The sequence below is a fragment of the Arenibacter hampyeongensis genome (genome assembly GCF_002909255.1).
Lineage (GTDB): Bacteria > Bacteroidota > Bacteroidia > Flavobacteriales > Flavobacteriaceae > Arenibacter > Arenibacter hampyeongensis.
In genome coordinates, this window is record NZ_PIOB01000005.1 from 1 (window position 1) to 115343 (window position 115343).

At 38.9% G+C, this 115343-nt stretch carries 88 protein-coding genes and 2 tRNA genes (1 of these 90 running past the window's edge); 47 read left to right on the forward strand and 43 right to left on the reverse strand.

Annotated elements, in window-relative coordinates; all coding sequences use genetic code 11:
* The first annotated feature begins 852 nt into the window (after positions 1-852).
* Positions 853-1128, forward strand: coding sequence for a ribbon-helix-helix domain-containing protein (locus CWD91_RS13280; RefSeq protein WP_103441460.1), 276 nt, complete (start codon positions 853-855; stop codon positions 1126-1128).
* On the forward strand, positions 1121-1411 hold the full coding sequence (locus CWD91_RS13285; protein ID WP_103441461.1) for a type II toxin-antitoxin system RelE/ParE family toxin: 291 nt from the start codon (positions 1121-1123) through the stop codon (positions 1409-1411). Before CWD91_RS13280 ends, CWD91_RS13285 begins: the two co-directional genes overlap by 8 nt.
* Positions 1412-1610: 199 nt before the next feature.
* Here the strand turns inward: CWD91_RS13285 and CWD91_RS13290 are convergent, their stop codons facing one another.
* Both CWD91_RS13290 and CWD91_RS13295 read right to left on the reverse strand, forming a co-directional pair.
* Entirely contained in the window at positions 1611-2477 is an 867-nt protein-coding gene (locus CWD91_RS13290) for a DUF2911 domain-containing protein (RefSeq protein WP_103441462.1), read from the reverse strand.
* 167 nt (positions 2478-2644) lie between these two features.
* Entirely contained in the window at positions 2645-3703 is a 1059-nt protein-coding gene (locus CWD91_RS13295; protein WP_103441463.1) for a ligand-binding sensor domain-containing protein, read from the reverse strand.
* 114 nt (positions 3704-3817) lie between these two features.
* Here CWD91_RS13295 and CWD91_RS13300 point away from each other — a divergent pair, with 114 nt between their 5' ends.
* Positions 3818-4684, forward strand: coding sequence for a winged helix-turn-helix domain-containing protein (locus CWD91_RS13300; protein ID WP_103441464.1), 867 nt, complete (start codon positions 3818-3820; stop codon positions 4682-4684).
* Positions 4685-5172: 488 nt separating this feature from the next.
* Here the strand turns inward: CWD91_RS13300 and CWD91_RS13310 are convergent, their stop codons facing one another.
* The 6 genes from CWD91_RS13310 to CWD91_RS13340 form a co-directional block, all read right to left on the reverse strand.
* Positions 5173-5703 carry an SRPBCC family protein gene (locus tag CWD91_RS13310; protein WP_157943783.1) on the reverse strand — a complete coding sequence of 177 codons (531 nt, stop codon included), beginning with the start codon at positions 5701-5703 and terminating at the stop codon, positions 5173-5175.
* 164 nt (positions 5704-5867) lie between these two features.
* Entirely contained in the window at positions 5868-6551 is a 684-nt protein-coding gene (locus tag CWD91_RS13315; RefSeq protein ID WP_103441467.1) for a helix-turn-helix transcriptional regulator, read from the reverse strand.
* Positions 6552-6674: 123 nt separating this feature from the next.
* Positions 6675-6962 carry a GNAT family N-acetyltransferase gene (locus CWD91_RS22885; RefSeq protein ID WP_205164638.1) on the reverse strand — a complete coding sequence of 96 codons (288 nt, stop codon included), beginning with the start codon at positions 6960-6962 and terminating at the stop codon, positions 6675-6677.
* Positions 6963-7974: 1012 nt separating this feature from the next.
* Positions 7975-8493: a hypothetical protein gene (locus CWD91_RS13330; RefSeq protein WP_157943784.1), complete on the reverse strand. Its 519-nt coding sequence runs from the start codon at positions 8491-8493 to the stop codon at positions 7975-7977.
* A gap of 126 nt (positions 8494-8619) precedes the next feature.
* Positions 8620-9429 carry a sterol desaturase family protein gene (locus CWD91_RS13335; RefSeq protein ID WP_205164639.1) on the reverse strand — a complete coding sequence of 270 codons (810 nt, stop codon included), beginning with the start codon at positions 9427-9429 and terminating at the stop codon, positions 8620-8622.
* Positions 9430-9505: 76 nt separating this feature from the next.
* Positions 9506-10072, reverse strand: coding sequence for a Crp/Fnr family transcriptional regulator (locus CWD91_RS13340; RefSeq protein ID WP_103441469.1), 567 nt, complete (start codon positions 10070-10072; stop codon positions 9506-9508).
* Between the two features lie 365 nt (positions 10073-10437).
* Between CWD91_RS13340 and CWD91_RS13345 the strand changes: the two genes are divergently transcribed.
* Positions 10438-10764 carry a hypothetical protein gene (locus CWD91_RS13345; protein WP_157943785.1) on the forward strand — a complete coding sequence of 109 codons (327 nt, stop codon included), beginning with the start codon at positions 10438-10440 and terminating at the stop codon, positions 10762-10764.
* Positions 10765-11316: 552 nt separating this feature from the next.
* Here CWD91_RS13345 and CWD91_RS13350 read toward each other — a convergent pair.
* From CWD91_RS13350 to CWD91_RS13390, 9 genes are all read right to left on the reverse strand, one after another.
* Positions 11317-13746: a M4 family metallopeptidase gene (locus CWD91_RS13350; RefSeq protein ID WP_103441471.1), complete on the reverse strand. Its 2430-nt coding sequence runs from the start codon at positions 13744-13746 to the stop codon at positions 11317-11319.
* Positions 13747-13751: 5 nt separating this feature from the next.
* On the reverse strand, positions 13752-14162 hold the full coding sequence (locus CWD91_RS13355; protein ID WP_103441472.1) for a hypothetical protein: 411 nt from the start codon (positions 14160-14162) through the stop codon (positions 13752-13754).
* A gap of 690 nt (positions 14163-14852) precedes the next feature.
* On the reverse strand, positions 14853-17099 hold the full coding sequence (locus CWD91_RS13360; RefSeq protein ID WP_103441473.1) for a T9SS type A sorting domain-containing protein: 2247 nt from the start codon (positions 17097-17099) through the stop codon (positions 14853-14855).
* A 12-nt stretch (positions 17100-17111) separates the two neighbouring features.
* Positions 17112-17555 carry an META domain-containing protein gene (locus CWD91_RS13365; RefSeq protein ID WP_157943787.1) on the reverse strand — a complete coding sequence of 148 codons (444 nt, stop codon included), beginning with the start codon at positions 17553-17555 and terminating at the stop codon, positions 17112-17114.
* Positions 17556-18323: 768 nt separating this feature from the next.
* On the reverse strand, positions 18324-19931 hold the full coding sequence (locus CWD91_RS13370) for a MutS-related protein (RefSeq protein ID WP_103441475.1): 1608 nt from the start codon (positions 19929-19931) through the stop codon (positions 18324-18326).
* Between the two features lie 125 nt (positions 19932-20056).
* The gene (locus CWD91_RS13375) at positions 20057-21463 is read right to left on the reverse strand and encodes an alpha/beta hydrolase family protein (protein ID WP_103441476.1); all 1407 of its coding nucleotides are present in this window, start codon (positions 21461-21463) and stop codon (positions 20057-20059) included.
* 55 nt (positions 21464-21518) lie between these two features.
* Entirely contained in the window at positions 21519-22109 is a 591-nt protein-coding gene (locus CWD91_RS13380) for a hypothetical protein (RefSeq protein ID WP_103441477.1), read from the reverse strand.
* Positions 22106-22612 (reverse strand): RNA polymerase sigma factor, encoded by a 507-nt coding sequence (locus CWD91_RS13385; RefSeq protein WP_103441478.1) that lies wholly within the window; start codon positions 22610-22612, stop codon positions 22106-22108. The genes CWD91_RS13380 and CWD91_RS13385 overlap by 4 nt, the downstream gene beginning before the upstream one ends.
* A 478-nt stretch (positions 22613-23090) precedes the next feature.
* Positions 23091-24056 (reverse strand): hypothetical protein, encoded by a 966-nt coding sequence (locus CWD91_RS13390; RefSeq protein WP_157943788.1) that lies wholly within the window; start codon positions 24054-24056, stop codon positions 23091-23093.
* Positions 24057-24279: 223 nt separating this feature from the next.
* Here CWD91_RS13390 and CWD91_RS13395 point away from each other — a divergent pair, with 223 nt between their 5' ends.
* Positions 24280-24849 (forward strand): recombinase family protein, encoded by a 570-nt coding sequence (locus CWD91_RS13395; protein WP_103441480.1) that lies wholly within the window; start codon positions 24280-24282, stop codon positions 24847-24849.
* 337 nt (positions 24850-25186) lie between these two features.
* Here CWD91_RS13395 and CWD91_RS13400 read toward each other — a convergent pair.
* Positions 25187-25266 (reverse strand) — tRNA-Leu (locus CWD91_RS13400).
* Between the two features lie 151 nt (positions 25267-25417).
* Here CWD91_RS13400 and CWD91_RS13405 point away from each other — a divergent pair.
* The 3 genes from CWD91_RS13405 (at position 25418) to pth (ending at position 27747) form a co-directional block, all read left to right on the forward strand.
* Positions 25418-26359 carry a ribose-phosphate pyrophosphokinase gene (locus CWD91_RS13405; RefSeq protein WP_103441481.1) on the forward strand — a complete coding sequence of 314 codons (942 nt, stop codon included), beginning with the start codon at positions 25418-25420 and terminating at the stop codon, positions 26357-26359.
* Positions 26360-26404: 45 nt separating this feature from the next.
* Positions 26405-27037 carry a 50S ribosomal protein L25/general stress protein Ctc gene (locus CWD91_RS13410; protein ID WP_103441482.1) on the forward strand — a complete coding sequence of 211 codons (633 nt, stop codon included), beginning with the start codon at positions 26405-26407 and terminating at the stop codon, positions 27035-27037.
* Between the two features lie 80 nt (positions 27038-27117).
* Complete coding sequence (gene pth / locus CWD91_RS13415; protein WP_239985777.1) at positions 27118-27747, forward strand: aminoacyl-tRNA hydrolase; 630 nt, start codon at positions 27118-27120, stop codon at positions 27745-27747.
* 9 nt (positions 27748-27756) lie between these two features.
* Here pth and CWD91_RS13420 read toward each other — a convergent pair whose 3' ends face one another.
* Positions 27757-28440 (reverse strand): hypothetical protein, encoded by a 684-nt coding sequence (locus tag CWD91_RS13420; protein ID WP_103441483.1) that lies wholly within the window; start codon positions 28438-28440, stop codon positions 27757-27759.
* Positions 28441-28444: 4 nt separating this feature from the next.
* Positions 28445-32218 (reverse strand): reprolysin-like metallopeptidase, encoded by a 3774-nt coding sequence (locus CWD91_RS13425; RefSeq protein ID WP_103441484.1) that lies wholly within the window; start codon positions 32216-32218, stop codon positions 28445-28447.
* Positions 32219-32270: 52 nt separating this feature from the next.
* On the opposite strand from CWD91_RS13425, the gene CWD91_RS13430 reads away from it, so the two are divergent.
* The gene (locus CWD91_RS13430) at positions 32271-33197 is read left to right on the forward strand and encodes a bifunctional riboflavin kinase/FAD synthetase (RefSeq protein ID WP_103441485.1); all 927 of its coding nucleotides are present in this window, start codon (positions 32271-32273) and stop codon (positions 33195-33197) included.
* Positions 33198-34517, forward strand: a complete 1320-nt coding sequence (locus CWD91_RS13435; RefSeq protein WP_103441486.1) for an HTTM domain-containing protein — start codon at positions 33198-33200, stop codon at positions 34515-34517.
* 23 nt (positions 34518-34540) lie between these two features.
* Here the strand turns inward: CWD91_RS13435 and CWD91_RS13440 are convergent, their stop codons facing one another.
* A complete protein-coding gene (locus CWD91_RS13440; protein WP_103441487.1) occupies positions 34541-34924 on the reverse strand; it encodes a VOC family protein in 384 nt (127 codons plus the stop codon).
* 89 nt (positions 34925-35013) lie between these two features.
* On the opposite strand from CWD91_RS13440, the gene serS reads away from it, so the two are divergent.
* Positions 35014-36285 (forward strand): serine--tRNA ligase, encoded by a 1272-nt coding sequence (serS, locus tag CWD91_RS13445; protein ID WP_103441488.1) that lies wholly within the window; start codon positions 35014-35016, stop codon positions 36283-36285.
* 11 nt (positions 36286-36296) lie between these two features.
* On the opposite strand, the gene CWD91_RS13450 is transcribed toward serS, so the two are convergent.
* The 3 genes from CWD91_RS13450 to CWD91_RS13460 all read right to left on the reverse strand — a co-directional run bounded on the left by CWD91_RS13450 (position 36297) and on the right by CWD91_RS13460 (position 39765).
* Positions 36297-36875: a phosphatase PAP2 family protein gene (locus CWD91_RS13450; RefSeq protein ID WP_103441738.1), complete on the reverse strand. Its 579-nt coding sequence runs from the start codon at positions 36873-36875 to the stop codon at positions 36297-36299.
* Between the two features lie 77 nt (positions 36876-36952).
* Positions 36953-37858, reverse strand: a complete 906-nt coding sequence (locus tag CWD91_RS13455; RefSeq protein WP_103441489.1) for a diacylglycerol/lipid kinase family protein — start codon at positions 37856-37858, stop codon at positions 36953-36955.
* A gap of 5 nt (positions 37859-37863) precedes the next feature.
* Positions 37864-39765, reverse strand: a complete 1902-nt coding sequence (locus CWD91_RS13460) for an LTA synthase family protein (RefSeq protein WP_317045615.1) — start codon at positions 39763-39765, stop codon at positions 37864-37866.
* 388 nt (positions 39766-40153) lie between these two features.
* On the opposite strand from CWD91_RS13460, the gene CWD91_RS13465 reads away from it, so the two are divergent.
* Together CWD91_RS13465 and CWD91_RS13470 are read left to right on the forward strand one after the other, a co-directional pair.
* The gene (locus CWD91_RS13465; protein WP_317045616.1) at positions 40154-40789 is read left to right on the forward strand and encodes a phosphatase PAP2 family protein; all 636 of its coding nucleotides are present in this window, start codon (positions 40154-40156) and stop codon (positions 40787-40789) included.
* A 25-nt stretch (positions 40790-40814) separates the two neighbouring features.
* On the forward strand, positions 40815-41558 hold the full coding sequence (locus tag CWD91_RS13470; protein ID WP_103441492.1) for a COG4705 family protein: 744 nt from the start codon (positions 40815-40817) through the stop codon (positions 41556-41558).
* Positions 41559-41594: 36 nt separating this feature from the next.
* Here the strand turns inward: CWD91_RS13470 and CWD91_RS13475 are convergent, their stop codons facing one another.
* The 3 genes from CWD91_RS13475 to CWD91_RS13485 all read right to left on the reverse strand — a co-directional run bounded on the left by CWD91_RS13475 (position 41595) and on the right by CWD91_RS13485 (position 46046).
* Positions 41595-44018, reverse strand: coding sequence for an outer membrane beta-barrel protein (locus CWD91_RS13475; RefSeq protein WP_103441493.1), 2424 nt, complete (start codon positions 44016-44018; stop codon positions 41595-41597).
* 72 nt (positions 44019-44090) lie between these two features.
* Positions 44091-45368, reverse strand: coding sequence for a sensor histidine kinase (locus CWD91_RS13480; RefSeq protein ID WP_239985778.1), 1278 nt, complete (start codon positions 45366-45368; stop codon positions 44091-44093).
* A gap of 3 nt (positions 45369-45371) precedes the next feature.
* The gene (locus tag CWD91_RS13485) at positions 45372-46046 is read right to left on the reverse strand and encodes a response regulator transcription factor (RefSeq protein ID WP_103441495.1); all 675 of its coding nucleotides are present in this window, start codon (positions 46044-46046) and stop codon (positions 45372-45374) included.
* A gap of 130 nt (positions 46047-46176) precedes the next feature.
* On the opposite strand from CWD91_RS13485, the gene CWD91_RS13490 reads away from it, so the two are divergent.
* The 8 genes from CWD91_RS13490 to CWD91_RS13525 all read left to right on the forward strand — a co-directional run bounded on the left by CWD91_RS13490 (position 46177) and on the right by CWD91_RS13525 (position 53292).
* Positions 46177-47961 carry a tetratricopeptide repeat protein gene (locus tag CWD91_RS13490; protein WP_103441739.1) on the forward strand — a complete coding sequence of 595 codons (1785 nt, stop codon included), beginning with the start codon at positions 46177-46179 and terminating at the stop codon, positions 47959-47961.
* A gap of 69 nt (positions 47962-48030) precedes the next feature.
* Positions 48031-48342, forward strand: coding sequence for a DUF4286 family protein (locus tag CWD91_RS13495; RefSeq protein WP_103441496.1), 312 nt, complete (start codon positions 48031-48033; stop codon positions 48340-48342).
* A gap of 25 nt (positions 48343-48367) precedes the next feature.
* Positions 48368-49240 (forward strand): 16S rRNA (adenine(1518)-N(6)/adenine(1519)-N(6))-dimethyltransferase RsmA, encoded by an 873-nt coding sequence (rsmA, locus tag CWD91_RS13500; protein WP_103441497.1) that lies wholly within the window; start codon positions 48368-48370, stop codon positions 49238-49240.
* Positions 49227-50579, forward strand: a complete 1353-nt coding sequence (gene mgtE, locus CWD91_RS13505) for a magnesium transporter (RefSeq protein WP_192877670.1) — start codon at positions 49227-49229, stop codon at positions 50577-50579. Before rsmA ends, mgtE begins: the two co-directional genes overlap by 14 nt.
* Before the next feature lie 168 nt (positions 50580-50747).
* A complete protein-coding gene (locus tag CWD91_RS13510) occupies positions 50748-51686 on the forward strand; it encodes a 2-hydroxyacid dehydrogenase (RefSeq protein ID WP_103441498.1) in 939 nt (312 codons plus the stop codon).
* Positions 51687-51793: 107 nt separating this feature from the next.
* Positions 51794-52180, forward strand: coding sequence for a VOC family protein (locus CWD91_RS13515; RefSeq protein WP_103441499.1), 387 nt, complete (start codon positions 51794-51796; stop codon positions 52178-52180).
* Positions 52181-52233: 53 nt separating this feature from the next.
* Entirely contained in the window at positions 52234-52686 is a 453-nt protein-coding gene (locus CWD91_RS13520) for a TM2 domain-containing protein (RefSeq protein WP_103441500.1), read from the forward strand.
* 114 nt (positions 52687-52800) lie between these two features.
* Positions 52801-53292, forward strand: a complete 492-nt coding sequence (locus CWD91_RS13525; RefSeq protein WP_103441501.1) for a GNAT family N-acetyltransferase — start codon at positions 52801-52803, stop codon at positions 53290-53292.
* A 38-nt stretch (positions 53293-53330) separates the two neighbouring features.
* On the opposite strand, the gene CWD91_RS13530 is transcribed toward CWD91_RS13525, so the two are convergent.
* The 3 genes from CWD91_RS13530 to CWD91_RS13540 form a co-directional block, all read right to left on the reverse strand.
* Complete coding sequence (locus tag CWD91_RS13530) at positions 53331-55154, reverse strand: GNAT family N-acyltransferase (RefSeq protein ID WP_103441502.1); 1824 nt, start codon at positions 55152-55154, stop codon at positions 53331-53333.
* Between the two features lie 86 nt (positions 55155-55240).
* Positions 55241-56491 carry an aspartate kinase gene (locus CWD91_RS13535; protein ID WP_103441503.1) on the reverse strand — a complete coding sequence of 417 codons (1251 nt, stop codon included), beginning with the start codon at positions 56489-56491 and terminating at the stop codon, positions 55241-55243.
* Positions 56488-56967: a GNAT family N-acetyltransferase gene (locus CWD91_RS13540; protein ID WP_103441504.1), complete on the reverse strand. Its 480-nt coding sequence runs from the start codon at positions 56965-56967 to the stop codon at positions 56488-56490. The genes CWD91_RS13535 and CWD91_RS13540 overlap by 4 nt, the downstream gene beginning before the upstream one ends.
* A gap of 113 nt (positions 56968-57080) precedes the next feature.
* Between CWD91_RS13540 and fbp the strand changes: the two genes are divergently transcribed.
* Positions 57081-58088 (forward strand): class 1 fructose-bisphosphatase, encoded by a 1008-nt coding sequence (gene fbp / locus CWD91_RS13545; RefSeq protein ID WP_103441505.1) that lies wholly within the window; start codon positions 57081-57083, stop codon positions 58086-58088.
* Positions 58089-58135: 47 nt separating this feature from the next.
* On the opposite strand, the gene CWD91_RS13550 is transcribed toward fbp, so the two are convergent.
* Complete coding sequence (locus CWD91_RS13550) at positions 58136-58558, reverse strand: tellurite resistance TerB family protein (RefSeq protein ID WP_103441506.1); 423 nt, start codon at positions 58556-58558, stop codon at positions 58136-58138.
* 470 nt (positions 58559-59028) lie between these two features.
* On the opposite strand from CWD91_RS13550, the gene CWD91_RS13555 reads away from it, so the two are divergent.
* The 7 genes from CWD91_RS13555 to CWD91_RS13585 all read left to right on the forward strand — a co-directional run bounded on the left by CWD91_RS13555 (position 59029) and on the right by CWD91_RS13585 (position 74687).
* Positions 59029-61071 carry a response regulator gene (locus CWD91_RS13555; protein WP_103441507.1) on the forward strand — a complete coding sequence of 681 codons (2043 nt, stop codon included), beginning with the start codon at positions 59029-59031 and terminating at the stop codon, positions 61069-61071.
* 593 nt (positions 61072-61664) lie between these two features.
* Positions 61665-62177 carry a heme-binding domain-containing protein gene (locus tag CWD91_RS13560; RefSeq protein ID WP_103441508.1) on the forward strand — a complete coding sequence of 171 codons (513 nt, stop codon included), beginning with the start codon at positions 61665-61667 and terminating at the stop codon, positions 62175-62177.
* 300 nt (positions 62178-62477) lie between these two features.
* On the forward strand, positions 62478-63629 hold the full coding sequence (locus tag CWD91_RS13565; RefSeq protein WP_103441509.1) for a FecR family protein: 1152 nt from the start codon (positions 62478-62480) through the stop codon (positions 63627-63629).
* 130 nt (positions 63630-63759) lie between these two features.
* Positions 63760-67329 carry a SusC/RagA family TonB-linked outer membrane protein gene (locus tag CWD91_RS13570; RefSeq protein WP_103441510.1) on the forward strand — a complete coding sequence of 1190 codons (3570 nt, stop codon included), beginning with the start codon at positions 63760-63762 and terminating at the stop codon, positions 67327-67329.
* 11 nt (positions 67330-67340) lie between these two features.
* A complete protein-coding gene (locus CWD91_RS13575; RefSeq protein WP_103441511.1) occupies positions 67341-69077 on the forward strand; it encodes a SusD/RagB family nutrient-binding outer membrane lipoprotein in 1737 nt (578 codons plus the stop codon).
* Positions 69078-69573: 496 nt separating this feature from the next.
* Positions 69574-72942 carry a SusC/RagA family TonB-linked outer membrane protein gene (locus CWD91_RS13580; protein ID WP_103441512.1) on the forward strand — a complete coding sequence of 1123 codons (3369 nt, stop codon included), beginning with the start codon at positions 69574-69576 and terminating at the stop codon, positions 72940-72942.
* Positions 72943-72953: 11 nt separating this feature from the next.
* Positions 72954-74687, forward strand: coding sequence for a SusD/RagB family nutrient-binding outer membrane lipoprotein (locus tag CWD91_RS13585; protein WP_103441513.1), 1734 nt, complete (start codon positions 72954-72956; stop codon positions 74685-74687).
* A 191-nt stretch (positions 74688-74878) separates the two neighbouring features.
* On the opposite strand, the gene CWD91_RS13590 is transcribed toward CWD91_RS13585, so the two are convergent.
* From CWD91_RS13590 to CWD91_RS13620, 7 genes are all read right to left on the reverse strand, one after another.
* Positions 74879-75469, reverse strand: coding sequence for an RNA polymerase sigma factor (locus CWD91_RS13590; protein WP_103441514.1), 591 nt, complete (start codon positions 75467-75469; stop codon positions 74879-74881).
* Positions 75470-75835: 366 nt separating this feature from the next.
* Complete coding sequence (locus tag CWD91_RS13595; protein WP_103441515.1) at positions 75836-77014, reverse strand: acyl-CoA dehydrogenase family protein; 1179 nt, start codon at positions 77012-77014, stop codon at positions 75836-75838.
* A 73-nt stretch (positions 77015-77087) separates the two neighbouring features.
* Complete coding sequence (locus CWD91_RS13600; protein WP_103441516.1) at positions 77088-77801, reverse strand: tRNA1(Val) (adenine(37)-N6)-methyltransferase; 714 nt, start codon at positions 77799-77801, stop codon at positions 77088-77090.
* A gap of 51 nt (positions 77802-77852) precedes the next feature.
* On the reverse strand, positions 77853-79280 hold the full coding sequence (locus CWD91_RS13605) for a sulfatase family protein (protein ID WP_103441741.1): 1428 nt from the start codon (positions 79278-79280) through the stop codon (positions 77853-77855).
* Positions 79281-79392: 112 nt separating this feature from the next.
* On the reverse strand, positions 79393-79980 hold the full coding sequence (locus CWD91_RS13610; protein ID WP_103441517.1) for an SET domain-containing protein: 588 nt from the start codon (positions 79978-79980) through the stop codon (positions 79393-79395).
* A gap of 213 nt (positions 79981-80193) precedes the next feature.
* The gene (rimM, locus tag CWD91_RS13615) at positions 80194-80721 is read right to left on the reverse strand and encodes a ribosome maturation factor RimM (RefSeq protein WP_103441518.1); all 528 of its coding nucleotides are present in this window, start codon (positions 80719-80721) and stop codon (positions 80194-80196) included.
* A 13-nt stretch (positions 80722-80734) separates the two neighbouring features.
* Positions 80735-81343 (reverse strand): 30S ribosomal protein S16, encoded by a 609-nt coding sequence (locus CWD91_RS13620; protein WP_103441519.1) that lies wholly within the window; start codon positions 81341-81343, stop codon positions 80735-80737.
* A gap of 223 nt (positions 81344-81566) precedes the next feature.
* On the opposite strand from CWD91_RS13620, the gene dnaE reads away from it, so the two are divergent.
* The 6 genes from dnaE (at position 81567) to CWD91_RS13655 (ending at position 92659) form a co-directional block, all read left to right on the forward strand.
* Positions 81567-86003: a DNA polymerase III subunit alpha gene (gene dnaE / locus CWD91_RS13625; RefSeq protein ID WP_103441520.1), complete on the forward strand. Its 4437-nt coding sequence runs from the start codon at positions 81567-81569 to the stop codon at positions 86001-86003.
* A gap of 151 nt (positions 86004-86154) precedes the next feature.
* On the forward strand, positions 86155-86472 hold the full coding sequence (trxA, locus tag CWD91_RS13630; protein ID WP_103441521.1) for a thioredoxin: 318 nt from the start codon (positions 86155-86157) through the stop codon (positions 86470-86472).
* A gap of 196 nt (positions 86473-86668) precedes the next feature.
* Positions 86669-87598 carry a DUF58 domain-containing protein gene (locus tag CWD91_RS13635; RefSeq protein ID WP_103441522.1) on the forward strand — a complete coding sequence of 310 codons (930 nt, stop codon included), beginning with the start codon at positions 86669-86671 and terminating at the stop codon, positions 87596-87598.
* A gap of 74 nt (positions 87599-87672) precedes the next feature.
* Positions 87673-87746 (forward strand) — tRNA-Asp (locus tag CWD91_RS13640).
* A gap of 104 nt (positions 87747-87850) precedes the next feature.
* Positions 87851-89521, forward strand: a complete 1671-nt coding sequence (locus CWD91_RS13645; RefSeq protein WP_239985779.1) for an ATP-binding protein — start codon at positions 87851-87853, stop codon at positions 89519-89521.
* A 726-nt stretch (positions 89522-90247) separates the two neighbouring features.
* Positions 90248-92659, forward strand: coding sequence for an amino acid permease (locus CWD91_RS13655; protein WP_103441743.1), 2412 nt, complete (start codon positions 90248-90250; stop codon positions 92657-92659).
* Positions 92660-93118: 459 nt separating this feature from the next.
* Here CWD91_RS13655 and CWD91_RS13660 read toward each other — a convergent pair whose 3' ends face one another.
* Positions 93119-93937, reverse strand: a complete 819-nt coding sequence (locus tag CWD91_RS13660; RefSeq protein WP_103441524.1) for a helix-turn-helix domain-containing protein — start codon at positions 93935-93937, stop codon at positions 93119-93121.
* 348 nt (positions 93938-94285) lie between these two features.
* Here CWD91_RS13660 and CWD91_RS13665 point away from each other — a divergent pair, with 348 nt between their 5' ends.
* On the forward strand, positions 94286-96541 hold the full coding sequence (locus tag CWD91_RS13665) for a ligand-binding sensor domain-containing protein (RefSeq protein ID WP_103441525.1): 2256 nt from the start codon (positions 94286-94288) through the stop codon (positions 96539-96541).
* A 13-nt stretch (positions 96542-96554) separates the two neighbouring features.
* Here the strand turns inward: CWD91_RS13665 and CWD91_RS13670 are convergent, their stop codons facing one another.
* Positions 96555-98063 carry a sulfatase gene (locus tag CWD91_RS13670; RefSeq protein WP_103441526.1) on the reverse strand — a complete coding sequence of 503 codons (1509 nt, stop codon included), beginning with the start codon at positions 98061-98063 and terminating at the stop codon, positions 96555-96557.
* A gap of 794 nt (positions 98064-98857) precedes the next feature.
* On the opposite strand from CWD91_RS13670, the gene CWD91_RS13675 reads away from it, so the two are divergent.
* From CWD91_RS13675 to CWD91_RS13685, 3 genes are all read left to right on the forward strand, one after another.
* Complete coding sequence (locus CWD91_RS13675; RefSeq protein ID WP_239985781.1) at positions 98858-100387, forward strand: arylsulfatase; 1530 nt, start codon at positions 98858-98860, stop codon at positions 100385-100387.
* Between the two features lie 253 nt (positions 100388-100640).
* Positions 100641-102068, forward strand: coding sequence for an arylsulfatase (locus CWD91_RS13680; protein ID WP_103441527.1), 1428 nt, complete (start codon positions 100641-100643; stop codon positions 102066-102068).
* A 17-nt stretch (positions 102069-102085) separates the two neighbouring features.
* On the forward strand, positions 102086-103681 hold the full coding sequence (locus CWD91_RS13685) for a glycoside hydrolase (RefSeq protein WP_103441528.1): 1596 nt from the start codon (positions 102086-102088) through the stop codon (positions 103679-103681).
* Between the two features lie 24 nt (positions 103682-103705).
* Here the strand turns inward: CWD91_RS13685 and CWD91_RS13690 are convergent, their stop codons facing one another.
* On the reverse strand, positions 103706-104383 hold the full coding sequence (locus tag CWD91_RS13690; protein ID WP_192877671.1) for a LytR/AlgR family response regulator transcription factor: 678 nt from the start codon (positions 104381-104383) through the stop codon (positions 103706-103708).
* Complete coding sequence (locus tag CWD91_RS13695) at positions 104370-105404, reverse strand: sensor histidine kinase (protein ID WP_103441529.1); 1035 nt, start codon at positions 105402-105404, stop codon at positions 104370-104372. Before CWD91_RS13695 ends, CWD91_RS13690 begins: the two co-directional genes overlap by 14 nt.
* A gap of 191 nt (positions 105405-105595) precedes the next feature.
* On the opposite strand from CWD91_RS13695, the gene CWD91_RS13700 reads away from it, so the two are divergent.
* The 8 genes from CWD91_RS13700 to CWD91_RS13740 all read left to right on the forward strand — a co-directional run bounded on the left by CWD91_RS13700 (position 105596) and on the right by CWD91_RS13740 (position 114477).
* Positions 105596-105886 (forward strand): EF-hand domain-containing protein, encoded by a 291-nt coding sequence (locus CWD91_RS13700; protein ID WP_103441530.1) that lies wholly within the window; start codon positions 105596-105598, stop codon positions 105884-105886.
* A gap of 36 nt (positions 105887-105922) precedes the next feature.
* Positions 105923-106924, forward strand: a complete 1002-nt coding sequence (locus CWD91_RS13705) for a YHYH protein (protein ID WP_103441531.1) — start codon at positions 105923-105925, stop codon at positions 106922-106924.
* Between the two features lie 69 nt (positions 106925-106993).
* Positions 106994-107656 carry a hypothetical protein gene (locus CWD91_RS13710; protein WP_192877672.1) on the forward strand — a complete coding sequence of 221 codons (663 nt, stop codon included), beginning with the start codon at positions 106994-106996 and terminating at the stop codon, positions 107654-107656.
* Positions 107657-107796: 140 nt separating this feature from the next.
* Complete coding sequence (locus CWD91_RS13715) at positions 107797-108561, forward strand: YHYH protein (RefSeq protein WP_103441532.1); 765 nt, start codon at positions 107797-107799, stop codon at positions 108559-108561.
* 10 nt (positions 108562-108571) lie between these two features.
* Positions 108572-109171: a toxin-antitoxin system YwqK family antitoxin gene (locus CWD91_RS13720; RefSeq protein ID WP_103441533.1), complete on the forward strand. Its 600-nt coding sequence runs from the start codon at positions 108572-108574 to the stop codon at positions 109169-109171.
* Complete coding sequence (locus tag CWD91_RS13725) at positions 109149-109841, forward strand: SCO family protein (protein ID WP_103441534.1); 693 nt, start codon at positions 109149-109151, stop codon at positions 109839-109841. The genes CWD91_RS13720 and CWD91_RS13725 overlap by 23 nt, the downstream gene beginning before the upstream one ends.
* Positions 109842-110279: 438 nt before the next feature.
* Complete coding sequence (locus CWD91_RS13735) at positions 110280-111872, forward strand: sulfatase family protein (protein WP_103441536.1); 1593 nt, start codon at positions 110280-110282, stop codon at positions 111870-111872.
* 130 nt (positions 111873-112002) lie between these two features.
* Positions 112003-114477 (forward strand): TonB-dependent receptor domain-containing protein, encoded by a 2475-nt coding sequence (locus CWD91_RS13740; RefSeq protein WP_103441746.1) that lies wholly within the window; start codon positions 112003-112005, stop codon positions 114475-114477.
* Positions 114478-114583: 106 nt separating this feature from the next.
* On the opposite strand, the gene CWD91_RS13745 is transcribed toward CWD91_RS13740, so the two are convergent.
* Positions 114584-115343, reverse strand: partial view of a T9SS type B sorting domain-containing protein gene (locus tag CWD91_RS13745; RefSeq protein ID WP_103441537.1) — the 3' portion only. Its footprint extends 89 nt past the window's final position; only the last 760 of its 849 coding nucleotides appear in the window; its start codon lies off the right edge, out of view — the gene reads right to left on this strand; its stop codon occupies positions 114584-114586.

The window sequence follows — 115343 nt, forward strand, 5'->3', positions numbered from 1 at the left end:
TCTCATATTCGGTATCGTTGAACCGGAGCATTACGTTATGGTACCGTTTCTTGTTTCCCAGTCGTTTTCGGCCTCTTTTCCGTTGATCCATTTTTTTGTCCTTTTAGGCAAACACTTCGTCAGAAGTAGACAATTCTAAGTTACTTAGAATACAACTTGCTATCTTCTTTGAAGATAAATATAATCAAACAAAATAGAATATAACAACCTAATAATCAATTATTTAACTCTTAAAATCATTTAAAACCATACTGGGCCATATCGATACAGACGACGAATTTATCTGGTCTTATTTGTTATATAAAAATGATGGAAGAATAGGTAAGTGTTTCATTTTTTTGTGGGCAGGGATAGAAAAGTACAAGCGGTTTTTTTGCCGCTTGTGCTTTTGCGTGGCTCCGAGGGTGTCGTGCAAAACTGAAACGGAAAGGCTTCCAACGTGAACCGGCGAAGCGTGTTCGAATGTGGAGGAAAGTAGTGGAAGGGTTGTGCGACTTCCGCAGGAGCTTGGGAAAACATTTTAATTTTACAAGTATGGTTCCTTAAAGAAAGCCAAAATAAGTTTGGGATTGGATATTCCTATTGACGTTCAAACTTGAGAGTATTGCGTTGGATGATTGGTCGATTAAAAGTTTCGTTTAATCGAGCTAATTGTTTTTACCAATACCTTCATTTACATAAATACCTCCTAAAAAGTGTAATGGGGCTTGAGACGCATCTTGGTAAAAGTTATCCTTAATACCTAATGTCGGTTGAAAATGGAGTGATTTTTATTATTATCACCTAATTCTTTTAAAAATACGCTGATAATATGCTATATTGCGTGTAATATATGTTTAAAAGAATAAAATTATGGCTACAGTCCGAAAATCATTGACCATTACCGAAGCCCAAGAGCAATGGATCAAACTGCAAATTGAAAATGGAGGTTTCGCCAACGATAGCGAATATATGCGGCATCTAATACGTTTGGACGAGGAACGCAATAGGGAATTTTTAATTACAAAAGCAGCTATACAGGCGGGCTATGATAGCGGTGTAAGCCCCAAGGTCAGAACCGTTGACGAGATTATGAAAGCCGCAATTAATCGTCGAACCGACAAAACGCAAGGAAAACAGAATGCATAGATATGCTCTATCCTTAAGGGCGGACAAAGACCTTGATGATATAACGGATTATACATTGGAAATTTGGGGGGAAAACCAGACACGGGATTATCTTGCCGGGTTCGTTCAATGTTTTCGATCTTTAGCGGATAAACCAGATCTTGGCAGAAGTGCCGCCGAATATGCACCGCTCCTAAAAAGATACAATTACAAAGCCCATACAATTTTTTACGAACCAACGGAAAAGGGCATTTTTGTTGTCCGCATATTAGGTCAGAGACAGGATTTTGAACGCCATCTATAAGCACTGGTTAAAAATCGAATATGTTCGAAATTAAAACTTGGCTCTTCGGTTGTGGAACGGATAATTGTTTTTCAGTTCAACAAGCTTCTAAAATTGTATTATAATCTCAAGAATGGTACGTTTTATCAAACTCATTACCACATTAACTTTAGAGAACTGGACTAGGGCTTTTCATCATAGGATGTTTTATTATTCTCAGTTATTCTCGCAGTTTGGTTAATCTTTTATATTCCGATTCCAATTTTTTTATCTCTTCCGAGCGGTTTTCTTTGTTCTTATTTAAGATTTCAAGCTCTCGGTTGATTTCCGTAATTGCGTTGTCGTAAAGTTTTAGTCTCTCGTAAATATCAATTTTTATTCCGTAGACCCACTCGTTATTCTTGTCAAGTTCAATTGCTTTTTCTGCAAGTTTCAGGGCATTTTCATAATCCATTTCCCTAAAGACTAAATAAGAGGCAGCTCCCGCATAAGTATTGGATTTTTGATTTATACCGGTCAATAATTCTTCTCGAATTAATTTCTCCATTTTTTCATTGGTCGATGTTTCAATATCAAATTTGATTTGGGTATTGGCCCAAGAAACGTACATTTTAGCGTTGTGTTGATTTAATTCAATGTCGAAATTCAAAGTTTCATAATACCGATTAGATTCTACTGGCACGGCTGTAAATCGTGTAACATCATTCTTAGAATTGTAGTTGTAGCTCCCATATAGAGTAGTGTCTTTGTTGAGTATTACGACCCATTCATTCGGGTTCGGTATGGTGAAAAGCGAGTAATTTCCAGCAGGAACTTTTTGTCCTCCAATTGTTACTTCTTTATCAAATGCAATTTTGGTACAATTGCCCGCACCAGTCCGCCATACTTTATTCCAAGGTACAAGTCCCCCATAAATCAGCCTTTTACGGGCGGAAGGTCTTTCGTATTCAACACTTATTAGCGTATTCCCAACAATTTGGGAAATGTTACCTTTTGGGCTAAAAGAAGGATAGGGGTAATCTATGTCCTGACCGTGAAGTTGCAAACCTGCTAGAATCAAAATAATTATGAATTGGATTTTTTTCATTTTTTTGGAATTTGTTATTATTGCCCACAATGTTCTGGGGCGTAGTTTAGCTTTGTGGGGCTATGACCTACACCCATTTTTCTCATTAGTATATTTTATCTTTTTAATCAGGAATGATCATAATTCTATCTTAAGATTATGATCAACACAAATCATCCCTAGCCCACTTACTTTTTCAAGTCGGAAATAGTATTTCCATCATAACGATACATTCCATCTAAAGAGCCAAACAAAATATTTCCATCAAAATCTTCTAAAATCCCAAAAATCATTCTTTTGTTGCTTTCATAGTCGGACTTTATTTCCTTTACAATCGGTTCTTTATTTGATAAGGAGCTTTCATCATAACGGGAAAGCATCCAACCCTGAGCAGTTTGTGAACTAGTCCAAATGTTGCCTTTTTTATCCTCATAGATATACCCTACAAAATCTTGGGTGATGTTGGCAAATGAACTGCTGTCATAGCGCCAAAGACCATCCGCGCCTCCTAGCCAGATAGTACCCTTTTTATCTTCGGTTATGGTTCGAACATTCTTAAAAGGTTGGCCGTTATGGGTTGCTGTTGTAAATGCTTTTCCATCATAAATGAAGGTATTACCTCTAGTGCCAAACCAAAACTTACCTGTTTTGTCTTCAATAATTGAATTAACTTCATAAGGGGGGCGGGTAAAATCTGGAACCGATTTCCCAGTTGTGTCTTCCATGATAGAATCTCCGTCCATCATATAATTTCGAAAGGATATTCCATCGTAACGGCTTGCCCCTCCATTGGCACCGAACCAAATATTGCCAATTTTATCTTCATAGATACAAACGATCTCATTATTGGGAAGCCCGTCTTTGGTCGTAAAATTTCGAAAGGATTTTCCATCGTAACGATATACACCTGAGCCAATCGAGCCGAACCATAGGTTGCCTTTACTATCTTCTACAGCTGAAAAGAAGCGGGCCGAACTCACTTCACTTGTCATATTGGTAAATTTTATTCCGTCGTATCGAAGAACACCCTGCCATGAAGCAATCCAAATGATGCCCTTTCGGTCTTGTATAATCGCACGTGTAATGCTGTTAGGTTCGTTGATGTCATTAGGCCCGTAGGTAGTGTTTACCAGTTCATTTTCGGACTGTATGGTATCTTTTGGAAGTTCTGTTTTATTTTGGCCCTTACAGGAAGTGCAAAAAATAAACATCAAGTACAAAGTCAATAATTTTAGGTGCATTTTCATAAATGATTAATTTCATTCAAAATTATGGGTACACATCTCAATTCCTGTCAAATAAATGTCAAACAAGTGTAAAAAGTTGTAACTTTTTACTGAATTGCTCCCAAAACAAGCGACATGAAAAAAGAAAGGTTTTTAACTCCGATCGTTTTAATGGTTTTCATCTCCTTTACCCTATTGGGGTATATTGGTTTTGAGGAGAACGACAATTTCTCACAAAGGGCGAAAATTGCACTTAGAGATTCCGGAAATAAATTATTGTTATCAGTGGGTGACTCCACTTCTCTGATAATGCCCGTAATGGAACTGGATGAGAATACCTTTGAACTGTCTTTTCAAAACAAGGTTCAAATCGAGCCAGGTAGCCTTATGAGCATTTTAGGACAAAGTTTGGTCGATGCCGATCTGCCCAATAGTTATATTGTTGAAGTTATCGAAAACGTTAGTGGCGAGGTTGCCCATAGCTATGAAATCAAAAGTTATATAGAGGAGAGCATAATAACATGTATTGGCAGAAACTTACCGTTCGATTATTATAAAATAAAAATCCATTTTACAGGGGAGCGCACCATTTTAAAACTGGATAGGGATTATTCATTACTCCCACTGGTGTTAATTGGATTTGTAGGATGTGGACTGCTCTATTGGAAGAACGGGAAACACAATGCTTCGAAGGTAGCCGTGTCCCGGTTTTCGAAAATTGGAAACTACCGATTCTACAAAGAGCAGAACAAATTGGTCAAGGGGAACATCACAATTGAACTTACGGCAAAGGAGTGCGAATTGATTTCAATATTCAGTGAAAAACCGAATCAGATCATAAAGCGCGACTTGCTCATTAAAGAAGTCTGGGAGGATAACGGAGTATTTGTCGGCCGTAGCCTGGACACTTTTATTTCAAAAATCAGAAAAAAATTTCAAGATGACGATTCCATCAATTTTGTAACCGTTCATGGAGTGGGGTATAAACTCAAAATTTCCTGATGATTGATTTTTTTCTTGAAGGATAGACCCGTATAATGGCCCATAAAATAGCGAATGAATAAAGTTGGTTTAGTCCCAAAAATCGTTGATTTTACGGTACCTTCCAAAACAAAGGAATAATCATTAATTTTAACACAAGAATGAATCGATTTTAAGCACTTCGTATAAACTGCTCGCTTTCATCCGCTGTGGGTGGTATACTTTGGCCGCCCTATCCAATTTTGGTTTCATAACCATCGATACTTATGGTATTTTTGTTTTTCCAATAATCCTCATTTTCTGTCTGGACTATATAGAAAGGATTTGGCCCAGTTTCAATTGATGGTTTATTACAAAAAAAGCACATAATTTTCCAGGATACGGTTTCAACGGGTAGTCTGTCGCCCGTGCAAGTGCTTGGTTTTTGATTTGTTACCCCAGAATAAAAATCCTGAGTCAAGGGAAATTTTTAAAGCAGATACTTTTTATCAACTAACCGTTTTCAAATTTTATCCGCCCTTAACGTAGTTTTCCAATTGCCTTCCACCAAATCGTTTGATAAGGCGTTGGGAAATGTCGTCAAGTGCATTTTTGTATCCGTCCGTATTGAAGTTGAGCATATCTTCGTTTTCACAATTAAAATGAAATTGCCAAACAAAAATTGTCTGTACGCCATAGGGTTCAAGCGTCATAAGGGAAAGGGACTGCAACATTCCAAACGGGTTATCTTCCAGGTCAATTGATGCCCATCCTTTGTTTTCTTCGTGCCAGGCAATGGTTGTGTGATGGACAATGCCTTCATCTTCGCCTGACATTGGCTTGAAAAAGCACGTATAGCCTGTGCACTTTCCTGTGTTGTCAAATACCGTTTCCACTTTCTCAAGTCCTTCACTGAATTTGGGCATATTGGATGGGTCGCCCACCAAAGCCCAAACCTCATTTGTTGGTGCGTTTAGTTCCAATTTGACAAGATTTCGTAAAGGGCTTTTTACCCATTTGTCCGCTGTGGGAAATACCACACTTGTTTCTTGTTTTTCCATTTTATTTTTTGATTTTGATGTTTGATTACTACTGTTGTTGCAAGCTGTGCTGCAAATTGTCAAAGCCACGATAGCTCCTGTTATGAATGTTGTCCTTTGCATTTGATTATTTTTTCTGTAAATTTAGGAACGGCTTATGACAAGGGTATGTCAGTAGGGATTAACTATTTTTCATAATTTGTGATAAAATAATTTTCAAATGAAAAGTGACAGTCTGGAAAGACGTCTGTTGTGGTTATCAGGTTCAAAATCCTGTCTATGCGAAATTCCCGCAAGTCTTTTCTTAATCGGCAAAACGCAACCATTATCCAATTTCCTTTGGTAAAGTAAACCGCCAATGGTTCAACAAATCTATCAGAAACGGTATCAGAATATATTGTGTGATACTTGATTTTTATCACCCAACAATTTGTTATTGCTAACTGAATGGCTGAGAGAAAGTTGGTTTCGTTTGTGGGTTCGCTGGAAAAAATATAAAGTCGTTCTTCCAATTTTTCAGCCTTCCCTTTTTCCGAATAGCGAATGATAGCTTTTATTTTAGTTACAACGTTTACAAGGTCGTTGTATGCGGACTTGTCAGCATTTTTCTGAAAGTATTTCTGTGCGGTCAGCAATGCGTTTATTTCCTGTTGGGTAAACATTACAGGCGGAATTCGGTAGCCGTCGGCCAAAGAGTAGCCTTTGCCTGCTTCACCTATTATGGGAACGCCTGCTTCTTCCAATGCCCTGATGTCCCGATAAACGGTTCTTTGGGCAATATTAAACTTGTCGACAATTTCTTGTGCAGTTACCACTCGTCTTGACTGCAAGTGTAGCAAAATATTTGTCAATCGTGTTAGTCGTGTCATCTGTTATGGTGTTTGTTTACCGTACCCGCCTGCCACTTATACCTAGGCTATCGCAAATGCGGGATTTCGGAGGCACTTTCTTGTCCGCCTACCGTAAAGTTTTTTGATGTAATCTCTTTATTTTTAAGAAGTCAGTCCGCATTTGATAGAGCCGAGGTAAGTGGTTCGGGCCTTATTCTGTTTATAATTTTCTGTTATTTCAAGTTTCATTCTCAGTAAGGGATATTCTTTTCCTTGGGCATCTTTTTCTGTTCGTTCATAGGTCTTAAATTCAAGTTTTTCGTAAAATTTAACCGCATTTGTGTTTTGCTCGTTTACGTCCACTTTGTCGGCTTTTAATTCCAAAAGAGCAAAGTCCATTAACTTTCTCGCAAGACCTTTTCCGATATATTCAGGCGATAAGAAAAGCATCCTATTTTCCGTTCAGCTACTCCTATGAATCCTGCCACTTCACTTTTTTGTCTGAGACAATAAACTTCCAAATCGTTAAAGTTAATTGTCTGTACGAGCGCTTTGATTTCTATAAAGTCAGTCGATTTTAGGAAGTCGTGGGTCGCCAATACGGACTTTTCCCAAACGTTGAGAATATATTCCCTGTCGTTATCTGTGTAAGCTTCTATTTTAAAATTTTGATTTGGCATATAATAATTGATTTTTAGTCAATAGGTAAATTGTATAGTTTCAAAAACAACAATTTATCCCAATATCCAAGTTGAAAACCAATTTAACGTTTTTAATTTGGAAAAATCCTCACCCCGAAATCTGTTTGGATCCTTCCATTCTAAAATTGCCAATTCTCCGTCTTCAAGTATTATTTTCGGGAATACAGGTCATTTCGGCCGTTACAAATTCGTCTGCAACCATTTACGTTCTCGCAGCTTTTCCTTCAACAGGTTCGTTTGTAACTTGGTGGTTGATTGCATTGTCAGCGTACAAGTCTGAAATAGTTTCTAAATCTGCCTTGTTAAATGCCTCAATCCATTTTTATAATGTTTCTTTTGGTGTCATTTCTTTTTTCTTATGTCGTGTTTTTTGCCTGACCGCTAACATTATAGGATTATATCATGTAAGCATATTTATATAATAGTGGTACTACCAATTTAAGCTTTTGTAATAAAAAATAAGGTTTCAAAAAAGGTTCGTTTGTGTTACTTTCTATTTCAACTTAAGTATCTTCATTTGTTTCAATGCTGCCTAAACTACCTTTGCACTCCGCTGAAAGCAGACATTATTACCCATGATTACCCTTTTAATTTCATAAGGCGTTGACCGAATTGGGAAATCAAAATTCTAAATTTTGTATTGTTGACAGGTAATAGGATAAATAAAAATTCCCTTTTCCCAGATTAAAGGTCAATTCAAAAAGGAGAAGTTGGCGATGCGCTCACCAACTTCCCATTAAAACGAATCTTATTTACAATGTTTAGGATATCTTCCCGGATGGATCAATTTTTAACCACTTTTTTTGGCCATCCTTCCCAATTTGTACCTTAAAGTGTTTTTTGGTACCGAGGAACCTATTGTAACTTAGGGAGTATCTAGTTTTTAAACGTGTCCAATCCGGGTATTTTATTGCAATCGAAACACTGACCTTTTGAGGCAAGGTAATGTCCTTAAAATGCTCCTTCGCGGTCAAGATTTTACCCCTCCTATCATAGGTGGCAACAATATAGCCATGCACCGACCTATATGTAACCTCGATTGGTTGCATAAGACCTTCGTATTTCTCCAATTCGCTCACGTCCCAAAAACAGACCAAATTTTCAAGATACTTGACCTGATTGGGAGTAAGATCGTTCTGGACTTCCTCAATGTATTCATAATTTGCGTCTAATTTACCCAAGTTCTCCAGTAGGGAATAATCAAATTTAGAGTACGAATTTTGGGCGAATCCAAAACTGGTCATGCCCATTAAAACTAAACTAATCGATATCTTTTTCATGATGTTAAAATTTAATGTTTGTGAATTTGTTATAATGAACCATTACATTAGTTGAGTAACTTCCTTTTGTGGTAAGGACAACTTATCCTTCCTGCGGGGCGGCTCCACGCCAACCCGTACCGATTCTTAATTTTGGACATATTTTTCCTTTTGCTGCGATACTTTTTGGGCTTCCGATATGTCCTTGAACAGAAGCATCTCCTTCACTTTTTCGGAGGCCCCATTATAGAACCCCGCTTCATATTCATAATGTTTTGGATTTAGAAATGTCCCGAACAGCATATCAAATACAGGAATGTCAGAATAATTAAAGGCATGTATTCCCCTTGCATGGTGTACTGCATGTGCCTCAGGTCTTTGGATAATATATCCCAGCCAAAGCGGTGTTCGTATGTTGCTATGCTGAAATATGGATAGAAAGGTAGTGCCAAGAATAAACAAGGTGGTCGCCTCAGGAGTGAACCCCGCAATCACTACCAAGGAAAGGCTGGACAAGAAAGTAAACCCGATCATGTCCATAGGGCTGAAATAGAAAGCACCATAACTGTCCACCCGCTCCGCACTATGGTGCATTTGGTGGAACACTTTCCATAACGTATCGCTGTTGTGCATGGTCCTATGCCAAACGTACAGCCCAAGTTCATAAATTAGGATGCCAACAATGGCGCCCCAGAAAGCTCCGAGGCCGGTCAGGTCGAATACTTGGTAATTGGCCAAATGGCTGTCCCATAAAATGGGCAGGTAGGAGGACAGGAAAAAGAAGAAGGCAAACGCAAGCATTCCTTTTAACTTCCAAAACCTTATTTTGGGAAGCTCCCTTGCCGGAAATAGTGCTTCCCATAACATTAATGCCCCGTACATAGTGAAAACTATATAGGAGATTGGGTCGAATATTAAATCGATTGGTGTTGGTAATTGTGAAATGAAATTTTCCATGATCTTTAGTTTAAAATTTAGACCACAAAAATAAATGCGCTAAAAAACTTAAACTAAAAATTGGCCTTGACCTATGTTAGGAATTCATTTTACTTCGGATCCTACTAAGACTTTCAGGGTGTATCCCTAAATATTTGGCAATTTTATTGACTGGAATGTTGGAGATGTATTTTGCATGCGTACGGAACATTTCGGCATAGCGTTCCTCCGCAGTTTTGGCCAAAAAATCCTTTTCACGTTGCGCCTTGTTCAAATAGGCCTGCTCTATGACGATCCTTCCCAGTTTATTGGCGTCCAATGAACTGTCATAGGCGGCCATAAGATCTTCCCATGAAATCATTTCCGCCACACAGTCTGTTAAGGCAGTCATTTGAACATCCGATGGACGCTGGGTCAAAAACGAGGTAAGCGAAGTGAACATTTGCTTTTCGAAAAAGAAGTCTATCATTTTTTCCGATACATAGCTTTTAACGGTCATTTCAACGATGCCTGTATTCAAAAAATACACCGCATTTTCAATTTGTCCGTAATCGGTTATAATTGAGCCTTTTTTAAAATGAATTTTTTCCACAGGATATGGCAAGTCTTCGTATGAGACTACCGAAGAATTTAAGATCGAGTTGTAAAATTCCCTGAAAGTCATTTCCTTGCATATCAATATATCACTATTAAATTACTATTTTTTTATTTTCAATACTTACAAACAAGCATTTATTTTAAAGTACACCCATTCATACCCTTGAACAAAAATTTAGGTTAAATGAAAGGTACCTGGAAAATTTTATACTTTTCCCTTATAAGAGTATTAAGGCCAAAAATTGGCGCGAATGTTAAATAATTCTAGAAGCAAGCCCCAGGGCATTGCTAAGGAATCAACGATTTCGAGCATTATTCATATACTAGCTAGACAAGCCTCTTTGCTAGCAGTTAAGAATTTTTTATTCAATCCGTAATTATAAACTCTATTGTTCTAGTCAATATATGCCAATTCCGAATAGGCACAAAAAAATGCTTCCAAAACTTGGCAATAGTTCCCTGAGGAAAAAAAATCATATTGCTGGCGATGTTTATGTTATAGATCGGATAGTCAGTGGCATTAAACGGGCAATAAAAGTGCGAATGAATAAAGTTGGTGTAGTACCAAAAGTGGTTCTTTTTACGGGACAAGCTGAAATACGATTAATGAACTACCTCGGGGCAGAGTGCACGAGGTATCCAGCGGAAGAAAGTTTTAACCATTTACGAAAACCATCCGTTTTCAAACTTTCCTCCAATACCTCCGACGCAGAGCATCGGGGAATTCTATCGATTAAATCAAAATCTAATGGTTTTTAATAAGTTCGAGAGTAGAATCAAGAACTCTGTTCCGACCATTGTTAATACCGGACCCGTTCGGGAGGATTGTAAAATCGGGAATTTTCCCACGTCCAAACTCTCCAATTTTTCTAATAAAAAGCACCAACGCATGGATGGACGGTTATCGTTTGTTTGCCAACTGGCTTTTTCTAGACGCTAAATGTAAATTAAAGGACCCATAAACATTCTTAAAAATGATGATTCAGTAAACTTTCAGAAAGTTTAGAGATAGGTATGGAAAAATAAACTTTATAATTATGCAGCGGAGAAATACATTAAATAGTTGGAATAAACAAACTAAGTCCAATTAAGTTGAAATATGTTTATTTGAACTTTAGAGGCTATATGTAGTCTATAAAATGGTCCATTTCCGGGATACAAAAAAGGAGTAAAAGCACTATGGCCTTTACTCCTTTTTACTCATTGATTCCTTTTAATAAGGACATTTTCAGTACTCTCGTTAAAAGGCGTTTCGTGTGGTGATTGTACTAGGATCGCACTTTCAACGCCTGCTTACCGATTTGAATCTTTTTATTGAATCATGATTTTATGGGTTTCGTCCAAATTCTTTCCTATAATTTTTAAGAAATAGATTCCCTTATCATAAGAAGAAACATCTAGATCGACTGTTTCAGTATTCTTTAATGAGTTGGTCTTTCTGAACAATATTTGACCGCTGAAATCCATTAAAATAAGCTCTGCGCCATCCAATAGATTTTCATTTCTCAATGTGGTCAACGATTCTGTGATTTCAGCACTTCGGGATAGTTCGGCTTCCTGTGACACTTCCGAAACCGATATTTGGGTAGTGGCCGGATTAGGATAAACAGTAAGCATATAGGGCGAAGTGCACGAGTTATAAATTATATCGGTATAAGACCCAAGTCCACAACTTGTGGTTGATCTAACCTCTAAAGAACCAGGATTACAACCAAAATTTATGGTTGCATTGGGTGAATAGGTCGTGGCTATTAATGTGGTGCCGTATAAATACCAGTTCCAGGGGGATTGCCCGCCAGAAACATTCACCTGTAAAGACCCATATGTGTCTATTCTGGACCAGGTATATGAAATTGCCGCACCGACGGTCACCGTACTTGAAATGGTGCTTGTACATCCACTGGCATTATAGGTGACGTTCGCTGTTATTGTTGCGCTTCCTGTGTACGTCCCGTTCCTTGTAAATATCTTAGAGGTCCCAGAACCTGTGGGGAAGGTTGCAGCGGAACTAGGGGATACCGACCATGTTGTGGTCGTACCTGCTGGAGCGTTCACACTGAAAGTACCTGTTGTACAAAGTTGTGCAGGGCCGGAAACGGTTACTGCGGTTCCAGTATACTTGGCACCTACGCCAACGGCGTGCCATGCGTCCATAACTGACCTGACCTCCGGGGAGTTCGCACAGAAAATGGTCGTTGCCGCATTGATCATGGCCGTTCTGATGGCAGCATAGGTAGTGGTATTGTCTAAGTAATTGTTAAATACTGCTTCAACGATCAGTTCCTCGGCAGGGTTCATACCGATACCACTAACGGCATAGGTAGTGCCTAAATCATTGGTGCCACTTTCACCATTGACAAGTATGTAAAACCAATGGGAGAACACACCACTTCTGATATAGAAGTCATTTATATTTGTATTAGTAGCAGTATTATATTGGGGGCTACCAAACGTGTCTGCAATTTTTGAAAGTGAATTGGCATCGTTGGTAAATTGAATATTTCTTAGGTGTGGTTTGTTATTAGTCACTTGTTCGCCTATTTTCCACACACTATTTGGTTTTATCCTTTGCTCCATAATCGCAGCCCAAATATCGCTCATGCCCTCATTAAAGGCATTTTGATCAAAAGTACCTCCCCAACCAATTTGAAAATCCGTAATCCCGTGACCGAATTCATGGGCCACCACATCAAGACTTGCAAGGGGTTTAAATTTTGTGGCACCTTGGCCAAACAAAAGGACATTTGCAGTTTGGTCCCAAAAAGCATTTTCAGTATTGGTGCCATACCTAAAATAAGCATTAATTGCCTGACCCGAATCATTGAAACTGTTTATGCCATGCACCGTGTTTAGGCGATCGTATATTTTCTGAAGGCCCCAATGTACATCCAATCCCATATTATTATTACTGGCAGCATATTCGGTAGAAGTCCAGTTGTTGTTGTTGTCAACAAGGTCTATGGCTGTTGAAAGTACTATGCTATTGTTTTGAAGGTTTCTAGTATGTATAGTTGCCCCTCGGGTATTATCGAACAAACGATGCCCGCCGGTAACCGGCTGTGTATCGGCTGATTCAGAGCCGCTATAACGTGTGGCAAAAGTACCCGCTAAATCAGTTAGGCGGGGTTCGGTCATGACCACTTTGCCAGAATGCACATCAACGTAACCGACCTCGTTGTTGTTTTGATGGTCCGATTCCAGATAGATACGATAGACCAGTGCGGTTCGGGAAGATGTATTTTTTGCGTCGGAAGCTACAATTTCCTTGATTATCAGTTCGGATATCACATTGAGTACTTTATCATTCTCGATACCCTTATAGTTCAGAAATAATACTTTAGCTTCTTCTAGACTTATTGAAGGGGTAGGCCTTGTTTCATCGACTTTTATATAATTGCCATTGGCAAAGAATAACTGTCCATCTCTATAGTGTAGATTGTATCCGGCACCATCTACCTTTATACCTTTGTAATATTGGTCGAAGTGATCGTGTACAAGTTCCTTTCTTTTGGATGTGTGCTGAACTACACGAAATTCGTCGTTTACCTCAATTTCTAGATATTTTTCAAAGAATTCCGGTCCTGAGGAGGGTATTTGGGTCTTATCAATAACATCTGAAAACTCGACTGAGTTGACTATACCTTTTTCATTTTTGCTAATGATGGCATCCCCAGTCATGTTCTGCGCGATACCAAAAATTAAATTAAACAAAGTTAATAAGAATGTAATTTTTATTTTCATGATTTTTACTTTATACGTTTATAGATAAATGTTGTTTGAATTGCAGGATACTGGAAATAAAGTATTAGCTTATTTCTATTAATAAATTCATATTTATACGGTTCTACTAGCAATATGGTATCGCTATCAACCACATCGATATAGGAGAATGATTTTATTAAGAGAGAATCATTAAGCCAAAACTTATCAGTGTAAAACTGTTGTTGTGCATAGTTGTAAAAGCGGAAAATACTGTCGCTCATATATTCTTCATAACCTATGCTCTCAACAGCTGGTGCATTGTTGCCAGTGCCCGAATGAGTAAGCTCCCACTTGCCCAAAATGGCTATTTGAGGATCATCGACCTGCTGGTCGTCTTTGCTGCAACCGTAAATTGTAAGTGTCGTTAATAGATAAAATAAGAGCTTGTTTTTCATAAGATTATAATTTTAATAAACATCGCACTTTATTCCGATTTCAGTCCTCTGAACGCAGGACATCAGTGTATGCGAAATGTTACAAAATTTAAGGTAATCGGATAAATAGTTAGGAATGGTATGCGGAAATTCGGAGTTGGCTCTATCCACCCGTGGGCAAGCTGCCAGAAGATATCTATATTGTCCGCATTGTTGTAAGGATTTTATATTTTAAAAGTAAGAATTTATTGAATCCGAATTACAAGGACCTAAAATATTTTATTGGCAAGCAAATGGTTGATGATATTTTATAAAAGTTGAGTATTTTCGGTATTGGTTTCATGGATCAGCCAATACTATTTCAAATCATATCTTTTTCATTTTTTTAAATAATCCAGTTTGAGAAGTTAATAGGTTATTATTGCTATAGTCATGACAACTTTATTTCGAAAATTAGAAAAATGCTTCAACATGATGACCACTTCATATTATTACTTGTCAAAAAGTGTGGTATAGACTTGAAATCTCAAAATGTAACTTCTTTTTTTTTCTTAGTAACCCCGTCCCATTAAACGACAATTAAGAAGAACCTATGCATAAAGTTGGCGTTGTACCAAAAATCGTTGGTTTTAGGGTACTCGATCGAACTAGTAAAAAAGAGGCAATTTTGGTCGTCTCAGAATAAAAAAAATTGTTTTTTGGGCAAAATCTCTATTCGATAATAATAGTATGCGTCTCATCTACCTCACGACCAACGAGCTTCATAAAATACATTCCTTTACCTAAAATGGTTGCATCCACTTTTGGTGGTTCATCGTAATTTTGAAAAGTTCTTGACATTACCCGTTGGCCGTTCAGGTCATAAATTTCGATTTCCAAACCGTTTGATGAGATGACTGGCTGTCCAATAAGTGATACTTTTTGGACGCTTTGAGCAGGGGCAATGAAAAACTCCCCAGAAGATGGGTTCGGATAAACGGAATACATATAGCTGCCAGAGGTAACATTCATCACAGTTGCAGCACTCCAACTACTCCATCCACAGGAGTTCTTGATCTTGGACTTTACATAGACAGTACCCGGGGAGTCGAAAACAATATACTTGTTGGAATTGTTGTCTGGTGTACATGGCATTGGCCCGGTGAAAATAGAATGACTTGAGGAAATGTCCCATTGCACATCCAAAATGGCACAACGGTCTCCTGGTGGATAACCAACTTGGAATACTACGGGTGTGTTGGCTGGTGTGGTGTTATATGGATAACTTACTTGAGTATCGTTCCACATTATGATATTACTGGCAGAAGGAGTTCCTACTTGAATATTTTTTGTTACAAATCCCGGAATACAAGAACCAACATTAGTAATTGTGGCCCGAATCCAACCACTACCGCTTCCATTTGCGGAAAAATTACAAGGATTGGAGCCTTGTGCTGAGTTTCTTAAAACATTACCACTAGTTGTCCATGAAATAGTTGATCCTGGAGGCAAACCCGTAACTGAATATGATGTTGCAGTCGAGCAGAGAAGATTGGGACCAGAAATTGAAGTATTCCTCGTACAAAGATACATACCATTTACTGTATTGGCCCCTGTATTGTTCGGATCCAACCAAAAGCTTAATCTGCTCGCATTGTTTGGACCGGTCCATGAACTAAATAATTTGCCGAAATTAGCTGTGTCTGTATTCGGATTTTCACAATTTGAATTGTTGCAAGTACCAGCACCATAAAGTTGACCTACTATTCTTGACTGATTATTAAAAAGCGGAGATCCCGATGAGCCACCTTCAGTAACCGAATGTCCATTTGCAGTCGCAATCCAATTTACCCTCCAAAAATTAGCATTGGGGTAAAGAACAGTACCACACCCACCATTTCCATTGAAATTCATACAATTAGAATTTGCAAGAGCAGTGTTATAAGTTGATATTTTCTTTACGTCTCCCATAGGGTGATGGATGCCAACCCCTGCAGTTGTAGCATTGTTTTGTCTATCCCATCCCGCATAAAAAGCGTTATAAGATGCAGGGGGAATAGATGACAATTCTAACAATGCAAAATCAGATGCGGCGTTAGTAGCACGTAAATCAGCACTTGAAACCGATTGTGTGACACTTCCATCAATGCCATTGCATGTAGGGCTTTCATAGTTGAAAATATATACTGAATTTTGTGCCTCATTTTGATTGCAAATACAATGGTTTGCAGTAAGAATGTATGGGGTGCCATCATTGCTCGTATTATTGACAAGTGCACCTGAACATAGTCCGGTACCATTAATAATGATTTTTACAACTGAGCGCTTTTCATCTTGCCAGACATTTCCTTCTGCGCAGTTTATATCGACTTGGCAATTACCAGAGGCACCGTAATTACCATCCTCCGTACCATAAAGACCATGTGAAATTTTATTGATAATCAAGGGTTCTGAGAATTCTACATCGTAAGGTTCAAAATATTCCACAGTCATAACATCACCCCTAATAGGTTCAGTTGCTAATTGCTTGTTTTTTTTATTGTTCTGTTTAGTAAATGCACCGTCCGATAAATCAGCATTATTTCCATACAAAAAAAGGTTTGCACTTTCCGGGAGCTTATAATTTCCAAAGATGACGTTAAGGGATTTTGCACTTGTTGATCTGATTTTTAGGCGGTAAAGAATTCCGTTTTCAAGGCTATCTTTGGTTGATTCCTTTTGAACATTAATATTTACGTTAAAACCATACGCGAATTGAAATAGAGTTCCATCAATTTCATTATTGGCCTTGATTTCGTCTAATCTTTTCTTGTCAAGTTGAGGCATATCAATAATTGTCACCCCCTCCTTCAAAATTTTGGATGTATTTGCTGAACCCAACTTTGAACTGATTGGAGTACCTACCCCCTTAATTTGAGCATTAATGCTCAAATTAGATAATACAAAGCAGAGCAGTATCGGTAAAAATGGTTTATTCATTATGTTGGTCTATTATTGCCTGCTAAAAGTGAATTTAAAGTCGCTTCCTGACAAAATCAATTCTTTTTGAAAATAACTGAACTTGTTTACCTTATTGAGGTGTTCCAAAAGTAAATTGTCAATTTGTTGTTGTTCCTCATCGAGCGTTGTCGCCTCTGTATATTCGTGGTAATCACTTATGTTGATTTGATTTCCATTGATCACGTATTTACCTTTAGCAATATTAACTCCTGTATTCAGCTGAAGGGAACTAGAATTCAAAAAATTAAGCATATAAGAGGTTTCATCTGAGTAACTTGATTCTGAAATTTTAATTTTTGTTTTATTTGATTCAACACTGACTAGCTTCCAAGTTGAATTAAAAACATCAACGGCTTGATTGTCATCATTGTTACTACAGGCAAAAGTGGCCATGTAGAAACAGATCAACATTAATTTTTTCAATGATATGTACATAAGCATTTAATTAAAGTTTTAAGATTTTTCTACTGCCTCAAATGTAATGCTATCTCAATATATCCGACGGATATCATAAAAAAAGCGTCAACGATATTGATATAAATTTAAGATTATTTTTGTAATAAAAAACATACGTATTTTAAAATATATTCGTACTTAGATTACCCTTATTCATATACTGTGAAGATGAAGAATATATGTAAAGGTTGCGTTTATAATTTTAGCCGATTATATTATCGGAATGTTGGGATAATTACACTTGAATAAATTAACGTTTGGAATTCCAAATTAAAATATCAAAAGCATAAACAAAATATTAGCAATAATCTAATCGCATTTATTGAGATTCTCCAAGGGGTCAAGAGGTTCCTTAAACCGCCCGTAAAGAGAGCGAAAGAATAAAGTTGGTGTTGTACCAAAAATGGTTCTTTTTATAGGACCTTTATAAGATTAAACTAACCGGCAGGAAAGACCGCTCAGGACAGGAAAAAAGACACAGGGACATCAAAAGATAATCCAGGTCAGACCGGTAAAAGGGATCGCCCGCCAATTCATGGAACCTGCCGAATTTCGAATTACATCCCAAAAACTCTATTTCTCCAAAAAATCTCCATCGTAAAGGAAAACTAGATCAAGTACAGTCTACAGTCTTTCATATTGTGCTCTCTCTGGTATTTTCGGGAAAGGCAATACCCACGACATGGAATCTTAGTCATTGTCTTTAATGTTTTTTTTAAATCAATCATTATTTTCTTTTACATGAATTCATTCTTTCTGTGGTTTGCTGATTTTATCTAGCTCTTTTGATATGGCAATCGCTTCTTCAACAACTTCATCAGGATAGCCGTTGATTTGCAATATCCTTATTGCGTTTCTGTTCCTTAGTTTACCTTCTCTGAGTTTGTAATCAAAATCTACAGTTTTTTCGTTTACCATTTCGCTAAAATGAAACAATTCATATTCTTTTGAAAGCATCTCGGTCAGCTCTATATCATGGGTAGAAACAAAAACTACATTTCCATTTTTCGACAAAGATGACAAAACGGCCTTACCTGCTGAAATCCGCTCCACAGTATTTGTGCCTTTAAAAATTTCATCTAAAAGAAAAAAGTTAGTTATTCCATTTTCACTTTCAGCAATCATTTCCTTAATTGTTAGCACTTCTTCGAAATAGTAACTTTTGTCGTTCAAAAGGTCGTCACTTATCCTAATTGCAGAAAATACTCTGGCCAGCGGAAAGCTAAAAGATTTAGCAAAGCAAGTGTTAATACTCAACCCTGTAATTAGGTTCAATCCGATCGTTCGAATAAATGACGTTTTACCGGCCATATTAGAACCCGTAAGGAGAACCGATTTCTTGGACACTTCAAGGCTATTTGTAATGCAATTTACTATTAGGGGATGATATATTTCCAAGGCCTTGATGCTCTTGTTGTTATCATCGATTTCAGGGATACAGAAATTTTCAAGCCCCTTTCTCAAAGAGGCTATTGAGATTAACATATCTATGCGGCCAACAAACTCAAATATGTTTGCCATTTCCTGCCTTTTCGTATTTAATCTATTTAAAATTCCAAATAACAATAAGGGTTCTAAAAGGAATAAGATTTTGAAAAGCTCTAAAAATGTCCAAGCTATGGATTCAAATTCTCCCTGAAGCTTCGTCTCTAATTTCAAAAAGGACATCCTATTTTTAACTTGACCTATAGCTTTTATGGATACCGATAGATTTGGATCTATTTTTTTTAGTTTTCCAATGGTATGCAAGTATGATGCAATACTATTTAATCTCAAAAGCTGGGGGATGGAGTCTATTATTTGCAATAAATTTTGTTTGTTCCAAAGATGGATTACAAAATTAATCACAAACACTCCAATTAAAACTAACAGGAATCTGGGATCAAAAAAGAGCAATATAAGTGACAATAAGCTCGTAAATGTCAATAATTTAACTGCAAAGAACCATTTTGGAGGCTTTGGATGCTCTTTTTGGAAAAGAGTGGATATTCGGTAAACATCATATTTTGATAGCTTTTCTAACTCTTTTTGAATTGTAACTCTCAAATCCGAATCTTTGGAGAGTGCCCCGATAATCTCTTCATTTATTTCGGTATTTTGAGGGTCTACCTCAATAGTCCTGAGATTATTGTAAAGGTACTGCTGACCTACCTTTGAAGTTGTCCTGTCCAGAAACATAAATAATTCTTCAAAATCCAAATCATTACATGTCTTGTCTGATATAACTTGAAAGGCATTGGAATTATCCTTATTCTTGAAGTAGTTATCGATTAATTTAAAGTCAAAGGAATCTTTCTTTAATTTTCCAAATGATGTTTTGAATTTTTCAGTTTGCTTCTTTTTTTTCCTGAACATCTACAAGGTTAGGGAATTAATATTCAAATAATTAGTGCTTTTTTTGAAATATGTAACAATGGAGATCATTTTAACATATTTTCCTCATGCGTTGAAAATGTTGATTAACATTAATGGCAGGGCAACTATTGTACCTGTTTTAATATCCAATTGGCTATCTCTTCCAGTGCTACTGGTGAAAACGTTTCCTCAATGGTTCCATACTCACTGGGAGCGCCTGTTTCGCATTCTTGAAATAAATGATTTAAATTGGGAAACTCTACCACAGTTACCTTCCTATTTCCATGTTTTTTCAACGCATAATCTATTGCCATTAAATTCTCTTTGGGAGGTACTTGTAAATCTTTCTCTCCATTTACAGCTAACACTGCACAGTCCACTTTTGCCAATACAAGGGCAGGATCATGTCTTAAAAAATAAACCATCCAGGGGGTGGCCATAAAATCTATCTGCATTGAAATAAACTGCTCATCACTTATTCCCTGAGGCAACAATGTCTTGGATGCCGTATTCTGAAATTCCTCTTTCAGGTACGTTCTTAAGTCATCTTTTAATGTTTGAAGGTCTTCCGATGCTATGGTCATGGCAATCATTTTGTCCCTGATTTCACCAGATTTTTTTATTTTTGCTTCGGATATCCCCGATGCTTTTTCAATTAATCTTCCTTGTAAGGATAATAACTTACCTCCCGAGATTCCTGGCCCTGCCAATAAAACAATAAAATCTATGTCTTTAGATTCTGCAGCTACCATGGGCGCAATCATCCCGCCCTCGCTATGACCCACCAAACCGATTTTGGTGACATCGATTTCGTTTCTGGTTTTTAAGAAGGCTACTGCGCTCCTTACATCGGACGCAAAATCGATAGAAGTCGCACTTGCAAAATCGCCGGTAGATTGCCCAATACCTCTGTCGTCAAACCTCAAAACACCTATTCCATTTCTGGTTAAATAATCAGATATAATGAGGAAGGGCCTATGTCCTACGATTTCTTCATTCCTATCTTGCGGGCCACTTCCTGTTATTAAAACCACCACAGGATGCTTCCCCACTTTTTTTGGCATGGTTAAGGTCCCAGCCAAAGTTATGTTTGCCTCGATATTTTGGAAACTTACATCTTCAGTGTAATATGGATATGGCTTCTTAGGTTCTTGAGGCCTGTTTGCGGTAGTTTTATCAATCTTATCCCTTGAAAATTCCAATGGCAGGCTCATTCCGCCCTGTATAAAAATTCCTTTAAATGTATCGTCCGCAAACTCCCCGGTGTATTGAATTCCCAGATTGGCCACTGTTATTTTTAAGGTAGTATTCTCAAAGGATGTAGCATCTACAGGAATACCAAAGGCACCTTGGTCCGGACTGTCCAAGGTAGAAGTAAAACCATTAGCTGTTTTGGTAATATTTATGGCCAACCTTAATGGAGATCCTGGAATATGTAGAAGTCCGTTCCATTGACCGGTTATATCTTGCCCAAATGCTGTCAGCGATAATGACAAAGTTATAATGGTTATAAGTGCTCTTAGTTTCTTCATTTCAAGTGAATATTAGATTTGTTTATAAGAATAAAAAAAATATTATCAATGGACCTTACTCCTCCAATACTTGAATAAGTTCGTCAATTTTTTTTAATCTAGGGGCGAATTCTTTTTTGACCGCTCTTTTATTCAAAAAGTGAGCTAGGATGGCTATTACTACGAATGCTAAAGCAGTAATAATAATTATTTTACGTTTTTCTGGAATGTGGATAAATCCCATTAAGATTAGAATAAAACCAGGAAACACGGGTAGGATATACCAATAAAGTACTGTGTCCAATAACTTTTTTTGGGCATTTAGATAATCCTTGGTTTTATATAAATAGTCAATATAAGTTTCTGTAAAGTCCGTTGGTTTATATTTTTTTGCACTTTTTAATCGAATAAGTATATAAATCACCGCGATGACTACCCAAATCGATCCAATCTTCGAAATTGTAAAGGGTACATGGTAAGTAATGAATAAAAATGCGGGAATGGTTATAATAGCTGCTATTGTCTCCCGTATGATCATGTACTTCCATGATCTTTGTATTCTATCTAAGCTCGACTTCAGTTCTAGCATCAATTTTGATTTCTCAAATTTTATCCGCTCCTGATTAGGGGAGGACTGCCAAATCTTTATCAATTCATCTTCTATCATGACGCCTGGTTTATACAGTTCAACAATTTCTTCTTAATTCTTTTTACCTTAACGGCAACGGTATTTTCCGTTAGACCCAATATGCCTGATATCTCTTTATAGGGCAGTTCTTCCAAATAGAGCGTAATGACCGCCTTGTCAACCTCGTTAAGTTCTTTGATACAATTTCTAAGTTGTGCCAGTTGTTCGTTCTGTTCATTAGTTTCTTTTTCCGATGCAAGGTTGGTAATAGCTATACCATCCAAATAAAGGAATCGCTTTTGCTTCTTGATATCCTTGGAACGAAAACGAAGACAAACATTAAGAGCAATGCGGAATATCCAGGTAGACAGTAAGGAGTTGGACTTAAAATTCGGCATTGATTGCCAGATATGGATCAATACCTCTTGGAAAAGATCTTTGGTGTCTTCGGCATCTTTGGCGTAAACAGAACAAATTCTAAGAAGCTTTTGCTGATTTTGTTCCAATGCATCTAGAAAGGTGTTTTCAATTTCTTTGCCCATACTTATGTCTTGTCTCTAATATATTAGTTACAAGAGCTTTAAAAATATGACAACTTATCCGATATTTTTTTAGATGTAGGGTAAATATGGTATAGTAGTTTGGTACAATGGCTGTAATTCCAAAAAAAAACTGGTGTTTTTATTTAAGTATCTGATTTTGGGCAGTCTTATAAAACGGCCAATAAAAGTGCGAATGAATAAAGTTGGTGCAGTATCAAAAATGGTTCGTTTATGGGACAATAATTATAAATAACATTTCCTTCATACATATTTAGCAGGTGTGGCTCCTTCCACTACATTGTTCTACCTTTCTTATGAGTTTCAATTAGATTTAAACAGTTTAAATCAAATATAAGTATACGGGACCTGTATCTGCAGAACTACAAGAAACTACAGTTGCAAGCCCGGATTACCAGCTAATCGGTCGATTCAAAAAAATTATTATAATTTGCAAGATGTAGTTCGTGGGGTGGATACGTTACTTGCGGTATTTACTAAGGTACAAATTCCTTATGTTTTCATAGGGTATGTTAGCAGCCTGCTGGGTTTTCAAGTCTTCCGATGCATAATACTCCTTGAAAGAGCCTTTTTCCGAATTTATTTTGAAGGTTATATACTTCTCTACAAACTTGTAAAATTCTATACTATTAGTGTTCCAGTTTTTCAAGATCGAAATCTCATAACAATCCGTATATAGTTTAGGTAAACTTTTTGATTTAAAGTCTTTTGCTAAATTTTCAGAATACACATATTCATACCAGTTGAGAAACTGATTTAATGATCCTAATTCAATTTCAGTTCCGATATAATTTTTAAATCTTGTGGATGCATTTTGAGGTATTTTATCGGATGCATACATTTTCATTTTTTCTTTTGCTAAATGTATCAATTCAAATGCTTCTTTCGGATTTAGCTTTTTGAAGCCTCCATCAATTCTTAATTCCTCATCAAACTCTTCATTACCGACTTTTACATAAAAGTCTCTAAGGAATTGCTGAGTGTCACCATTAGTACTTCCATAGATAATGGAATCTTTAGACCAATCATTAGACCAATCATTTTTAATCCAGTTTATAGAAATGGAGTTTCCTGGATCAGTGTATAAATAAACACCATTAGAATAATAATTACTGCAAAAAGAAAAATAGTAGGCTTCCGGATGATCCTTTAAGAACTTAACAATGGGTGGAGTTGCCTTTGTTGTAGATAGATAAAGTAACTTAGGCAGTTCTTGCCTTAATGCATAAGAAAAGGATTTATCATCTTGAATGTTTATAGAGTCAATGATTAAATTTCCGTCATTATTTGTAAAATAGTTAAGGTCATAAATGTATATGTGATCTGTAGAATCTGGGTAGAATACACCAGAAATTTGTACATTTTTAGGCTCTGCGCAAGCTGTAAGAACTAGCAGTAAGTAGAAATATAGATGATAATTTTTCATATGTGCAGTATTTCTAATTACCGCCAAAGGTAGCTGTATGATCATTTATCATATATCTACTATTCTAACACTTCCAAATTAATGTTTTTTCGTGAATAAAAATAGTCCCATAAAACGGCCGATTTACGTGACACTTTTCACAGAGCGGAAAATCTTGGACGGTATTGTCCCATTTCTGGACTTTTTTATTAGTTTCGTTAATTAACCTTTTACGGCACTAAATATGGTAATAGGATATGCAAGGGTTTCCACCTCGGAACAAAAATTGGAATCTCAAATAGATCTGTTGAAAAATAACGGATGCGAAATAATCTATTCGGATATAGCAAGTGGAACTCGGGACGACAGAAAGGGCTTGAATGAAATGCTGAAGTATATGAGAAAAGGGGATACTATCTTGACCTATAAAAATGATAGGGTATTCCGTTCCCTAAAAAACATGGTACAACTTATCGACAGGTTCAATGAATCTGGAGTACATTTTAAAAGTCTTAGCGAACCCGAATTCAATACTAATTCTGCAAACGGTAAATTTTTACTTCAAATTTTTGCAGCTGTTGCCGAATTCGAACGTAATCTTATAAGTGAGAGAACAAAAGTTGGCTTGAACAATGCCCGTCAACGTAATAAACTTTTGGGTAGGCCTACTGGATCAAAACGGGAAACTATCGAAAAATACCATTATGCCAAGCATCTTTACGACCATATGGATGTAGCGATTGGTATTGCATGTATCAAGGCTAAAATTAGTAAAAGTTCATTTTATAGGGTGGAAAGGCAACTTTCTAAATGAAAGATCAATAAGCCATGTTCCCTGGATTTTTAAATCGGTCCACAGCTAAAAAAAAGTATAATGGTCAAAATGGTTGTCAAATTTTTGGATTTCGTAATGTAGGCGGCACCCCCACCTTATTTCCGAATTGCCTAAAATTCCAATAAAATCACTGTAACTGATAGGTGATTAAATGGTCGCTTGGGCTCGAACTAGGGACAACTTGATTATGAGTCACTTTTTTCTAATAAAAATTATTCATATTAAATCATCCAGAAATAGTTCCAGTTAAATTGTTGTACCTATGTTGTACCTGGGAAATAAAAAAGGCCTCAACATTTTTGTCAAGGCCTTTAAGTACTCGAGGTGGGAATCGAACCCACACTCCGAAGAACTGGATTTTGAATCCAGCGCGTCTACCAATTCCGCCACTCGAGCATTTTTGATTGCGACTGCAAAATTAAAGAATATTTTCTTTAATTCAGCAAAAAAATAACAACATTTATACTATAGCAACCCAAATTAATTTCTAAATTTGCACCTCCTTATAAAAAGGAGTTCCAATAAACTAATAAACAATACGTTAACAATGCCATATCAAGTACCGGAGCCTAAAATTTTTACCTGTACCCAAAGTACAAAGCTATCTGAAAAAATAGCGGAATCTTTTGGATCCAGCTTGGGCAATGTTATTTTTTCTAGATATAGTGACGGAGAGTTTCAGCCTTCCTTCGAAGAATCTATTCGCGGAATGCGCGTATTTATTATTGGTTCTACCAATCCCAGTTCGGAGAACTTGATGGAAATGTTGTTGATGTTGGATGCCGCCAAAAGGGCATCTGCAAGGCACATAACCGCGGTAATGCCTTATTTCGGTTGGGCCAGACAGGACAGAAAGGACAAACCAAGGGTTCCAATTGCAGCTAAATTAGTGGCCAAAATGTTGGAAGCAGCAGGAGCTACTCGAATTATTACCATGGATCTGCATGCCGATCAAATACAAGGTTTTTTTGAAAAGCCGGTGGACCATTTGTTCGCTTCCACTTTGTTTTTACCCTATTTGAATAGTCTTAATCTAGGTAATCTGACTATAGCCTCACCGGATATGGGTGGCTCCAAAAGAGCATATGCCTATTCGAAGGCGCTTAGTTGTGATGTGGTTATATGTTACAAACAAAGGGCGCAAGCCAATGTAATTTCACACATGGAACTTATAGGCGACGTACAAGGGAAAAACGTGGTTTTGGTAGATGATATGGTAGATACTGCCGGGACTTTGACGAAAGCAGCTGATTTAATGATGGAGCGGGGAGCCTTAAGCGTTAGGGCAATTACTACCCACGCACTTCTTTCAGGGGATGCCTATGAGAAAATTGAAAAGTCCAAATTATTGGAGCTAATTGTAACGGATTCCATCCCACTTAAAAAGGAAAGTAAAAAAATTAAGGTAATAAGCTGTGCAGAGTTGTTTGCCGATGTTATGCACAGAGTACATCACAATACTTCCATTAGTTCCAAGTTTCTGATGTAAGTAACAAGAATAAGAGAGTAAATTAATTAATATTTAATACATACAATGAAGTCAATTACAATTAAAGGATCAGAAAGAGAAAGCGTAGGCAAAAAAGCAACAAAGGCCTTACGTAATGCTGGAAAGGTTCCTTGCGTTATTTACGGAGGGGAAAAACCATTACACTTTTCAGCTGAGGAACTATCGTTCAAAGATTTAGTGTACACTCCAAACGCACATACTGTTGTGGTTGAATTGGAAGGCAGTAAAAAGTACAATGCGGTAATGCAGGATATACAATTTCACCCTGTAACCGATAGCATTTTACATGTAGACTTTTATCAGTTGTTCAAGGATAAGGAAGTTACTATGGACATTCCTGTAAGGTTGTTGGGTAATTCTCCTGGGGTGAGAAATGGTGGTAGATTATTGTTCAGAAAAAGAAAGCTTGCAATCAAGGCTTTGCCTGATAATTTGCCTGATTTCTTTGATATTGATATCTCTAAATTAAAAATTGGTGGAAATATTGCCGTTTCTACCTTGTTAAAAGATGAGTTTACTATCCTTCACCCAGAAAACACTGTTGTTGTTCAGGTTAAAGCTGCACGTAATGCGGTCTTGACAGAAGAGGAGGATGAAGAAACTGAAGAAGGAGCTGAAGCTACTGCAGAAGCACCAGCTGAAGGTGGTAACGAATAGATTTTATCTAAAATAATTGTAAAAAGCATCCCGTAACTGCGGGATGCTTTTGTATTTTTATGAATTCCTAAAAGAGAACAATGTTCCACATTTTTAAGTCATTTTTTAAAGGGAACGGGTCATTGTTGGACGAATTGGACAGTATGAAGAAATTTTTAATTGTAGGTCTTGGAAATATTGGGGAAGAATACTCCGAAACCCGCCATAACATTGGTTTTAAAATTTTGGATTCCCTTTCGCGGGAAGAAGATTTTAACTTTGAAACTGCCAAGTTGGGGGATGTAGGTACATTCAAGGTCAAGGGTAGGAGTATATTGTGCCTAAAGCCGTCTACCTATATGAACAGAAGTGGGAAGGCTGTAAAATATTGGATGGAAAAGGAAAATATTCCCATTGAAAATTTGTTGATCGTTACAGATGATATTAATCTTTCTTTTGGAACAATCCGGTTAAAGACAAAAGGAAGTGATGGCGGCCATAATGGATTAAAGGATATTCAGGAGCACTTACTTACCACCAATTACAACAGACTGCGTTTTGGTGTTGGTTCGGATTTTGGAAAAGGTAAACAAATAGATTACGTCCTAGGGGAATGGAGCCAAGAGGAAAGGGATGCATTGGTAAAGCGCTTTGAGCGCATCAGAGAACTAGTCCGTTCTTTCGTATTGTCCGGGGTAAACAGAACAATGAACGAATTTAACGGCAGCTAATATGCCATCCTAGCGTACTTTGAATTCGGAAACGCTGTTCGTAGCTGTATTTCCTTCCCTGTCCATGGTCACTATTCTCCAATAATAAACCGTATTTGCCAATACACTTACCTTAAAATCCGATTTTCCTGAGGTAAGGGTAGTAATCAATGTGGTTGGTGGGTTTTCTGTTGAAAAATATACCTCATATCCCTCTAGGTCATTATCCACATCCGCACCTTCCCAATCCAAAAGAACTTCGTTGTTAAGATCCTTTGATATGTTGGTCCCTGTTTTGGGTGCTATAACTTCTGCAGGAAAAGGGGCGTGGGTGGTTTCTACACCGGCGTTATAAAATCGCCAGGTTTCACTTCTTGCCGTTTCCGATACTTTGGTATTTTTGGAAATTACCAACCAAGAATACGGGGCTCCCTTTACAATTGGTAATTTTGCCGAGCTACTTTTCACTACAATGGTTTGGGTGGTATTGCTGTTCAAATTGGTAGCCCTTAATTCATAGGATTCTGTGTGGTCCGAAGTTTGCCACCTAAACTCCACCAATGACGTATTGGTTCCAGTTACATCTTGTCCCGTTGTGCATTCGGAGTTTTTTTGAGGAAAGACCAAAAGAGCCGACAATGGTGGTTTTGGAGAATCTTTTCCTCCGCATCCCACTAAGGCCAAAATACATAAAAATATGGCTATTGGTTTCATCCGCTTATTTCTTTACAACCTTAAAAGTACTATTTATCCCCTCTCCCTTTACTTTAAGGATATAAATACCTGATGGCAATCCCAAGAAATCAATCCTAATTTCATTGCTAGAGAGGGTATAATCCTTATTTCTGATCAACTGACCATTATAACTAAAAATTTTGGTATTTACGCTATCCGGGCCATTATTGAACATCAGTGTAACTTCCTCCTCAAATGGGTTGGGGAATACCAAAGGCTCGTCAATGAGCACCAATTGTTCTTCAAATACGCCTTGGCAAGCTAGATTGGTAGTTACTTTAACTTGGTTAATTCCCTTTTTTAGGTCCAATATAATACTTGAAGATTTGGTTTGAGTTACAATTCCATTTAATTCAACATTGTACAAATTGCCTCCTTCCATATTCAATAGGGTTTGATTTCCGTCTGCAATAAGTTTGGAGGTCACGCTCAAAGGAGGGGGTTGGGTAACGATTACCTGAAAACAATAAGATTCGTATACTTTGTCATCCTCCGTACCTATAATGCATATTTCATAAGTTCCGGCCGCAAGGCCTTGCTCAAAATAGAAATTGGTAAAATTACTGCTCTTGTTAACTCCTGTACCAGTGAGTGTAACTTCGTAATCCATATTTATACTGGCTACGACGCGAACAGAGCCATTATTTTGGTTGCTACAGGATTCACTATTGATCTCCACTTCAAAATTGTCCACTGGGAATAAATAAACGGGACAACCGCTTAAGTCCACCAAAGCCCCCAATGGGGTGTTGAGGCATAGGTCATCGCCATCATCAAAAACGCCATCTTTATCCTCATCCACCCTAAAGGTACCTTCTACACAGATATCCAAGGAAAAGGCATTTATTGTTCCCCCATCCGATGCCGCTATGTCTTTTACTTCCAATATCCAATCCCCGTAGGTAGATTCCCCGTTGAACGCTCCCAGGGATCCAAGGGGTCTAACAATACCTTGAATTGCCGGGTTTGTTCCACAAATAAAGCTATTTCCCGTATCGTCAAAGGTTGCCATTATATCCTGATTTCCTCCACAGGAATTGGAAACGAGGATTACTCGGGTACCTGCGGGCGAAATCAGGCTTATTTCCAAATCCGCAAGAAACGTATGGGTTAGGTCCAAGTTAACATTTACGTCTGCAATAGGCAGGTCGTTCAAGAGTGTAATAACAGAAGTAACTGTAGGTGCGCCGGTTGTCGATATGGTCAGTGGCAAATCCTTTGCTGCTTCCGAAGCACAATTAAGTTCTAAGGTAGTAAAGCTAAATGCGGGACCAAAGGTCCCCTCTCCACAACTATTTTTAGGTTTAACGCGCCAATAGTAAGTGGTTTCCTCCACCAAATTGGTGGTTATATAAGAGTTGAAAATGACACTTGCCGTCTCAATGATATTGGCAAAGGCGGCGTCATCGGCAATCTCAACCTCAAAGGAAGTAAAGGAAGTATTGGATTCCCATTCCAATAAGGAAGCAATACGCGCACTAGTAGATCCGTTAGTGGGCAACTGTAACACAACATCTGAAAATGTGTTTTCCAATATTTTTACATCAATAACAACCTCCTTGGTGTTCGTTGCCGAGGTAGCCACTATGGTTATGGGGTAATTTCCAGGAGTTACCAGATCGGTATTGGAAAAGGTAATGTCCACTAGCGTGTCGTTCACTACCGCGGATATTGGCGAAAAATCTATGGACAATCCTGGCGGCATTCCAGTAGCAGAAAATGTTGCCTCTTCAGAAAAATCATTAAATGTTTGATAGGTAAATGGCGCGATCAAATCGTTGCCTTGACAGACCTCGTGTTCCAATTGGGCAAAATTCAATACAATGTCTGATGCGGTAATAGTAAAATTGGAGGAATTTAGCGCTAAAAAAATATTATCGTGTGCACTTACCATTATTCGGCCAGAAGGTGTGGCAAATCCTGGAATTAATATATCCTGTTGTCCATCATTTGGTACACTATCGGCCAATTTTATGGGAAAGGAGGCGCCTCCATTGGCAGAAAAGAAGATGTCTACCTTTTGCGCATTCACTGGGCCTTGATCGGTATTGGCTACATCCCAAACAACCTCTTGTCTGGTGCCTGCTGTATAAATTTCATTGGTAGATTGGGAGGTTACAACAAATGGCCCTGCATTGTTTATTACAGTTACTTTAACAAGGTCCGAAGCTACTTGTCCTCCTCCTAAGGAATTGTCCCTTACCGTAAGTGCAAAATCCAGTTCCCTTTCTACATTGGAAACCGTTTCCCATGTGGTATTTACATTGGGATTGGTCTGGGTAAGATTGCCCGTTACTATACTGCTTAGTCTTGGAAAATATCTGGAGGGTTTTACCGTGGGTTTTAGGGATCTAAAGTTGGCACCACTAAGATTGGTTGGCCCAAAGGTATTGTGGGTAACTATTCCATCATTGATCTGCTCCCAATTGTAGGTAAGTATATCGTCCATATCCAGATCCGAGGCATTCCCCGTTAACATAAAGGCGGTAGATTTTGGAATAGTAAAGTTTCCGGAAGAAACTATAGTGGGAGGGGAGTTTAAAATTGGAATTTCTTGTCCGCAACTGGTAGTTTTAATGTATTCCAAGATTTGAAAAATACTGTAATAATGAAAATAGTCGTCTCCGTTCAGGGCAACATTATTGCTGCCGGAGATTCCGGCATAGCCCATTATCGTTGTTCCGCTTCCAGGTTCTGCCTGTACCAAGGTACCTTCGGATTCAAAGGACCATGTGTGGTTTGCTCCAAATTGATGTCCCATTTCGTGGGCTACAAAATCCAAATCAAAAATATCCCCTTGTGGAATTAATGCCGAAGAATAGGCACTACCTTTACGGGAATCTATGCATACCGAGGCTATAAAGCCGGCATTTCCACCATTTTCATCTTTTTGAAACAAATGGCCTACATCGTAGTTCTCAGGACCTATAACCGTTGTTAAGGTGTTCTGTACTTCTGAATTGAGATTTGACCCATAGGGGTCTGTCTCCTTATCGGTGTAAATTACCTGATCTGTATTGGCAACAATTTCCAAACTGATTCCCAAATCGGTTTCAAAAATTTCATTTATCCTCGTAACGGTCGCATTTATGGCAGCCAGGGCATTTGGTACCGTACCTCCGTGAAACTCCGTGTATTCCCCCGTGGCAGAAATGGCTACCCTGAATTTTCTTAGGACTTGGCCGTCTACCAATTTTAAGGCAGAGGGTCCTTTTTCTTTTTCAATTAGCGATTGGGTTTCACAAATGAAATTGGTATTCATCATATACGCATCCTTCCTGCTGTACACTAAATACTCGTCATCAGTATTTGATATCTTCTGCATGAAAGTGGCACTTTTGCTGTCCCCATAGACGATCATGCTCTGTATGCCATTCTGGGAAACACTAAACCGAACCCTATTATTGGCATTATTTAAACCCTTACCGATATAAGATTTTATTTGTGGGTATTTTTTGGAAAGCTCAGGTGAAAGTACGGAGGCTTCCTGAACAACAAAGGGGATTAATTCGCCGTCTTCATCGGGAAAACTAACTATTTTGGAAGCTTTATTAATATGGGTAGACATAAGTTCATTGACAAAAACATCTTTTTGCAATGAATATGTGGCGCCGTGTTTTACCTCCAACAATTCTATTTGTCTATGTGACCGATTACTTCTAGAATCGGTTTTTTGCCAATATTTGGTTTGCCCAAATCCGCAATAGCAAAGAAAAAATATGGATATTGAAAAAACAAGACGTAATTTTACAACCATCAAGCGGGTTTTTGTACAAACTCAAAGATAAGTTTTTTTATTATTCCAATTTGTGATAACAGTTCAAAGCATCTCCAATTACGACAAAGCGCACCCTACTGCCATTACTATCGGCACTTTTGATGGTGTGCATATCGGCCACCGTAAAATATTGGAACGTCTCATAAATAATGCCAAAGTACTGGAACTAAAATCTACAGTGCTTACTTTTTTCCCCCATCCCAGAATGGTCCTTCAAAAGGATGTCTCTATTCGACTTTTAAATACTATAGATGAGAAGGTTAAAATTTTTGAGGACATAGGTATAGATTATTTAATTATACACCCATTTACCAAGCAGTTCTCCCGCTTATCGGCCACCCAATTTGTCAGGGATATTTTGGTCAATGATTTAAAGACCAAGAAAATCATTATAGGGTATGATCATAGATTTGGAAGAAATAGGAATGCCAATATAAATGATCTAATGGCCTTTGGAAATGCCCTGGATTTTGAAGTGGAAGAAATATCCGCCCAAGAAATCGACGACGTTTCTGTTAGTTCCACTAAGATTAGAAAAGCTTTGGAGGAGGGAGATTTGAAAACGGCCAATCAATATTTGGGATATAAGTATATGCTAACGGGCACTGTTGTGAAAGGAAAAGGCTTGGGGCGTAAATTGGATTTCCCAACGGCCAACTTATCCATTCCGGAAGAGTACAAGCTAATACCAAAGAATGGGGTATATGTAGTGAGCAGTGTTATGGATAACAAAACCGTTTATGGAATGATGAACATCGGGTTTAATCCAACAGTGGATGGCAAAAAGCAAAGCATCGAAATTAATTTCTTCGATTTTGATCGGGATCTATATGGAAAAAAAATCCAGATAGATATTATAGACCGGATTAGGGACGAACAAAAGTTTGCTTCGGTTGATGCACTAAAGATACAATTGAAAAAAGATCGGAAGACCTCCCTTTCCATAATCTCCACCTAAATGTTTGATCGATTTCTTTTTAAGCAAATCGATAATAGTCCGCTCCTTATTTTTAGGATATTTTTTGGCATCTTGGTCAGTCTGGAATGCTACGGGGCCATTATTACGGGTTGGGTTAAAAGAAATCTAATAGACCCGCAATTTACCTTCACTTTCATCGGTTTTGAATGGTTGCAACCACTACCGGGCCTTGGTATGTATTTTTATTTTTTTGTGATGGGATCCTTAGGAATTTGCATTGCTCTGGGCTATAAGTACCGATATAGCATTATTGCTTTTGCCCTACTTTGGACAGGGGTTTACCTTATGCAAAAAACAGCCTATAACAATCACTATTATCTATTGATACTGATTTCTACCATAATGGCCTTTTTACCGGCTAATGGCAATTATTCCCTGGACGCCAAAAATAATCCTTCCCTTAGGGCCATTAAGATGCCGGCGTTTGTGAAGTGGGTAATTGTTTTGCAGCTCCTAATCGTTTACACCTACGCCTCCTTTGCAAAGTTGTACGGCGACTGGCTGGATTTCAGTATTATTGAGATACTTTTTAAAAACAAAAGGAGCTACCCCGTAATTGGTGGACTCCTACAGGATCCTTTGCTTCATAAAATAGTAGGTATTTCGGGCATTATATTCGATTTATTGATTGTTCCGGCCCTCTTATGGAAACCCACTCGAAAATGGGCATTTGTTGCTTCGATTTTCTTTCATTTATTTAATTCCATCGTTTTTCAAATTGGCATTTTTCCGTATTTGGCACTGGCATTTTCAGTATTCTTTTTTGGGCCGGAGGTAATTCGGAAAATATTTTTTAAGGATAAGGAAACGTATCAGGAAGATGAAGTTATTGTGCCTCCTAAAAGAAAGCTGGTTTTGGGCATTTTGTTCATTTATTTTTTATTTCAATTGGTATTACCTATACGGCATTATTTTATAAAGGACGATGTTTTATGGACAGAGGAGGGCCACCGTATGAGTTGGAGAATGATGTTGCGGAGCCGTACCGGAATTACGTCGATTAAAATAGTGGGCAGTACAACCAAAAATTCGTTTTTGGTAAATTTTGACGAATATCTAACAAAGGCACAGAAAAATAAAATAGCCTGTTATCCGGATTTTATGTGGCAATTTTCCCAACGCTTAAAACAGGAATATAAGGAAAAGGGAGAGGAAATTTCTGTCTATGTAAATTCTAGGGTGAGTGTAAATGGTAAACCTTACCAACAATTTATTTCTCCAGATATTGATCTGGGCAAGGTAACCTGGAACCACTTTAAACACAATGATTGGATTTTGCCATCAACACCACAAGAATAGCCAAAATGGTTAAGTATATAGTTTTATGAGAACGGTTTGGCTCTATGGCACAATTGTAAGGGAATGCCCCAGGGGTCGCGAAGCATCACCAAATGGCTCCCGTCGGCCTTTTTGATTTCCTCTACAAAACTGGCCCCTTTATCCAACAATCTAATTTTATCCCTTTCAGCGTTTTTGGACACAAATGCCATATGAAAGGTAAGCGGGTGCTTAAGCTTGAAATTTGTAATTTCCTCATCAGGTCTATGGTAAAGTTCAAGCATTACCCGTCCGGATGAATCTTCAAAAAAAGTCATGAAAGGCGCTTCCGTTTGTTCGCTAACTACTTTTAACCCCAGATTGGCAACATACCAATCTTTAATATCATGGACGTTTTTTACATTTAATGCCAGATGTTCAAAAACCATAGTTTTTAGAATTGCATTTTATATCTAGGCTAAATTTATGCCTAAATTCGGAAGATTAGGTTAAATTTGCACGATAAAATTTTAAAAAAATGTTGCAGTTACAGGCTATTCGTGAAGATAAGGAACAAATTGTAGAAGCTTTAAAAAAGCGTAATATTGACGCTCTTCCGCTTATTGAAAACGTACTTCAATTGGATGAAAAAAGGCGTTCACTGCAAACACGATTAGATAATACCCTGGCTGAATCCAATAGTATATCCAAGGAAATAGGAGCCCTTTACAAAAGTGGTAAGGCGGCGGAAGCCAATGTTTTAAAGGAACGTACAGGGAGTTTAAAGGAAGAGTCAAAAGAACTGAACGAGGAATTGACTTCAACAGCTGTGGAACTTCAAAACTTGTTGTACCAAATCCCAAATGTTCCACATACATCAGTTCCTGCGGGAAGCACAGAGGAGGATAATGAAGAGATTTTTAGGGAAGGGGACGTACCGACCTTAATGGAAGGTGCAATTCCCCATTGGGAGTTGGCAAAGAAATATGACATTATAGATTTTGAATTGGGGGTTAAAATAGCCGGCGCTGGATTTCCGGTGTACAAGGGCAAAGGAGCCCGATTGCAAAGAGCACTTATTTCTTACTTTTTAGACAAGAATGCAGCGGCTGGATATAATGAAATTCAAGTGCCGCATTTGGTAAATGAGGCCTCTGGTTACGGTACCGGTCAATTGCCGGATAAAGAAGGTCAGATGTATCATGTAGGGGAAGATGACCTATATCTAATTCCAACTGCGGAGGTGCCGGTAACCAATATCTTTAGGGATGTTATTTTAAACGAGAATGACTTTCCAATTACGCACACTGCCTATACGCCTTGCTTTAGGAGGGAGGCAGGGAGCTATGGTGCACATGTACGCGGATTAAACCGTTTGCATCAGTTTGATAAGGTAGAAATAGTTCGTGTGGAACACCCATCAAAATCATACATAGCCTTGGATGGTATGGTAGAACATATAAAAGATATCCTACGTGAATTAAAACTGCCCTATAGGATCTTGCGTCTTTGTGGAGGGGATTTAGGTTTCACCTCTGCCCTTACGTTCGACTTTGAGGTCTTTTCCACCGCCCAGGATCGTTGGTTGGAGATCAGCTCCGTTTCCAATTTTGAAACTTATCAGGCCAATAGATTGAAATTGCGCTATAAGGACGAAAATGGGAAAAGCCAGTTGGCTCATACCTTAAATGGTAGCTCCTTGGCATTGCCAAGGGTGCTGGCCGGAATATTGGAAAATTATCAAACGGCAGACGGAATAAAAATTCCTGATGTTCTTGTTCCATATACCGGTTTTGATAAAATAAACTAATATCGGCTGGTTTAAAATTTATATGAATAGCCCAAAAGGTAGTTGCCATTGGTGCTGTTGAAGCTAATTTTCATGTGGTTTTTTTGGTACGGTGTAGTAAAAATATAGGAGCTGCCAACACCTATTATGGCCCCTGCCAACACATCCCAACCGTCATGTTTATCCCCTTGTAATCTAGTATAGCCGGTAAAGCCTGCAAGTGCATAGGCCACCGCACCGTATTCCCATCCATAGCGTTTTTGAATGAATGCTGCACTCTGAAAGGTGGTTGAAGTATGCCCGGAAGGAAATGAAGAATTATTGCTTAAATCCGGTCTTGGCTTATCTATGGCCACTTTTAGTCCTATCGTCAGTGCTTGGTTTAAGATAAATCCTTTGGTAAACTGCCAAGTACCCTGTTTGTCCCCAATAGCTATAGTACTGCCCAATGAAGATGCCGGCAAGGCTATCAATAAAACATTACCTATGTCTGTTATTGTTTTATCTTGTGCAGATAGCCTTAAAATACTTAGGAATAGTAAGATTATCAAAAGTGGTGACTTGGGATATTGACGGATTATTAAAATAGCATTGTTCAAAATAGAGATCATTTCAAAAGCCGTTAAAAGGTGTGCGACTGGCATACCCATTGGGAGGCGTAAATAAAATTAAAGAATCTAAAGATAAATTAAAGTTGGGGCTCAATGTTTTTGGGGGCAAGAATACCCAACGATTTCTCCAAGACGGAAATGCTTATAATTTTGTCTTCAACCAAATGGAATTCTCCATCTATTTGAGAGTCCAGAAATAAACCCCCACTCCTATGGATTTGTAAATTTTTGGTTTGATAAGTCTTAATTTCCTTAAGCCAATGGGACTTGCGGATCAACATTAAGGCACCGAACAAAAGCATTTTTAATTTGCTTAATTCAGGAACTATAAGTACGTCCAACTTTCCATCCATCAAGGAGGCTTTGGGCGTTAAACTAATGTTGAATCCCAATTCATTGGAGTTGGAGACAAATACTAGAAATGGGTTTAGTATGACATGGTTCCGATCAATGGATATCTTTACATCCCTTTCCCTTTTATACTCATTAAAAGATTTAAAGGAGGCCTTAATGTAACCTATAATGGTTCTCTTTTTTAAGGCTTCATAGTTTTTTATGACATGGGCATCAAATCCCAATCCAGTGTTGCTAAAAAAATATTGTTCATTAATTCTTCCAACATCAATGGTCAAAACATCCTCATTTTTAATTATCTCAATGGCATTTTTAATGACTTGGGGAATCATTAGGTGTGAGGCAAGGCCATTTCCAGATCCTATAGGGATTATACCCAGTTTTATGTTTGTACCAACCAAACAGGAGGCAATCTCATTGATGGTACCATCTCCCCCACAGGCTACTATGGTCTGGGCTCCTTCTTTGATGGAATTATTTGTCAGTGTAATCGCCTGTTTTTTAAATTTTGAATATTTAACGCACAGGCTATAATCAGTTGCATGGAAAAATGGTCTAAGGAAGTCAATATCTAAAATATTATTGCCTGAACCTGCTTTGGGATTAATAATAAAATGAATATTTTTCAAAATGCTTATTGCTTTGTCCTAAGGCCTTTATGGGTGTATAAATAATTGGCTACTTGATAAAACGCTATAGTGGTATCCAGATAATTCTTGTCCGTAGGAATTAAAGATAGGTTATTGTTGGTGGGATTCCATTCATAAAAGTTGGCCTTCTTTTGATCTCCCAAAACCATTACTTTGTTTCCTTTTAAAAGGCCCAATTTTCTGTAATTGCCTATAAATGCCCTTTCGTCTTCCAGCTTCATGCGAAAAATATCTTTCCCGAACAAATTACTGGTGTAATCCCACCTTAATAACGAAAATACCGTGGGAAAGATATCTATCTGGGAACAAAGTTTATTTAATCTTTGTGGAGGAATGTTCGGTAGATTGTAGATCATAGCAGGAATGTGGTAATTGTTTATATCCAGTTCCCCTTTTCCGGCACTACTGGCACAGTGATCGCTCATTATTACAAGTATAGTGTTTTTATACCATGGCTTTGTCTTGGCGATTTTCAGGAATTCCCCTATGGCAAAATCGGTATACTTTATGGCTCCAGCCCTGCTGGTACCGGAAGGAATGTCTATTTTGTCCTCTGGATAGGTGTAGGGCTTGTGGTTGGAAGTGGTCATTACAAAATCAAAAAATGGCTTATTGGCTTGGTGTGCCAAATCGGCTTCCTTAATTACTTTATTATAAATGTCCTCATCGCAGACACCCCATGCATTTTCAAAAGTCACTTCTTCATCCTCAATATTGGTTCGTGTGGTTTGTATACTCTTATCCAACAGAAATCCTCTGCCCCTATCCACTATATTAAATCCGTTGCCGCCAAAGTAAGTATTCATATTATCGAAATAACCATCTCCACCATAAAAGAAATTTCGGCTGTATCCTTTATTTTTAAAAACTTCTCCAATGGTGAATAGATCCGTATTGTCTTTGCGTTTAACAATGCTCCTACCCTGTGTAGGGGGAATGGATAGGGTTATGGCTTCCATGCCGCGAACAGTCCTTGTTCCGGTGGCGTAAAGATTGGTGAAAAATATGCTGTTATTGGCCAAACTGTCCAAGGTTGGGGTAATGTTATAATCACCGCCAAGGGAATTTAAGTATTTGCTACTCAAGCTTTCAATACATATGAAAATAATGTTCGGTTTAAGGGGTTTGGAGATGGAATCCGTATTGTGGATTGTTCTAAGTATGGAATACTCTTTTGGTTTTAGAAAAGTTGACTTTTCATTGCTGTAGGATGCTTTGACGAGTTCAAAGGCCTTTTCAGTATTTATAGTAGTGTAAAAATCAGTAAATGAAAGTTCGTTGTTCCTGAAGGCGGCAAAGAACGAATAAATTCCAGCTTTGGACAGCTCGTTATTATACCTGTTGGCAAACTGTTCTGCATGTTTGTTCTTAATAAATAAGCCAGAAATAATTGTTATGCCTAAAACAAGCAAAAATGGTAACAATTTGGCCTTAAAGATGGTAGTGCTTTTAAAAGTTTTGGTGAAGACCGATTTTTTGTATGTAATAAAAATTAAGGTTCCAACTGCAATTAGGATTAGCGTAACCAGATAGGGGATTGGATACGATTCATTGATGTTTTTGACCACTTCATAGGTGTAAACCAAATAATCGACCGCAATAAAATTGAATCTATTTTTAAATTCGTCCCAAAATGTGATCTCTGCGAAGAAAGAAAATAGAAATATCATTAAACCTATAGTGTAAGCTACATATGTGATCCACCTGTCTACAATTCTTCCGTGGAACTTTTGGGGCATTAGTAGTAAATAAATGGAGTAAGGCAATGCAAAGAACGAGATGGTGCCTACATCAAACAGAAATCCGATACAAAAAGTTGCGAGTAATGTTCCAATTGTGGTGTCAATTTCCCCAAAGCTCCAAATCAGGAATACCATCCTAACCATAAAAGATAAGCTTAGAAAAATAAGGATAAAAGTTTTTAATAGTGCAAATCGGTCAGGGAATATTTTTTGCCACATATTTGGGAACGATAGAATAATTATGCTATAAAATTAGATTAGAAATCTAAGGGAAACTTAAAGTTGTGTAGTTCAGGGGAGTTTGTCCTAAGTTTAAGATTCTTTGATCTATGACTTTAGATTTAAAAAAGAATTTGGGTTTAGTTTTGAATTCCAAAGTATTATTTAAAACTATAAAGGCTTGAAATTCAACCATTTGGTATTCTTGGCATCTATATGCACAATTTGGGTTGTTACACCCGTTATGGCCCAGCAATCAAGTCATGATAGTTTAACTTTTCCCAGTAAACATGAGTTTAAATATCAAAGCCTTATGGTACCTATTTCATTAATCACATACGGTATTGTTGGGATTGAAAGTGATGGTTTAAAATTGTTTAATTCTGAAATTAAAGAAGAGGTGAATGAGCATATAGATCGAAATATAACCATCGACAATTTCTCTCAATATGCACCAGCCCTATCCGTATACGGTTTAAACTTGTTAGGGGTAAAGGGAAAAAATGATTTTAAAGACAGGACCATTATCCTAGCCACATCTTACCTTATAATGAGTTCAAGTACCTTGGCGTTAAAGTCCATAACAAAGGTAAAAAGACCGGACGGCAGTTCTTTAAATTCCTTTCCTTCAGGCCATACGGCAACTGCTTTTATGGGTGCGGAATTCTTATATCAAGAATACAAGTCGGTTTCTATATGGATTGGGGTTGCGGGTTATTTGGTCGCTAGCGGGACTGGATTATTTCGGGTCTACAATGATAGGCATTGGTTAACCGATGTTGTGGCTGGTGCAGGGATTGGAATGATGAGTACAAAAATTGCCTATTGGTTAATGCCCAGTATTCGAAATAAAATTTTTAAGAGGGGTAGTGAAACTACTACAACTGCAATCTTAGCGCCCTTCTATACCAATGAAGCTATCGGAATCACTTTTACGGCTTCTTTTTAATTATTTATACCAAACGAAATAGCTTATGAAAAAGGTAGCCGAAGTAACCCTGGTTTTTTGGGTAATGAAAACATGTGCAACTACCTTTGGGGAAACCGCTGGAGACCTGCTTTCCACGACATTAAAGATAGGTTATGGGCTTAGTTCTGTTATATTGCTCGGATTTTTTTTGGTAACATTAATACTTCAACTAAAATCAAAAAAATACAATCCGCTAATTTATTGGCTGGTAATTATTTCGACCAGTACGGCGGGTACTACCATTTCGGATTATATGGATAGAACCCTTGGATTGGGATATGCAAAGGGATCATTACTGCTTTTTTTGTGTCTCATGACCGTTTTATTGGTTTGGTGGAGGACGGAAAAGTCATTGGAAGTATCCAATATTTCAAACTTTAGGCCTGAGCTATTTTACTGGATGGCCATCTTGTGTTCCAACACATTGGGCACGGCCTTGGGCGATTATCTTGCAGATGATTCTGGTCTAGGTTTTGCTGGAGGGGCATTATTAATAGGCCTATTGCTGCTGGGGGTGGTATTCTTGAAATTTTACACCCATGTATCTACTATTTTACTCTTTTGGGTTGCTTTTATTTTAACAAGACCATTTTGGGCCACTTTTGGCGACTTACTTACAAAACCCTTGGAAAAGGGCGGATTAAATCTTGGGACTTTTGGTGCCTCAGCTGTCCTACTTTCAATTTTGTCCATTTTGATTGTGAATGAGCTCTTGCGAAAGCAAAAACAAATAAGAGAGATCAATTAAAATTGATTTCATTGCCATTCGGAAAATATTGGAGTGCTAAAACTTATACTTAAATCCGACTCTTACAATCTGTGTTTCAAAATAGTTTTCATATAATGCTGTAAAGCCATCACTTTTCACTTCTTGTCTCAGGCCAAAGGTGTTTAAGATGTCGGAAGCAGATAGTGTAAATTCTCCATGACCGTCCCAAACAATTTTCTTTAGGCCCGCATCGATCGAGGATCTTGATAGTTCTTTGCCTTGAGGGATATTTTTATCTGAATAGTAAAGTCCGGTAAACTGAAGAGCCCATTTTTTTGGCAAGTTAATTTCATTGTTAATTTTAAAATCCGCTGCATTATCGGATGATTTTTCAATAAAAAATGGTCTCACATAGGGAAATAATAAAGTGCCGGTATAGTTGTCTATGCTATTTACGTACCAATTAAAACTTGCGGATAATTTCCAATTTTGGGTAATGTCCTGACTTACCAGGAGTTCTATACCCGTATTGGTGGCATTACCAGTGTTCTGATATATTTTGTTTACAATATCATAATTTGGATTGGAATCGTCTATGCTAAAAATACGCATATATTGATCCATGATCATTCTGTGGTAAATGGCCGAAAAAAGGGAGCCCTTTCCCCAGCTGTATTTATGGGCAAGTTCCATGGCATCCGTAAATTGAGGCCTTAGATAAGGGTTGCCCACTTTTAGGAGTTCCGGGTCGTCATATTTTGGGAAAATCCTGAGTTCCGGTTCGCCCGGCCGGTCTACCCGCCTATTGTAAAAAATGGAGAGTTTGTTGTAATCATTGACTTTATAGGTGAATCTAAGGCTGGGAAAAAGTTCGAAGTAGTTATAGGCGTCGTTATTCAGGTAGTAGCTGTTTGCGGGATCTATATTGTAAAAAACATCCGTGTGTTCGGCACGCAGCCCGGCTTCAATGTCAAATTTTTCCTGTTCCAACAAATAGTTGGTGTAAAGTGCATATAGATTTTCGCCCCAATCGGAATATGCCCCCATATTGGGATAAATAATACTATTGTTCCCGGGTGTTATAGTATACTCCACGGGTAATCTTCTGATTCTGGCCTTGGTTCCCAATTCTATTTTTCCGTGTTTCAAAGCCCTGGAGTAATCTGCGGATAAGCTTGTTGTATGCTCAATGGCCAGGATATTGGTGGCATCCCTTCCTACCCTAACGGCCGAGCTATCGTTCAGGTAATAACTTTCATCTTCCAGGCCTTTTGTGTATTGTAAATAGGCACTAAGGGTATGTCCTATTTTGTAAAATTTATGTTTATAATTAACGGCAACATTGACATAACTTGTAATTTCTTCTTCCTGCCAATTGTAATACCTTTCCCGGTTAGTGGTATTCAGATTTATAAATGCCACCTGTGATGTATCTATGTGCTTTTCACGATCGTACGTTCCGGAAAGGGTAATGGCATCATTTTCTGTTAGTTCCCAATCCAGACCGCCATTAATAATTGCTCTGAACTGTTGGCGGTTTTCCGGTACTTGGGAAACGGTATTTCTGCCATCATCATAGTGTCGGGTTGTAAACTCGTTATTTGGCAGGGCCTCCTGCAAAATAAATTCCGATAGTACAAAATAATTCAATTTATTGGTCTTGTAATTGAAATTTAGGCTGGGAATAAGTTTTGGGTTAAGGGAGTAGGATCCAAGATCGGTTTTGGTATCCTCCTTCTTTTTGTCCAATGCCCCGATACCAAAGGAAAGTCCTACATCACCGTTAAGCCCGGTTTTATTTTCTTTTTTATAAATAATATTAATGATTCCTGCAAATCCATTTGCGTCGTATTTGGCTGATGGATTATTGATTATTTCAATTTTGTCTATGTTGGCAGCAGGGATATTGCCCAATCCTTTTTGATTCCCAAATCCGGTGAGACTGGATTGTTTACCGTCGATTAAAATAACCACCTTGTCACTTCCCCGAAGTATTACTTTGCCTTCTTGATCAAAACTTACTCCGGGCATGGTTTTCATGGCATCAAGCACAGAACCACCAGTTTGGGCAATATTGTCGCTTAGATTAAAGGATTTTTTATTCAACTCAGAATTGGTAGTTGACTGTTTTCCGGTAACCTCTATTTCATTTAGCATTTCTGCGTCCGGGGATAATGCTATTCGGCCCAGATCGAACACGGTGTTTAGACCTCCGGTGACTATTTTTTGCGTTGCCCCCGCATATCCCAAATAGGAGAAATAAATAGTATAGGTGTCTATTGGGATATTCTCAATAAAAAACCTTCCATCATCATCGGTAACGGCTCCTGTCACCAAAACATTGTCGGAAAAACGGTTTACCGATACGTTGGCAAATGGCAAAGTCACATTAGTCTCCAAATCTACTAATCGTCCAGTGATACCGATGGCTTTCTGTGCAGAAACGGCTGTAAGGCCAAGTAGTATAAATAGTATTAAAAGAGAGGTTTTCATTTTCATTCTAAATTCAAAATTGAGGAAAAGTAACAGAGTAATCTAAAGAGAATTTAAAGCTTATCTCTTAGGGCATTTTTATTCATTGGAGGCCGGGGCTGTAACAAAATCTATTGAAAAACAATGATGGTCGTTTACATGCTTATAGGAAACGTGGTAACCGTATAGGTCACATATCTTTTTTACAATGGCGAGACCCAGTCCAGTCGATTTTATTTCCTTGGTTTCTCTATAAAATCGCGTAAAGAGATGTTGTGGATTGGCAATTGGCTTAAGGCCAAAATTGGACACAGTAATGGCCATTTCATTCGCCACTATGGTTATTGGCTCACTATTGGTGTTATATTTTATAGCATTGGAAATAATGTTTGTGCACAATATTTCTGCCAAATACGGATCCATGCTGACCACAATGTTGTTGGTTTTTTGAAGTGATAGGGCAATTGAGGATATCTCACTAAAATTCGCAATTATTTGGTCTATTATGGCAGTAATGTCAATATTTTCTTTGTGCGTAAATTGTTGGTTCTCCAGCTTGGTCAACAGGGTCAAACGTTTGTTTAATTGCGTCAGGCGCTGTATGTCCTTTTGTATAGATGTCAATTGGTTAAATTGTACCTCGGTTACCGTTTGATCGTTAATTATATTTTCAATTTTGGCCTGTATTATGGCCAGCGGGGTCTGAAGTTCGTGGGAAACATCCTCTGTATATTGTTTCAAGTTTTCGTAATCGTCCTTCACTTTAACTGTCAATAGGGTAATCTCTTTATTCAATTCGGAAAATTCAAGAATTTCACTGTCCAGAAACTGTATTGGTTTTTTGGACAACAAGGAAAATGTTTTCATCTGTTCCAAATTGTGGAAAAACGGATACCATAGCTTCTTGTTGTAGGATTTATTTAGATAAAATTGGAAAATAAAAACTAGGAAGATTATAACTATGTAAGAAAGGATAATGGCCCATAAAATTTGGTTGGACTCTACAACAAGAACACGCACCGATATCTTGTAAAATTTGCTGTTAATATTCTTGTAGGTGGATAATTCCCTAAACAATTCCATTTCATTTTGGGAGGGGTCGTATATGACCGTGTCTTTGGTAAATGTTGCTTGTGGGTGGTCTACCTCAACAACCTCAATTATAGGTGCCAAGGAACTGGGATGTTTTCCCGCCATAAGCGCGCTTTCTATTCTCGCTTCTGCTGAAAACAGTTCCTCTTCCACTTCCTGCTTAAGAAGCCAACTTACGTAAAAGTAGAGCGCAAAGGTACTAATGACCATTAATAGCAAGCTTGCCCAAAAAAATGTTTTGGAAGCCTGCTTTAACAACGGTATTTTAATATTCTTCTTGATCAAGTTTTATTCTTCTGTAAATTTATAACCACTTCCGTATGCGGTCTTGATGTATTTTGCACCTTCGAACGTTAACTTTTTTCTGAGGTTGTTGATGTGGACATAGATAAAGTCAAAATTATCGGCCAAATCGCTGTTGTCGCCCCATAGATGTTCTGCAATAATTTCTTTGGACAACACCCTATTTTTATTGGTAACGAAGAAAAGTAACAGATCGTATTCCTTTCGGGTGAGGGTCATTGGTTTGTCTGCTATGTAGGCCGATTTAGCCCTGGTATCTATTCGTATTTCATTAAATGTAATACTTTCGTCGCCCCCAAATTTACCTCTTCTCAGTACAGCTTTTATCCTCGAATTAAGCTCTGCCAAATGAAAGGGCTTGGTTATATAATCATCTGCCCCCAAATCCAGACCTTCAAGTTTGTCGCTCAAAGAATTATTGGCGGAAATAATTATTATACCAGCTTTTTTCTTTTCTTTTTTCAGTTGTTTTAGGACATCCAAACCACTTCCCGTAATCAAATTGATGTCCAGAATAATTACATCGTAATCATATAGCGATACTTTGTATATGGCTTCCTCATAGTTGGACGCACACTCACAAACGTTCCCATCCTTTTCCAAATAGGTAACCATGGATTGTTGTAAAGAAAGTTCGTCCTCTGCAATTAAAAGTTTCATCAATATAAATTATATACAAAGTTACATCTTAAATCTAAGGTGAATTTAAAGTTTTGGATTCTGATAATTCTTTATATTGCCATTAACACACACTTTATACATTCTGCGTATCTTTGAAAAAAAAGACCTCTTGCGACTACCTTTTTATATTCTTTTACTAATCTGTTCCCAATCTTTGTTTTCGCAGGAAGACTTCTTGGCAAAACAGTATTTTGAAGATGGCGCCTATGATAAGGCGGTAGTGTTCTATGAGAAGTTGGTCGCCAAAAATCCAATGCGGACCGATTATGGGGAAGGTTTAATTGCGTGCTATCAGCAATTGGAACAATATGATAAGGCAGAAGAATTCTTGTTGAAGGCCGTGGACGGACAAAATATTTATCCCACTATGCTCATTGAGTTGGGCTACAATTACACCTTACAGGATATGCCGGAAAAGGCTACGGAGTATTACAACGCAGCGCTCCAAAAAATAAACGAAAATCCAAATTTTGGATATGGCCTTGGATATAGATTTCAAAAATACGCTTTGTTGGACTATGCCATAAAGGCGTATTCCCTCGCCATGGAGTTAAACCCACAATTGGATTATAATTTTCAAAAGGCAAGAATCTATGGGGAGCAGGGCAACATAGAGGAAATGTACGATTCCTACCTAAAATTAATTAGTGAAGGCAAAGCTTCCCAGGCCAATGTTCTTCGAAATGTTAACGATTTTATTAGTTCCGATGCCGATAATCCCAATAACATAAAATTCAAAAAAGTAGTACTTCAGAATGCCCAAAAAAACCCGGATATTCTGTGGAACGAATTGTTGAGTTGGCTTTTTGTTCAGCAAAAACAATATAAAAGTGCCTTTAGTCAAGAAAAGGCCATTTACAAAAGAGGGGGAGAAAATTCTTTACAACGACTACAGGGCTTGGGAAAAATGGCATTGGAAGAGCAGGAACTGGAAACTGCAAAGGAAATATTTGAATATATTTCCCAAAATAGTGCCGATGCCGTGATGGCCTTGGATGCCCAACTAAGCCTAATTGAAATAGATTTACTGGATAGTGATGATAAAGTACTGGAAAGGGTCCAAGGAAAATTTGATGCCTTACTGGAGGTTCACGGTTATGAAATGGAAACCTTGCAGCTACAAATTGCCTATGCCAAATTTTTGACGTTTAATAAAAATACCGCGGAACCGGCCATTGAAATCCTCGGTCAGAGTTTGGAGCTGCCTTTGAATAATTATGGCAAATCCTATATTAAAAGCACCTTGGGCGATATTTTGGTATATGATCAAAAATTTAATCAGGCTTTGATCTATTTTTCCCAAATACAGAAAGACCTTAAAAATGATGTATTGGGTCAGGAGGCCCGTTTTAAGGTGGCCCAAACCAGTTTTTATAAAGGGGATTTCGATTGGGCGCTGACCCAATTAAAGGTCCTTAGAGGCTCAACCTCCCAATTAATCGCCAATGATGCCATGCAATTGAGCTTGTTGATTTCCGATAACTCCTTGGAAGATTCTACCCAAACAGCTTTAAAAAAATATGCACGTGCCGACTTTTTGGCGTATCAAAATAAAAAGAAGGATGCCGTTGTGCTATTGGAGGATATCCTACAAAATCATAAAGGGGAGAAAATTGAGGATGAGGCCCTTATGAAACAGGCACAAATTTTAACCGAATTAAAGGATTATGAAAAGGCAGAATTTAACTATCTTAAAATAGTGGAATTTTATGCCAGCGATATTTTGGCGGATGATGCCAATTTTGCCTTGGCGGAATTGTACCGCATTATCTTAAACCAACCTGAAAAGGCAAAGGTACATTATGAGAAAATCATCTATAATTATCAGGATAGTTACTATTTTCCACAGGCCAGAAAGAATTTCAGGATGCTTAGGGGAGACAGTATAAATTAATTGTCCAAAAATCCTGGCCAATCTTTAAAATAATATAAGTATTCCCTTTCGGGAAAGTAAAGAAATATCATGTATATATACAATGTTACAATGAATATTGAGGAATCGATCCAGACGGAGTGGTTGTCCTGGATGAAGGAGGTTCATATCCCAGAGATGTTGGACACCGGAAAATTTTCCAAAGCGTTGATGACCAAAGTGCTGGTGGAGGAGGAGATGGGTGGCATTACCTATTCCATTCAATATACAACCGATTCAAAAGAAACGCTTCAAAAATATTACGACGAGGATGCAGAAAGACTGCGTAAAAAGGCGATGGAACTCTTTTCCGGTAAGTTTGTTGCTTTTCGGACAGAGCTGGCCATCATTAGCGAACACTAATTGTATTACATTATTACGCAGCGCCATGAGCAAAAAAGGGAAAAAGACATTTCATTCCAAAAAAGAGAAGTTCAATAGACCTTGGAAGGAAGAAAGCCCCGTTAAGGCAAAAAAACATTTAGGCCAGCATTTTTTAAAAGATGAGTCTGTTGCCCAACAAATAGGGGACACGCTAACCTTGGACGGATACCGCAATGTCATAGAAATTGGGCCTGGTACCGGGGTGCTTACCAAATATTTGTTGGAAAAAGATATAGATTTGGTGGCCATGGATCTAGATGCGGATTCCATAATTTACCTAAACCACAGTTTCCCTTTGGAACACAATAAGGTAATGCAGCGCAAAGGAGAGTTTAAGGTTTTGGAGGCCGATTTTTTAAAGTACGATCTTTGGACCCTTTTTGGGGAAGAGCAGTTTGCCATAACCGGTAATTTTCCTTACAATATTTCCACGCAGATTGTTTTTAAGATGTTGGAATTTAAAGACCAGATTCCGGAGTTTACTGGGATGTTTCAAAAAGAGGTTGCGGAAAGGATCTGTGAAAAGGAAGGGAGTAAGGCTTATGGCATCCTTTCAGTATTGGTACAGGCCTATTACGATGCAGAATATTTGTTTACAGTATCCCCACAGGTTTTCGATCCTCCGCCAAAAGTACAGTCGGGAGTATTAAGGCTCATAAGAAAGTCCAACTTCCATTTGGAAGTGGATGAGAGACTTTTCAAGCAGGTGGTGAAAGCCGCATTTAACCAACGTAGGAAGACGATTCGCAACAGTTTAAAAACCTTTAATCTTTCCGATGTTCTCAAAGAAGATGCTATATTTGGCCTTCGTCCGGAACAATTGAGCGTTGAGGACTTTATTTCGTTGACACAGAAGATAGCAAATGATACCATTTAAACTCACAGAGGAATATTTAGCTGAAATAGAGCAGCTAATAGACAGCAAGCAGAACTTGCAATTGTCTGCGCTTTTGGATGAGGTGCATTATGCGGATGTGGCGGAGATCATCAACGAATTGGACGAGGACCATGCTACCTATCTAATTAAACTTCTCGATAGCGAAAAAACATCGGAAACCCTTACGGAGTTGGATGTTGATGTTCGGGAGGCCATCCTTGCCAACCTTTCGGCTAAGGAAATTGCGGGAGAATTGGATGAGTTGGATACCGATGATGCCGCAGATATCATTGGGGAGTTGCCCAAGGGAATGGTCCAAGAAGTAATTTCCGAATTGGAGGACAGGGAGCATGCCAAGGACATTGTAGACCTTTTGCGCTATGACGAAAATTCCGCTGGTGGACTTATGGCCAAGGAGTTGGTCAAAGTCAATGAGAACTGGAACGTGCTTACCTGCGTAAAGGAAATGCGGGCACAGGCAGAAAACGTAACCAGGGTGCATTCCATTTACGTGGTAGATGATGAAGGTAAACTTAAAGGTCGACTTTCTTTAAAGGATTTGTTGACTACCTCTACAAAGACCCATATAAGTGAAGTGTATATTCCCAAGGTAGATGCCGTTAATGTAAATGAAAAGCCCGAGGAAGTCGCCAGAATTATGTCCAAATACGATTTGGAAGCCATTCCTGTGATCGATGAAATTGGTAGGTTGGTAGGCCGTATTACTATAGATGATATTGTAGATGTTATAAGGGAAGAGGCAGAAAAGGATTATCAATTGGCAGCCGGTATTTCCCAAGATGTGGAAGCGGATGACAGTATTTGGGACCTGACCCGCGCCAGATTACCATGGTTGTTTCTTGGCCTTTTGGGAGGTGTAGGGGCAGCAGCCATAATGGGAGGTTTCGAGACCCTGATGAGCGATTACGGCGTGCTTTTCTTCTTTACACCTCTTATAGCGGCCATGGCCGGTAATGTTGGGGTACAATCCAGCGCCATTATGGTTCAGGGTCTGGCCAATGACGATTTAAAGGGGAGTATTGCCGGTAGACTTTTAAAAGAAATGTTGTTGGCACTGCTTAACGGAGCTGTGTTGGCGACGATATTATTGTTTTTTACCTGGATCTGGAAAGGCAGTTTTCTTACCTCCCTGGCCATTTCCATTTCTTTGATAACGGTAACCGTAGTAGCTGGGATCATTGGGACTTTTATACCAATTTTTTTGCACAAAAGGGGCATAGATCCCGCCATTGCTACTGGACCATTTATTACAACCAGTAATGATATATTCGGAATTTTGATATATTTTTCCATCGCCAAGGTAATATTGGGTATTTAGGGCACTCCACCTTCTTCGGCGGTGGCGGGCTTTCCGCGCTACAGGGTAGCCAGCTGCAATCCCTAGTGCAAATAAGTTTTTAAAATAATATTTAAGCCTGAAAATAGTCTTGGTTCTTGTTTCCAATAGCCGTACGGTCTTGTATCTTTACAGTATAATATTTAGTTTATGAAAGTTCTCCATTTAGATGTAAACCACCCTTTGATCATAGAACAATTCAATGCCTTGGGGTTTCAAAATGATGAAGATTACACTTCCTCCAAAGAGCAGATTGAAAATAAAATCGGCGAGTATGATGGGGTCATCATCAGAAGCAGGTTTACTATCGACGCGTCTTTTTTGGATAAGGCAACCAACCTAAAGTTCATTGGCCGTCTTGGAGCAGGATTGGAAAATATAGATACTGAACATGCCAAACGACTGGGAATATTTCTAGCGGCCGCACCTGAAGGAAACAGAAATGCCGTAGGGGAGCACGCTTTGGGAATGTTGTTGTCTCTCTTCAACAAACTTAATAAGGCAGATAAAGAGGTGAGAAATGGCAAATGGGATCGGGAAGGAAATCGCGGTATTGAATTGGACGGTAGAACGGTAGGGATTATCGGCTATGGCAATATGGGCAAGGCCTTCGCCAAAAAGCTAAAGGGCTTTGATGTAGAAGTTATTTGTTACGATATTGTTGGGGGAGTAGGCGATGACAATGCCAGACAAGTTGGGATTATGGAATTAAGACAAAGGGCGGAGATACTTAGCCTCCATGTACCGCAGACCGAGGCTACCAAGAATATGGTCAATGCCGATTTTTTAAATGAATTCAAGAACCCGCTGTGGTTGATTAATACTGCTAGGGGCAAATGCGTGGTAACGGAGGACCTTGTGGCCGCAATGAAAGATGGCAAGGTACTTGGAGCCGGTTTGGACGTGCTTGAGTATGAAAAGAAGTCTTTTGAAGATATGTTCAGTGAGTCGGAATTACCAGAGGCTTTTACCTATTTGATCAATGCCGAGAATGTGTTGCTTACTCCCCATGTAGCGGGATGGACCGTAGAGAGTAAAATTAAATTGGCACAGACGGTGGTAAATAAGATCAAGGTGAAATTTTGTTAGCCCGGTATTTAACAAGTCCATTTAAGTTTTTTTGGCCCTTATGGGTTGTGCTTCATTTATAGAATTGTCGTACATTTTAAAATTATGGAAATCAAAATTGGACTATCATGAAAAATAGAGTTACAGGATTGGGTGGTTTTTTCTTTAAGACCAAAGACCCCAATGGTATTAAACAATGGTACAATAAACACCTTGGCCTTAATACCGATCAATATGGCTGTACTTTTTGGTGGAAGGATAAGGAGGGTGAAGATTGTTCTACCCAATGGAGTCCCATGAAAGATGACACCAAATATTTTGAACCGAGCAAATCCAATTTTATGATGAACTTCCGAGTGGAAAATTTGGTGGAACTACTGGATGTTTTACGGGAAGAAGGTGTTACAGTTGTAGGTGAAATTGAGGAATACAATTACGGTAAATTTGGCTGGATTTTAGACCCTGATGGCAATAAATTGGAATTGTGGGAACCCAATGATAAAGCGTTTCTGTGATTGGGAAATAATTATTACATTTAGTACTATTATTAATCAACTAAAATACAACCATGTCGGAAGAAAATAAAGATTTAGGAGATAAGGCTGAAGACGCTGCAAAAGGAGCCGCAAAAGGAGCTAAGGAATCAGCTAAGGAGTTTGCAGAAGATGCAAAGGAATTTGCAGAGGACACTAAGGAAGCGGCCAAGGATTTTGGACAGGAAGCCAAAAAAACAGCCGATGAATTCAAGGAAGGTTTGGCCAGTGCCGGAGGAGATAACAAAAAATTATTGGCGGGAATCTTGGCAATCTTATTTGGATGGCTGGGGATACATAAATTTATTTTGGGATATCAAAAGGAAGGTATCATTATGGCGGCAGTAGGTGTCTTGGGTTGGTTTCTTTGTGGGATACCGACTATGCTGGTATCAATAGTTGGCTTAATTGAAGGTATCATGTATCTAACAAAATCGGACGAGGAATTTTATAATACCTATCAGGCAGGTAGAAAACCTTGGTTCTAATAAAAGTTTAAAGTCGGATTTTTTTAGTCCGACTTTATTTTTGTAAATATTTATCGTAATATTACGATTAATCGAGTATTGGATTTGATTGGTTTAGTCCTTATTGGTATTTAAATGGAAATTCGAGAAATGTCAAATGGCGATTGGCCACTTGTGGCCAAAATATATCAGGAGGGTATGGATACGGGCTTCGCTACTTTTGAGAAAGAAGTGCCAGCGTTCCAAGTCTGGGATGAGGCACATTTAAAGATAGGTAGATTAGTGGCTGCCAATGGAGAAAACATATTGGGATGGGCAGCACTTTCCCCTGTATCCAGCAGATGTGTTTATGGCGGTGTTGCAGAAGTGAGTATCTATATAGCGGAGGAAAATAGAGGGCAGGGAGTAGGGAAATTGCTTATGCTTCAGTTAATTGATGAAAGCGAAAAAGCGGGATTGTGGACCTTGCAATCGGGAATTTTTCCTGAAAATAAAGGAAGTGTGGAATTACATCTCAAGATGGGATTTCGCTTTATCGGTAAAAGGGAGCGCATAGGTAAACGCGACAATGTCTGGAAGGATAATCTGTTGTTCGAAAGAAGAAGTGTTCTTGTGGGGGTCCATTAAGCTTTAGGGGGGGCTAAAGTCGCCTGTTGGACAAGTGCCTAGACCAGGCCTTCGTCTTCGTGCTGCCCATCCGCCAACTTTCGCTCCAATTCTGCCTGGAACTCCTCCATAACCGGCTTAACGGTACTTTCGGGCAGATCCGCTATTTTAATATACATTAATCCATCTACTGAATTATTAAATAATGGGTCTACGTTAAAGGCTACTACCTTGGCATTTTGTTTAATGTATTTTTTGATCAGTACGGGAAGTCTTAAACTGCCTGGTTCCACCTCCTCTATAAGCCTATCAAATTTGTTGAGATCTGCTTCGGTTTCATCAAATATAAAGTCCTTGTCGGCATCGTTAAGTTTAACCTTGAATTCCTTTTTGGGCCTAATGTATTGTGCTACATAAGGGTCCCAATAGTTACTTTTCATAAATTCTATCATCAAGGACTTTGAAAAGTTGGAAAACTGATTGCTGATACTTACCCCTCCAATTAAAAACTTGTGATCCGGAAATCTCAAGGTGGTGTGTACAATGCCTTTCCACAATAGGAAAAGAGGCATTGGTTTTTGTTGATATTCCTTAATGATGTAGGCCCTGCCCATTTCAATGGATTTGGACATCATGCCATAGAGTTCAGGTTCAAATCGAAAAAGGTCCTGTAAATAAAACCCATCTATGCCGTGTTCCTCAAATATTTCCGAACCCATTCCCATTCGGTATGCCCCAACTATTACCTTTTCCTCATCATCCCAAAGGAAGAGGTGGCGATAATAATTATCAAATTTATCCAGATCAATGGCATTGTTGGTTCCTTCGCCTATGGCTCTAAAGGTAACTTCGCGCTGCCTGCCTATTTCTTTTAGAATAAAGGGCATGTCCATGGCCTTGGCCAAGAATACCTCGTAATTTTTGCTTTGTAACAGTCTACAATCCTTTACCCTTAAACGTTCAATTTCTTCCTGTATAATCTCGGTACTTACTGCAGTTGCAATCTTTCTTGGGGCTTTCGGTAATTTTAAACTGGTTGGGATCTGGTCCAACAACCTTTCCTTTTCATAGGCGTTGGAGAGCATATATGTTTTACGGCGCAATAGTTCCGCAAACTCGACCAGATTTTCCTGTTCGTTCTGTGTCTGTACAGAAATGGGTTGCCCAATACGCACCTTTATGATCCTGTTCTTTTGCGAAGTAACTTCTGAAGGTAATTTAGCCGTTCGGAATACATCACTTATCTTGGATAAGCGATAAAACAACCGACTATTTTTTGCATGAAAATAGATGGGGACCACAGGCACTTCGGCCCTTCGTATCAGTTTTAAAGCGGCCTCCTCCCAGGGCCTATCCACGATTAATTTTCCGTCTTTATAGGTAGATACTTCACCTGCAGGAAAAATTCCCAAAGGATGGCCGTCCCTCAAATGCTGCATCGCATTCTTAAACCCGGAAATACTGCTTTTGGCATCCTTATGGGTCTCAAAAGGGTTAACGGGAAGAATATAGGGCGCCATTGGCTCTATCCTATTCAATAAAAAGTTCGCGATTATCTTGAAGTCCGATCTCTGTTTTAAAAGCAATTTTAGGAGCAGTACCCCGTCTATGCCGCCGAGAGGGTGATTGGAAATTGTAATATAACAACCCTGCTTCGGCAATCGTTTAAAATCTTCCTCTGGAATCTCAAATTTTATTTGATAATGGGCCAAAATCGCATCTAGAAAAGCAAGTCCTTCCAGGTGTTTATGGTCATTGTAAAAACGGTTAATACTGGAAATTTTGGTTACTTTCATAAGCAACCATCCAATAAACGTTCCCAGAAAGCCGTATTTATCCAGATTAATAGCCTTAGCTACTTCCTTTGCGGTTACTAAACCCATGCCTTAGTGTAATTTGGTAAGCGCTAAGATAGGAAAATCGCTACAGCAATCCCGAAAATAACATACCAACAAATTAATTCATTGCCCTATTGTACCACCAATTGCACTGTTTCCTTTCCTCTTTGTTCCAATAATATTTCTTTACCTTTTTGGAGCGAGGTTATGGCTTCAATATCAAAATGTCTAATGGTATATAAAGATACACCCTCATGGTGCACTACTTTAAACCTACTTTTTAGAAGGTTTAAAAGTTCTTCCAATTTACCAAATTTATTATCCATACATACGGAAAAACTAATAGCTGAATTCTGTATCAGATCCACTTTCATCTGATGGTCGTGGAGCATTTTAAAAAGTTCACTTATACTGTCTTCTACAATAAACGAGAAGTCCAATGATGAAAGCTTCATTAGTACCTGATTCTTTTTAACAATAAAACAGGGTACCTTGGGTTCTATCCCAATTCCTTTGCCCACAGTTGTACCCTTGTCCCTAGGATTGATAAAGGATTTTACATGTAGCGGTATTTCCTTTCTCTGCAAGGGTTGTAAGGTTTTAGGGTGAATTACCGAAGCGCCATAGAAAGCAAGTTCTATAGCCTCCCGGTAGGAAATATTGTTCAACAATTGCGTTTTTTCAAAATACCTGGGATCAGCGTTCAGGACCCCTGGGACATCCTTCCAAATGGTGACCTCTTCGGCATTTAGGCAAAAGGCCAAGATGGCAGCCGTATAGTCAGAACCTTCCCTTCCCAATGTAGTTGTAAAGTTATTGTCATCACTTCCCAAAAAGCCCTGTGTGATATTCAATTTGCGCTTATCTATCTTTTCGGTAACATTAATTTGGGTTTTCTCCCAATTTACTATTGCATCGCGATAATCGTCATTGGTTTTGATCAAGGTACGCACGTCCAACCATTGATTGGTTATTCCAATTTCATTTAAATAGGCACTAAGAATGGTAGTGGATACCAATTCGCCGTAACCTACAACCTGATCATATATAAAACCATACTTGGGAGACTTGTTCCATACCAAAAATCCCTGCACTTCATCAAAAAGAGTTTTGACACTTGCAAAAACGGGGTGTTTATCATTAGGGAATAGGTTGTGCAGAATTGAATCGTGGTACTGAATAACTTCATGTATTGCCGAGGACAATTTCGATTTATCCTTGAAATATGCATTTACAACATCTTCCATGGCATTGGTGGTCTTGCCCATTGCGGAAACTACCAATAAGGTATTTTCATGGCCAACCTCCTTTAAGACTTTAACAACGTTCTTTATACTTTCGGCATCCTTAACCGATGCTCCTCCAAATTTAAAAACCCTCATAGTTTATTTAAAAATTTTTGAATTCCTTTTTCATCCAAATGAACCACATTCCAATCCCGCATAACCTTGGCACCTCTACTTTCGTAAAAGGCGATTGCCGGATCATTCCAGTCCAGGACTTCCCAATTAATGCGTTTAACACCAAGTTGATATCCGTGTTCCACCACCTTGGTCAATAAGGCGGCACCCAGCCCACTTCCTCTCATAGATTCGGTAACGATCAAATCTTCTAAATGGATAATTGGACCTTTCCAAGTGGAGTACCTGTTAAATAACAGGGCCATCCCAACTATTTCCTCATCGGCCTCCGCTACATAGCAGTGAAATAACTTATTGCTTCCAAAGCCATCCCTCTTTAAGTCTTCAATACTTACCTCTACGGCGTTCTCTTCTTTTTCAAAAACGGCCAACTCCTTAATCAATTTGTGCACTTGTGCCATATCCCTGGCCTCGGCATCTCGAATGATGTACTTCATAATTGTTACAAATAAAACACAAAGTTATAAATTTAAAAAATCAATATTTTACGAAAACGTTGTAGTTTCACAAATTAACCGATATTTGTGCTCAAATACACAAAGCTTTCGTAATGCAAAGAAAAAATACCACCCTAGGGGAATTCATTATTGAAAACCAGTCGTCTTTCCAATATTCCTCTGGGGAGCTTTCAAAACTTATTAACGCTATTCGGTTGGCGGCAAAAGTGGTAAACCACGAAGTTAATAAGGCCGGATTGGTAGATATTATCGGGACGGCAGGGGACACTAATATTCAGGGGGAAGACCAACAAAAGTTGGATGTTTTGGCCAACGAAAAATTTATTCAAACTTTAATAAATCGTGAAATTGTCTGTGGGATCGCCTCCGAGGAGGAAGATGATTTTATCAGCATTAACAGCAGTGACAATAAACACCAAAATAAGTACATTGTTTTGATCGATCCTTTGGACGGCTCATCAAATATAGATGTCAATGTTTCGGTGGGGACTATATTCTCCATCTATAGACGGGTTACGCCTATTGGCACCCCTGTTGCCCTAGAGGATTTTTTACAGCCGGGGAGGGCCCAGATCGCGGCTGGTTATATTGTTTATGGTACCTCTACAATGTTGGTCTATACCACAGGTGATGGTGTAAATGGTTTTACTTTAAACCCTGCATTGGGGACATTTTATCTTTCCCATCCCAACATGGTGTTTCCGGAAACGGGTAGAATTTACTCCGTAAATGAAGGCAATTATGTACATTTTCCGCAGGGTGTCAAGGACTATATTAAGTATTGTCAGAAGGAGGAAGGTGATAGGCCTTATACCTCAAGATATATTGGATCTTTGGTGTCCGATTTTCACAGAAATATGATCAAGGGGGGAATCTATCTATATCCTAAGAGTAGTGTTGCAGCTGAAGGAAAATTGCGGCTACTATACGAGTGCAACCCTATGGCATTCATTGCCGAACAAGCCAATGGAAAGGCAAGTAATGGGTTTAAACCTATCATGGATATAAATCCCACGGAATTGCACCAAAGGGTACCTTTCTTTTGTGGAAGCAGAAAAATGGTAGAAAAGGCCGAAGAGTTTATGCTGGCCACAAAGTAAGAAAAGGAGCAATGAGCTCCTTTTCTTACCTATCTTCGGAATATTGCCTAATGTTTTAAAAGGTATAAATAATCCTCAAAATCTATTTTTCCGGAGAAAATATCTATAGATCTTTTAATAATCAGATTGGCACTTTCAGACCTATACCCCAAACCAATGGCATATTTGGTTATTAGAAGCCTCTCCTCTTCATCAATTACATTATCAACGAAAATTATTCTGAACAAATCAAATAATCTTTCTAGACGTTCTTCGGAACTGGCAGGTGGATTAATGGGGTATTTATTTTCCGATTTCATAACCTCCTTGTATTCGTCTTCCGTAATATCAAGTTTGTTGGCAAAACGGTCCAATAATTCTTTTTCCTTGGTGTTTATTGCACCGTCAACAGCGGCTAAAGTAGTAATTGACGCAAAATGCGCTAAATTTCTTCTATGCGTTCCAGAACTATATAAATCAACATAAGACATACTCATAAATTTTATTTACAACAAAGATAATTTTTTTAGAAAAGTTAATTTAGAAATTTCATTAATAATTTCGTTAGGTGATCAATGTCCTCCGTTTGTCAAATTAATTGAAACTGGGTTTATGGATGGTTCTAAAAGTTTGCATTCCGTTAACCGGATATGAGACAGCCATGGAGGTCTTGGAAATCTCAAAATTCAGTCAATGCATTTAACGGATAAATAATGCCTGCAATGACCCTGGGTTTCTTGAGGGCCAAATACAAAAAAAAATGGTTGTAATCAATTGGGACATAAGGGTTCAGCTGTGGTTTGCCAATTTTTTGTAAAAATTCATTCAAGGGGTAGACCGTATTTGGAACGGACCGATATTATATGCCTATTAAAGAGCGATATTTTTTATTTATTGTGATATCTTTGACAACAACAACCAGCAACTGAACTTATAAATTACGTTCTAGAGAAAACCTAATATGTCTTTTAAATTTTCAAAAAGAGAATTAATCTATCCTTTTTCAGTATTTGCAGTTTTAATGACTGTTGTTGCTCTTTTGTGGAACCTCTCCCTAAAGGCGGACAAAGAACTGCTTAGGAAGGAGATAGAGATTAATGGACTACTTCAATCCCAGGCATTTTTATCATCAGGTCAAAACAGTATAATTGCCTTGGAGAATCTTATGGAACGTATGGAAATGAGCCATGGGGATTATTTCCAATATTGGGAAGAGGATGCCGAGCTTATTCTAAAACAAAATCCTTCCTTTAAATTCGTGGAATGGATAGATAGTTCCCAAGTTATTAGAAAGATTATGCCATTTAAAGGCAATGAGGCAGCGGTAGGTTTGGATCTTTCGAATCATCCTCGGCAAGCTGAATGGCTGCGACATGTAAAGGATTCTTCAACCAACCTAACTTCTTGGATACCCTTAACACAGGGAGGACATTCTTTTTTGGTTGATGTTCCTGTTTTTTTTGGGGGAAAATTTCAGGGAACCATAACTGCTGGAATGGATTTTACCCTTACTTTCAATGAATTGGCATTGGGAATGGAAAACTATGCCATTGAAATAAAGGATGATAAGGGTGTCACTTTCTATAGATTCAATGATCCCGCTCCGAGCGACTTTAGTGAAGAACTTATTTTTGAAAGGTCCTATGAGGTGGATGAATTTGATGGCCAAAATTGGACTTTTTATTTAATGCCCCGTAATAAGGGGATATTGACAGGGAGAAAGAAATCGTCTTCAAGCATTTTAATTTTTGGAGTATTGATATCCCTGCTCATGAGTTTATTGATCTATTTTTATCAATCCTCCATTGGTGAGAACAAACGCTTTAGGGAATTAAATGTTAAGCTCAGGGATATCAATAAAAGTATTAGGGATGAGCGGATAAAAGCGGAAAGGGCTTCCAAGTCCAAAACCGAGTTTGTGTCCAACATGAGTCATGAGATCAGGACTCCTTTAAATGCTATTTTAGGTTTTATAGAAGTTTTAAAAGAGTCGAAAATTGATAGTTCCTTAAAGGAATATCTGTCTTTGATGGATGTCTCTTCCAAAAAATTACTGTTGCTGGTGAACGATATTTTGGAGATAGATAAAATAGAATCCGGTCAGGTAACTTTTAAAAAGGACGTCTTTTCCCCATCAGATGAACTTAGGAATATTATTAGTATCTATACGCCCAGTATTGAGGCTAAAGGCCTTTATGTGCGTTCGGAAATTGATTCGGTGGCCAAAATCCACGTTATAGGCGACATTGGAAAGTTTGGCCAGATCCTCACCAATCTTTTAAGGAATGCCTTAAAATTTACCGAAGAGGGCGGAATAGATATTAGTTACGAAGAACGCGTAGTAAACAACGACCTAAATATTAACATCGGCATAAAGGATACAGGAATAGGAATTCCAAAAAGTAAGCTAAAAACTATATTTGACAGGTTTACCCAAATAGATTCCGGTATCACAAAAAGGCATGAAGGTAGTGGGCTAGGGCTGTATATTACCTATCTTTTATTGGAATTGTTAGAGGGTCATATTGAAGTTGACAGTACGGAAAATGTGGGTTCGGAATTTATGATATCCCTTAAATTCCCAATAACGGAGGTGCAACCGGAAAAAAATGTTCCCGTTGCCAACGATGTAGATTTAAGCGGGTTTAAGGTTTTGATCGTAGACGACAATAGAATAAATGTGGTTGTTCTAAAAAAGACCCTGGATACCTTTGGTATAAATACCTATTGGGTAGGCAATGGAAAAGAGGCTGTAATGGCTGTGGCCGAAAATGACTACGATTTGGTCTTTATGGATATTCATATGCCTGAAATGGATGGTTTTGAGGCTACCGTGGAAATAAGGAAGACCAATAAAGACCTTATTATTATTGGTTTCTCAGCGGATGTTACCAAGGAAACCATTCAAGGCGCCCTGGAAGTTGGAATGAACGATTATTTTACAAAACCTATTTCGTTTGATAAGCTTAGACAGAATTTGTCCAATTATCTTATTCGGGTATAGTACGGTCTCTGCGGTGTTCTTCACCTTTTGCACAGCTTTATGGAGTTGACCATTTTTTTTCCTAGCCGAAATTTTGATTTTTTCATATTTCAAATTGATTAAACAGACTTTTCGCGCCTGGATAAAACAGGCTTCTAACAATCTCATTAATTGATTATTTAGTTATAACGAGTTTAAAATCAGTATTTAGCATTAATATTAGGATTTATTTTTCTGCCCTTGAAAATTATTTCAAATAGAAAATCTACTTCGAATGCAAATTCTTTACTCCTAAATCATAATAGTAGAAAAAAACCGAAGGGACCAACGGATTGGTATTACTATTTCAATTTAAACTTTATAAACGTTTCCTAGTATTAGGTTGGTATGATAATAGGGTAATACTGTCGTAGTTAGTGTTAAGGCTATTTAGTCAATAAGTTAGTCAAATAATAAAAATTAAACCATTTACTCGCTAAGTGGGATATGAATGCTCTGACGCTTGCCCTGAGGTAATTGACTAAAAAACGGGTCCAATCAAAAAAAATATTACTTTAGTACTAAGACAAGGATGAGTAATTCAGGGAATTTATCATTAAAAATCACTTTTTATTATGCTTAAAAAGATATTAATAGGCCTAGCTATAGTTTTGATTTTGATTCAATTTGTCCGTCCAGATAAGAATATTTCAGATGACAATACATATGGTATTTCTACTAAATATAAAGTTCCCGAAGATGTTAATTACATCTTGGATGTTTCCTGTATGGATTGCCATTCCAATAAGACTGAATATCCCTGGTACTCCAATGTTCAGCCTGTGGCCTGGTTTTTAAATGATCATGTGGTAGACGGCAAAAAGCATTTAAATTTTTCAAACTTCACAAAGTTGCCTTTGGCAATCCAATATCATAAATTCGAAGAGATTGTAGAAATGGTGGAAGAGAAGGAAATGCCAATACCGTCCTATACCTATTTTGGACTGCATCCTGAAGCCAACCTTACCCAAGTGCAACAGGACAAAATTATGGATTGGTCCAAGGCCCAAATGGCATATTTAAAGGCTACATACCCTGCAGATAGTTTGGTAAGGAAGAAAAGACCTCAGAAATCCCCTTCAAAATAAAAATTTAAGCTTGGCAATAATGGCAACTTGGTACATAGCCGTGCCCAGTGTGTGTCATTGGTAAGCAACATTGGAGTCATCTATATTAGGACTTTAGATCCACCTAACATTTTCACGATAAAAATAGATTAAAACCTTGGATTCCTGGTCCTTCCTTAACACATGGAATCGTTCTGGTCACTTCTATTGGCAGTGACCCCATTTTTAGTCCGAGCTGTTGTGGAAAAATAAATTTCTTTTTTTTCATTAAAAACCTAGGGTGTTCCAATTAGGCTACGTCGTACTAATATAACACCTAGCATGATTCCATCCAATATAGAAATAGGGATTCTTAAGTACCTCGATAAAACCGCCACGGCCAAACAGCTTCAAGAGTTGCAAGATTGGCTGGAAGATCCTTTGAACAAGGAGCTCTTCAATGATTATGTGCTCATGCACTATGCAATCATTATGGGACTCAATAAAATGGATGATCAGCCGATGAAGGAAGAATTGATCCGTAAAATCCAGAAAGAGAAACCCGGCATTAAAAGATTACACCCGCAAATCCTACTTAAAATTGCTGCAGTATTGCTCTTACTCATAGGATTTGGTTATTTTTTCAATCAAAAATTCAATGAAGTCAATGTAGAAGAACTAATTGACCCCAACCAGATTACACTTCAGTTGGATAATGGAAACATAGAGGTTATTAGTGAAGATGGAAAGCGAAAGATAATCGATGCAGAAGGAAACGAAGTGGGAGTGCAAAAAGGAAATACACTTAACTATAATGAAGGTGTTGATTCGGAAAAACTAATTCATAACCAGTTAAACATACCCAATGGAAAGCAATTTGAATTGGTCCTGTCAGATGGCAGTACTGTATTTCTTAATTCAGGATCTTCCATAAAGTACCCGGTGAAATTTTTACCGGGCAGGACCAGAGAAGTAGTCTTGACTGGAGAGGCCTATTTTGCTATTGAAAAAGATAGCATAGATCCATTTATTGTCAATATAAATGATTTAAAAGTTCGGGTTTTGGGCACGGAATTCAATCTTTCCTCTTATCCTGAAGATAAACAAGTTACTACAGTTTTGGTCACAGGATCGGTTGGCCTATACAAAGGTGATGTTTATGGGCCGGCAACTACCACTTTTATGAAGCCTGGTTTTAGGGGGGTGTATGACCATTCAAGTGGTAACATATCTCTGGACGAAGTGGACACCAGTCTGTTTACGAGTTGGAAATCGGGAAAACAGGTGTTTAGAAGTATGCAGTTTAAAAACATCATTAAGAAATTGGAGCGCACTTATAATGTTAGTATTGTAAACAATAATAAAGAACTGGGCGAACAGTATTTTAGTGCCAGTTTCGACAAGGATGAGCTAATGGTACAAATCTTCGCTTCCTTTAGGACAAGCTATAGGTTTGACTATACGATTGAAAATGATAAAATAACCATAAACTAAACGGGAATACGATATGAATTAAAAGAAATAAACCGCAAATAGGCTCAAAAAAACTGGAAGATGCGCGAACATCTCCCAGCCAAATACCAATGAGCAAATAAATACTCATCAAAATAATCAAAACAAAAATATGAAAATCCTTTTTAAAATGAGGGGTAGGCAGCTATGCCCCCCGGAATTTAGTTTAAAAATGAAGTTAACCACCATTTTACTCTTCATTGCACTATTTAATATTAGGGCTAATAACTATGCCCAAAATACACGAATAAGTCTGGATCTTAATGAGGTCTCCATTGAAAAAGTGTTAAATGAGATTGAATCCCATACCGAGTTTAAATTTCTCTATAATATAAAAGATGTGGATATCAGTAAACTTGTTACCCTTAAGGTGAACAAAGAAAGGGTCAAGAGCATATTACATACACTTTTTCTCAATACCAATGTGTCCTATGAGGTATTGGACAAACATATTATCCTAAAAAGAAGCGAAAACAAGTACATTAAAAGTGTTCCCAATAAAACCGATACTCCTGTACAATCGGAAGTCCAAGGAATTGTTAAGGACAGCGATGGAATGCTTTTAGCGGGTGCAAATGTGGTTGTAAAAGGGACTACCAAAGGAGTGGTTACTGATTTTGATGGCTATTTTAGTATTGCTGTACCCAATTCTCAAACCGTTCTTGTCTTCTCCTATATAGGAATGGAGACGAAAGAGGTTGTTGTGGGGAACAATACTAATATAAATGTTGTGATGGACCCTTCAGCCCAAAAAATGGACGAAGTAGTGGTTACGGCTTTAGGAATGAAGCGAGAAAAAAGAGCCTTGGGATACTCTGTAGGGGAGGTTGATGGTGAACAAATGAACTTGGTACCTCAAGAAAATGCCTTGGGCGGATTGAGTAGTAGGGTTTCTGGTTTGGATATACGAAGGTCTGGGAACGACTTAAATGCGGACACTTTTGTGTATATTAGGGGTAGAACCTCGTTGTCAGGAAATGATGAGCCTTTGGTTGTTGTAGATGGTTCCCCTGTTGGAAGTACTGCTGTTTTGGGTAATATAAGCGCCATGAACATTGAGAGTGTTTCCATATTAAAAGGAGCAAGTGCAGCTGCACTTTACGGTTCCAGAGCAGGTAACGGGGTAATCCTTGTTACTACTAAATCTGGCGCAGGTCTAAAAAAGGGAATTGGCGTTTCCTTCTCCTCAACGGTTACTTTAAATACGCCCTATAAATATTTTGAAACTCAGGATCAATTTACCAATGGGCAAAGAGGTATTTTTGATGAAGCCACTTGGCAACATTGGTACGGCCCGGGAGAAGGCGGCTCTGCAATACAATATAATAGCAATGGTGAAGCAGTGCCTTTAACGTTTTATAAGAACCCACAAAAAGATTACTTTAGAACGGGAGTAACTACCATAAACGATGCTAGTATAAGTGGAAATTATGACAAGGGTAACTTTAGATTAGCAGTATCTCATTTAAAAGGAGAAGGGTACTCTCCTGGCACCGAACTTCAAAAGCTTGGTTTCCGACTAAATACCGCCTATAAGATAACGGATAATGTTACCGTTTCTACCAATTTTGATATTTCTAACCCCAATTCTGACAATAATCCAATTCGATATCTAAGTGGTGATAATCAATATTTTGATTTATTCAATATCGCGCCACATATTAACATCAATGACCTAAACGGGGATTATTGGGAAACACCGAATGTACAGCAACGCAATGTTACGGATGGGTATAACAACCCTTGGTTCGCTGCCAATGAACGAATCAATAAATTTGATAAGTTAAGTGGTTTTGGGAATATTAAGCTAGACTGGGAAATTACCTCAAATTTTAGTGCAATGGCTCGTGTGGCGTATAGTGGCAATTACAATAAACAAGAAACGTTAAAACCGTGGTCTTTTCAAGGATTTGGTGGGGGAACCACTAAGCCAACTGGAGCGTATAACCTAGATAATAGTAATTCTAAAGAAACTAACGTAGATGTTTTGTTTTCCTATGATAAGAAATTTGGAGATTTCCGTATATCCCCTTCTGTAGGTGGAAATATATTGAATAGTGAAGTTAACACCTATAGTTCGGGAGGGGACAATTTGGTGCTTCCTGGTTTGTTTACCCTGGCCAATGTAACCAGAGGAGGTTTGGAATATGGTAATGGTACTTTTAAAAAAGCGGTATACAGTGTTTATGGAATGGCGACATTGAGCTATAAAAATATGCTCTACTTGGATTTAACGGCACGTAATGATTGGTCTAGTACCCTTCCTAAGGAGAACAGTTCTTATTTTTACCCATCTGTATCAGGTAGTGTTTTAATCTCTGAAATGTTCCAAATGCCATCTTGGGTTTCGTTACTTAAATTGCGCTCTGGATGGGCAGAAGTTGGAAAGGATACCGATCCTTATTTAATACACCCAACTTTAACCCAAGGATTTTGGGGGAATGACTTTACCTATTCACTTCCTGGAAGTATGCCAAATACGAAGCTAAAGCCAGAAATTGCTACTTCTTATGAGGTAGGTGCTGACTTAGGTTTTTTTCAAGGTAGATTAGGACTTGAAGCTACCTATTACAAGACTCAAAACAAAAACCAGATATTAAATGTGAATGTCTCTCCGCTTACGGGGTATACCAGTACCACTATTAATGCTGGTAATGTGGAAAATTACGGGTTTGAATTTGGATTAAATATGGTTCCTATTAGAACAGAAGATGTTGAATGGAACATGAACGTTAACTTCACTACACAGGAAAGTAAACTTGTAGAGTTGGTAGACGGTATTGATCGTGTTGATTTTGGAGGAGGAACAGATGGTGGTGCTTTTACAAGAGTAGGAGGGATCATTGGAGATATGTACTCTCCTTATATAAAGAAAGTAGAGGAAGGGGAGTATGCGGGATGGAATATATTGGATTCCAATGGTAGATGGGAAGTTGATAGAGCTCGGGAAAACCAAGTGAAGATGGGGAATTTTAACAACGATTTTTCTGTTGGGATGAACACTTCAATTCGATATAAAAACCTTACCCTATCTGCTAGTTTCGACTGGAGACAGGGTGGAGATTTCTACTCTGAATCTATGAAGAGAATGGCGCGTTCTGGTAAAATCGAGGATTGGCAAAATGGAATCAGTTCAAGTACCTTTTCAGGAATCTTAGATGCTAATTCTTATCCTGATGGAGCAACGCTGGCCAATGAAATTAAATCAAACCCTATTTATAGAGACAACGATGTCTGGGTTGGAGGAAGAAATGAAGCATTAGGTGGATTTGAATTTAATGGAAATAACAACGGAGCTTTCTTTCCAGGGGTAATAGACAATGGTGATGGAACGTATACTGAAAACTTTGGAGATACGGGCACAAAATTATTTGACGCCTATAGAGTTGTAGAGTCTAGTGGTAGTTACTGGAGAACTGGTTATGCGTTTTTGTACGACGCATCCTTTGTTAAGTTAAGGGATATTACCATGACCTATGCATTGCCTGCTCAAGTGGCTAAATTTATTTCGGCTGAAAATGTGGCCATTTCGGTTTATGCCAAAAATATAATGCTTTGGACTGCAGCCGGTATCGGAATCGACCCTGAGCTAGCCTACGACCAAGGAGACCAGGGATTTGAAGAATGGAATGTGGGCCCATGGACCGCCCCAGTAGGCCTTAGACTAAACATAAGTTTCTAAAAAAAATAAAAATGACTAGAATAAAGAATAAAATAATTGCACTGTTACTGCCAATGGTAGTACTTTTCGCAACATCGTGCTCCGAATCTCTGGAGGAGATAAATGTGAGCCCAAATAGTTTACCAGACACAGAGATAGATATTAAATTTGTGCTGACAGGTGTTTTCGCTCAATCTGCTTCAATTTCTTCAGATATTACTATTAGTGGCGGTGAATTATCAGCGGCTACTCAATATTTGCAGCGAGATTTTACAAGTTTTGAGGAGAATAACTATGACTGGGGGCCCAAAAGTTTTGCCTCTTTCTATGAGCCTTTAAAAGATAGCCAATATATTTATAATCGTGCAGGGGAAGAAAAGACAGGGAAGGTGAAAGATTACTATCAGGGAGTTGCTTTAATCATGAAATCCTATTGGTTTGGTTATTTGACATCTGCTTTTGGTGATTTGCCTTATGCGAAAGCCCTACAGGCAGAAAATGGAGGGGACGAATTTTTTAAACCGGAATATGATAATCAACAAGCCATTTTTAAGGGAATAATAAACGATTTGGCCGAGGCAAACTCACTTCTAAAGGGAGCCGGGGTCATTCAAGAAGTTTCTGATGCAGACATTATATACCATGGAGATGCCTTAAAGTGGCAAAAACTTGCAAATTCCTTGCGTCTTAGGTTTTATATGCGCTTATCAGAAAAGGGAGGTACCGATATTAATCCAGCTGCGGAAATTTCGGCTATAGTTGGAAATAGTGCTGAATATCCTATAATGGTAAATAATGGTGACAATGCCGCTATCGGATTTGTAGGTACCAATAGCGACAACAGTTGGTACGGAGGCCCATTAAGAAGTAGTAATCGTTCTGAGTTTTATCGTAGGAAACCATCAGCTACTATTGTTGATGATTTAACGGCTTTGGGCGATCCAAGACTTACCGCTTGGGTGCGACCAGTAGATGTGCAACTTATGGAGGGGGCTACCAATGAAATAGTAGAAGAAAATGGAGCATTAATACGTTATACTACGGAAGATGTAGATGCTAGGAATAATGATGCTGATAAGGAGAATGATTTGAATACCTCTCTTTTTGTTGGTTTGCCAGTTGCTTTAACAGATCCAAACCAATTTCCAAAATTAACGGATGGTATCAATGTTAATGAAGTGGTAGCGTCTCTAGATGGGAGCGTCTATCTGGCTGCTGCATCTAACCCTCATGCTTCGTATTTATCAGAAATGTATGCGGAGGATGCGAATCCAATGGTAAAGGCAGTATTAATGAATGCCGCTGAGGTACAATTTATTTTGGCTGAGGCTAGTGTCCGTGGTTGGATACCTAATAGCGCCTTAGGGTATTACAATAGTGGTATTCAATTATCAATGGCGCAGTATGGAATTTCTGACGGAGATGCATCGGCGGTGTATGATAAAGCGAACAACACCCTTATTGTTTTTGATCAAGGAGTGTATATGGCACAAGCGGGTCAGATTTTTAATGATGCTACAGATAAAATGGTGCCTATTATGCACCAAAAATGGATTTCTCAATGGTTCACTCCAGAATCATGGTTCGATTGGCGTAGAACAGGACTTCCGAATTTAAACGTCAACATTATTTCTGGAGCTAAAGGGCAAGCAACTCCACTCAGATTTGGGATAGACGATCCTTTTAATGAAGAGAATTTGTTGCAAGCCATAGGTAAATTGCAACCTGCTGAAAATGATCAGTGGTCTAAAATGTGGCTATTGCAATAGTAAAGATTTTTTAACAATATTTTACCCAGGCTTGGTTGCTAATTGCATCCAGGCCTGGTTTGTTTTGAGGTATTTCTGACCTAAATATGTAATTTTTTTAGGAACCCATAATTTTTTTAGGGTAAAATTTTGAATAAAGTAAAAATAAATTGTTACTATTGCTTAATCGATAAAGCGAATTTGTTTTAGATTGGGAGCGGACTTGACGATAATTTAATGCCAATAGGCTTAATCGTTAAAGCTATTTTGATCTAAAAGATTGGACATTGTATCGGAAATTGGGTAGTGTGTAAGGCGAACAAACATAAATTATTTTTAAAACTTCAACCAAGCTATTGCCGAAATTCCGAATGCCTAAAATAATATTAAGACCAAACTATAAACCGAAAAAAATATGAAATAAACCAAATGAAAACCAACACATTATAATTGGAAGATGCGCGAACACCTTCCGATAAAGAGTAAATAAATACCCATCAAATAATCACACTAAATTATGAAAAACCTTCTTAATGTTAGGAGTAGGCGGTCCTGCCCTCCTAAAAACAATTTAAAAATTAAGCTTTCTATCTTGCTGATCTACGGTGCTCTTTTCAATATTAGTGCACACACGTATGAAAATAGCGAGTACATACTTTTTGGACCTAATATCATTAGTAACGACTTTGGAGCCTTAGAAATTACTGCGCAACAAATTGAAATATCCGGAACTGTAAAAGATGTTGACGGAGAGGTGTTGCCAGGAGCAAACATTGTTTTAAAAGGAACTTCCAAAGGGGTGGTGTCAGATTTTGACGGAAACTTCACTATTGCTGTTCCCAATGCACAGGCCGTTCTTGTTGTTTCCTACATTGGTATGGAAACCAAGGAGGTGGTAGTGGGTAATCAAACTTCTTTGGAGGTTTTACTGGATTACGCCGCTGAAAAAATGGACGAGGTCGTGGTTACGGCTTTGGGTATGAAACGGGAAAAAAAGGCTTTGGGCTATGCCGTAGCCGTAGTCGAAGCTGAAGCCTTAAATCAGCAGCCCAATACAAATGTATTGAGCGGCCTATCTGGTAAAATGTCTGGAGTGCAAATAAACGAAATGGGGGGTGACATTAATGCTAAAATGAATGTGATTATTAGAGGTCAGACCTCTTTGACAAGTAACAACGAGCCCCTGCTTGTTATTGATGGCTCACCTGTGGGTAATACTGACGCTATGCGCGATATAAGCTCTTTGGATATAGCCAGTATTTCGGTACTAAAAGGAGCGAGCGCTGCTGCTCTGTATGGTTCAAGAGCTGGTAACGGGGTAATTCTTATTACTACTAAATCTGGTGAGGGCGCTAAAAAAGGCATCGGAGTTTCGTTCACACAGAGTACCACTCTTAGTGTACCCTATAATTATTTTGAGTTACAGAATACCTTTACTACAGGTCAAAAGGGTCAGTTCAACGAATCGTCTTGGCAGTATTGGTATGGTCCAAGAGCAGGTGTTGAAGCAGTGCAATGGAATACCAATGGGCAAGCCCAACCTTTAGTAATGTATGATAATAGTTTACAAGATTTCTTTCAAACAGGGCTATCGACCCAAACGGATGCCAGTATAAGTGGCAATTATGACCGTGGTAGTTTTAATTTTTCCATTAACCACATGAAAAGTGACGGAATTACCCCTGGAATGGAGTTGAAAAGACTTGGATTTTCGTTGGCGACTAGCTATAAGATAACCGACAAGGTAAAACTCACTACCAATATTACTATTTCTAAACCTACATCAGATAATTTACCATTAACGAACAACGGAAGTGATGATATATATATGGATATTTTTGCGAACGCACCGCATGTGAATATTAATGACCTTAAAGATTATTGGGAAGTGGAGGGTTCGCAACAAAGAAGGGCTGGAGCTCTTCCTAATAATCCGTGGTTCTCTGCCTATGAAAGAGACAGAACCTTAGATCAAATTCGAGGCTTTGGAAATGTGCGACTGGATATCGATATTTTGCCTGGTTTAACAGCTATGGGCCGAGTATCATTTAGTGCTAATAATGAAAAAATTGAGTCAATTTATCCTTGGTCTTATGACGGATTTGGTAGTTCTGCTGTAAAACCTTTTGGGGCGTACGAACAAACGAAGCTCGATGAAAGAGAGTCCAATGTAGATTTCTTATTCTCTTATGATAAAAAAGTAGGTGACTTTAGAATTAACCCTTCTGTTGGTGGAAACTATTTGAATAGCAGAAATACAAGCCTTTATGGAGGTGGTGACGTTCTTACATTACCGGCCTTATATACCCTGTCCAATGTAGCCAGGCCGGGGCTGGGTTATAATTCAGGCGTATTCGAAAAGGAAATTTACAGTCTGTACGGATTGGCATCCTTAAGTTTTAAGGAAATGGTTTACCTAGATTTAACGGCACGTAACGATTGGTCGAGTACACTACCAAAAGAAAATAGATCTTATTTCTATCCGTCGGCCTCGCTAAGTATGTTGATTTCAGAAATGACTCAGATGCCGAGTTGGGTATCCTTGGTCAAACTTAGAACGGGTTGGGCAGAAGTTGGAAAGGATACCGATCCGTATTCAATAAATCCAATATTGAATCAAACTTTTTGGGGTAACGATATTCAATACTCCGTGCCCGGGAGTTTGCCGAACACTGCGCTTAAACCAGAAGTAGCCACTTCCTATGAAGTTGGAGCCGATTTAGGTTTCTTTAATAATCGTCTTGGATTTGAAGGAACTTGGTATAAGACACAAAATAGGAACCAAATTATTGGGGTAACAACATCGCCAATGTCTGGTTTTAGTAGTGCAACGATTAATGCTGGTAATGTTGAGAACACTGGAATAGAATTGGCTTTGAATTCGGTGCCAGTACGTACGGCTAATTTCGAATGGAATTTAGGTTTTAATTTTACCAAACAGGAAAGTAGATTGGTAGAATTAGTGGAAGGTATTGATAGAATTGGTGTAGGTAACGCGGGAAGCTTAACACAGCAGACCTTTGTTGGCGGTATTATTGGCGACCTATATTCAACCAGCGTGTTAAGAGTTGAATCAGGCGAATACGAGGGCTGGCCCATACTCAATAATAATGGGGGCTTAACATTTCAAACAGACAACGCACTAAAACCCAAGGTAGGTAAGAGTACAAATGATTTTAACGTGGGTATGAACACTTCTTTTAAGTATAAGAATTTCACTTTATCCGCCAATCTTGATTGGCGACAAGGTGGTAATTTCTACTCCGAAACCATGAAGAGAACATCACGTTCTGGTTGGGTTGATAAATGGCAAGGTGATGCCGGTACTTTTAGCGGAATTTTAGGTTCCAATTCTTTTAATGGTGATGGAACTGCTCTTGCTAATGAAATTAAATCCAATCCTACCAAATACCAAGCTGATAATGTTTGGGTGGGGGGAAGAGATGCACAAACGGGTGGTTTTCCTTATAACGGATTTGACAATGGTTCTTTTTGGCCTGGGGTAGTGAAAAATAGCGATGGCACTTATACCGAGAACTTTGGTGGTCCTGGAACAAGGTTGTTCGATGCTTATAAAGTCGTGGAACCGGGTGGTGGATTATGGGATGTGGGATCATCCTTTATGTATGATCTTTCTTTTATTAAGTTAAGGAATATTACGTTTACCTATGACATGCCTCAAAAATTTGCCTCAAAAATTTCGGCCCAAAAGGTTTCATTCTCTGTTTTTACAAAGAATATTATGATATGGAATGCAGCTGATATTGGCATAGATCCTGAACTTGCCTATTATCAAAATAACGGTTCTTACGATATAGGAAAAGAGAAATGGAACGCCCTCCCATGGGTTGCTCCCGTAGGATTTACAATTAATTTGACATTTTAAATAGATAAAAAATGAAAAAGATATATAAAACTTTAAGATGGTCCATTCTATCAATGAGTATGCTTGTCGTGTGCTCTTGTAGTGATTCGCTGGACGAGACCAATATTAGCTCCAATACCCTACCGGAGAGTAAGATCGACATTAGATTTGTTCTAACGAATGTGCTAACCTCTACAGCTAAAAATGAGGCAGAAACCAATTACAAAGCAAGAGAGGTAAGTGCTGGCAGCCAATATCTTCAACGGGATAATGTTGACTTCTATAGCTTCTATTTTGTTTGGGATACCAAAAATTTTAATAGTTTCTTCCCAATCTTAACCAATAGTCAATATATATATGACCGTGCGGAAACGGAGAAGGAAGGTGATGAACAAAAGTATTACCAGGCGGTATCCCTTATTATGAAGTCATATACTTATGGTTTTTTGACTTCAACATTTGGTGATATCCCATACTCAGAAGCCATAAAAGGCGAGGATAGAGGTGATGCCTTTGCGCCGAAATACGATGCGCAAGAGGATGTTTTCTTGGGCATATTATCAGACCTTTCAACAGCAAATGATATGCTAAAAGGTGTTGGTACCATCGGTATTGCATCTAGCGCAGACGTAGTATTTCAAGGTGACGGTCAAAAGTGGCGAAAATTTGCCAATTCATTGCGTTTGAGATATTGTATGCGTTTATCTGAAAAAACACTTACAGGCTTGGATCCTTCGGCAGAGATAGCGTCTATAGTCAACAATCCTACTGAAAACCCTATTATGACGGATATTGGTGATAATGCTGCGGTAAAATGGGTAGGCTCTGCTTCTGACAACAGCTTTCCCGGGGGGCCACTTTCGTATACTTTTCGATCGGAATTCTATAGAAGAAAACCTTCTGCTACTATTGTGAAAGATCTTATCGAATTGAAAGACCCAAGATTAACGACTTGGATAAGACCGGTAGATGTTCAAATTTTTCCAGGTGCTACTGATGGAGTAGAGTTGGTTGATGGTAGGGTAAGGCGAAACACTACGGTAGATATTGCTGGAAGAAATGCCGATTCAGATTTGACCAATGATGTTAATACTTCCTTGTTCGTTGGACTTGGGGTTGCGCTAAGTGCACCCAATGACTATAATATGGGAAATACGGTTACCGATGTACGTTCCGGTATTACAGCGCTGGATCCAGATATATATTTGGGAGATTCATCCAATCCACATATCTCTTATCTAACCAATATATATTCCGAAAATGCGAATGAATTGTCGGCTACTATGTTTATGAGCAGCGGCGAAACCCAATTTATTTTGGCGGAAGCGAGCGAACGAGGTTGGATCGGCGGTAACCCAATGGATTACTACCTTAACGGAATTGAACTATCTTTTGATCGCTGGCAAATTGCTGACGGTGCCAGCTCCGCGATATATGATGAAGGCAGCAATTCTCTGGTCGATTTTGATAAGGCTGCTTATATGGCCAATGCCCAATCAATTTACACCAATGCAGCAGACAAAATGGAACCCATAATGCATCAAAAGTGGATTGCAGGCTGGCTGACAGCTGAAGCATGGTTTGACTGGAGAAGGACAGGCTTGCCAGAATTGGAAAAGAATGTTATTCAGGGTGCAAAAGGTCAAGATATACCTAAAAGACAAATCTTGTCGGATCCCTTTAATGAAGTTAATCTAACCCAAGCTACTGGCAGATTGCAGCCTGCAGTCAATGATCCATGGTCCTTAATGTGGTTATTGCAATAATCTAAAGCCAAGTCTTTTGAGATATTTTTCCAGACCTGTATGCCGTGCGCTTGCAGGTCTGGTTTTTTGTGAAATATTCTTGTTGATGGTAATGTCTATTGGATCACTAAATTAATCTTGGTGCGGATGCATCCTTAAGATAGGTTGCAATCTTCCTTAAAGTGAGTGGGAGAAGTAGAATTGACCTTGGATTAGGCCAATTTAACCATAGACAGGAACATCAGGACCAATTTCTTTAATTTGACCTCCGTTCCTTTTCTAATTATGTTGTATGCATTCGTAATTTGACCTTCTACCGCTTTAACGGAAATATTTAAATAGGCAGCTATCTCAGAGTTGGTAAGGCCATCTTGTTTGCTCAATAAAAAAACCTGCTTACATTTGGCGGGTAATTGCTCCACTTCCCTTTTTACGAGGCTTATTTTTTCCTCTAGAAGTTGATTGTTGGCGTCGTCCACCGCAATATTTACCGCATTCCAATATGCTTCATCCAATGAAGTGGTCGGTTTATTTTTTCTGATATTATCAATAAATTCATTGTAAACCGATTTGTACAAAAGACCTTGAAAGGATTCCCTGATATTTATATTTTGTCTGCGTTCCCATAATCGTAAAAATACGTTTTGAACTATATCCTGGGCCTGTGGGTAATCATTGGTAAAGCTATAGGCGTAGATCAAGAGTTTTTTGTAGTAAGTTTCCATCACCTGTTCAAAAGCTTTCCCTTCTCCTGCGATGAGTTGTCCAACTAAAACTACGGTATTGCGATCTGCATTGGTCATTAGGGAGAGGGTTGTCCAGGTTCTAAAACTGGTGCAAGGAACTTAAAAGCTAAGGATCTAAAGTTGCCTCATTGTTAATAAATCAACATATATAGGTAAATATTATCTATTTCTCGGGTTAATATACTTAAAATATGATTTTAAAAAAAATAAATCGGGCTAGAACAGAATTCCCTAATTCCTTAGTTTAATTATTTATGGGATTATACCATGATTTTGACTTTTTCATTTCACGATTTTGGAACAAACTATCTATGTATTGGTCTTGTTGGCAGTAGTACGGAGAAATGAATTAAAAAACCAGACCAAGGAATTCTTGTCTGGTTTTTTATATTTTTTTGGTTAAAAGGGAAGGGGTACGGCTACTTATTGAAAAGCAGGAAGTCCTGTAATATCCGCCCCTGTAATCAATAGGTGAATATCGTGTGTGCCCTCATAGGTAATAACGCTTTCTAGATTCATCATATGGCGCATTATGCTATACTCCCCTGTAATACCCATACCTCCTAAAATCTGTCTGGCTTCACGGGCTATCTTTATGGCCATGTCCACATTATTGCGTTTGGCCATTGAAATTTGGGCTGTAGTGGCCCTACCTTCATTTTTTAATTGACCCAATCTGAAGGCCAACAATTGCGCTTTGGTGATTTCTGTAATCATCTCTGCCAATTTTTTTTGTTGGAGCTGGTAAGCAGCAATAGGTTTACCAAATTGTATGCGTTCTTTGGCGTACCTCAAAGCGGTGTCATAACAATCCATCGCTGCACCAATGGCACCCCATGCAATCCCATAACGGGCAGAATCCAAACAACCCAAAGGTGCACCTAGTCCACTTTTTCCGGCCAACAGATTTTCTTTGGGAACTTTAACATTATCAAAAATTAATTCTCCAGTAGCTGACGCACGCAACGACCATTTATTATGGGTCTCGGGTGTGGTAAAACCTGCCATGCCTCTCTCTACAATAAGCCCGTGTATACGTCCCTCCTCATTTTTTGCCCACACCACGGCGATGTCGGCAAATGGAGAATTGGATATCCATAGTTTTGCCCCATTTAGAAGGAAATGATCTCCCATATCTTTAAATCGGGTTTCCATACCACTTGGGTTGGAACCGTGATTGGGCTCGGTTAACCCAAAACATCCCATAAATTCCCCAGAGGCAAGTTTAGGCAAGTATTTTTTTCGCTGATCTTCGTTTCCATAGGTGAAAATAGGATACATTACTAAAGAAGATTGTACCGAGGCAGTTGATCGTACCCCGCTGTCACCGCGTTCTATTTCCTGCATAATGAGTCCATAACTTATCTGGTCCAATCCGGCTCCGCCATATTCTTCAGGGATATAGGGTCCAAAAGCGCCAATTTCCGATAAACCCTTAATAATTTGCTTAGGGAATTCTGCTTTTTGGGCATATTCTTCTATGATAGGGGATATATCGCGCTTTACCCACTGCCTGGCTGCATCGCGAACCAATTTATGTTCTTCTGATAAAAGGTCGTCTAAATTGTAATAATCAGGGGCTTCAAATAAATCGGGTCGCATAGAATCAATTTTAAAATCAAAAATAAACAATTAAAGGATTTGTTTAAAAATATAACACAAGAAAGTACAGTTGTTACATTTTTAAATAAAAATCCTTGGTAAGATCAATGTATTTCTGGGTGTATTTGTGTCGCTCCAATTCTATTGTCAGGTCGTTGGTGCCCACCAATATATTTCCAAATTGGAATTCAATTAAACTGCGCTTTATTTCTGATTCCGGATTTCCTTTTACCCTTGTTATCCTTTTTGGGAAAAGGTCTAGCTTTTGGGCTATTTCCAAAAAATCTTGTTCTTCCTTATATGGGACAATGGTTGAGAATGTCCCATTTTTGGACATTAGTTTGGCAACGCTGTTCAAAAGTTCCCCAAAAGGGAGGGATTGATTCTGTCTTGCCCTATCCCGATTTTCATCTCCACTTGATACTTTTTCTGAATAGAATGGTGGGTTGGAAACAATAAGATCGTAATTAGCATCCATTTCATCAACAAACTCATCCAGGGAGGCGTGGTAACAGAATAGGCGATCGGCCCAGTCGGAGCTTTCAAAATTGTCAACGCATTGCTCATAGGCATCCTCATTGATCTCCACAGCGTCAATTACATCGGAATTACTTCTTTGTGCCAACATCAAGGCAATAAGCCCAGTTCCAGCGCCTATATCCAAAATAGATTGCGGTTGCTGCTGTAAGGAAGTCCAAGCACCCAACAAAACTCCATCGGTTCCAATTTTCATGGCGCAGCGATCCTGATGAATTTGGAATAGTTTAAATTGGAAGGGCTTGTTCATAAAAATGCTGGTGTTTTGGAATTTTATTACGTTGTTGGAAGACGGATTTTTTTAATCTACTTTGCCTGCCTCCCTGTTGTTGGTGCCTTCCAGATCCAGTAGTGAATCGCCTAATTCGTGGCGCATGTCGTTCGCAAGGACCTTAATCTTATCTACCACTTCTGGGAAATCCGCTGCTACATTGTTGGTTTCGCTTATGTCCGTTGTAACATCATAAAGTTCTATTTCTTCCATTTCTATCATTCTGTATTCCCCAGGGAGTCCATCCATCCCAGGTTCTTGGCCGTCCATGGTCCTATAGGTATGTGGAAAGTACATTTTCCATTTGCCATAACGCACTCCCATAAGTTCGTTTATCCTATAGTAAAAGAAATAAGCTTCTTGTGGACTCTCTTCTCTTTCCCCTGTAAAAACGGACCAAGCGCTTTTGCCGTCGATAGTCAGATTTGGCAGTCGGGCACCGGTTATTTCTGCAATGGTAGGTAAAATATCTATAGCCATTACTGGTACGTCTATAGTTTTTCCAGATGTTAACTTTTTAGGGTATTGCATAATAAAAGGCTCTCGCTGTGCACCTTCCCAAGCCGTACCTTTGCCTTCCCTAAATGGTAACGCACTTCCGGCATGATTGCCATAGGACAGCCAAGGTCCATTGTCCGAAGTAAATATTACCAAAGTATTATCTTCCAGGCCATTCTTTTTTAAAGCAGCCAGTATTTCACCCACGGACCAGTCGATTTCCATAATTACATCACCGTATAGCCCTCTTTTGGATTTTCCTTTAAATTTATCGGAGACAAAAAGGGGTACATGTGGCTGTGGATGTGGCACATAAAGGAAGAAAGGATTGTTTTTATTTCTATTGATAAAATCTACGCTCCTTTCCGTTATTTGGGTGGTTAGTTGGGATTGATCTGTAAGCGTGTCCAGCACCGTTTCGTTTTCATATAATGGAAGTGGACCAAAATTGAAAACGGTGCCCTGTTGGGGGTGGTATGGCCACATGTCATTGGAGTAGGGGATGCCAAAAAATTCATCAAAACCATGTCGCGTGGGCAAGAATTCTGGACTATCGCCCAGATGCCATTTTCCAAAAATTGCTGTTGTATATCCAATGGCTTTTAGCATTTCTGCCAAGGTCATCTCAGAAGAATTTATACCAGTTGGGCTACCAGGACCCAGGGCGTTGTGTATCCCAATTCGGTTGGGGTAGCAACCGGTTAAGATACCGGCTCTGGAGGCGGAACAAATGGGTTGCGCGGAGTAAAAACTGCTGAGTTTTACCCCATCTTTTGCCATCTGGTCCAAATGGGGGGTTTCAATGTTGGGGGAGCCAAAAACACCTACATCCTGATACCCTTGATCATCCGTAAAAATTAAAATTACGTTCGGTGGAATCTCTGGTTTGGTTTCTTTTTGCTTCTCGGCACAGGAAAACAAAAAAAGAGTAAGGAGAACAGCGGTTAAATTTTTGAACATTATTTTAGTTTTTGATAAAGCTAAAATAAAATTTTTAATCGTTACGGCCTCAAAAAGGATTGGTGCCAACCAAATTTTTAACCTCAACAATAGTGGCTGTTGATTAGCCCTCTTATTGTGCTTTGTAATAATTGTTCTTAATGGAATCCATCATTTTATTCCCTTCGGAAATGGAGGTGATCATACCCCATTGATTATCTGAAAACAAGGGTTTTAGAGGTTGCTCCAATTTTGGAATTTTCGGAAATACCAGCTCAAGCTTTTTGTCCCACACTTTGTAATATTTTAAAAGGTCATCCGGATATACAACCTTTCGTTTGGTTCCCTCATCTATACCTCTAAAAGGCTGTGGAATGTTTAGGTACCCATAATCGTCCGTGAGTTGTTCGCCAACGTGGATGTCTCGGATAGCTACTTCAAAATCGTAGGCCGTAGTTAGGCAATTGGAATTAAAGCTGTGGTTGACATATCTTGCATTGTCCCAACACAATATAAACCTCCCTTTATTGTCCCTAAAGGTATAGGTATCCAAAATAGATTGGTAGAGGGGTTCCAAAGATTCAAGTTCGGTCGGGCTAAATTCTCGATCTAACTTATCCAATACCCAGGTAATGGTTCCGGCTGGAATAAATTCAGTGGCTACCACGCCATAGCCAACCTCCTTGTTGATGAATTGTAATTCTGTTTTGGGATGAATCATTTTAAACAATAAAATAATCTCATTAGTACTGAATAGTTTCCTCCTTTTCGTTTGCAATACTTATAATTGTTGCCGGTTGCCCACACATTTGTCCATTGGTTGGAGCGGGTAAAATGTTTTGGGATTAGGGCCAATTAATTGGAATACAATAAAGAAAGATAAGCAAAATTACATTGCATTTCTCAGCTTTATAAAAAATAAAAAAGGAGTTGTTTAGGACAAATAAAGATCGACCAATCCTTCCGGGGTATCAACAAAAATGGTGTTGTTTTCACGATCCACCTTAACAATGATCTCATCCCTAACGGGTATAAGTAATTGTATATCGCCTTTTTCGACCTCAAATAGGGCCTGGGAAGTGCTGTCGTTAATACTTTGAATTGTTCCTATATTCCCATGGACTTTATCTTCCATAGTAAAACCAATAACTTCATGGTAGTAGAACTTATTGCCTTTTAATTTTGGCAAAAACTTTAGGGGAAGATAGATCTCGGAGCCCATTACCTTATCTGCGTCCGATTCATCGGCAACCTCTTCAAAGCGCACCCGTAATAAACTGGATTTGTGAAGTTGACTTTTTTCAATAAAAAAAGGAACCAGATTGTTTCCAAGAGAAACAAATACTGATTCCAATTTTTCGTACAATTCGGGTTCATCGGTATCCAATTTAATGAGTACCTCACCCTTAAAGCTATGTTTAGAAACGATTTTACCGAGGTAGAAACATTCTTCCTTTGTCATCGTTTGTAATTAGCTATTCTTTTTCTTTTGTCTCTTCAGGAGCTTCAGCCGGTGCAGCTGTTTCTTCAGTCGCTGCTTCTGGTGCAGCCACTTCAGTCACCTCAGCAACTTCAGCAACTTCTTCTACTATAGGAGCAGCTTCTTCAATTACTTCTTCAGCAGCAGGAGCCTCAGCTTCAACAGCAGCGGCGATACGTTTTTCGTTAACCTCTTTCTCAGCTTTTAAAGCTTTAGCTCTGGCGTCAGCTTCTGCTTTCGCAAGACCATCTACCTTAGAGCCAACGATATTTGATTTTTCTTCCAACCAAGCGTTGAATTTTTCTTCAACTTGCTCTTCGGTCAGGGCACCTTTACGTAAACCACCTAATAAATGGTGCTTTAAAAGTACTCCTTTGTAAGATAGAATTCTCTTTGCAGTTTCAGAAGGCTGTGCACCATTCTGTAACCATTTTACAGAACCATCTACATCCAATTCAATAGTTGCAGGGTTTGTGTTTGGGTTGTAAATACCTAATTTTTCTAAATATTTACCGTCTCTTTTAGCACGGGAATCCGCAGCTACTACCCAATAAAATGGTTTTCCTTTTTTACCGTGTCTTTGTAATCTAATTCTAACTGGCATATCACATTAATTTGTAGGGTGCCCGACCCTTGGTTATTAATTCTTTTTCGCTTTTATAAGTTTAAGCGGGTGCAAATATACGCTATTTCTATTATTGGGCAATAAATATTTTGCAAATATAATACTTATGGTCAAGGTTAATAACTCTTAACAACTCGCCCTTTATAAGTGGCCGTCATTTTTGTAATTTTAACCCACTTTTTAACCGCTGAGGAAACTTAATATGTACCTGATTTTTGACACTGAAACTACTGGATTGCCCAAACGCTGGGATGCGCCATATACGGATACCGACAATTGGCCACGGTGTATTCAAATAGCTTGGCAATTGCATGATTCCATGGGTAATTTGGTGGAAAGTCAGGATTATTTGGTACAGCCGGACGGATTTAATATTCCGTACGATGCGGAACAAATTCATGGTATTTCTACAGAATTGGCCCAACAAAAGGGTATTCCAATAGGTGAAGTATTGGAAAAATTCAACACGGCACTTTCAAAAACAAAATTTGTAGTGGGTCAGAATGTGGGATTCGACCTTAATATTATGGGGGCCGAATTTCATCGGTACGAAGTTGGGAATTCGTTACAGGAATTGCCTGTATTGGACACCTGTACCGAACATACTGCCCAATTATGTCAGATTCCCGGAGGGCGTGGCGGTAAGTTTAAATTGCCAACCTTAACGGAACTTCATCAATATTTGTTTGGAGAGCCTTTTGGGGAGGCGCACAATGCTACTGCCGATGTGGAAGCAACCACGCGTTGTTTCTTGGAATTGATCCGTAAAAAGCAATACACGGCAGAACAATTGGACGTTAAGCCCGATTATTTTAAAAATTTCTCCGAGGCCAATCCCCTAGAGATCCAGCTAATAGGATTGAAGCACATCAACCTAAAGAAGGCGTCCAAGAAAATAGCCGATGCCCTTTGGGAGAAGGATACTGGTGAAATTTCCAAGGAGGAAATCAAAGAGAATTTAGCCACTTTGGCAACGGCCAACTTTGCCCATCTCCATAATCATACACAGTTTTCCATTTTACAGTCTACGATAAGTATACCTGCTTTGATTTCAGCAACCGCAAAGGCTAAAATGCCAGCGGTGGCGATGACGGATCATGCCAATATGATGGGTGCCTTTCATTTTGTTAACGGAGTCCTAAACCATAACAAAGGAGTTGTTTCTAGAAATGAAGATAATTTAAGGCGCTATGAAGCCACTAATAATGGAACTCTGGAAGAGGGGCAAGAAGCATTGGAAGAACTACCGGAACCGGAGGTGGAGATTACACCGATTATAGGCTGTGAATTTCAAGTTTGTGAAGATCACACCAATAAATCCCAAAAGGATAACGGGTATCAGATAGTAATGCTGGCCAAAAATAAGGACGGGTATCTAAATTTGGCTAAAATGTCATCCATTGCCTTTGTAGATGGCAAGTATTATGTTCCCCGTATTGATAAAAAGGTGATTGAGCAGTACAAGGAAGGTATTATTGTATTAACAGGTAACCTTTACGGTGAAGTGCCGAGTAAGGTGTTAAATGTTGGGGAAAATCAGGCGGAGGAAGCCTTACTTTGGTGGAAGGAAACTTTTGGTGATGACCTGTATATGGAAATTATGCGTCATGGTCAGGAGGATGAAGACCGTGTAAACCAAGTATTGATTCAGTTTGCACAAAAGCATAATGTAAAATTAGTTGCGACCAACAATACCTATTACCAGGAAAAGCAGAATGCACATGCACACGATATTTTACTCTGTGTAAAAGATGGAGAAAAACAAGCCACTCCTATAGGTCGCGGTCGTGGTTACCGATATGGGTTGCCCAACCAGGAGTATTACTTTAAGTCTTCAGATGAAATGAAGGAACTTTTTAAGGATATTCCAGAGGCGATTACCAATATTCAGGAAGTTATAGATAAGGTTGAGACATTTACCCTTGCCCGTGATGTGTTATTGCCTGCTTTTGACATTCCAGAGGAGTTTAGGTTCGAAGAAGATCAACTTGATGGAGGCAAACGAGGCGAGAACAAATATCTGCGCCATATCACCTATGAGGGAGCGAAAAAAAGATATGGAGAAATTACAGCTGAAATTGATGAGCGGCTGGATTTTGAGCTTAAGGTAATTGAGAAAACCGGATATCCGGGCTATTTCTTGATTGTTGAGGATTTTATTAGGGCAGCTCGTAGTATGGATGTGTCCGTAGGCCCCGGTCGTGGATCTGCAGCGGGATCAGCCGTTGCTTACTGTCTATGGATAACCAATTTGGATCCTATTAAGTACGACCTACTTTTTGAGCGTTTCCTAAATCCAGATCGTGTGTCCATGCCCGATATCGATATTGATTTTGATGACGAAGGCCGTGGGCGTGTAATGGATTATGTGATCAATAAATACGGAGCCAATCAGGTTGCCCAGATCATCACCTATGGCACTATGGCGGCAAAATCATCAATTCGGGATACCGCGCGTGCCTTAGATTTGCCTTTGGGAGATGCGGATCGAATGGCAAAGCTGATTCCCAACATGTCCAAGCTGAAAAAGATTATTGGGGTTGATGAAAAAACGTTAAAGGAAAAATTCAATAGCGAGGAACTTATTAAGATCAATGAGTTGCTGGCTATTTCTGAAGGAGAAGGCTTGGAATCTGAAACCTTGAACCAGGCTTATATATTGGAGGGTTCTGTTCGTAACACCGGTATACATGCATGTGGGGTGATCATTACGCCAGATGATATTACCAAGTTCGTTCCAGTGGCCCTGGCTAAGGATTCCGAGATGTATTGCACCCAGTTTGATAACTCGGTGGTGGAAAGTGCAGGCTTGCTAAAAATGGATTTCTTGGGGTTAAAAACCTTGACCCTTATCAAGGATACCGTTAAAATTGTAAAAGCCAAACACGGCGTAGAATTGGATCCGGAGAATTTTCCTTTGGATGATGAAAAAACCTACGAGCTGTTCCAGCGCGGGGAAACTGTTGGGGTGTTCCAATATGAATCTCCTGGGATGCAAAAACACATGCGGGCTCTAAAACCCACTGTTTTTGCCGATCTGATTGCCATGAACGCCTTGTACCGCCCAGGTCCGATGGAGTACATACCCAGTTTCATAGCCCGTAAACATGGTACGGAAGAAATTAATTATGACCTTGATGCCTGCGAAGAGTATTTAGCGGAAACATACGGAATAACCGTGTATCAGGAGCAGGTGATGCTCCTTTCGCAGAAGTTGGCGGATTTCACTAAAGGTGAGGCCGACGTTTTGCGAAAGGCGATGGGTAAAAAGCAAAAGTATGTCCTGGATAAAATGAAACCCCAGTTTATAAAACAGGCTTCGGAAAAAGGACATGCGGTAGACAAATTAGAGAAAATTTGGAAAGACTGGGAGGCCTTTGCTGCTTATGCATTTAATAAAAGTCACTCCACCTGCTATGCTTGGATAGCTTACCAGACTGCATATTGTAAAGCACATTACCCTGCGGAATACATGGCGGCTGTATTGTCCAATAACATGAACGACATAAAGCAGGTTACCTTCTTTATGGAGGAGTGTAAACGAATGGGGTTGGATGTTTTGGGACCAGATGTAAATGAATCCTATTACAAATTTGCGGTGAATGATGCCGGAGCGGTGCGTTTTGGTATGGGAGCCGTAAAAGGGGTTGGTCGTGGAGCAGTTGAAACCATAGTGGGGAATAGAAAGGAAAACGGTCCTTACAAATCTGTTTTTGATCTTTCCAAGCGTATAGACCTGAGGGCTGCCAATAAAAAAGCCTTTGAAAATTTAGCAGTGGCAGGAGGTTTTGATTCTTTTGGGGATACCCATAGGGCTCAATATTTTTATGATGAAGGGGATGGAATTACCTTCTTGGAAAAGGCCATGAAATATGGGGCCAAATTTCAAGAGAACGAAAATTCCTCACAGGTGAGTTTATTTGGTGAGGCCAGTGATGTGCAGATACCTGAACCCGTAGTACCGCCCTGTGAGGAATGGGGGACTATGGAGAAACTGCGCCGCGAAAAGGAAGTGGTCGGAATTTATATTTCCGGACACCCATTGGACGATTTTAATTCGGAAATAAAGGCTTTCTGTAATGCAAGTCTTTCCAATTTAAATGATTTGGATACCATAGTAAATAGGGAAGTTTCTTTTGCAGGGGTAATTACCGATGTGCAGCACCGGGTTTCCAAAAATGGCAAAGGATGGGCCATGTTCACCATGGAAGATTATACGGATACTTTCGAATTTAGAATGTTCGGGGAAGAATATTTAAAATTTCGTCATTTCCTTATGATCAATTCTTTTGCCTATGTTAAAGTATTTGTTCGTGAAGGATGGGTGAACAGGGATACTGGTAAAAAGAGCGATCCCAGGATGCAGTTTAATATGATCATGATGTTGCAGGATGTAATGGAAACCTTTGCCAAAAAACTTACCATAAAGTTGGATATATCCCAATTGAAGGAGGAAAGCATTTTAGATTTAAAGGATACCTTGGTTTCTCATCAGGGGAACCACCCTTTAAGTTTTGTGGTATACGAGATGGAGGAACAGATTAAAGTCAACATGACCTGTAGAAAACAAAAAATTCAAATATCAAGTGAACTGCTTCTTCAGCTTAATGAAAAAGACGTACATTACAAGTTGAATTAGGAGATAAAAGGCCTGTTGTCTGGATTGGGAACCCCATGTACCGAAAAAGAATAGGTTTTATTGATTTAGTCATAGTCAAAACGAATATAATGTTAGTAAGGAAAAGGCAAAATAATTGTCTAAATTTGTATAATATTTAAAAAAAACAAACATGGCATTAGAAATAACAGATGCTACTTTTGATGAGGTAGTTTTAAAAAGTGATAAACCGGTAGTAGTGGATTTTTGGGCAGCATGGTGTGGTCCTTGTAGAATGGTAGGTCCTATCATCGATGAGGTTAGTACCGAATACGATGGCAAAGCCATTGTTGGTAAGGTTGATGTAGATGCCAATCAAGAATTTGCAGCTAAATACGGAGTAAGAAATATTCCTACAGTATTGGTATTCAAGAATGGCGAAATAGTGAACAGACAGGTTGGAGTTTCCCCTAAAAAGGTGTACACTGATGCCATAGATGCATTGCTATAGGTCACAGAATCCCGAATAGGGAATATAGATGATAAAAAAATCCCGCCAAGAGCGGGATTTTTTTATGCCCGATTTCCAATGAAGAAAATGTTGGAAACCTCTGAAAATATGAGTTGATAATAGCTTATTTAATATGGCTTCCAATTTTTGACATTTGTATATTTCAAACGGGCCATTTCTTCGTTATCTTAGCAGTATGGAGCTACAATCGGAATTACATAAGGCAAGTTTGTTCCAAAACTTGGAATTGTTGGCCAATCAGGTGGTGGAAGGATTTATTAGTGGCATTCATAAGAGTCCGTTTCATGGATTTTCTGCGGAATTTGCCGAGCATAAAATTTATAATAATGGGGAAAGTACCAAACATATAGATTGGAAGTTATTCGCCAAGACAGATAAGTTGTATACCAAACGTTATGAAGAGGAGACCAATTTACGCTGTCATATCATCTTGGACAATTCCGCATCCATGTATTATCCTGAGGTAGGTGTCCTTAGCTTGGAAAACCTTAATAAAATTGGTTTTGGAGTTCTAGCCATCGCTTCCTTGATGAATATTCTCAAGAAGCAGAGGGATGCAGTTGGATTAAGTGTTTACTCGGACCAATATAATTTTTATTCCGCTGAGAAGAGTAGTGAAAGGCACCATCAAATGTTGTTGGCCCAATTAAGTGGGATTGGGCTGGATACAAGGCCGGCAAAGCAGACCAAAACCTATACCTATTTGCACCAGATTGCGGAAAAAATTAAACGAAGAAGTTTAATAGTACTGTTTACGGATATGTTTCAATCCTCGGAGGATGACGAGAAACTGTTCAATGCCTTGCAGCATTTAAAATACAACAAACACGAAGTAATTCTTTTTCATGTCCTGGATAAGGAAACAGAATTCTCATTTGATTTTGAAAATACCCCTAAGCGCTTTTTGGATGTGGAAACGGGTATCCATATTGATCTTTATGCCGATTCAGTGAAAGAGGCCTATGAAAAGGCCGTGAAGTCCTACTTTGATGAATTGCGACTAAAATGTGCCCAGTACAAAATTAAATATGTGGAAGTAGATGTAAAGGATAGTTTCTCTCTGATAATGAACACCTTTCTGGTAGAGCGACAAAAATTTAGGTAGAAACATTCATTATTTTTCGAAAATTGTTTGTGCAATTAAATAAGGAGTGTATATTTGCACTCGCTAAACGCCACGGTTCGGTAGTTCAGTTGGTTAGAATACCTGCCTGTCACGCAGGGGGTCGCGGGTTCGAGTCCCGTCCGGACCGCTAAATGCCTTGAAAACAGTATGTTTTCAAGGCATTTTTCATTATGGGGAAGGTAAAGAGAGACGAATTTTCCTATATTTACCGCAAATTAATCGAGCCCCACTATGTCCGAATTTTCTAAAAGAAGAGTAAAGCTAGTATTTACCCTTTCCTTAGTGACTACTGTTATAACAATAATTTGGTTTTTTCTTGCCAGAATCCTGGAAATGCAGGAATTGAGCAATTATATTGGGGCAACAGCACCACTTTTTATCCTTTCCGCTATTATTTCCAAAAAAGGAAACCTGACCATTGCCCGCTTTATATATATGGTGGCATTTAACTTAAGTGTTACGCTAACCGCATCTTTTATTGGAAAAGCCGGCAGTGTAGAATTTATATTGATGTTTGCCATGGCATTGCCTTTTGTATTGTTTTCCTTTAGGCGGGAAAAACCTTTTATAGCAATCTTTTCCGGACTGTCAATGTTATTTTGGTTTCTATTGTATTTTACGGATTTTAAGCTCTTTACCGATACCCCTATGGATGCCGAACAGGCAGGAAAATATATTTATCCCATTTCCATTGTTACTACCATTTTTTTGGTAACCTATCAATTGATTTATTTCTCATTTATAAACGCTGGATTTTATTCTAAAATACATAATCAGCGGGAAGTGGCCATCGAGGCATCAAATGCCAAGTCCAGGTTTCTAAGTATGATGAGCCATGAGATAAGGACTCCGCTAAATGCGATTACCGGCCTCTCACATATTTTAGGTGATTCCAATCCACGGGAGGATCAAAAGCAGAATATAGAGGCCTTGAACTACTCCGGAAAAATACTACTGAATTTACTTAACAATGTTTTGGATTTTAGTAAAATGGAATCAACAAAAATTGAGCTTGATCCAATTCCTACTAATATCCTGGCAGCGGTGAAGCAGATAAAAAAGATCCATGAGCCAAGTTGTTTGCGAAAGGGTATTGCCTTTGAACTGGAAATCGATGACGAACTTCCCATTGTTTGGTTGGATATTGTACGTTTCAATCAGGTAATCAATAATCTTGTGACCAACGCCATTAAGTTTACAGACAAAGGAAGCGTGACCTTGAAAATTGTAAAACAGGGAGAAACTGATGGCAACGTACAAATACGTACGGAAATCATTGATACTGGGATTGGAATAGCTGAAGATCAACAAGAAAAGATATGGCAGGCCTTTACCCAAGCCTCCAGCAGTACAAACCGCTTATATGGCGGAACCGGACTTGGCTTGCCAATTGTTAAGAGTATAGTTGAAGCCATGGAATCTACAGTACAGGTTGAAAGTGAAATGGAAGTCGGCAGTTGCTTTTATTTCAATCTGGAATTGAAGTTGGCCTCGAGCCAGGAGTTGGATGAAATGACCCAAAAAAAAGTACACGATTTAAAGGGCAAAAAAGTATTGTTGGTAGAAGATAATCAAATCAACGTTATGGTTGGGAAACAGATATTGGAGAAGGCCAACCTAGTTGTAGACGTTGCGAATGATGGCCTGGTCGCAGTAAATAAAGTGCGTGAAAATGATTATCATGCTCTTTTGATGGATATTCAAATGCCTGTAATGGATGGATATACCGCCGCCAAGGAAATCAGAAAATTTAATACCACTGTACCTATCCTTGCGTTATCGGCCTCGGTATTTCAGGAGGTGAAGGACAAAATGATTGAAAGTGGCATGAACGGTTTTATTTTTAAACCTTTTGACCCTGTAGACCTGCTAAACAAAATAGAGGAAATTATGGATAAGTAGTTTTTGACACTATAGATCGAAGTACAACAAGGTGGGATGTGTCACCTATAATTTCATAAACTGCTTACCTAGCCGGATAGAAAATAGCAAGCTTATTTTTAGGTAGTTGTGCATAGCGGTTCCCGTCTAATAATTAAACTAATTCAAATATGCACATTGGTTCATCGCAATAGTCGGGTTATTACGGCCAAGCCTGTCTTGTTTAGTTAATTTAATTCCCCCGTATACCTTTCCAGCACTCTGGACCTTATAATTTCTTTTGGCAATAATTGCACAAAACTGGGTCCTTCCAACCTTAATTGCCATCTTATTTCTCTTGGCAAACCAATTCCTATAAAAGGACAATCCCTTAAGGTTATTCGCAAGGATTTAAATTTATGTCAGAAGCGTAGATAGCCTGCAGCCGAGGGTTATATAGCACTTTGTGTTTTGCGCTCAGATCAGAGGTGTGTTGGGTAGCCCTTTTTGATACAACTATTTGGAAGCTTGACAAATAGGACCTTTTAATAGTCTTCAATATCGATAATAGAATACCCTTTTTGTATCTTGTTAGTAGAATTATAGAAAAAATGGTCAGATGGGGATTCTGTGGGCAAATGAGATATGTAATAGGTACACCCTGCTTTCCAGGTTTGATCGTGATAAGACTCCAAAGTGGAAGTATTATGCCAGTCTATAATCAAAATGCATTTGATTTTAGCCACCTAAGTATCAATATGAATGCCTATGCAACAGAGCTTCGTAAATAAGGTTCAAACTTTCGGTACCGCCCCCGTTTTTTTTACGGCCATAGCCACAATTTTAGGTGCCATTATGTTTCTCCGATTTGGTTTTGCCGTTGGGCAAGTGGGATTTTTGGGTGCTATTGCCATAATTTTAATCGGGCATGCGGTGACCATTCCTACAGCCATGGCCATTGCGGAAATAGCGACCAACCAGAAAGTGGAAGGAGGAGGGGAGTACTACATTATTTCCCGCTCTTTTGGACTGGTTATTGGTTCTACCATTGGCATTGCCCTGTATTTGTCCCAAGCAATAAGTGTAGCGTTTTATGTGATGGCATTTTCGGAGGCTTTCACCATCTTCTTTGATTGGTTGATAGCAACCTTATCCATGCCGGATTGGCTCATATGGTTGTTACGGCAGAAACAGACCGTTGGCATACCGGGCCTGTTGCTGCTTACCTATGTTATGCTGACCAAAGGTGCGGATTTGGGGGTTAAGCTGCTGTATACGGTAGTGGCCATTCTTGCTATATCGTTATTGGCATTTTTTATTGGCACAACAGAATACAGCAGGTCACATGATTTTGATCCTTTTGAGAACATATCGGATGTGATGGAAAGACCCGAGGCCTTTGTGATAAATCCCTCTTCATCGGAAGCCACAAGGAATAATGAAAGCGATAGTCTTATAGTTGGGCGACCATTTGAAGGTAATCAGAAGGATAAAATTAGTGCGACCTCAGAAAATAAAAATGGTAATGGACTCCCTGAGGCCATTGGATTTTTCATCGTATTTTCAATTATCTTTCCAGCTTTTACGGGAATGACTGCTGGTGTAGGTTTGTCCGGCGACCTCAAAAACCCTGGGAAATCCATACCGTTTGGTACCTTGGCAGCTACACTTTGTGGGATGCTCATGTATTTTTTCATTGCCTGGAAATTGGCCGTGTCAGCCCCTCCACATGAATTGGCAGATACCTCCCGATTGATTATGGCTGATATAGCTTGGCAAGGATGGTGGATAATTCCACTGGGATTGGCGGCAGCCACCATTTCTTCGGCGCTGGGAAGTATTATGGTTGCTCCCCGTACCTTGCAGGCCATAGCGCGCGATGGGATTTTCCCTACGCCTAAATTCAACCATTGGTTGTCCAAGGGGAAAGGGGAAAAGGATGAGCCCTATAATGCCTCCGTCTTGACGATAGTGATTGCAGGTGTTTTTATTCTTATGGGCGCCCTGGATAGTGTTGCCCAGATTATATCCATGTTTTTTATGGTGGCTTATGGTTCGCTGTGCCTGATCTCCTTTTTGAATCATTTTGCAGCCGACCCTTCTTATCGGCCAAAATTTAAATCCCGTTGGTATGTGTCCCTGTTTGGGGCTATTAGTTGTTTTGCGCTCATGTTTTTTATGAATGCGGCCTATGCGCTAATGGCCATAGTTTTGATATTGATTTTGTTCTTATGGGTGGTTAATTACAACCAGGACAAAAGAAATCTTGCTGTCATATTTCAAGGAGTTATTTTTCAGCTAAGTCGGCAGATGCAGGTTTTTCTTCAAAAAACGGAAAAAGAAAAGTCGCAAAGCTGGAGACCCTCTACCGTTGCCATTTCAGAAGATAGTTTTGTCAGATTTTCCGCTTTTCAATTATTGCGATGGATAGCCTATCGCTATGGTTTTGGAACATATATTCATTACCTTAAGGGTTATTTGTCCAAAGAAACCAATCAGGAGGCTGCTCGATGTAAGAAACAGTTGATAGCTATGGCAGATGTTAGCAAAAGCAATGTTTTTATAGATACCATTGTTTCCCCTTCATTTACCTCCACAGTGGCGCAGATTATCCAATTGCCGGGAATAGCAGGCAAGGAAAACAATCTTCTTTTGTTTGAGTATCACAAAAATCATCCGGATAACTTATTGGATATAGTGGATAACCTGGGACTTATTAAATCTGTTGATTTTGATCTCATTATTTTGGCCAGTTCAGAAAGGGGATTTGGTTTAATGAAACAAATTCACCTATGGATTTCCCCCTACGATTTTGAAAATGCCAATCTTATGATCCTTCTTGCCTATATCTTGTTGGGACATCCGGATTGGAAGGAAGCAACGATCAATATTCATGCTGTTTTTCCCGAGGATTCCATAGATGAGGAGCGGGAGCGGCTATTTCTACTTATTCAAACAGGACAATTGCCCATTTCCCCTAAGAACATTGAGTTTATCGCCCAAAAATCAGACATAGGCATTAAACATATTATCAATGAAAAATCCAAGGAAGCCGATTTAACCATTGTAGGGTTTGTAGAAAAGACAGTGGATCACTTGGGTATACAGGCATTTGACGGTTATGGGGACATTGGGAACGTACTTTTTGTAAATGCAGCTGCGTCCAAGGAGATAAAATAGGTAGGGGATAGGCTCTTTTGCTGTTTTAATTAATTTCCTAAAATTTTGGATGGGAATCGGATAGGTACTAAACAATAATGGTCTAAAAAAACAGGCAGGCCTTAATTAGAATATTGTATGGTTGTTTCTAGATTAAGAATGCTAATTCAAATAAAAATCAACGTTACATGTACCCTTAATTTTTTATTGGTGGTTGACCTGCCTGTAAACTATATTTCATACAAAAAGCTTAAACAATTAAGCCTGTAAATTAGGTGAAAATATTTTTATTTTCTTGTACAGATGCGACATAATTGGCTAGGCTTTAGCGGAATGCAAAACTTGAAGAATTCCATTTTAATATATCGCCCTTTTCCACGCCAAGAAGTCATAGGCTATCAAAGATGGATGTTGACTTAGGTCGTGAAAGGGATACTTTTGCATTAAGGATTAAAGAATAGCGGTCTATTACTTTTGGGATTATCGTCTTAGCAGGTAATTAATGAAATCCATATCCAACTCCGCTATGCTGTTTGGTGAAACCTTTAGATATTCTTTTACATAACGTGACATGTGCGATTGGTCAAAATATCCGGCTTGAACGGCCAATTCAGACCAAGTAATCTCGGGCTGGGCCTGTAAAAGATTGATCAAGCATTTAAATTGATAAATTTGGGTGTATACTTTTGGGGATAATCCTATCATCTTCTTAAAATGCCTTTCCAAGGTTTTTCTTTGGTAATGACAACTTTGTTCAATTTCCTTTATGGAAACTCCGCCTTTATTGATATGGATATAATCCAGGACACTTTTAATGTTATCTATTTCTTTCCACATAGTATTTAAACCTAGAAAAAAATTATTCAATACTCTGATTTGTTGGTCGTTGTTTTGATCCTCCTTTAATTTACCCAACAGCTTATCGGCTTTCTCTTTGCCTAGAAAGTCAATTAAGGTCATAGATTTGTTTTTTAAGGTAGACATTTCGGTCCCAAACAGTTCGTGCATACCGAGAGGCTGGAAGAAAATCATAATTGTCTTAACGTGGCCAATGAATTGCCCATAAACCGGATAGGTAACTTGCCCGGTAACCACAGCGTTTTCTGTAAAGAAATCTTCTCCCTCTAGTTTTGCGATGACATTATTCTGAGTGTTTATGGTTTGGATAATAATTCCACTTAATCCTAAGGGAGGGGAAAAATAGGGTTCGTTGACCCCTTCCGGGATTTCCAATATACCATAGCTGGCAATGTATTCCTGCAATTCCGGATGAGGAAGATAAGTGGTTGGTTGCGTCATATGTATTTTAAAAGCTGATATTACTTCATTGAAATATGGACAAAATAGTCAGGAATAATGTCAATTAACACATGTTCTATACTAAAATACCAATTTAAAACAGCAATCGTCAATAATATTATTCAAATACGGCTTAGCCTGTTGTTTGTATATGAGAGTGCCTTGGGGTTTTTTAATACAAGTTTTTGATTAGCTAGGATTAACAGGAAACTTGTATTAATTTGTATCCCTGCTTTGGGAGGCTTAAAATTATATGTAAATATATGGACATCAATAAATTAAGGGAATTTATAATATCCGTGGCCACCATTCCTTCTCATTGAATGCCAAATCAACAAACTACCAGCAATGAAAAAAATCATTTTCTTTCTATTTCTTATTCCTATTCTATCGTTTGGACAAAATAAAAATATAGGAGCCGAATCAATTGCAAACCTTAAAGCATCTTATGTAGACAGACCCTTTGTTCAAGAATATCATGAAGGGTATAGTGTAGATGAAAATAGCGAAGATGCCAATAATGTAAGGGCAATTAAACCAGCACTGGACGGAACTATTTGGATTGCCACGAAAAACGGAGTCTATCGGAAAAGTTCAAATTCAAAAGAATGGAGTTTGGGGGTAATTGGCGAGGATCAAGGTCCTGCCTACGATGTAGAAATTGATAGGGATCAAAACGTTTGGATGGCCACTTGGAATGGGGTTTACAGGTATAGGGACGGCAATGTCGAAAAAATGGAGGGACCAAAACCACCGCTCTCGAAAATAGTATCGACAAATGAAGGTGTATATGCGATGGGACCATACGGGATCTGGTTGTTTAAGGATAAAAACTGGCTAAAAAAGGAATATAAAACAGCGAGGAGTATCCGCACGGCACTTTCGGATAACAATGGTGGTCTGTGGATAGGTACAGATGTGGGGCTATACCATTGCAATGATGAAGGAACCAAGGTATATCAAGCAAACAATGATCTTATCAGCGCCTATATCAGGGGAATGGATTTTGATCAAGAGGGAAACTTGTGGGTTGGCGGTTTGGGTGGGGTTTCAATTAGAAACCAAACAACCAAAATAGGAGAAAAACGGCCTAAAGACGGTATAACAAATTCCAACGTAAATACCGTTGCAAAAGCCCCCGATGGCAGAATGTGGGTAGGATCGCAATATGGGATTACTAGATTTGTCAAAGGAGAAGAAGCATATTCGGTACGGGTAGGAAGACGTTGGCTTGTATCTGACGAAGTTAGGGATATAGCCTTTGATAAAAATGGAAATGCCTGGATAGCTACATCCAATGGAGTAAGTGCTATAAAACAGCGACAGATGACGCTTGCCGAGAAAGCAGATTATTTTTACGACCAATTAATACGACGCCATGTACGGGAACCATGGATTATTGCTAGGTCAAAATTGGTCACGCCAGGTGATACCACAACCATTGAAGCTGAGGATGACGATAATGACGGCGAGTTTACCTCCAACTACTTGGCCATGGAATCCTTTAGATATGCCACCACTAAAGATCCTGAAGCTAAGGATAGAGCAAAAAAGGCTTTTAATTTTTTACATCTTTTAAGGGAAGTGACGGGTGATGATGGTTTTTTTGCAAGGACCATTATTCCCGTTTCCTGGAATCAATCGCATGATATGAACCGGACTTACACAGCGCGTGAACTGGCGGAGGAAATAATTGAGAATCCCAGACAAAAACCGGTTGAAAAGCGTTGGCATGTTTCCAAGGATGGAAAATGGAAATGGAAAGGCGATACTAGCAGTGATGAAATTTCCGGACATTTATTCGGGTATTATTGTTACTATAACTTAGTGGCAGATGATAATGAAAAGCAGCGGGTAGCGGATCATTTTAGCAAAATTATGGACCACCTGATCCGGAACGACTTTAACCTGGTGGACGTAGACGGGACCCATACCAAATGGGGTGTTTGGTCCCCTAATATTCTGAACCATGATCCAGATTGGTCCCCAGAAAGGGCATTGAATTCCTTGGAATTGCTTGCTTTCCTAAAATTCACCTATTATGTTACAAAAAAAGAAAAATATCAAAAAGAATATTTGAAATTGATAAGGGAAAAAGGGTATTTGGAAAATGCAAAAATGTTGCACAATACCAATCCTTCATGGGAAACTTATTTTGATATCTTCTTGTCTTTGTATATGTATCCAACCCTGATCAATTATGAAGATGACCCAGATCTAAACAGGGAGTACCACGACCATTTGAATCAATGGTTCAATAAACATAAAGAGGCAAAAAGTCCACTCGTTAATTTTACGTATAACCTACTTACAAGAGGTTCCGATGAGCTGGATAATTCCATAGATTTTTTAAGGGATGCCCCCTTGGATTTGGTTGATTGGTATATAGATAACGCGAAACGTGAGGATCTAAAAGTGGTGCGGCAACCCATTTTAGAGGAACTTCAAACTGAATTGCGTCCACCAAGTGAATATCGGACCACAAGATGGGATCAAAATCCCTACTTGGCCGTATCTGGAGATCCTGCACAAGAAAAGGAACCGGTATATTGGCTTTTGCCCTATTGGATGGGTAGGTATTTAAATTTGATTAAGGCCGAATAATCATTTTTTCAATCTAAAGATTCCCGGACGTTGATGACTCGAAGTTTCCTATTTGCCTCTCCTGTTTTAAATCCACCTTTTGCATCATTTCTTGTTCAAAAATCGCATCGTATTCAGGGTTTTTTATGGTTGGTACGGGGGCATTATTTTTTGTTCTCCAAGCTTTGAGTTTTTCAAGTAGTTCTTGCGTCTTTTCCGGATAATTATTCACTAAGTTATTATTTTCCCCCGGATCCGATTTTAGGTCATAGAGTTCCAAACGACTGTCTTCAAAATATTCATGCAATTTCCAATCGCCGGAAATAATCACGGAACCAGGTCTTGTTCTAAATAATGGATCGCTGCCTTGATCTTGGACTTTACTGTAGTCCTGTAGATAAATGGGAAAATGAAAGAAAAGGTCTCTTTCTTTTTGGGTTTTGGTTTCCAAAATGGAATTCAGGTCTATACCATCCAGAACCTGGGCTGTTTTCTTAGGGTTTGCTATTTGTTGCAAGGTGGGGTAAAAATCCAAATTGCTTACACGGGCCATAGAGCTCGAATTGGGTTTGACCTTGCCAGGCCATTTAATCACCATTGGAACCCTGATTCCTCCTTCATAATAGGAGCCTTTACCGGCACGTAAGGGGTTTTGTTCGGAAATGGCTCTAATACCGCCATTATCGGAGGTAAATATCACCATAGTATTTTTTTCAAGGCCATTTGCCTTTAGTGAGGAAAGTAGTCTGCCCACGTTTTCGTCCATGGAGCTTACCATTGCGGCGTAGTCCGGTCTATTTTGTCCATCGGATCCTTTTTTGTTCTTAAATTTTTCAATCAGCTCCTCTTTTCCCATTATAGGGGTATGTACCGTATAGAAGGGAAGGTAGAGAAAAAAGGATGTGTCCCTATATTTTTCTACGAAAGAGATGGCTTCTGTGGTAATCCGGTCTGTTAAATATTCCCCGTCGGGTCCATTGGTAATATTATCTATATTATAGGGGGAAAAGTAACCGTCTTTACCAGGGTTCCCTTTGGAACTACCCCCAATATTAACATCTATGCCCTGTTCCTTAGGGTCATTTCCTACGTGCCATTTCCCGAAACTTCCTGTGACATACCCTGCCGACTTCAACATTTGGGGAAGGGTGTATATGGTATCATTAAGGTGGTCCGTATTCTCTATGGGGATCAATTTTCTGGTCTTGGAATTGCCGCGATCCGAAGGACTTACAGTATAAACACCGTGTCTGGGGGTATTGAGTCCGGAAAGCATGCAAGCCCTGCTCGGGGCGCAATTTGCTGCTCCGGAATAGGCATTGTAAAATACCATTCCTTCTTTCGCCAAAACATCCAAATTAGGTGTTTCATAATATTGGCTACCCATAAAGCCCAAATCTTTCCATCCAAGATCGTCCACATTGATCAGAACAATATTGGGAAGTGACATATTCAATGGGTTATCCTTGGAAGGCTTACAGGATAGAATGGTTGTCGCCAAAACTAAGACGATAAGGATGTGAAGGTTTTTTAAATGTTTCATATATGGAAGATATTCTGCAATAAAGATTCGGTGTTTTAACGGATATTGGATCAAATATATCCTAAGTCATCGACTTTAATGACGGATTAAATATCTAAAATAGGGCTCAAATGTTGAAATGGTTCAATATAATTAACATTGTAACTTTTTAAGCAGATTTTTTGCCTTGCGAAGCACTGAGCTAAAATACAAGTCTTTGAAGGCAGACCTCACACATAATCTTTGTCATAAGGTAATCCTGATGATCAGATCCTTAGCTGTAGATCATTTTTTTCATGGCTCCTATCTGTCTCCATCCCATTCATTTGGATATACATCTTAAGTGATAATGGGTTCATCAAGCTAACCTTAATATCCGTACCGAAAAGATATAAAGCTAACTGTTGATGATGACAGCCAATTGCCTTAACCTATCATTGGTCCTTTGACAACAGCTTCGCAAATGATCTAAAACCCCAGTTATCGTTAGTGAACTGCAAATGGCCAGTTACCGAATTATCGATATCAAAACTGTCTTTGGAGATAGCCATTCGAACAAAAATTGTATTTTTATCCATAACCCATAGTTTGGAAAGAGAATAGACTATTTGTAGACAGCATCCTAAAAACGGCCTAAAGAACTGATTGTAATTGAGTAGTGAAAGAGCTGGGATTTTCATTTTTGACCGAATCTCAAGTTCCTGTGGCTATGGTACCAATACGATGCTCCTTTTGTTTTTTCTATTGGATTATTAAGTTAATGGAATATAAACTTAGGACGTTATAAGTAGTGACATAATTTAAACTAAAGTGGGATGAAATCTTCAAATTCCACTGTAATTGATACGAATACTATGACGAAAAAGATATTTAATTTAGGTTTTCTAATACTTATTATATCAGGGACGTATGCATGTAAAAACAAGGGGCAGTTAACAGAGTCATCCAAAAAAGATAGGGCTCAGGAAATGGTTGCTAAGCCGAATATTATATACATATTGGCCGACGATCTGGGTTATGGTGATCTAAGTGCCTACGGCCAGCAGAAGTTTACAACACCTAATATAGATAAGTTGGCTAGGGAAGGAATGCTCTTCACCCAACATTATTCCGGAAGTACTGTATGTGCGCCTTCCAGATCGGCATTGATGACGGGTATGCATACCGGCCATACCTTTGTTCGTGGTAATAAGGAAATTCAGCCAGAGGGGCAATATCCAATACCTGACAATACCTTTACTATGGCTGAAGCCATGAAAAAAGCGGGTTATGTTACCGGTGCATTTGGTAAATGGGGACTAGGTTACCCAGGTTCTGAAGGAGATCCCATGAACCAAGGTTTTGATACTTTCTTTGGATACAATTGTCAACGCTTGGGACATAATTATTATCCTCGTCATTTGTGGGCCAATAATGATTCCTTGGTATTGGAGGAAAATTCAGGGCAGCAAAAAGGGGTTTATGCCCCACAATTAATTCATGAAAAGACTTTGAATTTTATAGAATTCAACAAGGACAATCCGTTTTTTCTTTATGTAGCTTCTATTATACCGCATGCCGAATTAGCGGCACCTGAGGAGATCTTAAAAATGTATAGGGGAAAATACCCGCCCGAAAAAGCCTATCAAGGTTTAGATGATGGTCCAGAGTATCGTAACGGTCCCTATGAATCTCAAAAAGAGACCCATGCTGCCTTTGTTTCAATGATCCATATATTGGACAACCAAGTAGGTGAGATAATGGCCAAATTGGAAAAACTTGGAATAGCGGATAATACCATTGTAATGTTTACTTCGGATAACGGACCACATACTGAAGGAGGTGCCGACCCAGATTATTTTGATAGCAACGGTCCTTTTAAAGGAACCAAGAGAGATCTTTATGAAGGTGGTATCCGTGTTCCGCTTATTGTGAAATGGCCAGGGCATGTAACACCAAACACCAGAACCGATCACGTCTCGGCATTTTGGGACGTATTACCCACGTTTTCGAATATTGTAGATATGGAAGTTCCCCCTTCTTTAGATGGTGTTTCCTTTCTGCCAACCCTCTTGGGTAAAGAGAAAGATCAAAAAGAACATGAATATCTGTATTGGGAATTTCATGAGAAAGGAGGTCGACAAGCTATCCGAAAAGGTAATTGGAAAGCAGTGAAGTACAATGTTTTCAGCTCGTCGGATGCACCAATAGAACTTTATGATCTGGATTCCGACTTGGGCGAGGAGAATAATCTTGCAAAAAATTATCCGAAGGTAGTGGAAGAAATGAAAAATATTTTTGAAAATGCCAGGACACCCTCAGAGGTTTTTACATTTGACCAAGGCACCTATTTGAATATAGAATAAAAATTGTTAGTAGTTAAGTTAGTTTTTTAATTGTAAAAGGGGCTTCTGTGTTGGGAAGCCCCTTTATGTTTTTATAATATTTACCCTGACCATTTATTTTTTTACAAATACAAAGTTGGAACCAGTAAATGGGAATATTGGTTAAATTAATATTCTAAATGAATTCACCAAGATAATTAAGACAATGATTAGTTGTCATTGTATATTGCTACTGCAAACGAATTTTTCAATGATCAAATAAAATCCATAAAATATGAAGCGATTAAGAACAATCAGAAAAAGAATACCACTGCTGTTTTTTATCCCATTGTTGGCCTTCGTGGGCAGAGCTCAGGAAACACCTAAAATAGTTCGCGGATTGGAAAAGCCCAACATCGTTTACATCCTTGCAGATGATCTTGGGTATGGGGATTTGAGTTGTTTTGGCCAAAAAAAATTTTCGACACCAAACATTGATAAGCTGGCTAAACAAGGGATGATTTTCACCCAGCATTATTCCGGGTCAACAGTCTGTGCTCCTTCCCGATCTGCATTGATGACAGGGCAGCATACGGGACATACACCAATTAGGGGAAATAAGGCTGTGCCCTTGCCTTCCGAAAGTGTGACAATAGCAGAGATCTTAAAAGAAAAAGGCTATACCACAGGCGCTTTTGGCAAATGGAGTATGGGAAATATTGGGTCTGTAGGTGACCCTTTAAGTCAGGGTTTTGATCATTTTTACGGCTATATTAATCAGACTTTGGCACATAATTATTACCCCTACTTTTTATGGAACGATAGTGAAAAAGTTATTTTAGAGGGGAACAAGGACAAAGCTACTGGTGAATATGCCCCCAATTTGATCCATAAAAAAGCGCTCGACTTTATTGATAAAAATAAAGACAATCCCTTTTTTCTATATTACCCCTCTATCATGCCGCATGCAGAACTTGTGGCACCTAGCCCTTATATGGATAAGTATAAGGGCACCTTGGAGCCGGAGAGTCCATATAACGGGGTTGATGATGGTCCCAAATATAGAAAAGGCCCCTACGCATCCCAAGAATATCCACATGCTGCCTTTGCAGCCATGATAAATGTATTGGATGATCAAGTGGGGGAAATTATGCAGAAGATAGAGAGGTTGGTCTTGACAAACAATACCATAATTATCTTTACATCCGATAACGGACCGCATGAAGAAGGAGGTGCGGACCCGGATTACTTTGACAGCAATTCCATTTACAGAGGTTACAAACGCGATCTGTACGAGGGTGGAATTCGTGTTCCTATGATAGCGAGTTGGCCTAATAGAATTGAAAAAAATACAAAATCGGGCCACATTTCTGCCTTTTGGGATGTCCTTCCAACTATAGCCGATCTTTTGGATATAAAAGTGGACGGGCAATTGGACGGAATATCTTTTTTACCAACGCTAATGGGTAAAAAGAACCAGAAGGAGCATGATTATTTGTATTGGGAATTTCATGAACGCGGAGGTAGACAGGCCTTATTGGCTGGAAATTGGAAATTAATTAGGTATGATGTAAACGCAGCTGGAGATTATGAGCTCTATAACTTAGAGGAAGATCCAAGTGAAACTAGGAATGTTATTAAGGACTACCCCAAAAAAGCCAAAGAACTCATAGAGCAATTAAATAAAAGTAGAACGCCTTCTGAGGAATTTAAATTTAAATAATTGGTTAGAAAGGCAATATGAGGAGAAGTAAATTAATAATGGATGATCAATCCCCTAAATATTTTAAAGCCAAGTTTAATATCATTTTTGCTTGTGCTGTACTTGTTTGCCATTTTGCCTTTTCGCAAAAGAAGGAGATAGTCAAGGTAGTTATTTCTATTGATAATGAATATCAGACCATTCACAATTTCGCAGCTTCCGATGCATGGTCGGCCCAGTTTACGGGCTTGTGGCCAGAAAATAAAAAGAATCAAATGGCCGATTGGTTGTTTAGTATGGAAAACAATACAGATGGGTCTCCAAAAGGAATTGGGCTATCGTCCTGGCGTTTTAATATTGGCGCAGGTAGTGCAGCCCAAGGAAGCGATAGCGGGATAAAAGATCCCTGGAGAAGGGCGGAGGGTTTTTTACAAGACGATGGAAGCTACAACTGGAAGAACCAAGCAGGTCAGCAATGGTTTCTACAGGCAGCAAAAGAACGAGGGGTAGAACAATTCATAGCTTTTGTGAATAGTCCGCCAATACAAATGACAAGGAACAATAAGGCGCATTCGGAGGACGGATTGGCGGCTAATTTATCTCAGGATAAGTATGTGGATTATGGGATGTTCTTGGCAAATTTTCTTCACCATTTTAGGGATAGTCTGGCCATTAATTTTGATTATATAAGTCCCTTCAACGAGCCCCAATGGGAATGGAAAGGCGGACAGGAAGGTTCTCCTTGGAACAATGATGAATTGGCAGCTGCCACAAGGGTAATCGATTCCGTTTTTATCCAGAAAAAAATAAATTCCAAAATAGAGCTTACGGAGGCCGGGGCCATAGACTATTTAACAGGGGAAAAAGAAAAGCATCGCAATAGGAGCAACCAAGTTGAAACATTTTTTAATCCTGGGAGTCCCAACTATTTAGCCAATTTAAAATCGGTGGCCCCAAAGGTTGCTGCACATAGTTATTTTACAACTTGGGATATTCAAAAACTAAAAAGGGAAAGAGAGCGAATCGCCGAAAAGCTGCTTAAGTATCCTTCGTTGGAATATTGGATGAGCGAATACTGTATTTTGGAGAACAATGAGGAGATTAAGGGTAAAGGCCGGGATTTGGGCATGCAGACGGCACTTTATGTGGCCCGACTTATCCATGCCGATCTAACCATTGCCAATGCGAGTGCCTGGCATTGGTGGTTGGCTATGAGCCCCTACGATTTTAAGGACGGACTTATTTATGTGGACAAGGGCACCGAGGACGGCAATTATTACGACTCCAAATTGCTATGGACCTTGGGCAATTACTCTAGGTTTATTAGACCAAGAGCAAAAAGGGTATTTGTGGATTACAAGGGTATCGATGCAGAAGGTAATTTAAAGGATGGGGTGTTGTTGTCCGCTTATAAAAATAAGGATAGGAGCATTGTTATTGTGGTAGTAAATCAACAGGAAAAAGCCATCGATATAAAGCTGAATATGGCATTGCCAAATAAAACGAGGATGAATAGCTACATAACCAACGATTCCTTTAACCTTCACAAAATGGACAAGGGTATTTCAATAAACAACTCGATTGAGATCCTTGGAAAATCGGTGACAACTTTGGTGTTGAATGCCGTGGAATGAATATAAGGATATAAGCCGGGATACCTAAAACAGATTGCTTTTTACCGAATCGAAATAGCTGGCGCTAACTGGAATGGCCACTTTTTCAATAAACACATCCTTTCCCTTCAGGGCACTCACTTTTTTCTTATTAACGATATAGGACCGGTGTACCCTCATGAACAATTCCTTTGGCAGCCTTTTTTCCAAAGCTGTAAGGCTCTGGTTGCTCATAATCTTTCCCTGTGGGGTGTGATAAATGACATATTCGCTATCACTCTCAATATAAAGAATGGAATCAAACCTCAGTTTATGCAGATCGTAGCCTGATTTGACGATAATCGAATCTTCCGACGCTTCCTGATCCGTGTTTGTTTTTATTTTGTTGACCGCCTTAAGAAAGCGTTCAAATGTAATTGGTTTTAGAAGGTAGTCAACGGCATTAAGTTCATAACCTTCAAGGGCATATTCAGAGTAAGCAGTGGTAAAGATGATCTGTGTGGTATCCGGAATCATTTTTGCAAAATCTGTACCTTTAATTTCGGGCATTTGGATATCCAAAAATAGGAGGTCTATTTTTTGTTCTTTTATAACTTTAATGGTGTCCAAGGGATTTTCAAAATCGGCCACCAATTCCAAAAAATTTACTTTTTCAATATAGGTTTTGAGCAGGCTACGAGCCAGTTCCTCATCGTCTACAATTAAACATTTAATCGTCCCCATGCAAATCTATTTGTAGTTGTACTTTAAAAGAAGTTGCTTCTTTCTGAATCTTTAATGTGTGTTTTTTCGGATATAGTATATCCAATCTTTTCTTTACATTTTCAAGGCCTATTCCTCCAAGCTTGTCCTGGTGCATTGGTTCTTTTGGAATGCTGTTTTCAATTTCAAAATTGATTTTTTGGTCGTCGGAAAAGATACTGATTTTTAAAAAGGCATCGGTAATCTTTTCCAAATTACCGTGCTTTAGGGCATTCTCAACAAAGGGAATGAATAGCATTGGCGCTACTTGTACAGCATCGTTTTTAATTTGAAAATCGGTTGTTATGGGATATGTTTTACTGCTTTTAAGGACGTACATGGCCAAATAGTCCTTTATGTAATCGACCTCTTTTCTAAGAGGTACAAAAGCTTGTTCACATTCGTACAGAACATATCGCAGCATATTGGACAAGGTACTTATGCCTTGTTGGGTCTTCTCCGAATTTGTTACGGATAGGGCATAGATATTATTTAGGGAGTTAAATAAAAAATGAGGATTGATCTGGGATTTTAGCAGTTTTAGTTCGGTCTGCAGATTTTCATTTTTATTGCGAATGGTTTCTTCTTCCTTCTTTTGGGCAAACAAAAATGTCTCCACAAAGGTGGCCAGCACATAGGCTATGGACAGCACCAAGAAATGGATTAAAAATTGAGGTGGTGCCTTTGGTCGCACTCCAGGTGGTGGACCTACTTCATGGGTTGGTGTACCTCCTTCTAGCAGTCCCATAGAAGTATTGGAAATAAGGGTTGCACAGAAAACAATCGATATCAAAGAAACGATTGCAAAAAGAACATACTTTTTTTTAAACAAAAGAGCAGGAGCTGTATAATATATTAATACGGCAACAACTACAATTTGCAATATAAATGGTGGTGTATTCCGTTGAAGAAAGAGCACATCATCGGTCATGAGCAACCAAGCCATGAGCCATACGCTGAGCCATAGCAAGATGTGAAAGAGAAATCGTTTTGTTCGGTCCATGATACAAATAAACGGAAATATTTTTCATGCCAGTGCGAAAATGGTGCTTGTATACCCACCTAAATGTAACGTTCACAGTTGTTAATGCGGCTTTGGCTTAAAACTTCCCTTGGTTCGCTGAATGGATCCATTTAACGTTCAACCATTGCTCATCTTTGTAGTCAAAATAGTGAATTCTAAAAACAATAACAATGAAAAAAATGATAGTAAAATCAGCAGTCTTAACAGCGATGGTAACCGTATTTTTTACCGCTAACGTTAACGCACAACAACCTCAAGGCGGACAAGGACAAAAAGAGCGGCCCTCAGTAGATCAAATTTTTAAGGAAATGGACAAGGATGAGGACGGAAAATTATCCAAAGAGGAATTGAAAGGCCCTATCAAAGATGATTTTACCAAGATAGATACAAATGAAGATGGCTACATCACCAAAGAGGAATTAGAAAAAGCTCCCAAGCCCAAAGGGAGGAAACGTGAATAGGATAAGAGCCCAATTGTAAAATTATAAAACAAAAACATGAAAAACTTAATTCCACTTTTATTTATAAGCACCATGCTTTTCATTTCCTGTAATAGTTGCAGTAATGATAGTAGCGATGTTAGCGACGGAACAGATGATAGCGCTACTGTAGATGAGTCTAAGATAGTAAATGTTGATGCCTCCCTATTCCTGACAAGTAATGGATCCGTTACCGTTACAACGGTACCCTGTACACTTTCCGATGGCACGTCGACAGACTGTTATCAGATTGTGGCTACCAGCACACCAGCAGACCATGAAATGGGACCATGGTGTCCGGACAATATATCTGATGATGCCTCGGCAGGTGGAATATGGTTGGAAAATGGGGAAGTGTATGATGTAGATGGTGCGTTTATTGAAAACATGGCCAATTTTTATAACGATAGCACATGGAAAATGTATGATGCTAATGGGGATATATATACCACTGAAACGGAAGATGATTGTGCCAATGCTGCCAACCCGAATGTAGGTGAAGAGTACGAAAATTTTTGTGTGGAATGTTTACCCTCCTATGTTACAGATTTAACACAGACATATTTAATTCCTATTACGCCTGTTAAACAATCGACTTCTACGGATTTTGGTGGATTCGGCCCTCCAGGGATGGGTGGGAACGGACCTTCCCAAAGGGGTGTAGCTTTTAATGGGGTTGTTTTTGATGCTCCGGCACCTACAGACGCCATTTTAGGGGCCTATACTTTAGCGCCTTTTGATGATGCAGGAGGACATATAAATTTAAATGCCGGGTACCATTATCACGCCGCTACAGGTGTATCTACCCAATTAACGCAAGATGATGGGCATTCGGCTATGATCGGTTATGCCATGGATGGGTTTGGCCTATATGCACAATTGGATGCCAATGGGGAAGAACCTACGGATTTGGATGATTGTAGAGGACATACGGATGAGACAAGAGGGTATCACTATCATGTAGCGGCTCCCGGAACAAATAGCTTTATTAATTGTTTAAACGGAGCTTACGCTAATTAATATTAATTGAGAAGGATAAAGTCTAGGCATAATTACTTAGGCTTGATCTTTTATCTAAAAGTTAGGATTATGTATAGAAGGATTCTCATCATTTGCTTACTATTTACGGCTATGACGGTTAAGGCCCATCAGGCAGATGTTTCCACCACAATGCTGGTGGAAAAACAGGACAACAGTTGGGTGTTGCAGATCAGTGCATCCTTAACCGCCTTTCAGCATGAGATTCGAACTCATTTCGCCGATACACCTTATCAAACTCCAGAAGAGTTTCAGCAAATGGTATTGGAACATATTAAAAACAATCTCCATATCAGTTTCAATGGGGTTGGGGATATTTCTTTCAGTAATGGTGTGGTTATACTAGGTCATGAAACCAAAGTTGTCTTCGAGGTCTTCGGAATACCTTCAGAAATAAATTCGGTATTGGTTAAAAATAGCGCCTTTAAGGACATTCATAAAAACCAGAGTGCCCTATTTCTTTTTAAAGAAGGATTTAGCAAGGAACAATTTGTTTTAAATGAGGCCAATAATCACACCCTGGCGTTAGAGGTTAGCGGTAATAAGTTTGTGGAAGCAGGCCATAATGAGGCAAGTATTTTTTCGTCAAGTACAGCATTTGTTTTGTTGGGGGTTTCCGCTATAGTTGTTTTGGGTCTGAGTGTTCTGGGGTTAGGATTTTTATTCAAGAAATTCAAAAGGCGTAAAGAAATTCCTTTAACCATAATTCGCTGATTTCTTTTCGCTGAACTAAACGAGTCGTTCACTTAAAGTTTGAGGCCGTAAATGGATTTGAAGATTTTGATGTCTCCTATTAAACGAGCTTTGTCCTTGTGTAAGTGCTAATAAACTAAAATTATTTTAAATAAATTGATATGAAAAAAGAAGTAAAAGTGAATAAAGGTATCATGGCAATAGCAATGGGCTTGGCCTTGCTATTGACTACCCTAATTGCCTGTAGTGCGGATAGTGCTACTGATGAGGATACTGAAGAAACTGTTGTGACCGAATTGCATGCTGCATTTTCAGCATTCAATTCCGATGCCACCACTATTTATTTGGATGGGTCCAATGTAGTAATAGAAACTACCGGTTTGCCCAACCATGAGTCGGTTTATTGGGGAGAAGGAAATTCCTTATATAAGGAGGAACCCGATGTGGATAGAACACCAAGCATCATGTCCAGTAATAACAATGCTACTACAATTACAGTGGATGCAACTCCTAATTTAACGGGAAGTACGGTTTCTACACAGCTGAACACTATAGGAATCGCGGTAAGCGGGGCCTCTATTTTTAATGATCAAGAAGGAGGCGGCCCATTAAACCAAGCAGCGGCTAGTTTGGACTGGACGGGTGCCCATATAGGCCCTGGTGTTTACCATTATCACTTGGAGCCCAAAGCCTTTACAGATGATGATGAAAACCTAGTAGGAATCCTTTTGGATGGAGTTTTTCTTTATGGAAGACAATGTAGTTCCACAGGAACATATCCTACAGATCTGGATTCTTCCGGAGGCCATACCACTGCAACGCAATATACAGATGGAGTAGAGGAATATCACTATCACATCATCAATCAATTATATTCAACAACAGGATCTTATTTGGCTTTTGCCGGTCCATATCAGGGATACTAAAAAAAATAATATGCGACCATTTTTCATATTATTCCTGGTAACCTTTCTTTTGACCCATTGTAAAGAGGCACCTAGCCGTAACAATATAGAAGAAAAAGCTATTGTAATCGATTCTGTTGAGGTTTCCAAAAAGGAACTTGTACTTAACCAAGTTGAAGGCAAATGGTATTACAAAAACCAGCCTTACAATGGGTATTCGGTGAAATTTCATACAAATGATACTTTGGCCGAAAGACTGGGCTTTCTCAATGGAAAAAGGGAAGGCGTGGCAAGGAGTTGGTCTGAAAATGGGGTGCTTAGGGTAGAATCTACCTATCATCAAAACAGATTGGTAGGGGTGTATAAAAGCTGGTGGGAAAATGGGGTGTTGGCAGAAGAATCCCATTACGTTAATGGCTTAAAGCAAGGGGAGGAAAAACAGTGGCATGCCACAGGGCAATTGTCCAAATTAAGGCAATTGGTAGAAGGTAATGAGAAAGGGTTGCAAAAGGCTTGGTTGCCGAACGGTAAGTTATATGTTAATTATGAGGCTAAAAACGGACGCATTTTTGGAATGCTCAGGGCTAATTCATGTTATAAATTGGAAGATGAAGTTGTTGTTAGGGATTAAGTATAAAGGTTTTATTTTAATATGTTCGTTGGCACTTATTACTAGCTGCAAGAATCAAGTAAAAAAGGAGACCGTTGAAGTGGTGGAGAACAGTAGGGTGGAACATCTTCCCTACTATAGCGATGAATCCTTTACGCCACATTGGTTAACGCCGAATAGTGCAGAGGAGAAGAGTTTTCATAAAATCCCTGATTTTGGAATGGTAAATCAACTTGGAGATACTGTTTCCCAAAAGACTTTTGATGATAAGATATATGTAGCGGATTTCTTTTTTACGTCCTGTCCTGGTATTTGTCTTAAAATGACGGGTAATATGGTTAAGGTGCAGGAAGCGTTTAAAGATGACCCCGAGGTGCTATTACTATCACATTCGGTAACACCCTCTATAGATTCTGTCCAAGTACTTAAAAACTATGCCGAAAAAAACGGGGTAATGGATAATAAATGGCATTTGGTGACAGGAGACAAAACGGAAATTTACAATCTGGGAAGAAATCAATATTTTGTTGAGAACGATTTAGGGGTGCCAAAGGATATAAACGACTTTTTGCATACCGAAAACTTCTTATTGGTAGATAAAAACAAACATATTAGGGGTATCTATAATGGGTTAAACAGGGCGTCCATTGCCCAACTCATTACAGATATTAATGCCTTAAAATTGGAGTAATTGAAAGGCACCTATTTGCTAAAATTGGACATACCTTATTGATTTCAGGAAAACTTAAAAGTTATTTACTACATGCTTTTGGAAAAACATTACTGATCGTTATCCTGATCGCTTGGAAAATCAATGATCTAAATGAGATCAGGAAAAATCGTTTAGTGGAGATGAAAAGCTATCATAGCCTTTATGAAGAATTGAAAACAAATTTGAAGGTCCTGAATGGTAACACATGGACTTTCAGGAGCATTGGGATTGCCTAGCCAAAGCATTAAATCCTTAAACTTTTAAGGAGAAATTTGGCAAAGGAGAGCTTCGGAATGTACCATAGGGCCGATGTGACAATTAATAATTGAAGGATTAAGCCATTAAAGTGTTAATGGTATAGGTTATTCATTGGTTTTAAGGACGGATTTTATTAATATTAGGCCCTAAAACAAAGACATGATAAAAATAGAATACTTTTTTGTGCTTATTATTTCAGCCTTACTGTTAACACTTTCCAGTTGTAAGGATAAAACCGAAGTGAAAACCGCTGTCAATACCGAAAGACCAAATATTCTATTTATTATGTCAGATGACCATACTGCCCAGGCATGGGGAATCTATGGAGGGATACTCAAGGATTATGTGCACAACCCAAATATAAAGCGGTTGGCTGCCGAAGGTTGTGTACTGGAGAATTGTTTGGTTTCCAATTCCATTTGTACACCTAGTAGGGCAACTATCCTTACGGGGCAGTACAGTCACATCAATGGTGTTACCACTTTGGGAGCAGGTTTGTCCCCAAATCATAATAATATCGCAAAGGAGTTACAAAAGGGAGGTTATGCCACATCCATTATCGGGAAATGGCATTTAAAGCAAGAGCCTGCAGGGTTCGATTATTATGCCGTACTACCAGGCCAGGGGGATTACTGGAACCCTAGATTGAAAACCGCAGACAATTGGGAGGATTACTATGGAGGCGGGAAAGTAGTGGAAGGTTTCAGTACGGATATCATTGCCGATAAAACCATGGAGTGGATAGAAAACAGGGACAAATCCAAACCCTTTATGGCAATGTGCCATTTTAAGGCTACACACGAGCCTTATGATTACCCCGAGCGATTTAGTCATTTGTATCGCGATGAGGAAATTCCTGTTCCGGATTCCTTCTATGATCAAGGAGCGGAAACTACTGGGCGGGTCTTTAAAGGCCAGTCCATAGACAACCTACAAAAGCGTTATTTGGCTGCCACTGCAGATCCGGAATTGCGAAAGGATTATATGGCCTATCCGGAATTGCCTTTTTCGGTTGAAGGTCTTAGCGCAGTTGAGGCAAGAATGAAGACTTATCAGAAATTCGTAAAGGATTTTATGCGCTGCGGAGCTGCCATTGATGACAATATAGGTAGGTTGCTGGATTATTTGGAAAAGTCTGGATTGGCAGAAAACACCATAGTTATTTATACGGCGGATCAAGGTTATTTCTTAGGGGAGCACGGTTGGTTCGACAAGCGTTTGATCTATGAGGAATCCATTCATATGCCTTTTGTGATAAGGTATCCAAAAGAGATTCCAGCTGGGACCCGAAATAAGGATATTATAGAAAATGCAGATTTCTCAGCCTTGTTTGCCGATTTTGCCGGTATAGATTATCCGGAAACCATGCAGGGCCATAGTTTTCGAGAGAACCTAAAAGGAAATACCCCTGCAGATTGGCGCAAGCATGGCTACTATAGGTATTGGGACCATAGCAAAGATCGCCCTGGCCATTTTGGAATTCGAGGGGAGCGGTACAAGCTTGCATTTTATTACGGAAACGGACTTAAGGTAAATGAGTATACCAAAGAAGAGCAACCCGATAAATACTGGGAATTCTTTGATTTGGAACAAGACCCCAAAGAACTTCACAATGCGTATTACGATTCGGAATATCAGGATATTATATCTGGAATGAAGGCCGAAATTCTTAAACAACGGGAAATGCTCGGTGATATGGATGAAGGCAATGAGGAAATACATAAAATCATTGCTGACCATTGGGAAAGTTAGGAAACTTATCAGGGGATATCAAATACCTTTTTATCAGTCCCGTTTTTTTATTGAAATAATTCGGGATTCTGGCCATGTAACAATGTTATTTAAACGTAAATTTGACGCTTGTTTAAAAAACTGCTTCAAAATGAAATTACGATTATCCTTAATACTTGCTTTACTTCTATGCTCGACCCTTGTTTTTGGGCAGATTACAGGTAAAATTGTGGATGGTACTGAGGAATATCCATTGGAATATGCTACGGCGGCGCTTTATAACCAGGAAAATGGAGCATTGGTGGCCGGTGTAATTACCAATTTGGAGGGCGTATTTACGATTCCTGAAATAAAAAGGGGTGTTTATTATCTTGAAGCCTCATTTATAGGGTTTCAGACCAGCACAATACGCGATATCCAAATCCAAAACCGCAATGATAATACGGACCTAGGTGTTGTTTCACTTATTATTGGGGATAATCAACTTAGTGAGGTAGTGGTACAATCGGAGAGGAAGACCGTAATCAATAAAATTGACCGGCAGGTATATGATGCCAAGGCCTTTCAGAACACCCAAGGTGGATCTGCAACGGACGTAATTAAAAACTTACCTTCGGTAACGGTAAATGGCCTAGGGGAGATCAGTGTTCGCGGAACCACTGGTTTTGTAGTATTACTTAATGGGAAGCCCTTGCAGGGGAATGCAGCAAACCTGCTATCGCAATTTCCTGCCAATGCCATTGAGCGCGTAGAGCTAATTACTGCGCCCTCGGCCAAATATGACCCGGAGGGTAAAGGAGGAATTTTGAATGTCATCACAAAGAACGGTGCAGCCGATGGCGTTTATGCACAGATAAATGTAAAGGGCGGTCTGCCGTCCATTGAAAAATACGCCAATGCCGACCCTCATCAACGCCATGGTTTGGATGCCACCTATAACCTTCGTAAAGGGGATTGGAATATTTCATTGGGCGGCAATTATCAGCGGAACGATATAGGTGGAAGGAGAGAAGGCGATGTATTTACCATTATCAATGATACCCTTACCCAATTTCCTTCGGACGGGGAACGCAGCTCTGATGAAATAAATTATAGTGGAAGGTTTACGGTAGATTATACGCCCGACACAAAAAATACCTTTTCGCTTGGATTTTATGGAGGAAAACGAAGTACGGACCGTCTTGCGGATATAGTTTATTATGACAATCACGCCATTACTCCTGCACAAGACGGAGACCGGGTGTACACCTTTCAATATTATAACCACAACCTGCGCACACGCAAGGGAGATTTTGTATTGGGAAGTTTCGACTATGGACATAAATTTGATAATGGTTCCCAGTTGTCATCCTCTATTTTATATGAATACACCTTACTGGGCGGTCCTACTACCAACCAGAATTTGGGCTACCCTGATAACAATATTGTTTGGCAGGATGAGTACAATACCAATGACAACCCTTTGCACGGAGTACGTTTTCAGGTGGATTATGGCTTTAAGCCCTTCTCATTTGGACAATTGGAAACAGGTTATCAGTATAGAAACCTAAACCACACCGGCGATTTCGTTTATGAAAGAAAAAATAATAGCACTGGAGAATTTGAACTGATCCCTGAATTTTCAAGTGAGGTGGATTTGGCGCGGAGCATTCATTCCGGATATGCCCAATTGAGCGGTACACAGGAGAAATGGGAATATGCAGCGGGACTTCGGTTGGAAGCAATGGACAGGGATTTTGATCTTAGGGATAAGACCAATACCATTGACACCACCTATGTTTATGATCATGTAAAATTGTTCCCTTCGGCATCGGTGCAATATTCCTTTGAAAACAACACTAAATTGAAAGCTGCATATAGCAAGCGTGTTGAACGCACCACGACCTTTAAAATGAATCCCTTCCCAGAACGCGAACATTCAGAAACCTTGGAACAGGGGGATCCTACGCTCTTACCAGAATTCATTGATCTTGTTGAGGTGGGAGTGACCAAGAATTTCCAAAAAGGAAATTCCATCTTCGCCACTGCCTATTTTAGAAATGTCGACAATTTGGTAAATAGGGTAAATACCGTTTATAACGATACTATTCTGAACCGAATCTATTCCAATGTTGGGAAAAGTAGGTCCTTGGGACTGGAGCTGGGTACGCAATTGAAACTAACTGAAAATTGGTCCAATTTTATTGGAGGTAATGTTTACAGTTATAAAATAGAGGGAGTTTTTGATAATAGAAACATAGATAGCGATGCCGTTGTCTATTCCGTCAACGCCAACAGCACTTATAATTTTTCCGATACAGCATCGGCACAGTTTACCTTTAATTATATATCCAATCGCAACACCGCTCAAGGTGAGGATTCGCGATTCTATTCTCCCAACCTCACTATGCGTAAATCCTTTTTGGATAATAGGCTTACGGCGACTTTACAATGGCAGAACATAGATATGGGATTATTGGACACCAATGAACAGCGCATAACCACCTTTCGGGAAAATGAATTCTATACAACAACCAATTATGTGTATGAGGTTGATATGATAATCCTTAACCTTTCCTATACCTTTAACAAAAACAAAAATAAATCCAAGTTCATTGAAAGTGAATTCGGTAAGAGGGAGTTTTAGAGATGTCATTGGAAATGATACTAATAATGTGTTCAGAAGCTAATTTTTGAACCGGAGGGAGGCAAGTTGTAATTATTTGTCAATTGGAATTATGAAAAACGAATTTTTATCTCTTTAACGCAAAGTGTCCACTTAAGAAGTTATTATCGCCAAGTTCCATAGTAAACCAATAATCCGATGCAGGCAAAGGTGTACCATGGGAACTGCCGTCCCAGCCCGGGCTGTCAAAATCCAATTGACGTACCAACTTTCCATATCTGTCATATATGAATACTGCTGATCTAAGGGTTGGATTCAAATCTGCCCAGTTGGGATGCCATAGATCATTTATGCCATCTCCGTTAGGTGTAAAAAATTTTGGGTATACCATAATTTTGGCCGGGTCTATACAAATAGTAGGGTCAATGATAACACTGAAGCTGGATTGTTCCCAACATGAACCTGTATCGGTCATGATATATATAATCTGATCTTTTGTAATTATATCCCCTGCTTGCAGAATGTTGCCCGTTCCGTTGGTTTCAGTGTTGTATTGATTGGCAGAGGGGAGATCTGGGAGTTGGTAATTTTCACATACCACAATATCCCTTTGGGGGCTTAAGTATAGCCAACATTTTTCCTTGGTGTTAAATGAGTATTTTGGGCAGCCACTGGCAATTTCCATATCATTAAATGGGGTTATGGTTACGTAAATAGTAGAATTGGCCGGAAAATCTATTTCCTCGGTATAATTGACCATATAAATAGTTTTACTTAGTATGTTATCCGAGGTTGGGGAAGTGCCCAAGGTTAAAAGATAACCTGATGCTCCAGGGGATTCTGCCCATGAGATATTGGTAGAGGAAGGTATGTTTACGGAGCCGTTT

Bases quoted from the DNA above. Each gene is read 5' to 3' on its own strand.
- CWD91_RS13340 (WP_103441469.1), bottom strand. From the start codon at position 10,072: ATGACTTTCAGGGAATTTTACAACTCGATCTTAAATTCTTCGGTAGTC.
- trxA (WP_103441521.1), top strand. From the start codon at position 86,155: ATGGCATTAGAAATAACAGATGCTACTTTTGATGAGGTAGTTTTAAAA.
- CWD91_RS13520 (WP_103441500.1), top strand. From the start codon at position 52,234: ATGTCGGAAGAAAATAAAGATTTAGGAGATAAGGCTGAAGACGCTGCA.
- CWD91_RS13435 (WP_103441486.1), top strand. From the start codon at position 33,198: ATGTTTGATCGATTTCTTTTTAAGCAAATCGATAATAGTCCGCTCCTT.
- mgtE (WP_192877670.1), top strand. From the start codon at position 49,227: ATGATACCATTTAAACTCACAGAGGAATATTTAGCTGAAATAGAGCAG.
- CWD91_RS13635 (WP_103441522.1), top strand. From the start codon at position 86,669: ATGGAGCTACAATCGGAATTACATAAGGCAAGTTTGTTCCAAAACTTG.
- CWD91_RS13465 (WP_317045616.1), top strand. From the start codon at position 40,154: ATGGTACCTATTTCATTAATCACATACGGTATTGTTGGGATTGAAAGT.
- CWD91_RS13595 (WP_103441515.1), bottom strand. From the start codon at position 77,014: ATGCGACCCGATTTATTTGAAGCCCCTGATTATTACAATTTAGACGAC.
- CWD91_RS13355 (WP_103441472.1), bottom strand. From the start codon at position 14,162: ATGAAAAACAAGCTCTTATTTTATCTATTAACGACACTTACAATTTAC.
- CWD91_RS13555 (WP_103441507.1), top strand. From the start codon at position 59,029: ATGTCTTTTAAATTTTCAAAAAGAGAATTAATCTATCCTTTTTCAGTA.
- serS (WP_103441488.1), top strand. From the start codon at position 35,014: ATGTTGCAGTTACAGGCTATTCGTGAAGATAAGGAACAAATTGTAGAA.
- CWD91_RS13725 (WP_103441534.1), top strand. From the start codon at position 109,149: ATGAAGTTGTTGTTAGGGATTAAGTATAAAGGTTTTATTTTAATATGT.
- CWD91_RS13420 (WP_103441483.1), bottom strand. From the start codon at position 28,440: ATGAAACCAATAGCCATATTTTTATGTATTTTGGCCTTAGTGGGATGC.
- CWD91_RS13460 (WP_317045615.1), bottom strand. From the start codon at position 39,765: ATGGTTAGGATGGTATTCCTGATTTGGAGCTTTGGGGAAATTGACACC.
- CWD91_RS13740 (WP_103441746.1), top strand. From the start codon at position 112,003: ATGAAATTACGATTATCCTTAATACTTGCTTTACTTCTATGCTCGACC.
- CWD91_RS13590 (WP_103441514.1), bottom strand. From the start codon at position 75,469: ATGACCAATGCAGATCGCAATACCGTAGTTTTAGTTGGACAACTCATC.
- CWD91_RS13375 (WP_103441476.1), bottom strand. From the start codon at position 21,463: ATGAAGAAACTAAGAGCACTTATAACCATTATAACTTTGTCATTATCG.
- CWD91_RS13395 (WP_103441480.1), top strand. From the start codon at position 24,280: ATGGTAATAGGATATGCAAGGGTTTCCACCTCGGAACAAAAATTGGAA.
- CWD91_RS13425 (WP_103441484.1), bottom strand. From the start codon at position 32,218: ATGGTTGTAAAATTACGTCTTGTTTTTTCAATATCCATATTTTTTCTT.
- CWD91_RS22885 (WP_205164638.1), bottom strand. From the start codon at position 6,962: ATGCTTTTCTTATCGCCTGAATATATCGGAAAAGGTCTTGCGAGAAAG.
- CWD91_RS13610 (WP_103441517.1), bottom strand. From the start codon at position 79,980: ATGATTCATCCCAAAACAGAATTACAATTCATCAACAAGGAGGTTGGC.
- CWD91_RS13675 (WP_239985781.1), top strand. From the start codon at position 98,858: ATGAAATCTTCAAATTCCACTGTAATTGATACGAATACTATGACGAAA.
- CWD91_RS13565 (WP_103441509.1), top strand. From the start codon at position 62,478: ATGATTCCATCCAATATAGAAATAGGGATTCTTAAGTACCTCGATAAA.
- CWD91_RS13345 (WP_157943785.1), top strand. From the start codon at position 10,438: ATGCTTCCAAAACTTGGCAATAGTTCCCTGAGGAAAAAAAATCATATT.
- CWD91_RS13570 (WP_103441510.1), top strand. From the start codon at position 63,760: ATGAAAATCCTTTTTAAAATGAGGGGTAGGCAGCTATGCCCCCCGGAA.
- CWD91_RS13575 (WP_103441511.1), top strand. From the start codon at position 67,341: ATGACTAGAATAAAGAATAAAATAATTGCACTGTTACTGCCAATGGTA.
- CWD91_RS13715 (WP_103441532.1), top strand. From the start codon at position 107,797: ATGAAAAAAGAAGTAAAAGTGAATAAAGGTATCATGGCAATAGCAATG.
- CWD91_RS13710 (WP_192877672.1), top strand. From the start codon at position 106,994: ATGTATAGAAGGATTCTCATCATTTGCTTACTATTTACGGCTATGACG.
- CWD91_RS13280 (WP_103441460.1), top strand. From the start codon at position 853: ATGGCTACAGTCCGAAAATCATTGACCATTACCGAAGCCCAAGAGCAA.
- CWD91_RS13365 (WP_157943787.1), bottom strand. From the start codon at position 17,555: ATGTACATATCATTGAAAAAATTAATGTTGATCTGTTTCTACATGGCC.
- CWD91_RS13495 (WP_103441496.1), top strand. From the start codon at position 48,031: ATGTATATATACAATGTTACAATGAATATTGAGGAATCGATCCAGACG.
- CWD91_RS13620 (WP_103441519.1), bottom strand. From the start codon at position 81,343: ATGCCAGTTAGAATTAGATTACAAAGACACGGTAAAAAAGGAAAACCA.
- CWD91_RS13405 (WP_103441481.1), top strand. From the start codon at position 25,418: ATGCCATATCAAGTACCGGAGCCTAAAATTTTTACCTGTACCCAAAGT.
- CWD91_RS13735 (WP_103441536.1), top strand. From the start codon at position 110,280: ATGATAAAAATAGAATACTTTTTTGTGCTTATTATTTCAGCCTTACTG.
- dnaE (WP_103441520.1), top strand. From the start codon at position 81,567: ATGTACCTGATTTTTGACACTGAAACTACTGGATTGCCCAAACGCTGG.
- CWD91_RS13550 (WP_103441506.1), bottom strand. From the start codon at position 58,558: ATGTCTTATGTTGATTTATATAGTTCTGGAACGCATAGAAGAAATTTA.
- CWD91_RS13390 (WP_157943788.1), bottom strand. From the start codon at position 24,056: ATGAAAAATTATCATCTATATTTCTACTTACTGCTAGTTCTTACAGCT.
- CWD91_RS13700 (WP_103441530.1), top strand. From the start codon at position 105,596: ATGAAAAAAATGATAGTAAAATCAGCAGTCTTAACAGCGATGGTAACC.
- CWD91_RS13680 (WP_103441527.1), top strand. From the start codon at position 100,641: ATGAAGCGATTAAGAACAATCAGAAAAAGAATACCACTGCTGTTTTTT.
- CWD91_RS13410 (WP_103441482.1), top strand. From the start codon at position 26,405: ATGAAGTCAATTACAATTAAAGGATCAGAAAGAGAAAGCGTAGGCAAA.
- CWD91_RS13510 (WP_103441498.1), top strand. From the start codon at position 50,748: ATGAAAGTTCTCCATTTAGATGTAAACCACCCTTTGATCATAGAACAA.
- rsmA (WP_103441497.1), top strand. From the start codon at position 48,368: ATGAGCAAAAAAGGGAAAAAGACATTTCATTCCAAAAAAGAGAAGTTC.
- CWD91_RS13470 (WP_103441492.1), top strand. From the start codon at position 40,815: ATGAAAAAGGTAGCCGAAGTAACCCTGGTTTTTTGGGTAATGAAAACA.
- CWD91_RS13690 (WP_192877671.1), bottom strand. From the start codon at position 104,383: ATGGGGACGATTAAATGTTTAATTGTAGACGATGAGGAACTGGCTCGT.
- CWD91_RS13310 (WP_157943783.1), bottom strand. From the start codon at position 5,703: ATGGAAAAACAAGAAACAAGTGTGGTATTTCCCACAGCGGACAAATGG.
- CWD91_RS13585 (WP_103441513.1), top strand. From the start codon at position 72,954: ATGAAAAAGATATATAAAACTTTAAGATGGTCCATTCTATCAATGAGT.
- CWD91_RS13535 (WP_103441503.1), bottom strand. From the start codon at position 56,491: ATGAGGGTTTTTAAATTTGGAGGAGCATCGGTTAAGGATGCCGAAAGT.
- CWD91_RS13605 (WP_103441741.1), bottom strand. From the start codon at position 79,280: ATGTTCAAAAATTTAACCGCTGTTCTCCTTACTCTTTTTTTGTTTTCC.
- CWD91_RS13560 (WP_103441508.1), top strand. From the start codon at position 61,665: ATGCTTAAAAAGATATTAATAGGCCTAGCTATAGTTTTGATTTTGATT.
- CWD91_RS13660 (WP_103441524.1), bottom strand. From the start codon at position 93,937: ATGACGCAACCAACCACTTATCTTCCTCATCCGGAATTGCAGGAATAC.
- CWD91_RS13370 (WP_103441475.1), bottom strand. From the start codon at position 19,931: ATGTTCAGGAAAAAAAAGAAGCAAACTGAAAAATTCAAAACATCATTT.
- CWD91_RS13685 (WP_103441528.1), top strand. From the start codon at position 102,086: ATGAGGAGAAGTAAATTAATAATGGATGATCAATCCCCTAAATATTTT.
- CWD91_RS13295 (WP_103441463.1), bottom strand. From the start codon at position 3,703: ATGAAAATGCACCTAAAATTATTGACTTTGTACTTGATGTTTATTTTT.
- CWD91_RS13645 (WP_239985779.1), top strand. From the start codon at position 87,851: ATGTCCGAATTTTCTAAAAGAAGAGTAAAGCTAGTATTTACCCTTTCC.
- CWD91_RS13580 (WP_103441512.1), top strand. From the start codon at position 69,574: ATGAAAAACCTTCTTAATGTTAGGAGTAGGCGGTCCTGCCCTCCTAAA.
- CWD91_RS13525 (WP_103441501.1), top strand. From the start codon at position 52,801: ATGGAAATTCGAGAAATGTCAAATGGCGATTGGCCACTTGTGGCCAAA.
- CWD91_RS13330 (WP_157943784.1), bottom strand. From the start codon at position 8,493: ATGAAAAAGATATCGATTAGTTTAGTTTTAATGGGCATGACCAGTTTT.
- CWD91_RS13315 (WP_103441467.1), bottom strand. From the start codon at position 6,551: ATGACACGACTAACACGATTGACAAATATTTTGCTACACTTGCAGTCA.
- CWD91_RS13385 (WP_103441478.1), bottom strand. From the start codon at position 22,612: ATGGGCAAAGAAATTGAAAACACCTTTCTAGATGCATTGGAACAAAAT.
- CWD91_RS13530 (WP_103441502.1), bottom strand. From the start codon at position 55,154: ATGGGTTTAGTAACCGCAAAGGAAGTAGCTAAGGCTATTAATCTGGAT.
- CWD91_RS13350 (WP_103441471.1), bottom strand. From the start codon at position 13,746: ATGAAAATAAAAATTACATTCTTATTAACTTTGTTTAATTTAATTTTT.
- CWD91_RS13670 (WP_103441526.1), bottom strand. From the start codon at position 98,063: ATGAAACATTTAAAAAACCTTCACATCCTTATCGTCTTAGTTTTGGCG.
- CWD91_RS13540 (WP_103441504.1), bottom strand. From the start codon at position 56,967: ATGAAGTACATCATTCGAGATGCCGAGGCCAGGGATATGGCACAAGTG.
- CWD91_RS13450 (WP_103441738.1), bottom strand. From the start codon at position 36,875: ATGATCTCTATTTTGAACAATGCTATTTTAATAATCCGTCAATATCCC.
- CWD91_RS13300 (WP_103441464.1), top strand. From the start codon at position 3,818: ATGAAAAAAGAAAGGTTTTTAACTCCGATCGTTTTAATGGTTTTCATC.
- CWD91_RS13440 (WP_103441487.1), bottom strand. From the start codon at position 34,924: ATGGTTTTTGAACATCTGGCATTAAATGTAAAAAACGTCCATGATATT.
- CWD91_RS13665 (WP_103441525.1), top strand. From the start codon at position 94,286: ATGAAAAAAATCATTTTCTTTCTATTTCTTATTCCTATTCTATCGTTT.
- CWD91_RS13475 (WP_103441493.1), bottom strand. From the start codon at position 44,018: ATGAAAATGAAAACCTCTCTTTTAATACTATTTATACTACTTGGCCTT.
- CWD91_RS13655 (WP_103441743.1), top strand. From the start codon at position 90,248: ATGCAACAGAGCTTCGTAAATAAGGTTCAAACTTTCGGTACCGCCCCC.
- pth (WP_239985777.1), top strand. From the start codon at position 27,118: ATGTTCCACATTTTTAAGTCATTTTTTAAAGGGAACGGGTCATTGTTG.
- CWD91_RS13380 (WP_103441477.1), bottom strand. From the start codon at position 22,109: ATGATAGAAGATGAATTGATAAAGATTTGGCAGTCCTCCCCTAATCAG.
- CWD91_RS13360 (WP_103441473.1), bottom strand. From the start codon at position 17,099: ATGAATAAACCATTTTTACCGATACTGCTCTGCTTTGTATTATCTAAT.
- CWD91_RS13290 (WP_103441462.1), bottom strand. From the start codon at position 2,477: ATGAAAAAAATCCAATTCATAATTATTTTGATTCTAGCAGGTTTGCAA.
- CWD91_RS13705 (WP_103441531.1), top strand. From the start codon at position 105,923: ATGAAAAACTTAATTCCACTTTTATTTATAAGCACCATGCTTTTCATT.
- CWD91_RS13335 (WP_205164639.1), bottom strand. From the start codon at position 9,429: ATGGAAAATTTCATTTCACAATTACCAACACCAATCGATTTAATATTC.
- CWD91_RS13515 (WP_103441499.1), top strand. From the start codon at position 51,794: ATGAAAAATAGAGTTACAGGATTGGGTGGTTTTTTCTTTAAGACCAAA.
- fbp (WP_103441505.1), top strand. From the start codon at position 57,081: ATGCAAAGAAAAAATACCACCCTAGGGGAATTCATTATTGAAAACCAG.
- CWD91_RS13720 (WP_103441533.1), top strand. From the start codon at position 108,572: ATGCGACCATTTTTCATATTATTCCTGGTAACCTTTCTTTTGACCCAT.
- CWD91_RS13600 (WP_103441516.1), bottom strand. From the start codon at position 77,801: ATGAACAAGCCCTTCCAATTTAAACTATTCCAAATTCATCAGGATCGC.
- rimM (WP_103441518.1), bottom strand. From the start codon at position 80,721: ATGACAAAGGAAGAATGTTTCTACCTCGGTAAAATCGTTTCTAAACAT.
- CWD91_RS13485 (WP_103441495.1), bottom strand. From the start codon at position 46,046: ATGAAACTTTTAATTGCAGAGGACGAACTTTCTTTACAACAATCCATG.
- CWD91_RS13695 (WP_103441529.1), bottom strand. From the start codon at position 105,404: ATGGACCGAACAAAACGATTTCTCTTTCACATCTTGCTATGGCTCAGC.
- CWD91_RS13285 (WP_103441461.1), top strand. From the start codon at position 1,121: ATGCATAGATATGCTCTATCCTTAAGGGCGGACAAAGACCTTGATGAT.